Below are 114993 nucleotides of genomic sequence, written 5' to 3'. Positions count from 1 at the left end.
TCGAGTGGACCGGCGCCAAGGAGACCGACCTGCCGCTGGACGTGCTGGAGCGGGCCGAGGAGATCTTCCTCACCTCCACCCTGCGCGACGTCCAGGCCGTGTACCGCGTCGACGGCCGCGAACTGCCCGGTGCCCCCGGCCCGGTGACCGCCAAGGCCATGCGGATCTTCGACGAGCGCTCCGGGACCGACCTCGATCCGTGACGGACCCGGAATTCGGCTGATCCCGGGCGCGGCACCGGGTAGAACACCGTTGATGACCACCACCCTGCGGCCGGCCGAGCCGCTTCAGCAGAATCCCGACGGCACGCGCTCGCGCCGCTACCAGGTGTGCGTGAACAGCCGTCCCGTCGGGGCGGTCCATCTCGGCACGCATCCCGTCTTCGGCGATGCCGTGGCCCGGATCATGAGCCTGCGCATCGAGGAGCCGGACCGCCGGCGCGGCCGGGGCACGGTGGCCGCGCTCGCCGCGGAGGAGGCGGCGCGCGGCTGGGGGTGCCGCCGTATCGAGGCGACGGTCCCCGCCGACGCCCGGGCCGCCCTCGGGCTCGCCACGGCGCTCGGCTACGTCGTGCGCAACCGGACCATGGAGAAAGCCCTCGGGGACAGCCCGCCCGTGCTTCCGGAAGGCAGCGTGGCCCGGCCCATGACCGAGGACGAGTTCGGGCCCTGGTCGGCCAAGGGTCAGGAGAATTACGCGGGGGACTGGATCCGGCGCGGGGTGCCGGAGGCCGAGGCGCGGGCCAAGGCGGCGAACGACCACGCCGCGCTGCTGCCCGACGGCCGCGCCACCGAGGACATGCTCTTCAGCGTCCTCGAACACGAGGGCACCCCCGTGGGCACCCTGTGGCTGTCGGTGCGCGGGGAGCGGGCCTACGTCTTCGACGTCGAGGCCGACGCCGCCCACCGCGGCCGGGGGCACGGACGCGCGCTCATGCTGCTCGCCGAGGCCCAGGCGGTCGCCGCGGGCAACCGGGTCATAGGCCTCAACGTGTTCGCCGGGAACACCCCGGCCGAGCGGCTCTACGACTCACTCGGCTACGGCACGACGCAGTACTCGATGTACAAGCCGCTCCTGTGACGGCGGGCGGGACCCGCGGGGCCCGGGGTCAGCCCTCCTGCCCGGCCAGCAGCCGGTCCGCGATCTCCTCGACGCGCTCGCGCAGGCCCTCCTGGCTCTTGCCGCCGTCGAGGCGCTCACCGCCGATGACGTACGTCGGGGTGCCCGTCACCCCGATCGCCTTGCCCTCGGCCTGGTCCGCGTCCACGATCAGGATGTGCCGTCCGTCGATCAGCGCGGTGTCGAACTCCTCGGCGTCCAGACCGAGTTCCCGGGCGACCTCGACGAGGAAGTCCTCTCCCCGGCGGTCCAGCTCCTCGACCCGTCCCAGCACGGCCTCGACGTACGGCCACCCCCGCCCCTGCTCCAGCGCCTCCTCGGCGGCCTGGGCGGCGGCGAAGGCGTGCTTGTGCTTCTCCAGCGGGAAGTGCCGCAGCCGCAGCTCCAGGCGGTCGCCGTAGCGGGCCCGCAGGGCACGGAGGTCGTCGAGGGCGGTGCGGCAGTCCGGACACTGCAGCTCGCACCAGACGTCGAGGACGGGGGCGGCGGGACGGGCGGGGGAGGAGTCGTTCATGGTCACAGTCTCCCAGCCGGGCCGCCCGCCACCCAATCGGAGGCAGGACGCTCCGGAGCGGGCCCGGACCCGAGGCCGGGGCCCGCCTTCCGGCCCGTCCGGGGCCGAAGGCCGAAGAAGGGGTGCTCACCGGCACCTGCGGAGGAGCGCCGACCCGGAGATGTCCCTGATGTCCGGCCGGAACATGGCCCTGCGGGGCCCCGCAGGTGCAGGATGGAAGGGACGAAGCGCCACAGCGCCCCCACCTGCCTGGAGGACCGGATGATTGCCGAGACCGTCTGCTCCGCCGTCTCCGCGGCAGGCCTGGGCATCGCGGTGATCACGGCCTACCGCAAACGCTTCCTCACGGCCGCCCGCATCGCCGCCTACTCGCTCGTGCCCCTCGGCCTGGTGATGACCGGCGTCGTCGACTGGCTGGCCGACACCGCCTTCAGCCCGACGGCATGGGCCGGTTTCGGAGTGCTCGGCCTGTCCTGGGTACTGTTCGCGACCACCCGCACCGTGGAGCGCCGGCGCGGCGGCACCCGTAAGGAGCGCAAAGCCGCGCGGGCCGCGGCACGACCCGAGGCGGTGGCACCCGGGGCCTCCGCGCCCTCCCTGGGCCAGGGAGCCCGCCCGGCGGCCCGTCCCGCTCCCGCCTCCCGGGGCGAGGACGACTTCAGCGACATCGAGGCCATCCTCAAGAAGCACGGCATATGACGCTGGCGCACCGCGGGTGAACGCGCGTGCGACCGGCAGAAACGTCACAGGGCGTCCCGGAGCGCCCGGAAGCGATCACAACCCGAACCGTAGATCGCGGAATCGGCGAACTCGCACGCACTCCGTGAGTGTTGATCGCGTCGGGTGCTCCCGATGCGTCATCATCACCGCGAGATGCTGGACACGACACAGAGCGATGCCGCGCCGCAGCAGGACGAGCCGCGTGGATGTCTCTTCGCCCTTTCCCAGCCACCGCTGATGATCTTCCTGGCGGTGATCGGGTGTCTGCTGCTCACGGCTGCCCTGCACGACCTGCTGTGGCTGTGAGCCGTACCCGCGGTACCCGGCGTCACCCGTCGGGACCGCGTCGGCACGGCATCGAACGGCTGCTCCGCCGGCCGCGGGGCGGCCCCGGGAGGTCAGCCCGCCGCCTCCTTGCGCCGCGCCCGGTAGGCGGCCACGTGCAGACGGTTGCCGCAGGTGCGGCTGTCGCAGTAGCGGCGCGAGCGGTTGCGGGAGAGATCGACGAAGGCGTGCCGGCAGTCCGGGGCCTCACAGCGTCGCAGCCGCTCCTGCTCCCCGGCGACCACGAAGAACGCCAGCGCCATCCCGCAGTCGGCGGCCAGGTGGTCGGCCACGGAGGCGCCGGGCGCGAAGTAGTGCACGTGCCAGTCGTAGCCGTCGTGGTCGGTGAGCCGGGGCGTGGTGCCCGCGGCCGCGACCAGCTCGTTGATCAGCGTGGCGGCCGCGCGGGCGTCCGGAGCGGCGAAGACCGCCGCGAACCGGCCGCGGATCTTGCGCACCGCAGCCAGGTCGAACTCCGTGAGCACCCCGACCTCGCTGACCTCGTGCTGCCGCACGAACTCCTCGAGGGCCGCGACGTCCGGCAGCCCCTCCGGTGTCGTGTCGTCCTCCGGCGCGGAGTTCACCAGATCCACCACGGTGTCGAGTGCGCACCGGGTGTCGTGGGTGATCAGCACAGTTCGCTCCCTGGCCTGGGGGTCGGGCGGGCGCCCGCCGATGCTGGCCGATGGTAGTGGCTCCGGCGCGCCCCGTACCTCCCCGCTCCGCACATGGCTTCGAATGCAACGCGCGGACCTCGGCCGTCGTTCCCGATCACCCGTTCGGCCGGCACCGGCCCGGCGTGCGCGCAGCGCAACGGCGCCGCCCGCGGAACCCCGCGGTGTCGGCGCCGTTGCGTGTGAGCCGTATGCGGCTGCCCGTATGCGGCTGTCCGGGCCCGAGCCGTCTCCCCGAGTCGACGGCGCCGGGCGGCTTCGTGAGCCTCGCCTAGCTTTCCGCCAGGATGTGCGAGAGCTCCTGGTCGAGATCGAAGTGCCGGTGCTCCGTACCGGGCGGCACGGCGGCGTCGGTGCGCTTCAGGAAGGACTCCAGAGCCCTTGCCGGGGCCTCGAGCAGGGCCTCCCCCTCCGGCGAGCTCAGGGCGATGCAGACGACGCCCTGACCGTGACTGCGCGACGGCCAGACACGGACGTCGCCGGTGCCCGTGGGGCGGTGAAGTCCCTCGGCGAGGAGGTCGCGGGCGAACACCCACTCGACGGTCTCCTCGGCTCCGGTGTGGAAGGTGGCGTGCACGGCGTAGGGGTCGGCCGTGTCGTACCGCAGGCCTGCGGGGACAGGCAGGGAGGACTCGCTCGACACAACGAGGCGCAGGTGCAGCTCGCAGCTGACCGTGGTGTTCATAAGCGCCAGGGCCTTTCGCTCAGTGTGCGCTCGGGGATTCGCACGTCGGCCAAATCGACATGCCACCTACGGTGCCGTTGTAAACCCCTCTGAGTGTTTTGCGTGGGTTTACGTAACTCTTCCGGCCGAGAGATCGTTCGCGCCCTGCGCCCATTCCGGTGATGTGTTTCGCTCGGGTAGTGTTTGGCTGTATGAACACGGGGAGTGACAAGTCTGGCGAGGCCGCGGTGGCGGCCCACGGGGTGACGGTGGACGAGAGCGAGAGCCGTGAGGAGCGAGGGCTCGGATCGCGCGCACCGGAGTTCGTCAAGGCACGCCGCGCGCTGCACCTGAGCTGGCAGGTCGGCGTCTTCATAGTCGGCCTCGCGGTCGTGGCGGCCGGTGCCGCGATGCTGGTGCTGCCCGGCCCGGGCTGGGTCGTGATCTTCGGCGGTATGGCGATCTGGGCGACCGAGTTCGTCTGGGCCCAGCTGGTGCTGCGCTGGACCAAGCGCAAGGTCACCGAGGCGGCCCAGCGGGCCCTGGACCCCAAGGTCCGGCGCCGGAACATCATCCTGACCTCGGTCGGCCTGGTGATCGTGGTCGCGCTGGCCGGGGTCTACCTGTGGAAGTTCGGCCTCGTGCTGCCCTGGAAGATCGAGGAGCAGTGACGCGCGGCGGGGAGCGGGTGCACCGCTCCCCGCCGGTCACGGGCACCCCCTGACATGGGGTAATGTTCTTCCTGCGTCCGGGCGATTAGCTCAGTGGGAGAGCGCTTCGTTCACACCGAAGAGGTCACTGGTTCGAACCCAGTATCGCCCACCGGATCATCAGGCGGCCCGGCTCACCAGTGGTGAGCCGGGCCGCCTCGTCGTGTGCGGCCGGCGTCGCGCGGTCGCGGCGGGGCGCCGCCGGGCGCGGCTCCCTCCCGTGTGTCCGAGGCGTTCCGCTTCCGGGCTCCTTCACCCAACCGTGACCTTCCGCCACGCTTGTCCCGGCCGGCCCCGTCGCGTTCGATCGGTCGGCCGCAGGGCGTCTACCTGGGTGTTTGTGGTCGGGTGGGGCCCTGCGGACGAGAGGGCCGCCGCCGGTGCCGGGGTGCGGCGCCCATGAATTCCTGTCCGAATCATTGACGTGCCCGTAGGCCCTCCGTAACTTGTGCCAGCAAGCGCTTACTTGAAACGATTCATGAGGCGGAAGCGAACGTCGCTGGGGAGGCTCATATGCAGCAGGGTGGGAATGTGGAGAGGCGGACGATCCTCAAAGCGGCGGGGGCCTCGCTGGCCGTCGCGGGGCTGGGTGCGACGGCCACCGCGTGCGGCGGCGGCAGTGGTTCCGGGGACGGGACGGTGACGCTCCGCTACGCGTGGTGGGGTGGCGAGCCGCGCACCATCGCCATCAAGAAGACGATCGAGCTCTTCGAGAAGAAGTTCCCGAAGATCAAGATCAAGCCTGAATTCACCGACTACGAGGCGTTCTGGGAGAAGTTCCAGACCCAGGCCTCCGGCGGGAATCCGCCGGACGTTTTCCAGAATGCGGTCGGCTTCCTGCGCAAGTACGACAAGCGCGGTGTTCTGCTGGACCTCAAGTCGCAGGCGGACGCCGGGAATCTGAACCTCGAGAACTTCCGCAACGGCGTCCTGGCCAACGGCCAGGTCGACGGCAAGCAGATCGCCGTCCCCGTCGGCGCCAACACCATGGCGCTCGTCATCGACCTCAAGGCCTTCGAGAAGGCCGGGGTGGAGGCGAAGTTCGGCTGGACCTGGGACGAGTACTTCGACGCGCTGCAGACGATCCAGGACAAGCTGAAGATCGCCGGTGACACCGGCTACTTCAGCATCATGTACCTCTACGACCTCTACCTGCGCCAGAACGGCAAGGCCTTCTTCACCGACACCGATCTCGGCTTCACCGAGGACGACCTGACGCAGTGGTGGGAGGACGGCTACAAGCGCGTGCGGTCCGGGCTCGTCGCCGACCCGAAGAAGGTCGAGCAGGTCAAGCCCAAGTCGGCGCTCTCCGCGGGCCTCGCGGCGTCCGAGTTCACCTGGGACAACTTCTCCATCCGCTACGAGGGCGAGGGCGAGTCGGACTACGGGCTCGCGCCGATCCCCACCACGGACGGCAAGGCCACCGGCCAGTACCTCGGTTCGCTGATGCTGAGCGCCTTCTCCGGGACCAAGCACCCCAAGGAGGTCGCCCAGTTCATCGACTTCATGGTCCACGACCCCGAGGTCGGCGAGATCATGGGCTACGACCGCGGCATCCTCGCCACCACCGAACAGTACGAGGCGTTCACGCCCACCGACGACAACAACAAGGGCGTCAAGGCGTACGAGGAAGAGGTCGCCGCGGCCGGCGTCCTCGGCAAGATCACCCCGCACCCGTCGGGCGCCGACGTCATCGAGGCGGCGTTCCTGCGCATCGGCGGCGAGGTCGCCCAGGGCAAGACCAAGCCGGCCGACGCCGCCAAGGCACTGTTCAGCGAGGCCAAGGCCGCGTTCGCCGGCTGAGGGGACGTACCACCATGACGCTCGTCAAGGAAGCGCCCGCGCGCCCGGCCGGGAAGCGGCCCGCCGCTCCCGCCGCCGGGCGGCGCGGGCGGCGCCGCGAGACTCTCGCAGGCTATCTGTTCATGTCGCCGTGGATCGCGGGGTTCCTGCTGCTCACGGCGGGGCCGATGATCGCGTCGCTCTACTACGCGTTCACCAGCTACAACCTGTTCACGCCGCCCCAGTGGGTGGGCCTGGACAACTTCACGACGATGTTCCAGGACCCGCGCTGGCAGAAGTCGGTCGAGGTCACCCTCAAGTACGTCGTCGTGGCGACCCCCCTGAAACTGCTGCTCGCGCTCGGCGTCGCGCTGCTGCTCGCCCAGAAGCGGCGCGGACAGGGCCTGTACCGGGCCGCGTTCTACATGCCCTCGCTCATCGGCGCCAGCGTCTCCGTCGGCTTCGTGTGGCGGGCGCTGTTCTCCGACGACGCGGTCGTGGACCGTACGCAGAAGATCTTCGGTCTCGACGTGGGCGGCTGGATCGGCAACCCGGACTACGTCATCTACGCCCTGGTGGCCCTGAGCATCTGGCAGTTCGGCGCCCCCATGGTCATCTTCCTGGCCGGCCTCAAGCAGGTCCCGCAGGAGCTGTACGAGGCCGCCGAGATGGACGGTGCCGGACCGCTGCGCAGGTTCTGGAACGTCACGCTGCCGATGATCTCCCCGGTGCTGTTCTTCAACGTGCTGCTGGAGTCCATCCACGCGTTCCAGGTGTTCGGCTCCGCCTACGTCGTCTCCGACACCCGGTGCGGACCCGCCGACGCCACGCTCGTCTACACCTGTTACCTCTACCAGAAGGGCTTCAAGGAGGCCCAGATGGGCTTCGCCTCCGCGATGGCCTGGACGCTGGTGGTCGCGGTGGCGCTCGTGACGGCGGTCCTGTTCTGGTCGCAGAAGAAGTGGGTGCACTACGAGGAGGCCGCCAAGTGACCAGTGCCACCAGCCCCGCCCTGCCCACCGCCGGCGAACGGCGGCGCGTCGGATCGATCGCCTGGCACGTGGGCGCGCTCCTCGTCCTCGCGGTCGTCCTCTATCCCGTGATCTGGGTGGTCGGCGCCTCGTTCAAGCCGAGCAAGGACATCATCGCCAGCCTCGACCTGCTGCCCACCGATCCGGTCTGGGCGAACTTCTCCGGGCTCGCCGACGGCATCTCCGGCATCCCCGTCAGCAGCTTCTTCTGGAACTCGCTGATGTACGCGGTCCTCGCCGTGGTCGGTGTCGTGCTGTCCAGCTCGCTGACCGCGTACGCCTTCGCCAAGATCCGGTTCGCCGGGCGGAACCTGCTCTTCACGCTGATGATCGGCACGCTGCTGCTGCCGTACCACGTGCTGCTCATCCCGCAGTACGTGCTCTTCCGCAACCTGGAGCTCACCGACACCCTGGTGCCGCTCGTCGCGGGCAAGTTCCTGGCCACGGAAGCCTTCTTCGTCTTCCTGATGGTGCAGTTCATGCGCGGACTGCCCAGGGAGCTGGACGAGGCCGCCAAGCTCGACGGCTGCGGGCACCTGCGCACCTACTGGTCGATCGTGCTGCCGCTGAGCCGGCCCGCGATCATCACCAGCGCGATCTTCACCTTCATCAACGCCTGGAACGACTTCATGGGGCCGCTGATCTACCTCAACACCCCCGAGAAGTACACCGTCTCGCTCGGCCTGATGATGTTCCGCGACCAGGAGGGCATCTCCAACTACGGCAGCATGATCGCGATGTCGCTGGTGGCGCTGGTGCCGGTCGTCGCCTTCTTCATGGCCTTCCAGCGCTACCTCATCGACGGCATGGCGACCTCCGGACTGAAGGGCTGAGGCGGTCACCATGGCGCAAGCACGTGTGAAGGCGCGCACCTCGCGCAGGGAGTCCGTGTTCGGCGAGCGCTTCGCGGTCTTCGCCGAGTGCCTGCTCACCGGCGTGTGGATCGCCGTGGCCTGCCTCGGGGTCGTCACCTACCCCGCGGCCTTCGCCGCCGGCGCGCGGCACCTGCGGCGCCGTACCACCCACCAGGGCGGCGGCCTGCGGGAGTTCGTCACGGACTTCCGTACGGCCGTGCGCGGCGGGTGGGCCGTCGGGCTCGCCGGGTGGGCGGTCGCCGTCGCGGTCTGGGTCGACGTCCTGGCCGCGCGGGCCGGACTTCCCGGCGGGCCGCTCGTCGGGGCCGTCGGTGTCCTCGCGCTGATCGGAGCCGCCGTGGCCCTGCTGCGGGCGGCCGCCGTCTGGGAGCCCGGTGCGACCTGGCGGGCGCTGCTCGCGGACGCCGGGCGGCGGACCGTGCTCGACCCCGCCGGGTCCTTCCTGGTCGTCTGCGGACTGGCCGTCGTGGCCCTGTCCGCGGGGTTCGTCCCGCCGCTGGCGGTCCCCGTCCTGGGGGCCGTCGCGGCGGCGGCCGTCGCCGTGGAGGAGCGGTACCGGCACCGCTGACGGGCGGTGCCCCTTCTCGAGGTCGGCGCTTCGGCGCCGCACCTCTTTCTGTCATGCCCTTGACATCACCTTGCTCGTCGCAACGGAAAGGAAAGGCCATGTCCCCCATCCCCCGCAGATCCCTGCTCAAGGCGGCCGCCGTCGCCGGAGCCGCCGCCCAGTTCAGCTGGGCCCTGGGAACGCCGAACGCCGCCGCCGCGCCCCGCGCGGAAGCCGCCGACGCCGACCCGGTCACCCTCGACTGGCTGGAGGACGGCGGCCTCGGCGCGGCCCCCGGCTCCACCGTCGGCGTGCCCTGGCCCAGGGGCGCCCACCAGGAGGACCAGACCTTCGCGCTGACCGACGCCGACGGGAAGTCCGTCCCCGTCCAGTCCTGGCCGATCGCCTACTGGCCCGACGGCTCCCTCAAGTGGACCGCGCACGCGGTGAGTTCGGGCTCCGGAAAGCTCACCCTGACCGCCGGGGCGCCCGCCGCACCCGAGAAGAAGGTCACCGTCGACCGGCGCGGCGGCACCATCGACGTCTCGACCGGCGTCATCACCGCGAGGATCGGCACGTCCGGCGCCACCCTCGTCAAGTCGGTCACCCGCGGCTCCACCGAGATCGCCAGGAACGGCCGCCTCGTCGTCCTGCGCCAGCCCGAGTACGAGGACGGCGACCAGACCACCGTCAGGACCGAACGCTTCGACGGCGCCGTCACCGACGTCACCGTCGAACAGGACGGCCCCGTCCGCGCGGTCGTCCGCGTCGACGGAAAGCACCGCAAGGGCCACCGCGACCTGCTGCCCTTCTCCGTCCGCCTCTACTTCTACGCCGGCGCCGACTCCTTCCGCATGGTGCACACCATCACCTACGACGGGAAGCAGGAACCCGGCAAGGCGAGCGGCGACTTCATCCGCGGCCTCGGCGTCCGCTTCACCGTCCCCCTGCGCGACGAGTCCTACGACCGCCACATCCGCCTCGGCGGCGAGGGCACCGGCCTGCTCCGCGAGGCCGTCAAGGGCATCACCGGACTGCGCCGCGACCCCGGAGCCGCCGTCCAGGCGGCCCAGTTCGCCGGCGAGAAGCTCCCCGACCCCGCCACCTGGGACCAGCGGGTCACCACCCGCCTCCAGTACATCCCCGAATGGGGCGACTACACCCTCTCCCAGCTCTCCGCCGACGGCTTCACCCTGCGCAAGCGCACCAAGAAGGGCTACGGCTGGATCGGCGCCGGCGGTGGCCGGCGCGCTTCCGGCTTCGGCTACGTCGGCGGAGTCAGCGGCGGCCTCTCCTTCGGCCTGCGCGACTTCTGGGAGAAGCACCCCGCCCAGCTCGACATCCGCGACGCCCACACCGACGAGGCCGAGGTCACCCTCTGGCTCTGGTCGCCCGAGGCCCAGCCCATGGACCTGCGCTTCTACCACGACGGCATGGGCCAGGACACCTTCCCCGAACAGCTCGAGGGCCTCAACATCACCTACGAGGACTACGAGCCCGGATTCGGCACCCCGTACGGCATCGCCCGCACCTCCGAACTCCTCTTCTGGGCCAACGACTCCACCCCGAGCGCCGAGAAGCTCGCCGAACAGGTCGAGGCCGTCCGCGTCCTCCCGCAGCTCGCCGCCCCGCCCAAGCAGCTCATCACGGCGGGCGTCTTCGGCAAGGGCCTGTTCGCCGAACCGGACCGCTCCACCCCGGCCAAGGCGAAGATCGAGGACCACCTCGACTTCCTCTTCACCTACTACAAGGACCAGGTGGAGCAGCGCCGCTGGTACGGCTTCTGGGACTACGGCGACATCATGCACACCTACGACACCGTCCGGCACCAGTGGCGGTACGACGTCGGCGGCTACGCCTGGGACAACTCCGAGCTCTCACCCGACCTGTGGCTCTGGTACGCGTACCTGCGCTCCGGCCGCGCCGACATCTTCCGCTTCGCCGAGGCGATGACCCGCCACACCGGCGAGGTCGACGTCTACCACATCGGCGAGTGGGCCGGCCTCGGCACCCGGCACGGCGTCCAGCACTTCGCCGACAGCGCCAAGCAGCAGCGCATCGCCAACACCACCTACCGCCGCTACTACTACTTCCTCACCGCCGACGAACGCGTCGGCGACCTCATGCACGCCAACGTCGACTCCGACGAGACCTTCCTCGTCCTCGACCCCATCCGCAAGATCCGCACCGAGCCGTACACGCCGGACCGCAACGCCCTGTCGATCGGCTTCGGCACCGACTGGAGCGGACTGGTCTCCGCCTGGCTCACCGAGTGGGAACGCAAGGGCCCCAAGTGGGAGAAGGCCAGGGCCCGCGTCCTCTCCACCATGGAGACCATCGCCGCCCAGCCCAACGGCTTCGTCCAGGGCACCGGTCTGTACGACCTCGACACCGGGAAGTTCGCGATCGCGGACGAGCCCGTGGTGGGCGTCTCCCACCTGTCCGCGGTCTTCGGCCTGGGCGAACTGTGCGCCGAACTCATCGACCTCGTCGACATGCCGGAGTTCAACGAGGCGTACTACGACTACTGCCGCTACTTCAACGCCACCAAGGCCGAGCAGGCGGCACGCTACGGCTCCCACTTCGGCAGCCTGATCCTCTTCCAGGGCCACTCCCGCCTCGACGCCTACGCCGCCGTGCGGACCGGTGACGAGAAGCTCGCGAAGCGGGCCTGGGACAAGTTCTACAACTCCGACGGCTACAAGGAGTCGGCGCCCTGGAAGACCGAGAAGGTGAGCGGCCCGACGGCCCTGGTCGCCGGCAGTGAGGCCACCTGGGTGTCCACTAACGACACCGCGCTCTACGGCCTCGCCGCCATCGAGCTGCTGTCGCTGCTGGGGGACCGGATGCCGTAGGCACATCACGGGCGCGGACGGGAACACTGTGTCCATGGACTGGAACCATCACCGCTTCCGCAGTCTGTGGACCCTGTCCGCGCCCGCCCCGGTGGTCTACCGGATCCTGGAGCGGATCGAGGACTACCCCCTGTGGTGGCCCCAGGTACGGGACGTCACCCGGCTCGACGACACCAGCGGGATCGTCACGATCCGCTCCCTCCTGCCGTACGACCTGACCTCGACCGTGCGGGAGGGCCGGCGCGACCCGGAGACCGGGATCCTGGAGGCCGGCCTGTCCGGCGACATCGACGGCTGGGCCCGCTGGACCGTCACCCGCCTGGGACCCCACGGCTGCCTCGCCCACTACGAGCAGGAGGTCGACGTCCGCAAGCCGCTGCTGCGCCTGCTCGCCGTGCCGGGGCGGCCCGTCCTCCGCGCCAACCACGCCCTGATGATGCGGGCCGGCCGGCGCGGCCTGGCCGCCCACCTGGAAGCGGTTTGAAGGAACCCTCCCCGGACCTGTATTGTTCAGTGCGTTCCCGGGCGATTAGCTCAGTGGGAGAGCGCTTCGTTCACACCGAAGAGGTCACTGGTTCGAACCCAGTATCGCCCACCGGGAAAGCCGGTCCGTCCCCGACGGACCGGCTTCTTGCATCCCCGGGGTGCTCTCAGGCCGCCGTCGGCAGATCCGGACGCAGCGGCCACGCCGGGTCCACCACCTCCTCCGTACCGGTGCGCGCGAACCACGCCTGGAGCCCCCGCGCCTGCGCCGCGTGCCACACCGCCTGCAGGGTGTGCAGCTCACCGGGAGAGAGCCGCTCCAGCCGGGAGGCGAAACGCCGCCCCACCGCCCGGGTCACCTCCAGCGCGGCCACCGCGTCCGCCGCCGCGTCGTGCGCCCCCTCCAGGGCGACCCCGTAGTGCGCGCACAGGTCGGTCAGCGTGCGCCGGCCCTTGCGATAGCGGTCCAGGTGCTTGTCCAGCACCCAGGGGTCCAGCACCAGCAGCGGCGCCCGCTCCAGCCAGCGGCCCAGCGACGACGCCCGGTGCCGGCGCAACTCCCGGTCCAGCAGCGTCAGATCGAACGGCGCGTTCATCACCACCAGCGGCCGGCCCACCCTGGCCTGCTCCGCCAGCGCCTCCGCGACCTCGTACATCACCGGCGCCGGCCAGCGGCCGTGGCGCTGCAGATGATCGTCCGTCAGCCCGTGCACCTCCGTTGCCCCGGCCGGCACCGGCACCCCCGGATTCACCAGCCAACGGACCACCCGCGGCCGGGTGCCCGGCGCGTCCTGCACGACGAGGGCGGCCGACACGATCCGGTCGGTCTCGACGTCCACACCCGTCGTCTCCGTGTCGAAAGCGGCCAACGGCCCTTCGTACCAGTACGCCATACCCAACAACCCCTCGTTCCCCATCGGCAGTCGACACACAGTCCGCTGCCCGAAACGGTGATACCCGGGCTGTTTGCGCCGTACGCCGGAAGGAGACAACAGGAGTACGGGTCCGCGCAGTTCAGCGGCCCGCAGCGGGGATTCACCAGTTGGGAAGGCTGTTGGCCATGGCCATAGCGCAGCCCGAGCGGGGCGGGCTGCTGCCCGAGCACGCCGCACCCGCTCGCGGCTCTCTCGCCACCACCGCCTGCATGGAGACACTGCAGGTCGGCTATCTGCACGCCGTCGCGGCCGCGGCCGGCTGCTCGTTGTCCCAGCCGTTCCCGGACAACGGCATCGACTGGCACGTCAGCCACAGCGCGCCCGGACACACCGTCGACGACGAGGTGACCATCAAGGTGCAGCTCAAGGCCACGTACCAGATCCCTCCGAACCCTCCGGGCCGCTCCTTCTCCTTCACCCTCGACAACGACCACCTGACGAAGCTCGCCCGCACGCCCGTGTCGGTGCACAAGATCCTCGTGGTGATGATCGTCCCGCGCTCGCGGGACCAGTGGCTGCGGGCCGGGCACGACCGGCTCGACCTGAGGCACTGCTGCTACTGGACCAACCTCGCCGGACAGCCGGTCACCGGCCGGCGCCGCACGACCGTGCGGATACCGACCTCACGCATCTTCGACGACCGGGCGCTGTGCGAGATCATGACGCGGGTCGGGACGGGAGGGACACCGTGACGCACCGCTCGACCGACGAGCCCCTGAGGCCCGTGCGTCCCCATCCCGCCGACGCCGCCTGGGAGGGTGCGCCGCCCGAGCCCGGTGCGGTCGACCCGGCCGTGCTCGCCGCCCTGCTGCAGCGGCACGGCTGGCAGCGACGCGGCGGCGCCCCCGGCCGCTACAGCCGCTGGACGCCGCCCGGACCGGGCCGCTCCGGCACCAGCCTGCTGGTGCCCGAGAGCCGTGCCTTCCCCGACAGCGAGGACCTGCTCGGCGAGGCCCTGCTCGCCCTGACCCGCAGCGGCACGCCCTCCGCCCGCGAGGTCCTCCTCGCCCTCACCGTCCCCAGCGACGAGATCCGCTGGTGGCGCGATGTGCCGTCCGGTCCCGGGGACGCCGCCCCCTGGACCGTCGAGGAGCGGCTGCGCACCGCCGCCCGCGCCGTGCTGCTCGCCGCCGCGCTCACCACGCGCGCGCGGGCCGGCTACCACGGCGCCCGGCACCGGCGCGCCGCCGCCGCCTCCCTGGCGAACGTCCTGGTCGGCCCCGCGCCCGGCGGTCGCCGGCTGACCGCGTTCGTGCCCGTCGCCACCGGCCGTCCGCTCGCCGTATGCCTGCACCAGGCGCTGCACGCCACCCGCGAGGCCGTCGACTACCGGCGGGCCACCGGCGGCATGGACGCCTTCGACTCCGCCGTGGAGGCGGGGGTCAGCCACGAGCTGACCGAGGCGCTGGTCGCCCTGGTACGGGGCTCGGAAGGCGCCCGGATCGCCGTGGAGTGGGCCCCGGCCGCCGGCGTCCCCGAGGGCTGCGCGGCCCCGGCCGAGCCCGTCGAGTTCTCGCCCGGCGACCTGCCCGCCCTGCGCGAGGCCGGCCTGCGCTACCTCCAGGCCGAGCCGTCCGTGCCGGTGCGGATCACCGGCACGGTGGTGCGGATGCGCAGGTCGGGGCCGCGCGGCGCGGGCACCGTACGGCTGCGGGTGCTGGCCGGCGCCGAGGTCCCGCACGTCCGGATCGCCCTGGAGGAGGAGGCGTACCGCATCGCCGGGCACGCCCACCTCGTCGGACTGCCGGTCCGGGTGCACGGCCGGCTGGAGAGCCGGGGCGGCTTCCGGCGCCTCACCGGGGCGGGCGAGGTGGTGCCCGTACAGGTCGACGACGCGGAGCGGGACCGCCTGATGAAGGCGCTCCAGGAGGACCTCGACTTCTTCGAGGAGGCCTGCGGCGGGGACTGAGGCGAGGATTGATTTCGCGGTGGGCGGCCCCGGGTCGGTACGATCCCAGGGAAGCGTGCGCTCCGGTATGGCGCCGCGACCCCCCTTCAGTCAGGAGAGACCGGTGTCAGACGTCCGTGTGATCATCCAACGCGATTCCGAGCGGGAAGAACGCGTGGTGACGACGGGCACTACGGCCGCCGAGCTCTTCGCCGGCGAGCGCTCGGTGATCGCCGCGCGCGTGGCCGGCGAGCTCAAGGACCTCTCCTACGAGGTCAGGGACGGCGAGACCGTCGAGGGCGTGGAGATCTCCTCCGAGGACGGCCTCAACATCCTGCGCCACTCCACCGCGCACGTCATGGCCCAGGCCGTGCAGGAGCTGTTCCCCGAGGCCAAGCTGGGCATCGGCCCGCCGGTGCGGGACGGCTTCTACTACGACTTCGACGTGGAGAAGCCGTTCACGCCCGAGGATCTCAAGGCCATCGAGAAGAAGATGCAGGAGATTCAGAAGCGCGGCCAGCGCTTCTCCCGCCGCGTGGTGACCGACGAGGCCGCCCGCGAGGAGCTCGCCGACGAGCCGTACAAGCTGGAGCTGATCGGCCTCAAGGGCTCGGCCTCCAGCGACGACGGCGCGGACGTCGAGGTCGGCGCCGGCGAGCTGACGATCTACGACAACCTGGACGCCAAGACCGGTGACCTGTGCTGGAAGGACCTCTGCCGGGGTCCCCACCTGCCCACCACCCGGAACATCCCGGCCTTCAAGCTGATGCGCAACGCCGCCGCCTACTGGCGCGGCAGCGAGAAGAACCCGATGCTCCAGCGCATCTACGGCACCGCCTGGCCGTCCAAGGACGAGCTGAAGGCGCACCTGGAGTTCCTCGCCGAGGCCGAGAAGCGCGACCACCGCAAGCTCGGCTCCGAGCTGGACCTGTTCTCCATCCCGGAGCAGATCGGCTCCGGCCTCGCCGTCTTCCACCCCAAGGGCGGCATCATCCGCCGGGTCATGGAGGACTACTCGAGGCGCAGGCACGAGGAGGAGGGCTACGAGTTCGTCTACACCCCGCACGCGACGAAGGGGAAGCTCTTCGAGACCTCGGGCCACCTGGACTGGTACGCCGACGGCATGTACCCGCCCATGCAGCTCGACGAGGGCGTGGACTACTACCTCAAGCCCATGAACTGCCCGATGCACAACCTGATCTTCGACGCGCGCGGCCGGTCCTACCGTGAACTTCCCCTGAGGTTCTTCGAGTTCGGCACGGTCTACCGCTACGAGAAGTCGGGCGTCGTGCACGGCCTGACCCGGGCCCGCGGCTTCACCCAGGACGACGCGCACATCTACTGCACCCGCGAGCAGATGTCGGAGGAGCTCGACAGGACGCTCACCTTCGTCCTGAACCTGCTGCGTGACTACGGTCTGACCGACTTCTACCTGGAGCTGTCCACCAAGGACGAGACCAAGTTCGTCGGAACCGACGAGGCGTGGGAAGAGGCCACGGAGACGCTGCGCCAGGTCGCCGAGAAGCAGAACCTGGAGCTCGTGGCGGACCCGGGCGGCGCCGCGTTCTACGGTCCGAAGATCTCCGTCCAGGCCAAGGACGCCATCGGCCGCACCTGGCAGATGTCGACCATCCAGCTCGACTTCAACCTGCCGGAGCGCTTCGACCTGGAGTACACGGCCGCGGACGGCTCCAAGACCCGCCCGGTCATGATCCACCGCGCGCTGTTCGGCTCGATCGAGCGCTTCTTCGCGGTGCTCCTGGAGCACTACGCGGGCGCGTTCCCGGCGTGGCTGGCGCCGGTGCAGGCGATCGGCATCCCGATCGGCGACGCGCACGTCGAGTACCTGGAGAAGTTCGCGGACACGGCCCGCAAGCAGGGGCTGCGCGTCGAGGTCGACTCCTCCTCGGACCGCATGCAGAAGAAGATCCGCAACGCCCAGAAGCAGAAGGTGCCCTTCATGGTCATCGCGGGCGACGAGGACATGGCCAACGGCGCCGTCTCCTTCCGCTACCGCGACGGTTCGCAGGAGAACGGCATTCCGGTCGACGAGGCCATCGCGAAGATCGCGAAGGTCGTCGAGGAGCGGACGCAGGTCTGACCGCGGATGACTCCGAGGCCCCCGGGAGCGATCCCGGGGGCCTTTTCCGCGCCCTCGCGGTGACGCCATATGCTGCACGCATGACGAGTGAGCCGGAGCAGCAGTGGGGAGTGGGCACGCAGGACGCGTTCCAGCGTCTGTGGACGCCCCATCGGATGGCGTACATCCAGGGCGAGAACAAGCCGAGCGGCCCGGGCGCCGACGACGGCTGCCCCTTCTGCTCCCTCCCGGCCAAGTCCGACGAGGACGGGCTGATCCTGCGGCGCGGCGAGCGGGTCTACGCGGTGCTCAACCTCTACCCCTACACGGGCGGTCATCTGATGACCGTGCCGTACCGGCACGTGGCCGACTACACGGACCTCACCGCGGAGGAGACGGCGGAGCTCGCCGAGCTCACCAAGCAGGCGATGACGGCGCTGCGTACGGCGTCGGGCGCCCACGGCTTCAACATCGGCATGAACCAGGGCACCGTGGCCGGCGCGGGCATCGCCGCCCACCTCCACCAGCACGTCGTCCCGCGCTGGGGCGGCGACACGAACTTCATGCCCGTGATCGGCCACACGAAGGTGCTGCCGCAACTGCTGGCAGACACGAGGAAGATGCTCGCGGAGGCGTGGCCAGTGGCTCCCTAGCCGCGGGCAGTCGTGCCCCCCGCTCGAGCGGAGCCGAGAGTGGGGGCGCGGCGGCACCTCGTCAGCGCCGAGCCGCGCACCCACCCCCGCCCCACCGCAACCCGCCGTACGTGACGCTTACGCGTCGTACAGGTCGGCCTTCTTGGGCGTGGCCTCCTGCACCGCGGCGCTGAGGGACGACGACCGCGCACCGAACTTCGTGGTGTCCACCCCGTTCTCCTCCAGCACCTTGATCGCCGCCGCGTGCACCACCCGCAGCACCGGCGTGGCCGCCCGCAACGCGTCGTCGGCCATGAACCGGTGCCGCCACGGCCTGTCCGCCCACGCGTGCCGCAGACCGAACGGCTCCGGCAGGCTCAGCTTGCCGCCCAGCCAGTACAGCAGCGGCGGGTACCAGGTCAGCGGCGCCCTGGCGGCCAGGCGTACCACCTCGTCCGAGTCGACCAGCGGGAGCTTCACCTTCCGGGTCTCCCAGAACTTGATCGACTTCTGGACCTCCTTCTCCTTGGCCGCCGGCTTGCTGGTGAACAGCGAGTGCACCGGACCCAGCGCGTGCCCGGTGACCTCGATGCGCAGCGTCTCGTGCAGCACGGTCACGGTGATCAGCATGGTGATCACCAGTTGGCCGTCCCACAGCGTCCACTGCACGCCCAGGTAGTGCCGGTCGCCCGCGCCGAACTGCTGCTTGTTGCAGATGTCCTGTATGGCGTGCGGCTTGATCTGGTACGCCTCGACGTCCGTGCCCTCCGGCCGGGACACCGCCGTGGCGTTCTCCCCGATCGGTGTGACGATCCAGTGCCGTACCGACGGCTTGGTGAAGCCTCCGGTGTGCAGCGGTCCCCGCTCCAGCATCCGCAGCCGGTCGTGGATGGCCTTGATGACGTCCCAGCTGCGGAACGGGTTGATCTCCCGGTCAGGGTCGACGGGCACCAGGTCCTCGGCGAGCTGCCAGCTGCCCCAGCGGGTGCCCATGCCGAGTATGCCCTTGGGCCCGGCGTAGAAGACCGAGTTGGACTGCTGCTCGGCGCTGAGCCGGGCCAGGGACTGGCGCAGTTGCTCGGCCGCCGTCTCGCCGGGGCTGCTCGGCACCGCCTCGGGCACCTTGGCGCCGACGCTGCTGCCGGAGAGCAGGCTGTCCCAGCGGTCGCGCAGGTCCTTCGCCGTACGCTCGCAGATCCGCTTGGCCCAGAACCAGCCCAGCACCGGGGCGACCACCGACGCGCGCGCGTACCAGCCCCAGAACCCGTCGAACGGCATGCGGATCAGGAACAGCACGGCGAGGGCGCCCACCGCGACCAGCAGGGTGGTGGCCAGCGCGCCGGCCCGCTTGTCCTCCCGCCTGGCCATCGTCGTGCGGATCTGGAAGACCAGCAGCCACACCACCAGGCCCGGCAGGAAGAGCAGCCCGCACAGGACCATGACGGCGCTCAGCCAGTTGTCCCGCTCGCGGCGGATGCGGTGCGCCGCCAGCGAGTGCTCGACCACCACCTGGGGCTGGATGCCGAAGGACTGGATGAGCGGCGCGCGGCCGGAGCCGAGCATCCGGTCGATGATCGCCCTGGAGAACGCCTCGCCCAGATTCGGCCGGAACAGCTTCACCCTCGGCTTGCTGACGGCCGACTTGTGCCACTCGTTGTCGGCCTTGAGTATCTCCTCGGCCTCGTTGTCCCGATAGGCCGCCGAGGCCAGCGCGAACGTCGGGGTCTGCCCCTCGTCGCCCGTGCGCGGCACCTGCGGACCGAAGAACTCCGCGTAACCGCTCTCAACGGTCATTCCCGCCCCCGATCGCCGCGACTGTCGTCTTGCGGCCTTCCCGACTTCCCTGCTGCGCACACCTGTTGATCAGGTCTTCAGCGTATCCGTACCCGCCGTCGTCCGTCGGCGGACGGCCGAAGCCGTCCGCCACCACGGAGTGAAGCATTCCGAAGTCGTCCCGGTGCGAGGCGCGTACGCGGGCGCCCGCCGGGTCCTTCCGGGGGCGCCCGTCGTCGGCTACGAGGCGGTGCGCGCCTCCTCCTTGACCCGTTCCGCCACGTGCGGCGGCATGGGTTCGTGCCGCGCGTACCGGCGGCTGAACCGGGCGGTGCCGTGCGAGAGGGAGCGCAGGTCGACGGCGTACCGGCCGATCTCGATCTCCGGGACCTCGGCCTTGACGAGGGTGCGTCCGCCGGGCGACTGCTCGGTGCCGAGCACCCGCCCGCGGCGGCCGGACAGGTCGCTCATCACGGCGCCGACGTAGTCGTCGCCGACCAGGACGCTCACCTCGGCCACCGGCTCCAGCAGGTGGATCTTCGCGTCCGCGGCCGCCTCCCGCAGGGCCAGCGCGCCGGCCGTCTGGAACGCGGCGTCGGAGGAGTCCACCGAGTGCGCCTTGCCGTCCAGCAGGGTCACCCGCACGTCGATGAGCGGATGCCCCGCGGCGACCCCCTTGACGGCCTGGGCCCGTACGCCCTTCTCGACGGACGGGATGAACTGGCGCGGTACCGCGCCGCCGACCACCTTGTCGACGAACTCGATGCCCGAGCCGTTCGGCAGCGGCTCCACCTCGATCTCGCAGATGGCGAACTGCCCGTGTCCGCCGGACTGTTTGACGTGCCGGCCGCGCCCGGACGCCTTGCCGCCGAACGTCTCCCTGAGCGACACCCGGTGCGGTACGACGTCGACCTGGACGCCGTAGCGGCTGCGCAGGCGCTCCAGGGCCACGTCCGCGTGCGCCTCGCCCAGGCACCACAGCACCACCTGGTGGGTGTCCTGGTTCTGTTCCAGCCGCATCGTCGGGTCCTCGGCCACGAGCCGGGACAGACCCTGCGAGAGCTTGTCCTCGTCGGGTTTGCTGTGCGCCTGGATGGCCAGCGGCAGCAGCGGGTCGGGCATGTCCCACGGCTCCATGAGCAGCGGGTCGTCCTTGGCGGACAGGGTGTCCCCGGTCTCCGCGCGGCTGAGCTTCGCCACGCACGCGAGGTCGCCCGCGATGACGTGGGAGACGGGCCGCTGCTGTTTGCCGAACGGTGTGGACAGGGCGCCGATCCGCTCGTCGACGTCGTGGTCCTCGTGGCCGCGGTCGGCGAGCCCGTGTCCGGAGACGTGCACGGTCTGGTCGGCGCGCAGGGTGCCGGAGAAGAGCCGGATCAGGGAGAGCCGGCCGACGTACGGGTCGGAGGAGGTCTTCACGACCTCCGCGACCAGCGGGGCGTCCGGGTCGCACGGTTTCAGCTCGCGCGGCCTGCCGTCGACGGTGGTCACGCTCGGGGTGCCGTGCTCCAGCGGGGTCGGGAAGCCACCGGTGATCAGCTCCAGCAGTTCGACCGTGCCGAGTCCCTGGCGGGCGCCGTCGGCGGCGGGCGCGGCGGCCAGGACGGGGAAGAACACCCCGCGTGCGACCGCCCGTTCCAGGTCCTCGATCAGCGTCCCGACGTCGACCTGCTCACCGCCGAGGTAGCGGTCCATGAGGGTCTCGTCCTCGCTCTCGGCGATGATCCCCTCGATGAGCCGGCCGCGGGCCTCCTCCATCAGCGGCAGCTGGTCCTCGCCGGGCTCGGACTCCTTGCGTTCGCCGGTGGAGTAGTCGAACAGCTTCTGCGACAGCAGTCCGGTCAGGCCCGTCACGGGCGCGTGCCCGTCGGGCCCCTCCGGGCCGTGCAGCGGCAGGTACAGCGGCAGCACGGCGTCGGGGTCGTCGCCGCCGAACGTCTCCGCGCAGACGCGGGTCATCTCCTCGAAGTCCGCGCGGGCCGCCTCCAGGTGCGTGACGACGATGGCGCGCGGCATGCCGACCGCCGCGCACTCGTCCCACACCATGCGGGTCGAGCCGTCCACGCCGTCCGAGGCCGAGACGACGAAGAGGGCCGCGTCCGCCGCCCGCAGACCGGCCCTGAGTTCCCCGACGAAGTCGGCGTATCCGGGGGTGTCCAGAAGGTTGACCTTGATGCCGTTCCATTCGAGGGGCACCAGGGAGAGCTGTACGGAGCGCTGCTGCCGGTGTTCGATGTCGTCGTAGTCGGAGACGGTGCCGCCGTCCTCCACGCGGCCCGCCCGGTTCACCGCCCCCGCGGTCAGCGCGAGAGCCTCCACCAGGGTCGTCTTGCCCGATCCGGAGTGGCCGACCAGCACCACATTCCGTACGGACGTGGGATGGTCGGCCGCCTGTGCCCTGCCGGCGGCTCCGGGGTGTGTGTGCGCCTTGTCGCCCATGATCCTGCCTCCCGTGCACGGTGAGGTCACTGTGGGCGCGGACCCGCGGAATCCGCGTGCGGTGCGGCTCCGGCGACGCCCGCGGTCCTTCGAGCTTTCCACTCCCTTCACGGTGCGTCCATACGAAGGACGTGATCCCGGCGTCCGGCCCCGCTCACGGCGGCGCCCCGCGGCCCGGGTGAGCAGGGGCGACGGGGTGGTCCCGGGCGGGGGAGTCCCACCGCGCGAGCGAAGCCGGGCGTGGGGGAGCCGGCGAGTGACGACAGCGCGGCCGGGGTGCCGTCCACGTCCTTCGGACAGCGGGGGAGCGCGCGCCGGGCACCGCGTCCCCGGCACGATCCGCCGGGCGGGGTCCTGCCTCCGCGCGGGCGTACGGGTGCCCCGCGGCAGCCCGCGCGTGCGCGTGACTACGATTGGGCCCGCCGGGTGGCCAGCAGGGGCCGCGCGGCCCCACCGACCGTCGGGAAGGCCATGCTGAACAAGTACGCGCGTGCATTCTTCACGCGTGTCCTCACACCGTTCGCCGCGTTTCTCATCCGGCGGGGGGTCAGCCCCGACACGGTCACGCTCATCGGCACCGCGGGAGTGGTCGCGGGCGCGCTGGTCTTCTACCCCAGGGGCGAGTTCTTCTGGGGCACGGTCGTGATCACGCTGTTCGTCTTCTCCGACCTGGTCGACGGCAACATGGCCCGCCAGCTGGGCCGCTCCAGCCGCTGGGGCGCCTTCCTGGACTCCACCCTGGACCGGGTCGCCGACGGGGCGATCTTCGGCGGCTTCGCCCTCTGGTACGCCGGGGGCGGCGACGACATCGCCCTGTGCGCGGTGTCGATCTTCTGTCTGGCCAGCGGCCAGGTGGTGTCGTACACCAAGGCGCGCGGCGAGTCGATCGGCCTGCCGGTCGCCGTCAACGGTCTGGTCGAGCGGGCCGAACGGCTGGTGGTCTCGCTGGTCGCGGCCGGTCTCGCGGGCCTGCACGCGTTCGGTGTGCCCGGCATCCAGTACCTGCTGCCGGTCGCCCTGTGGATCGTCGCCGTCGGCAGCCTGGTCACGCTGATCCAGCGGGTGGTCACCGTGCGCCGCGAGTCCGCCGAGGTGGAGGCCGCGGAGCGGCAGGAGGCCCAGGGGAGCGAGGCCGCGACGTGAGCACCCGGGAACGGCTGACCGACGCCCTGTACGGCGCCGGCTGGGGCACCGTCCGGAAACTTCCCGAGCCCGTCGCCGTGCGCCTCGGCCGGAGCATCGCCGACCTCACGTGGAAGCGGCGCGGCAAGGGCGTGCTCCGGCTGGAGAGCAACTACGCGCGCGTCGTGCCGGACGCGGGTCCGGAGCGGCTGGCCGAACTCTCCCGCGCGGGCATGCGGTCGTACCTGCGCTACTGGATGGAGTCCTTCCGGCTGCCCGCCTGGAGCCCCGAGCGCGTGGCGGACGGCCTCGACGTCAAGGACCTCCACCACCTGACCGACGGCATGGCGGCCGGCAAGGGCGTGATCCTGGCGCTGCCGCACCTCGCCAACTGGGACCTGGCCGGCGCCTGGGTCACCACGAAGCTCGGCATACCGTTCACCACCGTCGCCGAGCGGCTGAAGCCGGAGACGCTGTACGACCGTTTCGTCGCCTACCGCGAGGGCCTCGGCATGGAGGTGCTGCCGCACAGCGGCGGCTCCGCCTTCGGCACCCTGGCCCGGCGGCTGCGCGACGGCGGACTGGTCTGTCTGGTCGCCGACCGCGACCTGTCCGCCTCCGGTGTCGAGGTCGACTTCTTCGGCGAGACCGCCCGGATGCCGGCCGGACCCGCCCTGCTCGCCCAGCAGACCGGGGCCCGGCTGCTGCCGGTGACCCTCTGGTACGACGACTCGCCCGTGATGCGGGGCCGGGTCCATCCGCCGGTCGAGGTCCCCGGGTCAGGTACGCGCGCGGAGAAGACGTCTGTCATGACACAGGCGCTGGCCGACGCCTTCGCCACGGGGATCGCCGACCATCCGGAGGACTGGCACATGCTGCAGCGCTTGTGGCTGAAGGACCTCGATCCCGCGCGGGATCCCGCGACGGCCCCCGGGCAGGACCGGAAGGGGACCCCGTGAGGATCGGCATCGTCTGCCCGTACTCCTGGGACGTGCCGGGAGGCGTCCAGTTCCACATCCGTGACCTGGCCGAGTACTTCATCCGGCTCGGTCACGAGGTGTCCGTCCTCGCCCCGGCCGACGACGACACCCCGCTGCCGCCGTACGTCGTCTCGGCCGGCCGCGCGGTGCCGGTGCCGTACAACGGGTCGGTGGCCCGGCTCAACTTCGGCTTCCTGTCCGCCGCGCGGGTACGGCGCTGGCTGCACGAGGGCGCCTTCGACGTCGTCCACATCCACGAGCCGACCTCGCCCTCGCTGGGCCTGCTGACCTGCTGGGCGGCCGAGGGGCCGATCGTCGCCACCTTCCACACCTCCAACCCGCGCTCCCGCGCGATGATCGCCGCGTACGCGATCCTCCAGGCCGCCCTGGAGAAGATCAGCGCGCGGATCGCGGTGAGCGAGTACGCCCGCCGCACCCTCGTCGAGCACCTGGGCGGCGACGCGGTGGTCATCCCCAACGGCGTCGACGTCGACTTCTTCGCCAAGGCCGAGCCCAGACCGGAGTGGCAGGGCGACACCATCGGCTTCATCGGCCGGATCGACGAGCCCCGCAAGGGCCTGCCGGTGCTGATGAGGGCCCTGCCGAAGATCCTCGCCGCCCGGCCGCAGACGCGGCTGCTGGTCGCCGGGCGCGGCGACGAGGAGGAGGCGGTCGAGTCGCTGCCCCGGGAGCTGCGCCCGCGCGTGGAGTTCCTCGGCATGGTCAGCGACGAGGACAAGGCCCGCTTCCTGCGCAGCGTCGACCTGTACGTGGCGCCCAACACCGGCGGGGAGAGCTTCGGCATCGTCCTGGTCGAGGCGATGTCGGCGGGCGCGCCGGTGCTCGCCTCCGACCTGGACGCGTTCGCGCAGGTCCTCGACCGGGGAGCGGCGGGCGAGCTGTTCGCCAACGAGGACCCGGACGCGCTCGCGCGGGCGGCGGTACGGCTCCTGGAGGACCCGGAACGCCGCGCGGAGCTCCGTGACCGCGGCAGCGCCCACGTCCGCCGCTTCGACTGGTCGACGGTCGGCGCGGACATCCTGTCGGTCTACGAGACGGTGACGGCGGGCGCGGCGGCGGTGGCGACGGACGACCGCGCGACGGGGCTGAGGGCCCGGCTGGGCCTGGCACGGGACTGACAGCCGGGCAGGAGATGCCGCCCCCAGGGACGGAATCCGCGGCCGGCGGTACTAGCCTTGCCGCCCGTGACCGCAACCCTCATCTGGATCCTCGTCGCCCTCGTCGCCGTCGGCCTCTATCTGAGCTGGACGGCGGGACGCCTGGACCGGCTGCACGCCCGTATCGACGCCGCCCGGGCCGCGCTCGACGCCCAGTTGCTGCGCCGTGCCTCGGTGGCCCAGGAACTGGCCACCTCGGGTGTGCTCGACCCCGCCGCGTCGATCGTGCTCTACGAGGCCGCGCACGCCGCGCGGCAGGCGGTCGAGGAGCAGCGCGAGGTCGCGGAGAGCGAGCTCAGCCAGGCACTGCGCGCGGTGTTCGGCGACGCGCAGCAGGTGGACGCGGTCAGGGAGGCGCCCGGGGGAGAGGAGGCGGCCCTGGAGCTCGCCGAGGCGGTGCGCAGGGTGCCGATGGCCCGCCGCTTCCACAACGACGCCGTACGGGCGGCACGGGCGCTGCGACGGCACCGCAAGGTGCGCTGGTTCCGGCTGGCGGGACACGCGCCCTTCCCGATGGCCTTCGAGATGGACGACGAGCCTCCGGCCGCCCTGGTCGAGCGGGCGGCCTGACCGCGGTATCCGGCCGCACGGCGGACCGCCGTGCGGCCGAAAAGGATCCACCGGCTCCCCATTGGCCCTTGCTGTGGACTGCTCCGTTCACGTTTCCTCAGTGCTGCAGAAACCCCCTCCTTCCCCTCAGCGAGGTCATTCGTGTCCAGCACGCTCTCCGAAAACCAGGGTCCCGAGACCGGCACCGCCCGCGTGAAGCGCGGCATGGCCGAACAGCTCAAGGGCGGCGTGATCATGGACGTCGTCACGCCGGAGCAGGCGAAGATCGCCGAGGACGCGGGCGCCGTCGCCGTCATGGCCCTGGAGCGGGTCCCGGCCGACATCCGCAAGGACGGCGGCGTGGCCCGGATGTCCGACCCGGACATGATCGAGGGCATCATCGACGCGGTCTCCATCCCCGTGATGGCCAAGTCCCGCATCGGCCACTTCGTCGAGGCCCAGGTGCTGCAGTCGCTCGGCGTCGACTACATCGACGAGTCCGAGGTCCTCACCCCGGCCGACGAGGTCAACCACTCCGACAAGTGGGCGTTCACCACTCCGTTCGTCTGCGGTGCCACCAACCTGGGCGAGGCCCTGCGCCGCATCGCCGAGGGCGCCGCCATGATCCGCTCCAAGGGCGAGGCCGGCACCGGCAACGTCGTCGAGGCCGTGCGCCACCTGCGCCAGATCAAGAACGAGATCGCCCGCCTGCGCGGCTACGACAACCACGAGCTGTACGCCGCCGCCAAGGAGCTGCGCGCCCCGTACGAGCTGGTCAAGGAGGTCGCCGAGCTGGGCAAGCTCCCCGTCGTGCTGTTCTCCGCGGGCGGTGTCGCCACCCCGGCCGACGCCGCGCTGATGCGCCAGCTCGGCGCCGAGGGCGTCTTCGTCGGCTCCGGCATCTTCAAGTCCGGCGACCCGGCCAAGCGCGCCGCCGCCATCGTCAAGGCGACCACCTTCTACGACGACCCGAAGATCATCGCGGACGCGTCCCGCAACCTCGGCGAGGCCATGGTCGGCATCAACTGCGACACCCTCCCCGAGACCGAGCGCTACGCCAACCGCGGCTGGTGACCGTGATCATCGGTGTCCTGGCCCTCCAGGGCGACGTACGGGAGCACCTCGTCGCCCTGGCCGCGGCCGACGCCGTGGCCAGGCCGGTCAGGCGTCCCGAGGAACTCGCCGAGGTCGACGGCCTGGTCATCCCCGGCGGGGAGTCCACCACGATCTCCAAGCTGGCGGTCCTCTTCGGCCTGATGGAGCCCCTCCGCGCGCGCGTGCGCGAGGGCATGCCCGTCTACGGCACCTGCGCCGGCATGATCATGCTGGCCGACAAGATCCTCGACCCGCGCTCGGGCCAGGAGACCGTCGGCGGCATCGACATGATCGTGCGCCGCAACGCCTTCGGACGGCAGAACGAGTCGTTCGAGGCCGCGGTCGACGTCAGGGGAGTCGAGGGCGGTCCCGTGGAGGGCGTCTTCATCCGCGCCCCCTGGGTGGAGTCCGTCGGCGCCGGGACCGAGGTGCTCGCCGAGCACGGCGGCCACATCGTCGCCGTCCGCCAGGGCAACGCGCTGGCCACGTCGTTCCACCCGGAACTGACCGGTGACCACCGCGTGCACGGCCTCTTCGTCGACATGGTGCGCGCGTGCCGGGCGGCCGAGTCCTTGTAGGATTCCTGCGTTCGTTGCAGAGATGGGTTACGCGAAGGAGACAGGCAGATGTCCGGCCACTCTAAATGGGCCACGACGAAGCACAAGAAGGCCGTGATCGATGCCAAGCGCGGCAAGCTCTTCGCGAAGCTGATCAAGAACATCGAGGTCGCCGCGCGGATGGGCGGCGTCGACCTGGACGGCAACCCCACGCTCTACGACGCCGTCCAGAAGGCCAAGAAGCAGTCGGTGCCGAACAAGAACATCGACTCCGCCATCAAGCGCGGTGGCGGTCTCGAGGCCGGCGGTGCCGACTACGAGACGATCATGTACGAGGGCTACGGTCCGAACGGTGTCGCGGTGCTCATCGAGTGCCTCACCGACAACCGCAACCGCGCCGCCTCGGACGTGCGCGTCGCGATGACCCGCAACGGCGGCTCCATGGCCGACCCGGGCTCGGTGTCCTACCTGTTCAACCGCAAGGGCGTGGTGATCGTCCCCAAGGGCGAGCTGACCGAGGACGACGTCCTCACCGCCGTCCTGGACGCGGGTGCCGAGGAGGTCAACGACCTCGGCGAGAACTTCGAGGTGCTCAGCGAGGCCACCGACCTGGTCGCCGTGCGCACCGCTCTGCAGGACGCCGGGATCGACTACGACTCCGCCGAGGCCAACTTCGTCCCGACCATGCAGGTCGAGCTGGACGAGGAGGGCGCCAAGAAGATCTTCAAGCTCATCGACGCGCTGGAGGACAGCGACGACGTGCAGAACGTCTTCGCCAACTTCGACGTGAGCGACGAGATCATGGAGAAGGTCGACGCGTAACGCGTCCACTGCTCAGCGGGCCGGCGGGACACTTCCGTCGGCCCGTCGCCTTGTCAGTGGCACCCGATAGCCTGCACAAACAGGTGATCGAAGAAAGGGGCCGGCGCGTGCGCGTACTGGGGGTGGACCCGGGGCTGACCCGGTGCGGTGTCGGCGTCGTCGAGGGCGTCGCCGGGCGGCCGCTCACCATGCTCGGCGTGGGCGTCGTCCGCACGCCGGCGGACGCCGACCTCGGCCACCGCCTCGTCGCCGTCGAGCAGGGCCTCGAACAGTGGCTGGACGAGCACCGGCCCGAGTGCGTCGCCGTGGAGCGCGTCTTCAGCCAGCACAACGTGCGTACGGTGATGGGCACCGCCCAGGCCAGCGCCGTCGCCATCCTGTGCGCCTCCCGCCGGGGCATCCCCGTCGCCCTGCACACGCCCAGCGAGGTCAAGGCCGCCGTCACCGGCTCGGGCCGCGCCGACAAGGCCCAGGTCGGCGCCATGGTCACCCGGCTGCTGCGGCTGGACGCGCCGCCGAAGCCCGCGGACGCCGCCGACGCCCTCGCGCTCGCCATCTGCCACATCTGGCGCGCCCCCGCGCAGAACCGGCTCCAGCAGGCCGTCGCCCTGCACGCCTCGAGAACCCCCCGCACACCCCAAGCCCCGCACGCATCGAAAGGCCGTACGGCATGATCGCCTTCGTCAGCGGCACGGTCGCCGCCCTCGCTCCCGACGCCGCGGTGGTCGAGGTCGGCGGGGTCGGCATGGCCGTCCAGTGCACGCCGAACACGCTCTCCACGCTCCGCGTCGGACAGCCCGCGAAACTCGCCACCTCCCTCGTCGTCCGCGAGGACTCCCTGACCCTGTACGGCTTCGCCGACGACGACGAGCGCCAGGTCTTCGTACTGCTCCAGACCGCCAGCGGCGTGGGCCCCCGGCTGGCCCAGGCGATGCTCGCCGTGCACGCCCCCGACGCCCTGCGCAGAGCCGTCTCCACCGGGGACGAGAAGGCGCTGACCGCCGTCCCCGGCATCGGCAAGAAGGGCGCCCAGAAGCTGCTCCTCGAGCTGAAGGACCGCCTCGGTGAGCCGCTCGGCGCCCCCGCCGTCGGCGCACCGGTCACCAGCGGCTGGCGCGACCAGCTGCACGCCGCCCTGATCGGCCTCGGGTACGCGACCCGCGAGGCCGACGAGGCCGTGTCCGCCGTGGCCCCCCAGGCGGAGGCCGCCGGGGGCACCCCGCAGGTGGGGCAGCTGCTGAAGGCGGCCCTGCAGACGCTGAACCGCGCCCGATAGCCCGCGCCCCCTGGCCCGTACGAAGAGCTGAGGCACACGCACATGAACTGGGACGACACCACCGACACCTCCGCCGAGGAGCGGCTCGTCGGTGCGTCCGCCGACCGCGAGGACCAGGCCGTCGAGGCCGCCCTGCGCCCCAAGGACCTGGGCGAGTTCATCGGCCAGGAGAAGGTCCGCGAGCAGCTCGACCTCGTGCTGCGCGCCGCACGCGCCCGGGGGGCCACCGCCGACCACGTGCTGCTCTCCGGAGCCCCCGGCCTCGGCAAGACCACCCTCTCGATGATCATCGCCGCCGAGATGGAAGCCCCCATCCGCATCACCTCGGGCCCCGCCATCCAGCACGCCGGCGACCTCGCGGCGATCCTCTCCTCCCTCCAGGAGGGCGAGGTGCTCTTCCTCGACGAGATCCACCGCATGTCCCGGCCCGCCGAGGAGATGCTCTACATGGCGATGGAGGACTTCCGCGTCGACGTGATCGTCGGCAAGGGCCCCGGTGCCACCGCCATCCCCCTCGAACTGCCCCCCTTCACCCTGGTCGGCGCCACCACCCGGGCCGGCCTGCTGCCGCCCCCGCTGCGCGACCGCTTCGGCTTCACCGCGCACATGGAGTTCTACGAGCCCGCCGAACTGGAGCGGGTCGTCCACCGCTCGGCGAGCCTCCTCGACGTGGAGATCGACCCGGCGGGCGCCGCGGAGATCGCCGGCCGGTCCCGCGGCACGCCCCGTATCGCCAACCGCCTCCTGCGCCGCGTCCGGGACTACGCGCAGGTCAAGGCCGACGGGGTGATCACCAAGGACATCGCCGCGGCCGCCCTCGCCGTCTACGAGGTCGACGCCCGGGGCCTCGACCGGCTGGACCGGGCCGTGCTGGAGGCCCTGCTGAAGCTCTTCGGCGGCGGACCCGTCGGCCTGTCCACGCTCTCCGTCGCGGTCGGGGAGGAACGTGAGACCGTGGAGGAGGTGGCCGAGCCCTTCCTCGTACGGGAGGGCCTGCTCGCCCGCACCCCGCGCGGGAGGGTCGCCACCCCTGCGGCATGGGCGCATCTCGGCCTCACGCCGCCCCGCTCAGGAGCCCCCGGAAACGGACAAGGGGACCTGTTCGGGGCGTGACGGTGAGGAGGATGGCCCGGGCAGGAACGTCGGTGCCATGCTGAGCGTTGTTCCCTGCGCGCGGACTCGCTTAGACTCCGCCGATGCCGCCCTTGTCGGCGGCAGTACACACCCCCAACCATCAGGCCGTTCACCATCGCGGTCGTGTGAAGGAAGTTCCGACCCGTGAGTCTCCTGACCCTCCTCCCGTTCATTGTGCTCATCGGGGCCATGTTCCTGATGACCCGGTCGGCCAAGAAGAAGCAGCAGCAGGCCATCGACATGCGGAACCAGATGCAGCCCGGTTCCGGCGTCCGCACCATCGGGGGCATGTACGCCACGGTCAAGGAGGTCAGCGAGGACACGGTCCTCCTCGACGCCGGCCCGGGTGTGGAGCTGCTGTTCGCGAAGAACTCGATCGGTGCCGTCCTGAGCGACGAGGAGTACAACCGCATCGTCCACGGCATCGAGCACGACCTGAAGTCCGACGCCGACGTCGTTCCCGACGACGCCTCCTCCCTCACCGAGACCGACGACTCCTCCGACGCTGCCGCCGCCTCCGACGACACGCCTGTCGACCTCGGCAAGAAGGACGCGGCCGACGAGCCGGCCGACGCCGACGAGGCGAAGGCGGACGCGCAGTCGAAGAAGTCCGACGGCGACTCCGACGCGAAGTAGCCGTGTCCCGGGGCGCGCGGGTGCTGCCCGCGCGCCCCGGGACATGCCCGACTCGCACGGAGTCCCGACACCATGTCATGGCCGCCCGCCCGTCGATCCGGCGCGAGGCGGCCCGAGAGGGAGTACGAGAAGGTGGCAGCAGTCAAAAAGGGACGGAACGCGAGCGCCACAAGTAAGCCGTGGCGCTCGCTGGCTCTGATCCTGATCGCCATCGTGGCGCTCACCGGAGGGATGTTCGCCTCCGGGCACACCACTCCGCGTCTCGGCATCGACCTGGCCGGTGGTACGAGCATCACGCTGGCGGCGGTCCCCGAGGCCGGCCAGGAGTCCGCGATCAACAAGACCAACATGAACACCGCGGTCTCCATCATGGAGCGGCGGGTCAACGGTCTGGGTGTCTCCGAGGCCGAGGTCCAGACGCAGGGCACCCGCAACATCATCGTCAACATTCCCAAGGGCACGAACTCCGAGCAGGCCCGGGAACAGGTCGGCACCACCGCCAAGCTCTACTTCCGTCCCGTCATCGCCACCGAACTCGCCGGTGGCGGCGCCGCGCCCACGCCCAGCGCGACCGGCGACGGCTCGGCACAGGACTCCGACAAGGACAAGGCGACCGACAAGGCGACCGACAAGGCCACGGAGAAGGCGACCGACGGTTCCTCCCCGTCGGCGAGCGCCACCACCCAGGGCCGTGCCGTCACCGACGCCCTGAAGGCCGACGAGACGCCGGCCGCCTCCCCGAGCGGCGCGGCCGAGGACGAGGCCGCTCCCTCCCCGTCCGCGACCGGCGGCACCTCCGGCGACGCGGACAGCAAGCTCCAGGCGCAGTACGCAGCGCTCGACTGCACCAAGGAGAGCGTCCGCGCCAAGGCCGGTGACGGTTCCAAGGCCAGCGACTCGACCGTCGCCTGCGGCCAGAACTCCCAGGGCCAGTGGCAGAAGTACATCCTCGGCCCCGCCGCGGTCGACGGCACGGACGTCGACGAGGCCAGCGCCGTCCTGAACACCCAGACCGGTGCCGGCTGGGTCGTCACCATGGACTTCACGGACAAGGGCGCCAAGAAGTTCGCCGACATCACCGGCCAGCTCGCCCAGAACCAGTCCCCGCAGAACCAGTTCGCCATCGTCCTGGACAACGAGGTCGTCTCCGACCCGTACGTCAGCCAGGCCCTGACCGGCGGCAACGCGGAGATCTCCGGCAACTTCACCCAGCAGTCGGCGCAGGAGCTGGCCAACATGCTGTCCTACGGCGCCCTGCCGCTGACCTTCCGCGAGGACAGCGTCACCACCGTCACCGCCGCGCTCGGCGGTGAGCAGCTGAAGGCCGGTCTGATCGCCGGTGCCATCGGCCTCGCCCTGGTCGTCATCTACCTGCTGGTCTACTACCGCGGCCTGTCCTTCATCGCGATCCTGTCGCTGCTGGTGTCCGCCGCCCTCACCTACGTGATCATGTCGCTGCTCGGCCCGGCCATCGGCTTCGCGCTGAACCTGCCGGCCGTGTGCGGTGCCATCGTCGCGATCGGCATCACGGCGGACTCGTTCATCGTGTTCTTCGAACGGGTCCGGGACGAGATCCGCGAGGGCCGCACCCTGCGTCCCTCCGTGGAGCGGGCCTGGCCGCGCGCCCGGCGCACCATCCTGGTCTCCGACTTCGTCTCGTTCCTCGCCGCCGCGGTGCTCTTCGTCGTCACCGTGGGCAAGGTCCAGGGCTTCGCGTTCACGCTCGGTCTGACCACCGTGCTCGACGTCGTGGTGGTGTTCCTCTTCACCAAGCCCCTGCTCACGCTGATGGCCCGCCGGAAGTTCTTCGCGAGCGGCCACAAGTGGTCCGGTCTCGACCCGAAGGCGCTGGGTGCGAAGCCTCCCCTGCGCCGTACCCGCCGTCCCTCCGCCCCTGCCCAGACGAAGGAGGCGTGAGAGATGTCGAAGCTCGGCACCCTCGGCGCCCGACTGCACCACGGCGAGGTCGGCTACGACTTCGTCAAGAACCGCAAGCTCTGGTACGGCATCTCCATCCTGATCACCATCACGGCCATCGTCGGCCTGGCGGTGCGCGGCCTGCACATGGGCATCGAGTTCCAGGGCGGAGCGGTCTTCACCACCCCGAAGAACATGAGCGTCTCGGTCGCCGCGGCCGAGGAGTACGCGGAGGACGCCTCCGGTCACGACGCGATCGTCCAGAAGCTCGGTGACGGCAGCCTGCGCATCCAGGTCGCGGGCATCGACACCAACACGTCGGACAAGATCAAGGACACGCTCGCCGAGGACCTCAAGGTCGACGGTGAGCAGATCAACGCCGAACTGGTCGGTCCCAGCTGGGGCGAGCAGATCGCCAACAAGGCCTGGCAGGGCCTCGGCATCTTCATGATCCTGGTCGTGATCTACCTGGCGATCGCCTTCGAGTGGCGCATGGCACTCGCCGCGTTCGTCGCCCTGATCCACGACATCACCATCACCGTCGGCATCTACGCCCTCGTCGGCTTCGAGGTCACGCCGGGCACGGTGATCGGTCTGCTGACCATTCTCGGTTACTCGCTGTACGACACGGTCGTCGTCTTCGACAGCCTCAAGGAACAGACGAGAGACATCACCAAGCAGACCCGCTGGACGTACAGCGAGATCGCCAACCGCTCCATCAACAGCACCCTGGTCCGCTCCATCAACACCACGGTGGTCGCGCTGCTGCCGGTGGGCGGCCTGCTGTTCATCGGTGGCGGTGTCCTCGGTGCCGGCATGCTGAACGACATCTCGCTGTCGCTGTTCGTCGGCCTCGCCGCCGGCGCGTACTCCTCGATCTTCATCGCCACCCCGCTCGTGGCCGATCTCAAGGAGCTCGAGCCGTCGATGAAGTCCCTGAAGAAGCGCGTCCTGGCCAAGCGCGCCCAGGGCGCGGCCACGGGCGAGGCAGAGGAGTCCCCGGTCACCGACGAGGACTACGGCGACGAGCCCGAGGACGCCGCACCCGCGGTCGTCGGCCCGCGCGACCAGTCGGCCGCCCGCACCCGCGGCCGGGGCCGTTCCTCCGGGAAGCGCCGATGACAGAGATCAGAGAACTGCTGCTCAGCCGCATCCGGGACGTGGCGGACTACCCGGAACCGGGCGTGATGTTCAAGGACATCACCCCGCTCCTGGCGGACCCCGCGGCGTTCGCCGCGCTCAGCGACGCCCTGGCCGACATCGCCCGCGCCACCGGCGCCACCAAGATCGTCGGTCTGGAGGCCCGTGGATTCATCCTCGGCGCCCCGGCCGCCGTCCGCGCGGGCCTCGGCTTCATCCCCGTACGCAAGGCGGGCAAGCTCCCCGGAGCCACCCTCAGCCAGGCGTACGACCTGGAGTACGGCTCCGCCGAGATCGAGGTGCACGCCGAGGACCTGAGCGCGGCCGACCGCGTTCTGGTGGTCGACGACGTCCTCGCCACCGGCGGCACCGCCGAGGCGTCGGTCCAGCTCATCCGCAGGGCGGGCGCCGAGGTGGCGGGCCTGGCCGTACTGATGGAGCTCGGCTTCCTCGGCGGTCGCGCCCGGCTGGAACCGGCCCTGGCCGACGCCCCGCTGGAGGCGCTGCTCACGGTCTGACCAGCGGTGTCGCACGCGAACCGCGCACAGGGAACACCGCTCGGGCGGGCCCGGAGGAATCCGGTGCCCGCCTCGGGTGTTTCAGGGACAGACCGTCCTCACGACCGCCCGCAGGCGATCCGCGGCCACGGGATCGCTACCATGGGGTGTCCGGAGCCTGACCGGGGGACCCGGATCGCGCACGAGGAGCCCTCTTGCCAGACGAGGCCCAGCACCTGACCGCCGCCAAGCCCGAGTCCGCCTCGGCGGCCGCGGCCAAGCCCGCGCCGAGCGCGCCCCACGCGAAGAACGACACGCGCGGGCCGGTCCAGCATGCCCAGTCGGCGCCCGTCGACAAGCCCGAGCAGCCGCGCCCCAAGCCGGCCCCTCCCGAGCGTTCGGCCACCCTGGCCCGCCCCAACACCGGCCAGCCGCGCTCCGGCTCCTCCAACCGCGTCCGCGCCCGCCTCGCCCGGCTCGGCGTCCAGCGCGCGAACCCGTACAACCCGGTCCTCGAGCCGCTGCTGCGGATCGTGCGCAGCAACGATCCCAAGATCGAGAACGCCACGCTCCGCCAGATCGAGCGCGCCTACCAGGTCGCCGAGCGCTGGCACCGCGGCCAGAAGCGCAAGAGCGGCGACCCGTACATCACGCATCCGCTCGCCGTCACCACCATCCTCGCCGAGCTGGGCATGGACCCGGCCACGCTGATGGCCGGACTGCTGCACGACACCGTCGAGGACACCGAGTACGGCCTGGAGGACCTGCGCCGCGACTTCGGCGACGTGGTCACCCTGCTCGTCGACGGCGTCACCAAGCTGGACAAGGTCAAGTTCGGCGAGGCCGCGCAGGCCGAGACCGTGCGCAAGATGGTCGTCGCCATGGCCAAGGACCCGCGCGTCCTGGTCATCAAGCTCGCCGACCGCCTGCACAACATGCGCACCATGCGCTACCTCAAGCGCGAGAAGCAGGAGAAGAAGGCGCGCGAGACCCTGGAGATCTACGCGCCGCTCGCCCACCGCCTGGGCATGAACACCATCAAGTGGGAGCTGGAGGACCTCGCCTTCGCGATCCTCTACCCCAAGATGTACGACGAGATCGTCCGCCTGGTCGCCGAGCGCGCGCCCAAGCGCGACGAGTACCTCGCCATCGTCACCGACGAGGTGCAGCAGGACCTGCGCGCCGCCCGCATCAAGGCGACCGTCACCGGACGCCCCAAGCACTACTACAGCGTCTACCAGAAGATGATCGTCCGCGGCCGTGACTTCGCGGAGATCTACGACCTGGTGGGCATCCGCGTCCTCGTGGACACCGTCCGCGACTGCTACGCGGCCCTCGGCACCGTGCACGCGCGATGGAACCCGGTCCCCGGCCGGTTCAAGGACTACATCGCGATGCCCAAGTTCAACATGTACCAGTCGCTGCACACGACGGTCATCGGCCCCGGCGGCAAACCCGTCGAGCTGCAGATCCGCACCTTCGACATGCACCGCCGCGCCGAGTACGGCATCGCCGCGCACTGGAAGTACAAGCAGGAGGCCGTCGCCGGCGCCTCCAAGATCCGCACCGACGCGCCGAAGTCGTCCGGCAAGGACAAGGACGCCATCAACGACATGGCGTGGCTGCGGCAGCTCCTCGACTGGCAGAAGGAGACCGAGGACCCCGGCGAGTTCCTGGAGTCGCTGCGCTTCGACCTGTCCCGCAACGAGGTCTTCGTCTTCACCCCCAAGGGTGATGTCATAGCGCTTCCCGCCGGTGCCACGCCGGTGGACTTCGCGTACGCCGTCCACACCGAGGTCGGCCACCGCACCATCGGGGCGCGGGTCAACGGCCGCCTGGTCCCGCTGGAGTCGACCCTCGACAACGGCGACCTGGTGGAGGTCTTCACCTCCAAGGCGGCCGGCGCCGGACCCTCCCGCGACTGGCTCGGCTTCGTCAAGTCGCCGCGCGCCCGCAACAAGATCCGCGCCTGGTTCTCCAAGGAGCGCCGCGACGAGGCCATCGAGCAGGGCAAGGACTCCATCGTCCGCGCGATGCGCAAGCAGAACCTGCCGATCCAGCGCATCCTCACCGGCGACTCGCTGGTCACGCTGGCGCACGAGATGCGCTACTCGGACATCTCCGCGCTGTACGCGGCGATCGGCGAGGGCCATGTCTCCGCGCAGAACATCGTGCAGAAGCTCGTCCAGGCCCTCGGCGGCGAGGAGGCGGCCACCGAGGAGATCGACGAGTCGGTCCCGCCGGCCCGCGGCCGCGACCGCAAGCGCCGCTCCAGCGCCGACCCCGGTGTCGTCGTCAAGGGCGTCGAGGACGTCTGGGTGAAGCTCGCCCGCTGCTGCACGCCGGTGCCCGGCGACCCGATCATCGGCTTCGTCACCCGCGGCAGCGGCGTATCGGTGCACCGCAGCGACTGCGTCAACGTCGACTCGCTGTCCCGGGAGCCCGAGCGGATCCTCGACGTCGAGTGGGCGCCCACCCAGTCCTCGGTCTTCCTGGTCGCCATCCAGGTCGAGGCCCTCGACCGGTCCCGGCTGCTGTCGGACGTCACGCGTGTGCTGTCCGACCAGCACGTCAACATCCTCTCCGCGGCCGTCCAGACCTCCCGCGACCGCGTCGCCACCTCCCGCTTCACCTTCGAGATGGGGGACCCGAAGCACCTCGGCCACGTCCTGAAGGCCGTACGCGGCGTGGAGGGCGTCTACGACGTCTACCGGGTCACCTCGGCCCGCAACCGCACCTAGAGGACGACAGACACACGGGAGAGGGGCTCCCGCACCCCAGGTGCGGGAGCCCCTCTCCCGTGTGCCGTGCGAGCGGTCAGCCGCCGAACTCCTGCAGACCCTTCAGCGCCTGGTCCAGCAGGGCCTGACGGCCCTCCAGCTCCCGCTCGAGCTTCTCCGCCTTGGCGGTGTTGCCCTGCGCCCTGGCCTGCTCGGCCTGGCCCTTCAGCTTGTCCACGGCGGCCTGGAGCTGACCGGTCAGACCCGCGGCACGCGCGCGTGCCTCCGGGTTCGTCCGGCGCCACTCGGCCTCCTCGGCCTCCTGCAGGGCCCGCTCCACGGTGTGCATCCGGCCCTCGACCTTCGGGCGGGCGTCCCGCGGCACGTGGCCGATGGCCTCCCAGCGCTCGTTGATCCCGCGGAACGCGGCCCGCGCGGCCTTCAGATCCGTGATCGGCAGGAGCCTCTCGGCCTCCTCGGCCAGCTCCTCCTTGAGCTTGAGGTTCTCCGCCTGCTCCGCGTCCCGCTCGGCGAAGACCGAGCCGCGGGCGGCGAAGAAGACGTCCTGGGCACCGCGGAAGCGGTTCCACAGATCGTCCTCGTGCTCGCGCTGGGCGCGGCCCGCGGCCTTCCACTCCGACATCAGCTCGCGGTAGCGGGCGGCCGTCGCCCCCCAGTCCGTCGAGCCCGACAGCGACTCGGCCTCGGCGACCAGCCGCTCCTTGGCCCGGCGGGCGTCCTCACGCTGCGCGTCCAGCTGCGCGAAGTGCTGCTTGCGCCGCTTGGAGAACGCCGACCGCGCGTGCGAGAACCGGTGCCACAGCTCGTCGTCCGACTTGCGGTCCAGCCGGGGCAGACCCTTCCAGGTGTCCACCAGGGACCGCAGCCGCTCACCGGCGGCCCGCCACTGGTCGGACTGCGCCAGCTCCTCCGCCTCGGCGACCAGCGCCTCCTTGGCGTGACGCGCCTCGTCGGACTGCTTGGCCCGCTGTGCCTTGCGCTCCTCGCGGCGCGTCTCCACCAGCTCCACGAGCTTGTCCAGCCGGGCCCTGAGGGCGTCCAGGTCACCGACCGCGTGGTGCGCGTCCACCTGCTCGCGCAGGTGCCCGATCGCGGTCTGGGCGTCCTTGGACGACAGGTCGGTGGTCTTCACTCGCTTCTCGAGGAGGCCGATCTCGACAACCAGGCCCTCGTACTTGCGCTCGAAGTAGGCCAGCGCCTCCTCGGGGGAGCCGGCCTGCCAGGAACCGACGACCTGCTCGCCGTCGGCCGTACGCACGTACACGGTCCCCGTCTCGTCGACGCGGCCCCACGGGTCGCTGCTCACAGCGCCTCCTCCACATGATGCCGTCGAGGGGGCCTCGAAGCTCCCCCGGGCATCGTCCACAGTTTCGTCACGGCCAACATAGGCGACCGACGGGATGCCTGTCCGCATCCCGCGCGACCGAAATTTCGCAGTTGGGGGTCAGGATTTGGTGACGGTCGCCTTGTCGATCACGACCGTCGCGTTGGGCGCCCCGTCACCCGCTCCGGTGCTCTCCCCGGCGTCGGCGATCTTCTTCAGCACCTTCATACCGGCGTCCGAGACGGTGCCGAACGGGGTGTAGCTGGGCGGAAGCTGGCTGTCCTGGTAGACCAGGAAGAACTGGCTGCCGCCACTGTCCTTCTGCCCGGTGTTGGCCATCGCGACCGTGCCCGCCGGGTAGATGTTGTCCTTCAGGCTTTTGTCCTTCAGGTTCTCGTCCGGGATCGTGTAGCCGGGACCGCCGGTACCGGTGCCCGTCGGGTCACCGCACTGCAGCACGTAGATGCCGTTCGTGGTGAGCCGGTGGCACTTGCTGTGGTCGAAGTAGCCCTTCTTCGCCAGGAAGTCGAACGAGTTGACCGTGTGCGGGGCCGCCGACGCCTTCAGCGCCACGTCTATCCCGCCACAGGTCGTGTCCAGCTTCAGGGTGTACTTCGCCGACTTGTCGATGGCGACCGCCGGCTCCTTCTTCCAGGTCTCCGACTTGACCTTGCCCTCGGCGGGCTTGTCGCACGGGTCGGGCGCCTTGCTCGGCGCCGAGGCGCTCGGCGTGACCTCCGCGTTCGCGTTGGTCTTGTCGTCGTCCTGCTTGAGCGTCCCGGTCGTGTACAGCGCGAGGCTGCCCACGAGGACCACACCGAGCACGGACGCGATCACCGAGTTGCGGATCCGCGACTTGCGCCTCGCTTCGGTGCGCCGCTGCTGCTGCCGCAAGAACTTCTCCCGGGCGAGCTGACGCCGCCGCTGTTCCTGGCTGACCACCGGGTTCTCTCCTCATGCGTCTCGTGTGCCGGCCGGTACGCGTGCGTGCGTGCGGTGAGCCGACCGCCTGCGTGTGCCCCGTACCGTATATGGGTTCGCTGAGGAATCGGCAGCGCCGGTAGGCTCTGACGACGGGCGCAGCCCCGTCGCAAGCCTCTCGTATCGACACAACGAAGGACGATCGTGCTCATTGCCGGGTTCCCCGCCGGGGCCTGGGGGACGAACTGTTATCTCGTCGCCCCCGCCGCCGGTGAGGAGTGCGTGATCATCGACCCCGGCCACCAGGCCGCCGACGGCGTCGCGGAGGCGGTCCGCAAGCACCGGCTCAAGCCCGTCGCCGTCGTCCTCACCCACGGCCACATCGACCACGTCGCCTCGGTCGTCCCGGTCTGCGGAGCGCACGACGTACCGGCCTGGATCCACCCCGAGGACCGGTACATGATGCGCGACCCCGAGAAGGGCATCGGCCGCGCCATCGGCATGCCGCTGATGGGCGAGCTGACGGTGGGGGAGCCGGCCGACGTCAAGGAGCTCACCGACGGCGCGAAGCTGGAACTGGCCGGTCTGGAGCTGGCCGTGTCCCACGCGCCGGGCCATACCAAGGGGTCGGTGACCTTCGGCCTGCCCGAGGCGGCGGACATCCCGCCGGTCTTCTTCTCGGGCGACCTGCTGTTTGCCGGCTCCATCGGACGCACCGACCTGCCCGGCGGTGACATGGCCGAGATGCTCGACTCGCTGGCACGCGTGTGCCTGCCGCTCGACGACTCGACCGTGGTGCTGTCCGGCCACGGCCCCCAGACGACCATCGGCCAGGAGCGCGCCACCAACCCGTATCTGCGGCAGGTGGCGGCCGGCCAGGGAGCCACGACCGAGGCTCCCCGACGAGGAATGTGACGAGAGACTTCCGTGAGCACCTTCAAGGCCCCCAAGGGCACGTACGACCTGATCCCGCCGGACAGCGCCAAGTACCTCGCCGTCCGCGAGGCCATCGCCGCCCCGCTGCGGGGCTCCGGCTACGGCTACATCGAGACGCCCGGCTTCGAGAACGTCGAGCTGTTCGCGCGCGGTGTCGGCGAGTCCACCGACATCGTCACCAAGGAGATGTACGCCTTCGAGACCAAGGGCGGCGACCGGCTCGCCCTGCGCCCCGAGGGCACCGCCTCCGTGCTGCGCGCGGCCCTGGAGGCCAACCTGCACAAGGCGGGCAACCTCCCGGTCAAGCTCTGGTACTCCGGCTCGTACTACCGCTACGAGCGCCCCCAGAAGGGCCGCTACCGCCACTTCTCCCAGGTCGGCGCCGAGGCGATCGGTGCGGAGGACCCGGCCCTCGACGCCGAGCTGATCATCCTCGCCGACCAGGCGTACCGCTCGCTGGGCCTGCGCGACTTCCGCATCCTGCTCAACAGCCTCGGCGACAAGGAGTGCCGCCCGGTGTACCGGGCCGCGCTGCAGGACTTCCTGCGCGGCCTCGACCTGGACGAGGACACGCTGCGCCGCGCGGAGATCAACCCGCTGCGCGTCCTGGACGACAAGCGCGAGTCGGTGCAGAAGCAGCTCACCGGCGCGCCCCTGCTGCGCGACTACCTCTGCGACGCCTGCAAGGCGTACCACGAGGAGGTCCGTGAGCTGATCACGGCGGCGGGCGTGGCCTTCGAGGACGACCCCAAGCTGGTGCGCGGCCTGGACTACTACACGCGCACCACCTTCGAGTTCGTCCACGACGGCCTGGGTTCCCAGTCCGCGGTGGGCGGTGGCGGCCGCTACGACGGCCTGTCCGAGATGATCGGCGGCCCCGCGCTGCCGTCCGTCGGCTGGGCCCTGGGCGTCGACCGCACGGTGCTGGCCCTGGAGGCGGAGGGCGTCGAACTCGAACTCCCCGCCACCACCAGCGTGTTCGCCGTCCCGCTCGGCGAGGAGGCCCGCCGGGTGCTGTTCGCCAAGGTCACCGAACTGCGCAAGAACGGCGTGGCGGCGGACTTCTCCTACGGCGGCAAGGGCCTCAAGGCCGCGATGAAGGCCGCCAACCGCTCGGGTGCCCGCTACGCCCTGGTGCTGGGCGAACGCGACCTCGCCGAGGGCGTCGTCCAGCTCAAGGACATGGAGTCCGGTGAGCAGACGGCGGTCGGCGTCAACGAGATCGTGGCGGAGCTGGAGTCACGGCTCGGCTGACCCCCTCGCCCATGAAGGAAGGCGCCGGATGCCCGCGCGGGGCATCCGGCGCCTTCGTCGTCAACGCGCACGGGCGGCTTCACCCGGCCGGACGGTCCGAGGGGAGCGTGTGTACGGCCGCCCCACGGACATCGGCCGAAACCGCACGCTCACGGGCGAACGCCGGTACGTCCTTGTGCACGCTCGACGGCGGACCACAGTTCCGTACGGCACAATGGCCCCTGCCCGAAGCAGGTCCACACTCCCCAGTGACGGAATCGGCGTGATGAGCAAGACGACAGTCAGGGACGTCGACATGGAGCCCGAACCCTCGGCCGCACCGCGGCGCACCGCCTCCGTGCCGCGCACGGAGGGCGCGAGCCGGGCGTTCGCCCTGCTCCTGGTGATCACCGGTGCCGCCGGCGTGCTCGCCGCGTGGGTGATCACGCTCGACAAGTTCAAGCTGCTCGAGGCCAAGGTCAAGGGCGAGACGTTCGTCCCCGGCTGCAGCCTCAACCCCGTCGTCTCCTGCGGCAGCGTCATGGAGAGCGACCAGGCCTCCGTCTTCGGCTTCCCCAACCCGATGCTCGGCCTCGTCACCTACGGCATCGTCGTCTGCGTCGGCATGAGCCTGCTCGCCCGGGCCCGCTTCCCGCGCTGGTACTGGCTCACGTTCAACGCGGGCACCCTCTTCGGCACCGTGTTCTGCGCCTGGCTGATGTTCCAGTCCCTGTACCGGATCAACGCCCTGTGCCTGTGGTGCTGCCTGGCCTGGGTCGCCACGATCATCATGTTCTGGTACGTGACGTCGTTCAACATCCGCCAGGGCTTCCTGCCCGCCCCGGGCTGGCTGAAGGGCTTCTTCGACGAGTTCACCTGGGTCATGCCGGTCCTGCACATCGGCATCATCGGCATGCTGGTCCTGACCCGCTGGTGGGACTTCTGGACCAGCTGACCGCCCGCCCCGGGCTGTCGGTGCGGTGCCTTAGGGTTTCAGCGTGGAGCCCGACCTGTTCACCGCCGCAGCCGAAGAACGCCAGGAGAAGGACCCGACCGGCAGCCCCCTGGCGGTCCGGATGCGCCCGCGCACCCTCGACGAGGTGGTGGGCCAGCAGCACCTGCTGAAGCCCGGCTCCCCCCTGCGCAGACTGGTCGGCGAGGGCGCGTCGGGCCCCGCGGGACCCTCCTCGGTGATCCTGTGGGGGCCGCCCGGCACCGGCAAGACCACCCTGGCCTACGTCGTCTCCAAGGCCACCAACAAGCGCTTCGTCGAGCTGTCGGCGATCACCGCGGGCGTCAAGGAGGTCCGCGCGGTCATCGACGGCGCCCGCCGCGCCTCCGGCGGGTACGGCCAGGAGACCGTCCTCTTCCTCGACGAGATCCACCGCTTCAGCAAGGCCCAGCAGGACTCCCTGCTCCCGGCCGTGGAGAACCGCTGGGTCACCCTGATCGCGGCGACCACCGAGAACCCCTACTTCTCGGTCATCTCCCCGCTGCTCTCCCGCTCCCTCCTCCTCACCCTGGAACCGCTCACCGACGACGACATCCGGGACCTGCTGAAGCGCGCCCTCACCGACGAGCGGGGCCTGAAGAGCGCCGTCACGCTTCCCGGGGACACCGAGAACCACCTCCTGCGCATCGCCGGCGGCGACGCCCGCCGCGCGCTGACCGCCCTGGAGGCCGCCGCCGGGGCCGCGCTCGACAAGGGCGAGCCGGAGATAACCCTGGCCACGCTGGAGGAGACGGTCGACCGGGCCGCGGTGAAGTACGACCGCGACGGCGACCAGCACTACGACGTCGCCAGCGCCCTGATCAAGTCCATCCGCGGCTCCGACGTGGACGCCGCCCTGCACTACCTGGCCCGCATGATCGAGGCCGGCGAGGACCCCCGCTTCATCGCCCGCCGGCTGATGATCTCCGCGAGCGAGGACATCGGCCTGGCCGACCCGAACGCCCTGCCGATCGCGGTCGCCGCCGCCCAGGCCGTCGCCATGATCGGTTTCCCGGAGGCCGCCCTCACCCTCAGCCACGCCACCATCGCCCTCGCCCTCGCGCCCAAGTCCAACGCCGCCACCACCGCGATCGGCGCCGCCCTGGACGACGTACGCAAGGGACTGGCCGGCCCCGTGCCGTCCCACCTGCGGGACAGTCATTACAAGGGCGCGACCAAGCTCGGGCACGGAAAGGGCTACACCTACCCGCACGACCTGCCCGAGGGCATCGCCGCACAGCAGTACGCGCCGGACGCCCTGAAGGACCGCGAGTACTACGAGCCCACCCGGCACGGCGCGGAGGCGCGGTACGCGGACGCGGTGGAGTGGACCAGGAAGCACCTCGGTCGGAAGCGGTCCTGACCACCCTGTAGAATCAGCCGGAGTGCTGAGTCCCGTGTCCGGCTCCGGTCGGCGCCTCAGGCGGGACACCCAGCCGGATCCTTCGATCCAGGAGCGTCGCGCACCGTCGTAGGTGTCGCGGGCAGCCCACCACCCCCCGGACAGTCCCGGGACCGGTCGGTGGGCCGTTCGTGTGCTGCACGTATGTGCCCAGACCAGGGGAGCGGCTACCCGTCAAGTCCCTCGCGGGCCTGAGGGGAATTCCCCGGCTGCGGATGCGACCTCCCGTAACCCTGAGGCAGCCGAAAAGGAAAAGGAAAAGAAGTGGCGAACCAGTCCCGCCCCAAGGTCAAGAAGTCGCGTGCCCTCGGCATCGCGCTGACCCCGAAGGCCGTCAAGTACTTCGAGGCCCGCCCCTACCCGCCGGGTGAGCACGGCCGTGGCCGCAAGCAGAACTCGGACTACAAGGTCCGTCTGCTGGAGAAGCAGCGTCTGCGCGCGCAGTACGACGTGTCCGAGCGCCAGCTCGTCCGCGCCTACGAGCGTGCCTCCAAGGTCCAGGGCAAGACCGGCGAGGCCCTGATCATCGAGCTCGAGCGCCGTCTCGACGCGCTGGTCCTGCGTTCGGGCATCGCCCGCACGATCTACCAGGCCCGCCAGATGGTCGTCCACGGCCACATCCAGGTCAACGGCAAGAAGGTCGACAAGCCCTCCTTCCGTGTCCGCCCGGACGACGTGGTGCAGGTCCGCGACCGTTCCAAGGAGAAGACCCTCTTCACGATCGCCCGTGAAGGCGGCTTCGCCCCCGACGGTGAGACCCCGCGCTACCTCCAGGTGAACCTCAAGTCCCTGGCGTTCCGCCTGGACCGTGAGCCGAACCGCAAGGAGATCCCGGTGATCTGCGACGAGCAGCTCGTCGTCGAGTACTACGCCCGCTGATCCCAGCAGGCACGCGGTATCCCGAGCCCGCCGTTCCCCCGCCCTTCCCGGCGGGGGAACGGCGGGCTCGACTCGCTCCGTACCACTCCGCATCGCTCCGTATCGCGACTTCACCGGTGGCGGACGGTAATCCGGTACGGAGTCCCGTCACCGGCGCGATAGGCTCGACCCCACGACTTTCTCGATGTTCAGGCGCGTTTCAAGGGAGCGGGTGCACACAGTGTCCGGTGGCGAGGTGGCCGGAATCCTGGTGGCCGTGTTCTGGGCGATCCTGGTCTCCTTCCTCGCCGTCGCGCTGGCGAGGCTGGCCCAGACGCTCCGGGCGACCACCAGGCTGGTGGCGGACGTGACCGACCAGGCCGTCCCCCTGCTGGCGGACGCCTCGGCGGCGGTGCGTTCCGCGCAGACCCAGATCGAACGGGTCGACGCGATCGCCTCCGACGTCCAGGAGGTCACCTCCAACGCCTCCGCGCTGTCGACCACCGTGGCCTCCACCTTCGGCGGTCCCCTGGTCAAGGTCGCGGCCTTCGGCTACGGCGTGCGCCGCGCCGTCAGCGGCCGCAAGGACGACGCCCCGGCCAAGCAGCCGAGGCGCGACGTGATCGTGGGCCGCACCGTCCCGGGCGCGCGGCGTGACAAGCGGACCCGGGGAAAGAGGGACTGACCCAGCGATGTTCCGCCGAACGTTCTGGTTCACCACCGGCGTCGCCGCCGGAGTGTGGGCCACCACCAAGGTCAACCGCAAGATCAAGCAGCTGACGCCCGAGCACCTCGCCGTCACCGCGGCGAACAAGGCGATCGAGGCCGGCGGCAGGCTCAAGGACCGCGCGGTCGACTTCGCGCTCGAGGTCCGCGACAACATGGCCCGGCGGGAAGCCGAACTGGGCGACGCGCTGGGACTCAACGCCCCCGTCGACCGCGAACTCCCCGCGCCCCGGAGCTACGCCGTCATCGAGAACCGCAACAACCCCAAGTACGTCGAGGGCCCGGCGCAGAAGCCGACGCACCAGACGTACCCGACGTACCCGTACAACCGGAATGAGGACCACTGATGGAGTCGGCCGAGATCCGCCGCCGCTGGCTGAGCTTCTTCGAGGAGCGCGGGCACACCGTCGTCCCTTCGGCGTCGCTCATCGCGGACGACCCGACTCTGCTGCTCGTCCCGGCCGGCATGGTGCCCTTCAAGCCCTACTTCCTGGGCGAGGTCAAGCCGCCCTTCGACCGCGCCACCAGCGTGCAGAAGTGCGTGCGCACACCCGACATCGAAGAGGTCGGCAAGACCACCCGCCACGGCACGTTCTTCCAGATGTGCGGCAACTTCTCCTTCGGCGACTACTTCAAGGAAGGCGCCATCAAGTACGCCTGGGAGCTGCTCACCAGCTCCCAGGACGAGGGCGGTTACGGCCTCGACCCCGAGCGCCTGTGGATCACCGTCTACCAGGACGACGACGAGGCCGAGCGCATCTGGCACGACGTCGTGGGTGTCCCGTCCGAGCGCATCCAGCGCCTGGGCAAGAAGGACAACTACTGGGACATGGGCGTCCCCGGCCCCTGCGGCCCCTGCTCCGAGATCAACTACGACCGCGGCCCCGAGTTCGGCGTCGAGGGCGGCCCCGCCGTCAACGACGAGCGGTACGTGGAGATCTGGAACCTCGTCTTCATGCAGTACGAGCGGGGCGAGGGTCCGGGCAAGGACTACCCGATCCTCGGTGACCTGCCGAGCCAGAACATCGACACGGGCCTCGGCCTGGAGCGGCTCGCCATGATTCTGCAGGGCGTGCAGAACATGTACGAGATCGACACCTCCATGGCCGTCATCAACAAGGCCACCGAGCTGACCGGCGTGGCCTACGGCGACGCCCACGCCTCGGACGTCTCGCTCCGCGTGGTCACCGACCACATGCGCACCTCCGTGATGCTCATCGGCGACGGCGTCACCCCCGGCAACGAGGGCCGCGGCTACGTGCTGCGCCGCATCATGCGCCGCGCCATCCGCAACATGCGCCTGCTCGGCGCCACCGGTCCGGTCGTCAAGGACCTGGTCGACGTCGTGATCGGCATGATGGGGCAGCAGTACCCCGAGCTGATCACCGACCGCGAGCGCATCGAGAAGGTCGCCCTCGCCGAGGAGAACGCCTTCCTCAAGACGCTGAAGGCCGGCACCAACATCCTCGACACCGCGGTCAGCGACACCAAGGCCGCCGGCGGCACGGTCCTCGCCGGCGACAAGGCCTTCCTGCTCCACGACACCTGGGGCTTCCCGATCGACCTCACCCTGGAGATGGCCGCCGAGCAGGGCCTCTCCGTGGACGAGGACGGCTTCCGCCGCCTGATGAAGGAGCAGCGGGAGCGCGCCAAGGCCGACGCCCAGGCCAAGAAGACCGGTCACGCCGACCTCGGCGCCTACCGCGCGATCGCCGACCGGGCCGGGGCCACCGACTTCATCGGCTACACCGACACCGAGGGCGAGTCGACGGTCGTCGGCATCCTCGTCGACGGCGTCTCCTCGCCGGCCGCCACCGAGGGCGACGAGGTCGAGATCGTCCTCGACCGCACCCCGTTCTACGCCGAGGGCGGTGGCCAGATCGGCGACACCGGCCGCATCAAGGTCGACACCGGCGCCGTCATCGAGATCCGCGACTGCCAGAAGCCGGTGCCGGGCGTGTACGTCCACAAGGGCGTCGTCCAGGTCGGCGAGGTCACCGTCGGTGCCAAGGCCCACGCCTCCATCGACGGCCGCCGCCGTACGGCCATCGCCCGCGCCCACTCGGCCACCCACCTCACCCACCAGGCGCTGCGCGACGCCCTCGGCCCGACGGCCGCCCAGGCCGGCTCCGAGAACCAGCCCGGCCGCTTCCGCTTCGACTTCGGCTCCCCGTCCGCCGTACCGACGGCCGTGATGACCGACGTCGAGCAGAAGATCAACGAGGTGCTCGCCCGCGACCTCGACGTGCGCGCCGACGTCATGGGCATCGACGAGGCCAAGAAGCAGGGCGCCATCGCCGAGTTCGGCGAGAAGTACGGCGAGCGCGTGCGCGTCGTCACCATCGGCGACTTCTCCAAGGAGCTGTGCGGCGGCACCCACGTGCACAACACCGCCCAGCTGGGTCTGGTGAAGCTGCTCGGCGAGTCGTCCATCGGCTCCGGTGTGCGCCGTATCGAGGCCCTGGTCGGCGTGGACGCCTACAACTTCCTCGCCCGTGAGCACACGGTCGTCGCCCAGCTCCAGGAGCTGATCAAGGGCCGTCCGGAGGAGCTTCCGGAGAAGGTCTCCGCCATGCTCGGCAAGCTCAAGGACGCCGAGAAGGAGATCGAGAAGTTCCGCGCCGAGAAGGTGCTCCAGGCCGCCGCCGGTCTCGCCGAGTCCGCCAAGGACGTCCACGGCATCGCCCTCGTCACCGGTCAGGTCCCCGACGGCACCACGCCGGACGACCTGCGCAAGCTGGTCCTGGACGTGCGGGGCCGCATCCAGGGCGGCCGGGCCGTGGTCGTCGCCCTGTTCACCGTGAACAACGGCAAGCCGCTGACGGTCATCGCCACCAACGAGGCCGCCCGCGAGCGCGGCCTCAAGGCCGGTGACCTGGTGCGCACCGCCGCCAAGGCCCTCGGCGGCGGCGGTGGCGGCAAGCCGGACGTCGCCCAGGGCGGCGGCCAGAACCCCGCCGCCGTCGGTGAGGCCGTCGACGCCGTCGAGCGGCTCGTGGCGGACACCGCCAAGTGAGCGAGGACCAGCGGGACACCCCGGCGCTGCGCCGGGGCCGCCGTCTCGCCGTCGACGTGGGGGACGCCCGTATCGGGGTCGCCTCGTGCGACCCCGACGGGATCCTCGCCACGCCGGTCGAGACCGTCCCCGGCCGGGACGTCCCCGCAGCCCACCGCAGGCTGAAGCAGCTCGTCGAGGAGTACGAGCCGATCGAGGTCGTCGTCGGTCTCCCTCGCTCCCTCAAGGGGGGCGAGGGCCCGGCCGCGGCCAAGGTCAGGGGCTTCGCGCAGGAGCTGGCCCGCGGCATCGCGCCCGTCCCGGTGCGCCTGGTCGACGAGCGGATGACCACGGTCACGGCGAGCCAGGGACTGCGAGCCTCCGGCGTCAAGTCCAAGAAGGGCCGCTCGGTCATCGACCAGGCCGCCGCTGTGATCATCCTCCAGCAGGCACTGGAATCCGAACGGGTGTCAGGCAGGCCACCCGGCGAGGGCGTCGAAGTGGTCATCTGATCGCGATACGGTAACGTTCCGCGCGATGCGGACGGTGTTCGAACAGCCGCCGCACAGAGAGAGGCGGGACAGGAGCCGTGGTCTTCAGGTGGCCGCGCGCCCGCTGCCTCGCGGCTCTAGGGGATCGATGACTGAGTATGGCCGGGGCCAAGGCTCCGAACCGTGGCATCCGGACGACCCGCTGTACGGGGACGGCGGATGGGGCGGACAGCAGACCCAGCAGGGTCAGCAGTCCCCCTACGGCGGCCAGCCACAGCACTATCCGCAGCAGCCGCAGACGCACCAGCAGTACGGCGACTGGGGCACCGGCGAGCAGCACGGGTACGGCGGGCAGCAGTACCCGCAGTACGACCAGCAGCAACAGCCGCAGTACGACCAGCAGCAACAGCCGCAGTACGACCAGAACGGCTGGCCCACGGGCTCCTACCCGCAGGACCCCTACGCCGCCGACCCGACGGACCCGTACGCGCAGCAGTCCGGGACCTACGGCGGGGAGCAGCCCGACCACTACGCGACCCCCGACGCCTACCCGCCGCCCGAGCCCCCCGGCCGCCGCCGCGCCGACCCCGAACCGCAGACGGACTGGGACCCGGGCCCCGACCAGGGCGAACACGCGTTCTTCGCGGGCGGTGGTGACGAGGACGACGCCGGCGACGACGAGCCGGGCGACCGGAGCGGGCGCGGCGACCGCCGGGGCCGGGGCGGCAAGGAGAGGAAACGACGCAGCGGCCTGGCCTGTCTCGTCGTGGTCGTGGTCTTCGGCGGCGGCATCGCCGGTGTCGGCTACTTCGGCTACCAGTTCTACCAGGATCGTTTCGGCAGCGCCCCGGACTTCGCGGGGGCCGGCAACGGCGAGCAGGTGACCGTCACGATCCCCAAGGGCTCCGGCGGGTACGCCATCGGCCAGGAGCTCAAGAAGGCGGGCGTGGTCAAGAGCGTCGACGCCTTCGTCGCGGCCCAGTCGGCCAACCCGCAGGGCAAGAGCATCCAGGACGGCGTCTACACGCTGCAGAAGGAGATGTCGGCCGCGAGCGCGGTCGAACTGATGCTCAGCCCCAAGAGCCGCGACAACCTGATCATCGCCGAGGGCAAGCGCAACGTCGCCATCTACGAGCTGATCGACAAACGTCTCGAACTGGACAAGGGCACCACGGCCAAGGTCGCCGAGAGCAAGTGGAAGAGCCTCGGCCTGCCCGACTGGGCGGTGAACCACGGGGACGTCAAGGACCCGCTGGAGGGCTTCCTCTACCCGTCGAGCTACGCCGTCGCCAAGGACCAGAAACCCGAGGCGGTACTGAAGCAGATGGTGGCTCGTGCCACCGAGAAGTACGAGGAGCTGGACTTCGAGGGGAAGGCCGAGAGCCTCGGTCTCGAAGGGCCGTGGGAGCTGGTGACGGTCGCGAGCCTGGTACAGGCGGAGGGCAAGACCCACGAAGACTTCCGCAAGATGTCCGAGGTCATCTACAACCGCCTCAAGGCCACCAATACCGAGACGAACCAGAAACTCCAGTTCGACTCGACCTTCAACTACCTCCTGGGCCAGAGCGAGATCGACATCTCCGAGTCGGAGATCAACAGCAACCCCGACCCCTACAACACATACACCAACAGGGGCCTGCCGCCCGGCCCGATCGGCAACCCGGGCGAGGAGGCCTTGCAGGCCGCGCTGGATCCGACGGGCGACGGCTGGATGTACTTCGTGGCCACGGACGGCATGCACAAGACCGAGTTCGCCAAGACCATCGCGGAGCACGAGAAGCTCGTCGAGAAGTTCAACGCGTCGAGGGGCAACTGATGTCGACCGCCCGCAGGGCAGCCGTACTCGGCTCACCGATCGCCCACTCGCTCTCCCCGGTGCTGCACCGCACCGCCTACGCCGAGCTGGGCCTGGAAGGCTGGACGTACGACCGTTTCGAGGTCGACGAGAAGTCCCTGCCCGGCTTCTTCGACACGCTCGGGACCGAGTGGGCGGGACTGTCGCTGACCATGCCGCTGAAGCGGGCGGTGATCCCGCTGCTCGACTCGATCAGCGAGACCGCGACGTCCGTCGAGGCGGTCAACACGGTCGTCCTCACCCCGGACGGCCGCCGGACCGGCGACAACACCGACATCCCCGGAATGGTCGCCGCCCTGCGCGAGCACGGCATCGACAAGGTGGAGTCCGCCGCCATCATCGGCGCGGGCGCCACCGCCTCCTCCGCCCTCGCCGCGCTGGCCCGGATCTGCTCGGGCGAGGTCACCGTGTATGTCCGCAGCGAGGCCCGTGCGACGGAGATGCGCCAGTGGGCGGAGCGGCTCGACGTCGCGGTCCGCATCGCCGACTGGGACGACGCCGAGCAGGCCCTGCACGCCCCGCTGGTCGTCAGCACCACCCCGGCCGGCGTCACGGACACCCTCGCCAGGGCCGTCCCGGAGCGTCCGACGGCCCTCTTCGACGTGCTCTACGACCCGTGGCCGACCGTTCTCGCCGCCCGCTGGTCGGCGTACGGGGGCGCCGTGGTCAGCGGACTGGACCTGCTGGTGCACCAGGCGGTGCTCCAGGTGGAGCAGATGACGGGGCGTTCACCGGCCCCGCTGGACGCCATGCGAAAAGCGGGCGAGCGGGCTCTCGCGGCCCGCTAAGATCCACCCTCGGTTCCGCAGGGGGCGGAACAGGGGAGGGGAACGCGTTCCATGTCCGCAGGCATGCCGCTGGCGTCGGTGAAGTCCCAGATATTCGAGTCCGTGCTGGGCTTTCTGCCCGACTGGGTGCAGATCACGGTGCTGGCCCTGATCGTGCTCGCCGTCGTCGCGTCCTGGGTCGTCAAGATCAAGCGCAAGATCGCGTACCGCCGCGCCGTCCGCAACGGCCGGCCGATCCACGCGGCGGCCCAGCACGGCCAGGGCAGCGGCGCGGACCATCTGGGCGCCTACGCACCGCAGCCGAACAGTCCCGCGCCGCAGGCCGCCCGGCAGCCGAGCGGCGCCGACCACCTGGGCCAGTACGCGCCGCCGCGCCGGCAGGGCGGCGACGCGGACCGGCGGGATCCGCAGCCGAGCGGCGCCGACTTCCTCGGCGCCTACGCGCCCCAGCCCCGCCAGGGCGACGGCCCGGCCTGATTCCTCCGCCGCCCGGCCCGTGATCCCGTCCGTCCGCCTGATGGACCGACGGCCGGATGCCCGGCCCGGACGTGGGAGGATCGGAGGTGGCGGACCGGGGCCGCGCACCCCGTCACGCCACAGCCGTACACGAGGACACGTGTACGCAGGGCAGTACCGGGGCGCGAGCATTGAGGAGCACCGTTGAGCAGGTTGCGCTGGCTGACCGCGGGGGAGTCGCACGGTCCCGCACTCGTCGCGACGCTGGAGGGCCTTCCCGCCGGCGTGCCGATCACCACGGACATGGTGGCAGACCACCTCGCGAGGCGGCGGCTGGGCTACGGTCGCGGCGCCCGGATGAAGTTCGAGCGCGACGAGGTCACCTTCCTCGGCGGCGTCCGGCACGGTCTGACCCTCGGTTCCCCGGTCGCGGTCATGGTGGGCAACACCGAGTGGCCGAAGTGGGAGCAGGTCATGGCGGCCGACCCGGTCGACCCGGAGGTGCTGGCCGGCCTGGCGCGCAACGCCCCGCTGACCCGCCCCCGCCCCGGCCACGCCGACCTGGCCGGCATGCAGAAGTACGGCTTCGACGAGGCCCGGCCGATCCTGGAGCGCGCCTCGGCCCGCGAGACCGCGGCCCGCGTGGCGCTGGGCGCGGTGGCACGGTCGTACCTGAAGGAGACGGCCGGCATCGAGATCGTCAGCCACGTCGTCGAGCTGGCCGCGGCCAAGGCGCCGTACGGCGTCTACCCGACCCCCGCCGACGTGGAGCGGCTGGACGCCGACCCGGTGCGCTGCCTGGACGCGGACGCCTCGAAGGCGATGGTCGCCGAGATCGACCAGGCCCACAAGGACGGCGACACCCTCGGCGGCGTGGTCGAGGTGCTGGCGTACGGCGTCCCGGTCGGCCTCGGCTCCCACGTCCACTGGGACCGTCGCCTGGACGCACGCCTGGCCGCCGCCCTCATGGGCATCCAGGCCATCAAGGGCGTCGAGGTCGGCGACGGCTTCGACCTCGCCCGCGTGCCCGGCTCCAAGGCGCACGACGAGATCCTCGCCACCGACGAGGGCATCAAGCGGGCCTCCGGCCGCTCCGGCGGCACCGAGGGCGGACTGACCACCGGTGAGCTGCTGCGCGTACGCGCGGCGATGAAGCCCATCGCCACCGTGCCGCGGGCGCTGAAGACCGTGGACGTCGTCACCGGCGAGGAGACCGCCGCCCACCACCAGCGTTCCGACGTGTGCGCCGTGCCGGCCGCCGGCATCGTCGCCGAGGCCATGGTCGCCCTGGTCCTCGCGGACGCGGTCGCGGAGAAGTTCGGCGGCGACAGCGTCACCGAGACCCGCCGCAACGTGACGTCGTACCTCGAGAACCTGGCCATCCGATGAGCTCACCGGTCATCGTGCTGGTCGGCCCCATGGGCGTGGGCAAGTCCACGGTGGGGCAGCTGCTGGCCGAGCGGCTGGGGGTCGGCTACCGGGACACCGACGACGACATCGTCACCGCCGAGGGCAGGACCATCGCCGACATCTTCGTCGACGAGGGCGAGCCCGCCTTCCGCGCCATCGAGAAGCGCGCGGTGCGCACGGCGCTCACGGAGCACGACGGCGTCCTGGCGCTCGGCGGCGGCGCGATCCTCGACGCGGAGACGCGCGCCCTGCTCGCCGGACAGCGGGTCGTGTACCTCTCGATGGACGTCGAGGAGGCGGTCAAGCGCACCGGCCTCAACGCCGCCCGCCCGCTGCTCGCGGTCAACCCGCGCAAGCAGTGGCGCGAGCTGATGGAGGCGCGGCGACACCTGTACGAGGAGGCCGCCACCGCCGTCGTACCCACGGACGGCCGCACCCCCGAAGAGGTCACGGAAGCCGCCCTGAACGCACTGGAGTTGAAGGAAGCATGAGCGAGGCAGTGACGCGGATCGCCATCGGCGGCACGGCGGGCACCGACCCCTACGACGTCCTGGTGGGACGTCAGCTCCTCGGAGAGCTGGGCGGGTTGATCGGTGACCGGGCCAAGCGGGTCGCGATCGTGCACCCCGAGGCACTCGCCGAGACCGGCGACGCGCTCCGCGCCGACCTGGCCGACCAGGGCTACGAGGCGATCGCCATCCAGGTGCCCAACGCGGAGGAGGCCAAGACCGCCGAGGTCGCCGCCTACTGCTGGAAGGCACTGGGCCAGTCCGGCTTCACCCGCACCGACGTCATCGTCGGCGTGGGCGGCGGCGCCACCACCGACCTGGCCGGCTTCGTCGCCGCGACCTGGCTGCGCGGAGTCCGCTGGATCGCGATCCCGACCACCGTCCTGGCCATGGTGGACGCGGCCGTGGGCGGCAAGACCGGTATCAACACGGCCGAGGGCAAGAACCTGGTGGGCGCCTTCCACCCGCCCGCCGGCGTCCTGTGCGACCTGGCCGCCCTGGACTCCCTCCCGGTCAACGACTACGTCTCCGGACTCGCCGAGGTGATCAAGGCCGGCTTCATCGCCGACCCGGTGATCCTGGACCTCATCGAGTCCGACCCCCAGGCCGCCCGCACCCCGTCGGGCCCGCACACCGCGGAGCTGATCGAGCGCTCGATCCGGGTCAAGGCGGAAGTCGTCTCGTCCGACCTGAAGGAATCGGGTCTCCGCGAGATCCTGAACTACGGTCACACCCTCGGCCACGCCATCGAGAAGAACGAGCGCTACAAGTGGCGCCACGGCGCGGCGGTCTCCGTCGGCATGCACTTCGCCGCCGAACTGGGCCGTCTCGCGGGCCGCTTGGACGACGCCACCGCGGACCGCCACCGCACGATCCTCGAATCGGTCGGGCTCCCCCTGCACTACCGCTACGACCAGTGGCCCAAGCTGCTGGAGAACATGAAGGTCGACAAGAAGTCCCGCGGCGACCTGCTGCGCTTCATCGTCCTCGACGGCCTCGCCAAGCCCACGGTGCTCGAAGGCCCGGACCCGGCCGTCCTCCTCGCAGCGTACGGCGAGGTCGGGGAGTAGCCCCGGGCACTCATCACCGCCCCCGGCCGTTCACACAACGGCGGCAGGGGGCGGTACCGTTCGGTAGCACGCGGGTCACCCCCGCTGTCAGCGCCCCATCGCCTGTACGAGACGGAGTGGCACCGGATGCAGCACGCAGTGGGTTCTCCGCTGCCGCCGCCCCACCAGCCGGGGCACGGACCGGCCGTCGGCTGGTCACCGGCCGCACACCACCCGGGCCAGCACCCGGGAGCGCACCAGGGACCCGTCCCTGTGCCCGGACCTCCTCCGGCACCGGGCTATCCCGCGCCTCCGCCCGGTCCCACCCCGCCCCCCGCGGGCCCGCGGCACGCCTCGATGCCCCCGCCGCCGGACACCACCGGCCACGTACCGCTGCCGCCCGGCGGCCCGGTCGCCATGCCCAGCTCGCCGCAGGCTCCCGCGGTCCCCGACCCGGCCGGCACGATCATCGCCGTGCTGCTCATAGGCCCCGCGGGCGCCGGCAAGACGAGCGTGGCCAAGTACTGGGCGGACCACCGCCGGGTCCCCACGGCCCACATCAGCCTCGACGACGTACGCGAGTGGGTCCGCTCCGGTTTCGCCGACCCGCAGTCCGGGTGGAACGACAACTCCGAGGCGCAGTACCGCCTGGCCCGCCGCACCTGCGGCTTCGCCGCCCGCAACTTCCTGGCCAACGGGATCTCGTGCATCCTCGACGACGCGGTCTTCCCCGACCGCCCGGTCGTGGGCCTCGGCGGCTGGAAACGGCACGTGGGCCCCGGCCTGCTGCCCGTGGTCCTCCTCCCCGGCCTGGACATCGTCCTGGAGCGCAACGCGGAACGGTCCGGCAACCGGCGTCTCAGCGACGAGGAGGTGGCCCGTATCCACGGCCGGATGGCCGGCTGGTACGGCTCGGGCCTCCCCATCATCGACAACTCCCAGCTGGGCATACCGGAAACGGCCCGCATCCTGGACGACGTCCTGGCCCGTGCGATAGCGAGCCCTCCACAGTGGTGAACGCGGGGCCCCTGTAGCCACCCCGTGCCGCCCTGGGGGCACGACTGCCCGCAGCCGGGTATTGCAGTTGCAGTTGCAGGACCGTGCCGCAGACGCCGACGGACCAAAGCGGGGTGTGGGGGTGCGGCGGAGCCCGCCGCTCACCTGGTCCCCGCCCGGGTCCACTGTGACAGCACCGGAGGGGCGCGACTGCGGCGGGCGAGCCGCACCCCCACACCCCCGACCCCACGACGCGCCCCTGCCGCACCCCCACTCGGCCCCGCTCGACCGGCGACATCCAGCCACCGCTCCTACGCTCGAAGAATGTCAGAGGTCTACGCGGTCCGCCGGACGCGGCTACGGGAATGCTGCAACGCGGGCGGCAGCGCGGCGGCGCTGGTGTCCCGGCCCGCAAACGTGCGCTACCTCGCCGGCGCCGCCCCCGAGGGCGCCGTGCTCCTGCTGGGCAGGACCGAGGACCTGCTGGTCTGCGCCGGCCCACCCGACGACCGCTCACCGCAGAGCCGCCCCGACGAATCCCTCCGTGTGCACGTCGTACCCGGCATCGGCGGCGACGCCACCCTCGCGGCCGCCGGCCTCGCCGTCGGCCAGGGCGTCGACTCCCTCGCCGTCGAGGAGCACCACCTCACCGTCACCCGCCACCGCGCGATCCGCGACGTCGCCCCCCGCCTCCGCCTCACCGGCATCGGCTGCGCGGTCGAACAGCTCCGCGTCGTCAAGGACGAGGAAGAGATCTCCTGCCTCCGCATCGGCGCGGAGATCGCCGACCAGGCCCTCGGCGAACTCCTGGAGTCCATCCTCGTCGGCCGCACCGAACGCCACCTCGCCCTGGAACTCGAGCGCCGCCTGGTCGACCACGGTGCCGACGGCCCCGCCTTCCCCACCTCCGTCGCCACCGGCCCGAACGCCGGCCGCCCCGGCCACCGTCCCACCGACCGCCGCGTCGAGGAGGGCGACTTCCTCTCCGTCTGCCTGGGCGCCACCTACCGCGGCTACCGCTGCGAGATCGGCCGTACGTTCGTCATCGGCACGGCCCCCGCGGACTGGCAGATCGAGCTCTACGACCTGGTCTTCTCCGCCCAGCGTGCCGGCCGCGAGTCCCTCGCCCCCGGCGCCGCCTGCCGTGACGTGGACCGCGCGGCACGCCACGTCCTGGATTCCGCCGGGTACGCCGAGGCACTCCCCAAGCTCACCGGTCACGGCGTCGGACTCGAAATCGACGAGGACCCTCAATTGACCCCCGCGGCCATGGGTAAACTGGACGCTTGTGTGCCGGTCACCGTCGAACCGGGGGTCCACCTCCCGGGCCGGGGCGGAGTCCGGATCGATGACACGCTCGTCGTACGCCCCGAGGCGGACGGCGGACCCGAGCTACTCACCATCACGACCAAGGAGCTGCTCGCGCTCTAGCCCCACGCTGGGCGCGGGCGCACGCCCCGGCCGTCGTCCACGTCAGTCCAGTCCAGGAGATTCCGCAACCGTGGCTTCCACGAACGACCTCAAGAACGGCATGGTGCTCAAGCTCGAAGGCGGCCAGCTCTGGTCCGTCGTCGAGTTCCAGCACGTCAAGCCCGGCAAGGGCCCGGCCTTCGTGCGCACCAAGCTCAAGAACGTGCTCTCCGGCAAGGTCGTCGACAAGACCTTCAACGCCGGCGTCAAGGTCGAAACGGCCACCGTCGACAAGCGCGACATGCAGTTCTCCTACATGGACGGCGACTACTTCGTCTTCATGGACATGGAGACCTACGACCAGCTCATGGTCGACCGCAAGGCCGTCGGCGACGCCGCCAACTTCCTCATCGAGGGCTTCACCGCCACCGTCGCGCAGCACGAGGGCGAGGTGCTCTTCGTCGAGCTCCCGGCCGCCGTCGAGCTGACGATCCAGGAGACCGAGCCGGGCGTCCAGGGCGACCGCTCCACCGGCGGCACCAAGCCGGCCACGCTGGAGACCGGCCACCAGATCCAGGTCCCGCTCTTCATCACCACCGGTGAGAAGATCAAGGTCGACACCCGTACCAGCGACTACCTCGGCCGGGTGAACAGCTAACCGTGGCTGCCCGCAACACGGCCCGCAAACGCGCCTTCCAGATCATCTTCGAGGGCGACCAGCGCGGCGCCGAGGTCCTGACCGTCCTCGCCGACTGGGTCCGGCACGCCCGGTCCGACACCCGGCAGCCGCCGGTGAGCGAGTACACGATGCAGCTCGTCGAGGGCTACGCGGAGCACGCGCAGCGCATCGACGAACTGCTCGCCCAGTACTCGGTCGGCTGGACGCTCGACCGGATGCCGGTCGTCGACCGCAGCATCCTGCGGCTGGGCGCCTACGAGCTGATCTGGGTCGACGAGACCCCGGACGCCGTGGTCCTCGACGAGATGGTGCAGCTGGCGAAGGAGTTCTCCACGGACGAGTCGCCCTCCTTCGTGAACGGGCTGCTCGGTCGGCTCAAGGAGCTCAAGCCGTCCTTGCGCCGGGAGTAGAAGCGCCCCGTAGGGGCGCGGGGAACCGCGCGCTCAGCCCTCGACGGCCCGCGGCCGACAAGAGACCGCGGCCGGCTGACGAAAAACCGCCGGGGTGGCCGGAACCATGAGGTTCCGGCCACCCCGGCGGCACGTTTCTGCGTACCCGCGGAGCGGTTACGCCTCCTCGTGCGTGGCCACCGCGCGGCGGGCGTCCGCGTCCAGGACGCCCCAGCTGATCAGCTGCTCGGTGAGGACCGACGGCGACTGGTCGTAGATGACGGCGAGGGTACGCAGGTCGTCCTGGCGGATCGAGAGCACCTTGCCGTTGTAGTCACCGCGCTGCGACTGGATCGTCGCCGCGTAGCGCTGCAGCGGGCCCGCCTTCTCGGCCGGCACCGTGGCCAGCCGCTCCAGGTCCAGGACCAGCTTCGGCGGCGGCTCGGCGGCGCCGCCCGGGGTCGTACCCGGCAGCAGCTCCTGCACCGGAACGCCGTAGAAGTCCGCCAGCTCCGCGAGGCGCTGCACGGTCACGGCGCGGTCGCCGCGCTCGTACGAACCGACCACGACCGCCTTCCAACGGCCCTGGGACTTCTCCTCGACACCGTGGAGGGAAAGGCCCTGCTGGGTGCGGATCGCCCGGAGCTTGGCCCCGAGCTGTTTGGCGTATTCGCTGGACATATAGCTCCCCGGCACTGTGTCGACGCGACTCTGGCTGGTTTCCATGCCGCGCGGCTGGTAACTCACTGTGAGGTTACGCAGCGTTACTCTCGTGCGTCAAGCCGAATGGTCCACACCGACTCTTCCGTGGTAGCGAAGATCGGCTACGCCATTGGAGTGATCGGGGGTGTCGTTCCGTGTGTATTCCGGCCTGATAGCCTGAGTGGCGCAATCCGACGTCCTTTAAGGTCCGTCCCGTGAGGCGGAGAAGGAGGTCCGTTTCACATGGACACGCAGGACACGCAGGACACGCAGGACAAGCAGGAACCGCAGTCCGATGCGCGGCCCGTTCTCGAAGGCCCCGACATCGCCCGGGTGCTGACCCGCATCGCCCACGAGATCGTCGAACGCGCCAAGGGCGCCGACGACGTGGTGCTCCTCGGCATCCCGACCCGAGGCGTCTTCCTCGCCCAGCGGCTCTCCGCCAAACTGGAGCAGATCACCGAGCGCAAGATCCCGGTCGGCTCGCTGGACATCACCATGTACCGCGACGACCTGCGCATGCACCCGCCGCGTGCGCTGGCCCGCACCGAGATCCCCGGTGACGGCATCGACGGCCGGCTGGTCGTCCTCGTCGACGACGTGCTCTTCTCCGGCCGCACCATCCGCGCCGCCCTCGACGCGCTGAACGACATCGGGCGCCCCCGCGCGGTGCAGCTCGCCGTCCTCGTCGACCGCGGCCACCGCGAACTGCCCATCCGCGCCGACTACGTCGGCAAGAACCTCCCCACGTCGCTGCGGGAGACGGTCAAGGTCCTGCTCGCCGAGGAGGACGGTCGCGACACCGTGCTGCTCGGCGCCAAGCGGACCGCCCAGTAGCACCGCGGAGCGCACGCCGACGGCGTGCGTCGGCCCGGCACGCCCACGCGCGTACCCGTCTGCCCGATTTCGCCTCATTGAACTGCCTTACGGAGCCTGACAGATGCAGCGTCATCTCATCTCGGCCGCCGACCTCACCCGCGACGACGCCGTCCTGATCCTCGACACCGCCGAGGAGATGGCCCGGGTCGCCGACCGGCCGATCAAGAAACTCCCGACCCTGCGCGGCCGGACCGTGGTGAACCTCTTCTTCGAGGACTCCACCCGCACCCGCATCTCCTTCGAGGCCGCCGAGAAGCGGCTCTCCGCGGACGTCATCAACTTCACCGCCAAGGGCTCCAGCGTCTCCAAGGGCGAGTCCCTGAAGGACACCGCCCAGACCCTGGAGGCCATGGGCGTCGACGCCGTGGTCATCCGGCACGGCGCCTCCGGGGCCCCGTACCGCCTCGCCACCTCCGGCTGGATCGACGCCGCCGTCATCAACGCGGGCGACGGCACCCACCAGCACCCCACCCAGGCCCTCCTCGACGCCTTCACCATGCGGCGCCGGCTGGTCGGCCGGGACGCCGGACTCGGGCAGGACCTGTCAGGACGGCGCATCACCATCGTCGGCGACGTCCTGCACAGCAGGGTCGCCCGCTCCAACGTCGACCTGCTGCACACCCTCGGCGCCGAGGTCACCCTCGTCGCCCCGCCGACCCTGCTGCCGGTCGGCGTGGACACCTGGCCCTGCGAGGTGTCGTACGACCTCGACTCGACGCTGACCAAGTCCGACGCGGTGATGATGCTGCGCGTCCAGCGCGAGCGGATGAACGCCGCGTTCTTCCCCACCGAGCGGGAGTACTCGCGCCGCTACGGCCTCGACGGCGACCGCATGGCGCGGATGCCCGAGCACGCCATCGTGATGCACCCCGGCCCGATGGTCCGCGGCATGGAGATCACCGCCGAGGTCGCGGACTCCGACCGCTGCACCGTGATCGAGCAGGTCACCAACGGGGTCTCCATCCGGATGGCCGTCCTCTACCTGCTGCTGGGCGGCAACGAACCCGCCGTGACCCACGCCCGTACCACCGAGGAGAAGTAAGAACATGAGCAAGATCCTGATCCGCGGTGCGAAGGTGCTCGGCGGCGAGCCGCAGGACGTCCTGATCGACGGCGGAACGATCACCCGGGTCGGCACCGGCCTGCCCGCCGAGGGCGCGGAGGTCGTCGAAGCCGGCGGCAAGGTCCTGCTGCCCGGCCTGGTCGACCTGCACACCCACCTCCGCGAGCCCGGCCGCGAGGACTCCGAGACCGTACTGACCGGCACCCGCGCGGCGGCGAGCGGCGGCTACACCAGCGTCTTCGCCATGGCCAACACCTTCCCGGTCGCCGACACCGCCGGCGTCGTCGAGCAGGTCTGGCGGCTCGGCCAGGAGTCCGGCTACTGCGACGTGCAGCCCATCGGCGCCGTCACCGTCGGCCTGGAGGGGAAGAAGCTCGCCGAGCTGGGCGCCATGCACGAGTCCGCGGCCGGCGTCACCGTCTTCTCCGACGACGGCAAGTGCGTCCACGACGCCGTGATCATGCGCCGCGCGCTGGAGTACGTGAAGGCCTTCGGCGGCGTCGTCGCCCAGCACGCCCAGGAGCCGCGGCTGACCGAGGGCGCCCAGATGAACGAGGGCGTCGTCTCCGCCGAACTCGGCCTCGGGGGCTGGCCGGCCGTCGCCGAGGAGTCGATCATCGCGCGGGACGTGCTGCTCGCCGAGCACGTCGGCTCCCGCGTCCACATCTGCCACCTGTCGACGGCGGGCAGCGTCGAGATCGTCCGCTGGGCCAAGTCCCGCGGCATCCGCGTCACCGCCGAGGTCACCCCGCACCACCTCCTCCTCACCGACGAGCTGGTCCGGTCGTACAACCCGGTCTACAAGGTCAACCCGCCGCTGCGCACCGAGCGCGACGTGATGGCCCTGCGCGAGGCGCTCGCCGACGGCACGATCGACATCGTCGCCACCGACCACGCCCCGCACCCGCACGAGGACAAGGACTGCGAGTGGGCCGCCGCCGCCATGGGCATGGTCGGCCTGGAGACCGCGCTGTCCGTGGTGCAGGAGACCATGGTCGACACGGGGCTGCTCGACTGGGCCGGCGTCGCCGACCGCATGTCCTTCACGCCCGCGCGCATCGGACGGGCCGAGGGCCACGGCCGTCCCGTCTCGGCAGGTGAGCCCGCCAACCTCACCCTCGTCGACACGGCATACCGTGGTCCCGTGGACCCCGCGGGCTTCGCCTCGCGCAGCCGCAACACCCCGTACGAGGGCCGTGAGCTGCCGGGCCGTGTCACGCACACCTGGCTCCGGGGCAAGGCCACGCTCGTCGACGGGAAGCTCACGTGACACCTGTACTCCTGCTGGCCGCCGAGAAGGAATCGGCGGAAGTGACCGACTGGGCCGCCCGGATCGGCTGGGTCGTCGGACTCGCCCTCTTCGTGGCGCTCGTCTACTGGCTGATGCGCGAGGGCTGGAAGTGGCGCGGCACCCTCCAGGGCGACCTGCCCGAGCTGCCCAGCGCGCCGGACGACCCCGGCCCGGCGAGACTGAGCATGAGCGGCCGCTACCACGGCTCCACCACCGCCGGTCAGTGGCTCGACCGCATCGTGGCGCACGGCCTGGGCACCCGCAGCCGGGCCGAGCTCACGCTGACGGACGCCGGACTGGACGTCGTACGCCCCGGCGCGAACGACTTCTTCGTCCCGGCCCACGCGCTGCGCGAGGCCCGGCTCGACAAGGGCATCGCCGGCAAGGTCCTCACCGAGGGCGGCCTGCTGGTCGTCACCTGGGAGCACGGCGACAGGCTGATCGACTCCGGCTTCCGCTCCGACCACGCGGCCGAGCACAACGAGTGGGTCGAAACACTGAACGACATGATCAACAAGACGGAAACGGAAGGCGCACGATGACGACCTCCACCCGGGGAGCCGGCAAGGCTCCCGCCGTACTCGTCCTGGAGGACGGCCGGATCTTCCGCGGCCGGGCCTACGGGGCCGTGGGGGCCACGTTCGGTGAAGCCGTGTTCTCCACCGGCATGACCGGCTACCAGGAGACCCTCACCGACCCGTCGTACCACCGCCAGGTGGTCGTGATGACCGCCCCGCACGTGGGCAACACCGGCGTCAACGACGAGGACATGGAGTCCAAGAGGATCTGGGTCTCCGGCTACGTCGTCCGCGACCCCGCGCGCGTGCCCTCCAGCTGGCGTTCCCGCCGCACGCTGGACGACGAGCTGGCCGCCCAGGGCGTCGTCGGCATCTCCGGCATCGACACCCGCGCCCTCACCCGCCACCTGCGCGAGCGCGGCGCCATGCGCGTCGGCATCTTCAGCGGTGACGCCATCCAGGACGACGCCGCTCTGCTGGCCCGTGTCCAGGAAGCACCCCAGATGACCGGCGCCGACCTGTCCGCCGAGGTCGCCACCACCGAGCCGTACGTCGTCCCCGCGATCGGCGAGAAGAAGTTCACCGTCGCCGCCGTCGACCTCGGCATCAAGGGCATGACCCCGCACCGCATGGCCGAGCGCGGCATCGAGGTGCACGTCCTGCCGGCGACCGCCACCGTCGAGGACGTGTACGCGGTCGACCCGGACGGCGTTTTCTTCTCCAACGGCCCCGGTGACCCGTCCACCGCCGACCACCCGGTCTCCGTCATGCAGGGCGTCCTGGAGCGCGGCACCCCGCTCTTCGGCATCTGCTTCGGCAACCAGATCCTGGGCCGCGCCCTCGGCTTCGGCACCTTCAAGCTGAAGTACGGCCACCGCGGCATCAACCAGCCGGTGCAGGACCGTACGACCGGCAAGGTCGAGGTCACCGCGCACAACCACGGATTCGCCGTCGACGCCCCGCTCGACAAGGTCTCCGACACCCCCTACGGCCGCGCCGAGGTCTCCCACGTCTGCCTCAACGACAACGTGGTGGAGGGCCTCCAGCTCCTCGACAAGCCGGCCTTCAGCGTCCAGTACCACCCCGAAGCGGCAGCGGGCCCGCACGACGCCGCCTACCTGTTCGACCGCTTCGTGAACCTCATGGAGGGCCAGCGTGCCTAAGCGCACCGATATCCAGTCCGTCCTGGTCATCGGCTCCGGCCCGATCGTCATCGGCCAGGCCGCCGAGTTCGACTACTCCGGCACCCAGGCGTGCCGCGTCCTCAAGGCCGAAGGGCTGAGGGTCGTCCTGGTGAACTCCAACCCGGCGACGATCATGACCGACCCGGAGATCGCCGACGCCACCTACGTCGAGCCGATCACCCCCGAGTTCGTCGAGAAGATCATCGCCAAGGAGCGCCCCGACGCGCTGCTGCCCACCCTGGGCGGCCAGACGGCGCTCAACACCGCGATCTCCCTGCACGAGAACGGCGTCCTGGAGAAGTACGGCGTCGAGCTGATCGGCGCCAACGTGCAGGCGATCCACAAGGGCGAGGACCGCGACCTGTTCAAGGAGGTCGTCGAGGAGGTCCGCAAGAAGATCGGCCACGGCGAGTCCGCCCGCTCCTACATCTGCCACTCCATGGACGACGTCCTCAAGGGCGTCGAGGAGCTCGGCGGCTACCCGGTCGTCGTCCGCCCGTCCTTCACCATGGGCGGCGCCGGCTCCGGCTTCGCGCACGACGAGGAGGAGCTGCGCCGCATCGCCGGTCAGGGCCTCACCCTCTCGCCGACCACCGAGGTGCTCCTGGAGGAGTCCATCCTCGGCTGGAAGGAGTACGAGCTGGAGCTGATGCGCGACAAGAACGACAACGTCGTGGTCGTCTGCTCCATCGAGAACTTCGACCCCATGGGCGTGCACACCGGCGACTCGATCACCGTCGCGCCGGCGATGACGCTGACCGACCGCGAGTACCAGGTGCTGCGCGACGTCGGCATCGCGATCATCCGCGAGGTCGGCGTCGACACCGGCGGCTGCAACATCCAGTTCGCGGTGAACCCGGCCGACGGCCGCGTCATCGTGATCGAGATGAACCCGCGCGTGTCGCGTTCCTCGGCGCTCGCCTCCAAGGCGACCGGCTTCCCGATCGCCAAGATCGCCGCCAAGCTCGCCGTCGGCTACACCCTCGACGAGATCCCGAACGACATCACCCAGGAGACCCCGGCCTCCTTCGAGCCGACGCTCGACTACGTCGTCGTGAAGGCCCCCCGGTTCGCCTTCGAGAAGTTCCCGAGCGCGGACTCCACCCTCACGACCACCATGAAGTCGGTCGGCGAGGCCATGGCCATCGGCCGCAACTTCACCGAGGCCTTCCAGAAGGCGCTGCGCTCGCTGGAGAAGAAGGGCAGCCAGTTCACGTTCGTCGGCGAGCCCGGCGACAAGGGCGAGCTGCTGCGCGAGGCCGTCCGGCCGACCGACGGCCGGATCAACGCCGTCATGCAGGCCATCCGCGCGGGCGCCACGCCCGAGGAGGTCTTCGAGTACACGAAGATCGACCCCTGGTTCGTCGACCAGCTCTTCCTCATCAAGGAGACCGCCGACGAGCTGGCCGCCGCCCCCGAGCTGACCCGCGACCTGCTCGCGGAGGCCAAGCGGCACGGCTTCTCCGACCAGCAGATCGGCGAGATCCGCGGCCTGCGCGAGGACGTCGTCCGCGAGGTCCGCCACGCGCTGGGCGTCCGCCCGGTCTACAAGACGGTCGACACCTGCGCCGCTGAGTTCGCCGCGAGGACGCCGTACTTCTACTCCTCCTACGACGAGGAGACCGAGGTCGCGCCGCGCGAGAAGCCCGCGGTGATCATCCTGGGCTCCGGCCCGAACCGCATCGGCCAGGGCATCGAGTTCGACTACTCCTGCGTCCACGCCTCCTTCGCCCTGAGCGACGCCGGCTACGAGACCGTGATGGTCAACTGCAACCCGGAGACCGTCTCCACCGACTACGACACCTCCGACCGGCTCTACTTCGAGCCGCTCACCCTGGAGGACGTCCTGGAGATTGTCCACGCCGAGCAGCAGGCCGGACCGGTCGCGGGCGTCGTCGTCCAGCTCGGCGGGCAGACCCCGCTCGGCCTGTCGCAGGCGCTGAAGGACAACGGCGTGCCGATCGTCGGCACCTCCCCGGAGGCCATCCACGCCGCCGAGGACCGCGGCGCCTTCGGCCGGGTCCTGGCGGAGGCCGGACTGCCGGCCCCCAAGCACGGCACCGCCACCACCTTCGCCGAGGCCAAGGCCATCGCCGACGAGATCGGCTACCCGGTCCTCGTCCGCCCGTCCTACGTGCTCGGCGGCCGCGGCATGGAGATCGTCTACGACGAGACCCGGCTGGAGTCGTACATCGCCGAGTCGACCGAGATCAGCCCTTCCCGGCCGGTCCTCGTCGACCGCTTCCTCGACGACGCCATAGAGATCGACGTGGACGCCCTGTACGACGGCGAGGAGCTCTACCTCGGCGGCGTCATGGAGCACATCGAGGAGGCCGGCATCCACTCCGGCGACTCGGCGTGCGCCCTGCCCCCGATCACCCTCGGCGGCTTCGACATCAAGCGGCTGCGCGCCTCCACCGAGGCCATCGCGCGCGGTGTCGGGGTGCGCGGTCTGATCAACATCCAGTTCGCGCTGGCCGGGGACATCCTGTACGTCCTGGAGGCCAACCCGCGCGCCTCGCGCACCGTGCCCTTCACCTCGAAGGCGACCGCGGTGCCGCTGGCGAAGGCCGCCGCGCGGATCTCGCTGGGCGCCACCGTCGCCGAGCTGCGCGCCGAGGGCCTGCTCCCGGCGAACGGCGACGGCGGCGAGCTGCCGCTGGACGCGCCGATCTCCGTCAAGGAGGCCGTGATGCCGTGGTCCCGCTTCCGGGACATCCACGGCCGCGGCGTCGACACCGTCCTCGGCCCGGAGATGCGCTCCACCGGCGAGGTCATGGGCATCGACTCCGTCTTCGGCACGGCGTACGCCAAGTCGCAGGCGGGCGCGTACGGCCCGCTGCCGACCAAGGGGCGCGCGTTCATCTCGGTCGCCAACCGCGACAAGCGCTCGATGATCTTCCCGGCGCGTGAGCTGGTCGCCCACGGCTTCGAGCTGATGGCCACCTCCGGCACCGCCGAGGTGCTCCGGCGCAACGGCATCAACGCCACGGTCGTGCGCAAGCAGTCCGAGGGCCCCGGTCCGAACGGCGAGAAGACCGTCGTCCAGCTCATCCACGACGGCGAGGTCGACCTCATCGTCAACACCCCGTACGGCACCGGCGGCCGCCTCGACGGCTACGACATCCGTACGGCCGCCGTGGCACGGTCCGTGCCCTGCCTGACGACGGTCCAGGCGCTCGCCGCCGCCGTCCAGGGCATCGACGCGCTCAACCGCGGCGACGTGGGCGTCCGCTCACTGCAGGAACACGCGGAACATCTGACCGCGGCCCGCGACTAGCAGCAGCCCGCAGGGGGACACCGGAAACGGTGTCCCCCTCTCCATGAGGACACCATGTACAAGATTCTCTTCACCCTGCTCTTCCGGCGGATGGACCCCGAGCAGGCCCACCACCTGGCCTTCCGCTGGATCCGTCTCGTCGCGCGCGTCCCCGGCCTGCGCACCTTCGTCGCCGCCGTGCTCGCCCCCCGCCACAAGGAACTGCGCACCGAGGCCCTCGGACTGCGCCTGCACAGCCCCTTCGGCCTCGCCGCCGGCTTCGACAAGAACGCCGTCGGCATCGACGGCCTGGCGATGCTCGGCTTCGACCACGTCGAGATCGGCACGGTGACCGGGGAGCCGCAGCCCGGCAACCCCAGGAAGCGGCTGTTCCGCCTGGTCGCGGACCGGGCCCTGATCAACCGCATGGGCTTCAACAACGAGGGTTCGCTGGCCGTCGCGGCCCGCCTGGCCTCCCGCACGCCCGTCTTCAGGACGGTGGTCGGCGTCAACATCGGCAAGACCAAGGCCGTCCCCGAGGACGAGGCCGTCGCCGACTACGTGAAGTCCGCCGAGCGGCTGGCGCCGTACGCCGACTACCTGGTCGTCAACGTCTCCTCCCCGAACACGCCCGGACTGCGCGACCTCCAGGCCGTGGACCACCTGCGCCCGCTGCTCGCCGCCGTCCGCGAGGCCGCCGACCGGACCGTCCCGGCCCGCCGGGTGCCGCTGCTGGTGAAGATCGCCCCCGACCTCGCCGACGAGGACGTCGACGCGGTCGCCGACCTCGCCGTGGAACTCGGCCTGGACGGGATCATCGCCACCAACACCACCATCGCGCGCGAGGGACTCGGCCTGACGTCCTCGCCCGCCCTCGTCCAGGAGACCGGCGGTCTCTCCGGCGCCCCCCTCAAGGCGCGCTCCCTGGACGTGCTGCGCCGCCTCTACGCGCGCGTGGGCGACCGGATCACCCTGGTCGGCGTCGGCGGCGTCGAGAACGCCGAGGACGCCTGGCAGCGCATCCTGGCCGGTGCCACGCTGGTCCAGGGGTACAGCGCGTTCATCTACGAGGGCCCCTTCTGGGGCCGCGCCATGCACAAGGGGCTCGCCGCGCGGCTGCGCACCAGCCCGTACGCCACGCTCGCCGACGCGGTGGGCGCCGACGTGAGGACGACGGTATGACCGGCCCGGAACCCTTCGGCGCGCGGCTGCGCCGCGCGATGGACGAGCGCGGCCCGCTGTGCGTGGGCATCGACCCGCACGCCTCCCTGCTCGCCGAGTGGGGCCTGAACGACGACGTCACGGGCCTGGAGCGGTTCAGCCGCACGGTCGTCGAGGCGGTCGCCGACCGGATCGCCGTGCTCAAGCCGCAGAGCGCCTTCTTCGAGCGCTTCGGCTCGCGCGGGGTCGCCGTCCTGGAGAAGACGGTCCGGGAGGCGCGGGAGGCCGGGGCGCTGGTCGTCATGGACGCCAAGCGCGGCGACATCGGCTCCACCATGGCCGCCTACGCCGAGTCCTTCCTGCACAAGGACGCGCCCCTGTTCTCCGACGCGCTCACCGTCTCGCCGTACCTCGGCTACGGCTCGCTCAGCCCGGCCGTCGCGCTGGCCCGGGAGACCGGCACCGGGCTGTTCGTGCTGGCGCTGACGTCCAACCCGGAGGGCGGCGAGGTCCAGCACGCGATCCGCGCCGACGGGCGCACCGTCGGGGCGACCATGCTCGGGCACCTGGCCGTCGAGAACGCCGGCGAGGAGCCGCTCGGGTCCTTCGGCGCGGTGGTCGGCGCGACGCTCGGCGACCTCTCCTCGTACGACCTGGACATGGGCGGGCCGATCCTCGCGCCCGGTATCGGCGCGCAGGGGGCCACGGCGGCCGATCTCCCGGCGGTCTTCGGCCGCGTGGTGCGCAACGTCGTGCCGAACGTCAGCCGGGGGGTGTTGCGCCACGGTCCCGACGCGGTCGCTCTGCGTGACGCCGCGGAGCGGTTCGCGGAGGAGATCAGGACCGCCGTGACGCGGGCCTGAACCGGCGGACGGGGGAATCCGTGGTCGCCGGACTCTGGATACATCCTCAAATCCGGGGGATTATGTCTTAAATGTCCGGCCTGGCGGAGGCTGACCAGGACTTTTCCGCAGTTCTCGCTGACTCCGGCGGAGTTGGCCGCTAGTCTCCGACGGAGAGTGAACGGGCGACGGTGTCGCTCGTGACTCCTCAGGTGTGGGGCGACTAGGTTCCTCACCGGTCCGTATCCGACAGTTCGACATCCGAGGTGACGTAGGCGTGGCTCTTCCGCCCCTTACCCCTGAACAGCGCGCAGCCGCGCTCGAAAAGGCCGCCGCGGCTCGCCGGGAGCGGGCCGAGGTCAAGAATCGACTCAAGCACTCCGGCGCCTCCCTTCACGAGGTCATCAAGCAGGGCCAGGAGAACGACGTCATCGGCAAGATGAAGGTCTCCGCCCTGCTTGAGTCCCTGCCGGGCGTGGGCAAGGTCCGCGCCAAGCAGATCATGGAGCGACTGGGCATCTCCGAGAGCCGCCGCGTGCGCGGTCTCGGTTCCAACCAGATCGCCTCCCTGGAGCGCGAGTTCGGCAGCACTGGTTCCTGAGTACGGGCCAGTCCGGGACCGGCGTCCCGGGCAACCCGTGATTGCTGGAATAATCGCTGCATGACTGAACGTCCGCGGCTGACCGTGCTCTCCGGCCCCTCCGGGGTCGGCAAGAGCACGGTCGTCGCCCATATGCGCAAGGAACACCCCGAGGTCTGGCTCTCGGTGTCGGCGACGACCCGGGCGCCCCGTCCCGGGGAGCAGCACGGAGTCCACTACTTCTTCGTCACCGACGAGGAGATGGACAAGCTGATCGCCAACGGCGAGCTGCTGGAGTGGGCCGAGTTCGCCGGCAACCGCTACGGCACCCCCCGCGCGGCGGTGCTGGAGCACCTGGAGGCGGGTGTGCCGGTGCTGCTGGAGATCGACCTCCAGGGCGCACGGCAGGTCCGTGAGTCCATGGCGGAGGGCCGGCTGGTGTTCCTGGCTCCTCCCTCCTGGGAGGAGCTCGTGCGCAGGCTCACGGGCCGGGGCACCGAGTCGCCCGAGGTCGTCGAGCGCCGGCTGGAGGCCGCGAAGATCGAACTGGCGGCCGAGCCGGAGTTCGACACCACCCTGGTCAACACCTCCGTCGAGGACGTGGCCCGCGAGCTGCTAGCCTTGATGAACGTCGTGTGATCGTGAGCAATCGTTCACCGGTCGCGCCGACTGAATCTTTCCCATCCATCGGAAGGTAGAGCGTGTCCTCTTCCATCTCCGCGCCCGAGGGCATCATCAACCCGCCGATCGACGAGCTTCTCGAGGCCACGGACTCGAAGTACAGCCTCGTGATCTACGCGGCCAAGCGGGCCCGCCAGATCAACGCGTACTACTCGCAGCTCGGCGAGGGCCTGCTCGAGTACGTCGGCCCCCTCGTCGACACCCACGTCCACGAGAAGCCGCTCTCGATCGCCCTGCGCGAGATCAACGCGGGACTGCTGACCTCCGAGGCCGTCGAAGGCCCCGTTCAGTAACCGGTCGGTAGGTCGTACCAGCTGTTCGCAGCTGACTTCTCCACAGGCCCGGCAGCACGTCTGCCGGGCCTGTGGTGTCTCATGGGAGTGGTCGCACATTTCCGAGGTCCGGGGAGAGACGGTGGACAAGCCGAAGGTCGTTCTGGGGGTCAGCGGCGGCATCGCCGCGTACAAGGCCTGTGAGCTGCTCAGGCGGCTGACGGAGTCGGGGCACGACGTCCGGGTCGTCCCCACCGCCTCCGCGCTGCACTTCGTCGGCGCCGCCACCTGGTCCGCGCTCTCCGGGAACCCGGTCTCCACCGAGGTCTGGGACGACGTCCACGAGGTGCCGCACGTCCGCATCGGACAGCACGCCGACCTGGTGGTCGTCGCCCCCGCCACAGCGGACACGCTGGCCAGGGCGGCCCACGGCCTGGCCGACGACCTCCTCACCAACACCCTGCTCACCGCCCGCTGCCCGGTCGTCTTCGCCCCCGCCATGCACACCGAGATGTGGGAGCACCCGGCCACCCAGGAGAACGTGGCCACCCTGCGCCGCCGCGGCGCCGTCGTGATCGAACCGGCCGTCGGCCGCCTCACCGGCGTCGACACCGGCAAGGGCCGGCTGCCCGACCCGGGCGAGATCTTCGAGGTCTGCCGCCGGGTGCTGGCCCGCGGTGTCACCGTGCCCGACCTCGAGGGCCGGCACGTCGTCGTCAGCGCCGGAGGCACCCGCGAGCCCCTCGACCCCGTCCGCTTCCTCGGCAACCGCTCCTCCGGCAAGCAGGGCTACGCCCTCGCCCGCACCGCCGCCGCCCGCGGCGCCCGCGTCACGCTGATCGCGGCCAACACCGCCCTGCCCGACCCGGCGGGCGTGGACCTCGTCCGGGTCGGGACCGCCGTGGAGCTGCGCGAGGCCGTCCTCGGCGCCGCCGCCGACGCGGACGCCGTGGTCATGGCCGCGGCCGTCGCCGACTTCCGGCCGGCCGCCTACGCCACCGGCAAGATCAAGAAGAAGGACGACCAGGAGCCCGAGCCCATCACCCTGGTACGGAATCCGGACATCCTCGCCGAGATCTCCGGTGACCGGGTGCGCGCCGGACAGGTGATCGTCGGCTTCGCCGCCGAGACCGACGACGTGCTCGCCAACGGCCGCGCCAAGCTGAAGCGCAAGGGCTGCGACCTGCTGGTGGTGAACGAGGTGGGGGAGCGCAGGACCTTCGGCTCCGAGGAGAACGAGGCCGTGGTGCTGGGTGCCGACGGCAGCGAGACCCCCGTCGCGCACGGCCCGAAGGAAGCCCTGGCCGAAACCGTGTGGGACCTGGTGGCCGAACGCCTCGGATGAGTGATTCATTCTTCGTCCGCGGTTCCCCGAAACCCGGCTCGTTCGGGGCGTGGCGCCTCTGGCCAACCTGGCCCGGCATGGGCAGAATGCCCGTGCCGCAGGTCACAGCGCTCTCGCGAGACGAGACAGGGGGACCCGTGGCGAAGCGCGACCGATAAACTGTTCCACGGACGGCGTCGGGTGCAGCCCCCGCCGTCCGCCAATGATCAGCCAGCAGCCGCTGCAACCCCAGGGAGCGTTGTGTCCCGTCGTCTGTTCACCTCGGAGTCCGTGACCGAGGGTCACCCCGACAAGATCGCTGACCAGATCAGCGACACCATTCTCGACGCACTCCTCCGTGAGGACCCGACCTCCCGGGTCGCCGTCGAGACCCTGATCACCACCGGCCTGGTGCACGTGGCCGGCGAGGTCACCACCAAGACGTACGCGGACATCGCGACGCTGGTGCGCAACAAGATCCTGGAGATCGGCTACGACTCCTCGAAGAAGGGCTTCGACGGCGCCTCCTGCGGCGTGTCGGTGTCGATCGGCGCGCAGTCCCCGGACATCGCGCAGGGCGTCGACGCCGCCTACGAGGCCCGCGTCGAGGGTGACGACGACGAGCTCGACCGGCAGGGCGCCGGCGACCAGGGCCTGATGTTCGGCTACGCGACGGACGAGACGCCGACGCTGATGCCGCTGCCGGTCTTCCTCGCGCACCGCCTCTCCAAGCGCCTCTCCGACGTGCGCAAGAACGGGACCATCCCCTACCTGCGCCCGGACGGCAAGACCCAGGTCACCATCGAGTACGACGGCGACAAGGCGGTCCGTCTGGACACCGTGGTCGTCTCCTCCCAGCACGCCTCCGACATCGACCTGGAGTCGCTGCTCGCCCCCGACATCCGCGAGTTCGTCGTGGAGCCGGAGCTGAAGGCGCTCCTGGACGAGGGCATCAAGCTCGACACCGAGAAGTACCGGCTGCTGGTGAACCCGACCGGCCGCTTCGAGATCGGCGGCCCGATGGGCGACGCCGGCCTGACCGGCCGCAAGATCATCATCGACACCTACGGCGGCATGGCCCGCCACGGCGGCGGCGCCTTCTCCGGCAAGGACCCGTCCAAGGTGGACCGCTCGGCGGCGTACGCGATGCGCTGGGTCGCCAAGAACGTGGTGGCGGCCGGCCTGGCCTCCCGCTGCGAGGTCCAGGTGGCGTACGCCATCGGCAAGGCGGAGCCGGTCGGCCTGTTCGTCGAGACCTTCGGCACCGCCAAGGTCGACACCGAGAACATCGAGCGGGCCATCGACGAGGTCTTCGACCTCCGCCCGGCCGCGATCATCCGCGACCTCGACCTGCTGCGCCCGATCTACGCCCAGACCGCCGCCTACGGCCACTTCGGCCGTGAGCTGCCCGACTTCACCTGGGAGCGCACCGACCGCGTGGACGCCCTGCGCAAGGCGGCGGGGCTGTAAGCCCCACCCCGCGTCTCCCCGAGGCCCGGCGCCCCCTTCCGAGGGGCCGCCGGGCCTCGGCGCGTACGGAGCGCCGTACCTGTCCGTGCACGCCGCACAGGTACGTACGGCGCTCGTGGTGCGGCGGCGTCACGGCCCGGTGCGCAGGGCACGGACACGTCCGGGTGAGGACCCTCGCGGGTTCGAACCCCGCTGCCGGTCCCGGACCGGTACGGCCGAGCGGCCCGAGGCGGAAGCGCCTTCGGGCGTCCGTACCCGGGGCCGATCCCGCGCCCGGCGCCGCTGTCAGTCGCGTTTGGTAAGAATGCAGGCGTGAGCAGCGAGAACGGACAGCCGGAGGGCGGCGCGGAGGGCGCGCCGCCCGAGCAGCTCGCGCTCATCCGGGAGAGCGTGCGCAAGGCCAAGGCGCCCCGGGCCAAACCACGCACCTGGCGCGGCGCCGCGCTCGCCGGGGAGCTGCCCGTCGCCCGGGTCCTCGTCGACAAGGGCGTGCTCCACCTCGACCGCTACTTCGACTACGCCGTGCCCGAGGAACTGGACGCCGACGCGCAGCCGGGGGTGCGGGTGCGGGTGCGGTTCGGGGCCGGACGGCACCGGGTGCGGGAGGGGCGGCGCGAGGGCGGCGGACTGATCGACGGGTTCCTCGTCGAGCGCCTCGCCGAGTCCGACTACTCGGGACCCCTGGCGGCACTGGCGCAGGTGGTCTCGCCCGAACCGGTGCTCGGCGAGGAACTGCTGGGCCTCGCCCGCGCGGTCGCCGACCGGTACGCGGGCAGCCTCGCCGACGTCCTCCAGCTCGCCGTGCCGCCGCGCAACGCCCGCGCGGAGCGACGGCCCTCGCCCGACCCGCTGCCGCCGCCCCCGGCGCCCGCACCCGGCTCCTGGGAGCGGTACGAGCAGGGGCCGGCCTTCCTGGAGTCGCTGGCCTCGGGAGGCGCCCCACGGGCCGTGTGGAACGCGCTGCCGGGGCCGCGGTGGAGCGAGGAACTGGCCCGCGCCGTCGCCGCGACCCTGGCCTCCGGGCGGGGCGCGCTGGTCGTCCTGCCGGACGGGAGGGCCGTGGCCCGCGTCGACGCGGCGCTCACCGAACTGCTGGGGGAGGGGCGGCACGCGGTCCTCACCGCCGACGCCGGGCCGGAGAAGCGGTACGCGCGGTGGCTCGCCGTGCGGCGGGGCTCCGTACGGGCCGTCGTCGGGACACGGGCGGCGATGTTCGCGCCGGTGCGGGACCTCGGACTGGTCGCCGTCTGGGACGACGGCGACGACAGCCACAGCGAGCCGCACGCCCCGCAGCCGCACGCCCGTGAGGTGCTGCTGCTGCGGGCGGCGCAGGACAAGTGCGGCTTCCTGCTGGGCAGCCGGCACTGCACCGTGGAGGCCGCCCAGCTGGTGGAGACCGGTTGGGCCCGGCCGCTGGTCGCCGGGAGGGAGCGGGTGCGGGCCGCCGCGCCGCTGGTGCGGACCGTGGGGGACGGGGACCTCGCGCGTGACGAGGCCGCCCGCGCGGCGCGGCTGCCGAGCCTCGCCTGGCAGGCCGCCAGGGAGGGGCTGCGGCACGGGCCGGTGCTCGTGCAGGTGCCCCGCCGTGGCTATGTGCCGCGGATGGCGTGCGCCGGCTGCCGGGCCCCCGCCCGGTGCCGGCACTGCTCCGGGCCGCTGCAGGCACAGGGGTCCGACGATCTGCGGTGTGAGTGGTGCGGGCGCGAGGAGAGCCGCTGGCACTGCCCCGAGTGCGGCGGGTTCCGGTTGCGGGCCCAGGTGGTCGGGGCGCGGCGGACCGCCGAGGAGCTGGGCCGGGCCTTCCCCGCGGTCCCGGTGCGCACCTCGGGGCGCGAGCACGTACTGGACACGGTGCCGGGGTCACCCGCGCTGGTGGTGAGCACCCCCGGCGCGGAGCCGGTGGCCGAGGGCGGATACGCGGCGGCGCTGCTGCTGGACGGGTGGGCCATGCTGAGCCGGCCCGATCTGCGGGCCGGGGAGGACGCGTTGCGCCGCTGGATCGGCGCGGCGGCGCTGGTCCGGCCGCAGTCGGCGGGCGGCACGGTGGTCATAGTCGCCGAGCCGACCCTGCGGCCCGTGCAGGCGCTGGTCCGGTGGGACCCGGTCGGGCACGCGGTACGGGAACTGGCCGAGCGGGGCGAACTGGGGTTCCCGCCGGTGTCCCGGATGGCGGCGGTGTCGGGGCCGGGCGAGGCGGTGGCCGAGTTCCTCCGCGCGGTGGAGCTGCCCGCGCGGGCGGAGATCCTGGGTCCGGTGCCCCTGCCGGTCACCCCGGCGGGCCGCCCGCGCCGGCCGGGCGCACCGCCCCCCGGTGAGCACTGGGACCGGGCGCTGGTCCGGGTGCCCCCCGGCAACGGCGCCGCACTGGCCGCCGCGCTGAAGTCCGCCCAGGCGACACGCACGGCCCGGGGCGGGACCACCCCCGTATGGGTCCGCATCGACCCTCCGGACATCGGCTGAACCCGCCGGGACGCGCCGCGCCCTCCCGGGGGCGGTGCGTCCGGGAGGGCGCGGTGAGGGCGGCGAGCGGGGGCTCAGCCGTTGCGGGGGGAGGGCAGGGCCGTCGGGCGTGGGTCGTCGAGGAGGGACGGACTGCCGGCCGTGGGCTGGGTCGGCATGGAGTGGGCCGCGGGGACCGTCGGCACCGTGGTGACGCCGGCGACCGCGTTCACCGCGCGGGTGCCCGGCGCCTCCGCGGCGGCCTCGGCGGCCGCCGACGCCTGGGCGGCGGCACGGCGGGCGCCGTAGCGGCGGTGGACCGCCTGCTTGGTGACCCCGAGCGCCGAGCCCACGGCGTCCCACGAGAAGCCCAGGGAACGGTCGAAGTCCACGGCCGCCGTGACCAGGGTCTCGACACTGTCCCGCAGCTCCTGGGCGAGACGGACCGTGGGGGCGGGAGCACGTCCGTAGACGACGAAGCCCGTGGAAGGGCCGGAGCGGCGTGGGCGGTAGACGTTGCCCAGCTGGGCGGTGAGCGTGCGCAGCGCGTCCACCTGCCGGCGGACCCGCTCGATGTCCCGCACCAGCAAGTGCAGGCTGGCCCGAGCCTGGGCGTCGTGGGTTGCGTGGTCGGCCATGAACAAGCCTCTCGAACCGGCGTGAAAGGAATCAGGCCCGTGTCGGGGCCCTTGGTCAACTCTTTCTTGACCAACGCGTATGCGCTCCACTGGTCACGGGGTGGGGGCGTGGCGGCATATGCGTACGCCCCCGCGTGGGGTGCGCCTCGGCCTTCGGCCTCGGCGTGTCCTCCACCCGCGCACCACCCGTTCCCGGTGAGTCGAGAGGCGGAGGTTCGCCGTGGGGCTGCCTCGCCGTCGGCGGCTCTCCCCGCACGGGTGGCTCCGTCGACACCCATAGACTGGTGCGCTGCCCGTGTCCGTCCTCGCCCGAGAGGCCCCAAGCACCCCATGAAGCTCGTCTTCGCCGGTACCCCCGAGGTCGCCGTTCCCGCACTGGACGCTCTTCTCGCCTCCGGGCGGCACGAGGTGGCCGCCGTCGTCACGCGGCCCGACGCGCCCGCCGGGCGGGGGCGCAGGCTCGTCGCCTCCCCCGTCGCCGAGCGGGCGGAGGAGGCCGGGATCGAGGTGCTGAAGCCGGCGAAGCCCAGGGACCCCGAGTTCCTGGAGCGGCTCGAGGAGATCGCGCCGGACTGCTGCCCCGTCGTCGCCTACGGCGCCCTCCTCCCCAGGGCCGCCCTCGACATCCCCGCCCGGGGCTGGGTCAACCTGCACTTCTCGCTGCTGCCCGCCTGGCGCGGCGCCGCACCCGTGCAGCACGCCATCATGGCCGGCGACGAGATCACCGGCGCCGCCACCTTCCTCATCGAGGAGGGCCTCGACTCGGGCCCCGTCTACGGCACCGTCACCGAGGAGATCCGCCCCACCGACACCAGCGGCGACCTGCTCACCCGGCTCGCCTTCGCCGGCGCCGGCCTGCTCGCCGCCACCATGGACGGCATCGAGGACGGCACCCTGAAGGCCGTACCGCAGCCCGCCGACGGCATCAGCCTCGCCCCCAAGGTCACCGTCGAGGACGCCCGCGTCGACTGGGGCACCCCGGCGCTGCGCGTCGACCGGGTGGTGCGCGGCTGCACCCCCGCGCCCGGCGCCTGGACCACCTTCCGGGGCGAGCGCCTGAAGATCGTCCAGGCCGCCCCCGTACCGGACCTGACCGACCTCGCGCCCGGGCAGCTGTCCGTCGGCAAGAACAACGTGTACGTGGGCACCGGTTCGTACGCCGTGGAGCTGCTGTGGGTGCAGGCCCAGGGCAAGAAGCCGATGCGGGCGGCGGACTGGGCGCGCGGGGTGCGGATCGCCGCCGGGGAGACCGTCGGCGCCTGACGCCCCCGGGATCTCCACGACGTAGGCTGGAGAGCGCACTTCACCCCACATCCGGAGCACCTTTTTCGTGAGCGACCAGCCCCGTCGGCCCCGCAGGCCCGCCAAGCCCTACCGCCGGCCCAAGAAGGACCCCGTCCGCATCCTCGCCTTCGAGGCCCTGCGGGCCGTGGACGAGCGGGACGCGTACGCCAACCTCGTCCTGCCCCCGCTGCTGCGCAAGGCGCGCGAGAACGGCGACTTCGACACACGCGACGCGGCGCTGGCCACCGAGCTGGTGTACGGCACGCTGCGCCGCCAGGGGACGTACGACGCGATCGTCGCCGCCTGCGTCGACCGGCCGCTGCGCGAGGTGGACCCGCCGGTGCTGGACGTGCTGAACCTCGGCGCGCACCAGCTGCTCGGTACGCGGATCCCGACGCACGCCGCCGTGTCCGCCACCGTCGAGCTGGCCCGGGTGGTGCTCGGCGACGGCCGCGCCAAGTTCGTCAACGCCGTGCTGCGGAAGATCGCGCAGGACGATCTCGACGGCTGGCTGGAGCGGGTCGCGCCGCCCTACGACGAGGACCCCGAGGACCACCTCGCCGTCGTGCACTCGCACCCCCGCTGGGTCGTCTCCGCGCTGTGGGACTCCCTCGGCGGCGGGCGCGCCGGCATCGAGGAGCTGCTGCGGGCCGACAACGAGCGGCCCGAGGTGACCCTGGTCGCCCGTCCCGGGCGGGCGACGACCACCGAACTGCTCGACGAGGAGGCCGCCGTCGCCGGCCGCTGGTCGCCGTACGCGGTGCGGCTGACCGAGGGCGGGGAGCCGGGCGCCGTCCCGGCGGTCGCGGAGGGCCGGGCCGGCGTGCAGGACGAGGGCAGCCAGCTCGTCGCGCTCGCGCTCGCGAACGCGCCCGTCGAGGGTCCCGACCGGATGTGGCTGGACGGGTGCGCCGGACCGGGCGGGAAGGCCGCGCTGCTCGGCGCGCTCGCCGCCGAGCGGGGCGCGGTGCTGCTGGCCTCCGAAAAGCAGCCGCACCGGGCCGGTCTTGTGGCGAAGGCGCTCGCCGGGAACCCGGGACCGTACCAGGTCGTCGCCGCGGACGGGACGCGCCCGCCGTGGCGCCCCGGCAGCTTCGACCGGGTGCTGGTCGACGTGCCGTGCACCGGCCTCGGTGCCCTGCGCCGCCGCCCCGAGGCGCGCTGGCGGCGCCGCCCGGAGGACCTGGACGGCTTCGCCCCCCTCCAGCGCGGGCTGCTGCGCACCGCCCTGGAGTCCGTACGGGTCGGCGGTGTCGTCGGCTACGCCACCTGCTCCCCGCACCTCGCGGAGACCCGGGCCGTGGTCGCCGACCTCCTCAAGCAGTTCCCGGAGGCCGACCTGATCGACGCCCGGCCGCTGCTGCCCGGCGTACCGGATCTGGGCGAGGGCCCCGACGTACAGCTGTGGCCGCACCTGCACGGCACCGACGCGATGTACCTGGCCCTCATCCGCCGGACCGGCTGAGGCTCTCCTCGGGCTCGCTCACCTCGCCGCCGTCCTCGCGGGCCAGCCGGTGCGGCCACCACACCTTCGGGCCCACGTCCAGGAACAGGGACGTGACCAGCACCGACCGCACGACGAAGGTGTCCAGCAGCACGCCCAGGGCGACCGCGAAGCCGATCTCGGCGAACGCGACCATGGGCAGCGTGCCGAGGGCGGCGAAGGTGCCGGCGAGGACCAGGCCCGCCGAGGTGATGACGGCGCCCGTGGCCGCGAGGCCGGTGACCACGCCCGGCCGGGTGCCCTGACGGGCGGCCTCCTCGCGGATGCGGGTGGTCAGGAAGATGTTGTAGTCGATGCCCAGGGCCACCAGGAAGACGAAGACGAACAGCGGGAAGTCGGTCGACTCGCCCGCGTAGCCGAAGACGTGCCGGAAGGCCAGGGCGCTGAGGCCGAGCGCCGCCGCGAACGACAGGATCACCGTCGCGATCAGCAGCAGCGGGGCGATCAGGGCGCGCAGCAGCACGCACAGGATCAGCAGGACGACCACCAGCACCAGCGGGATGATCAGCGTGTTGTCGTGGGTGGTCGCCTCGTCCATGTCCAGCAGCGCCGCCGTACCGCCGCCCACCTGCGCGTCGGCGTCCGGTACCGCGTGCACGGCGTCGCGCACCCGCTCCACGGTCTGCTTGGCCGCCTCGCTGTCCGACGGGGCGGTCATGGTGGCCTCGAAGAGCACCTTGCCCTCGAACGACGGCTTCGTGCCCGGGGGCACGCCGAGGGACTCCGGGACGACCCCCTCCGTACCGGCGACCGCGCGGCCGACCTGCTCGGCCTGCGCCCGGTTGCCGACGACGACCAGCGGATCGCCGCTGCCGGCCGGGAAGTACCGCGCGGAGACCTCCTGCCCGGTGATCGAGTCCGGTTTCCCGGTGAACGCGTCCGCGTTGCCGATGCCCTCCGCGCGGAGCTGGATCAGGCCCAGCGAGCAGACCGCCAGCACCACCGCCGTCACACCCCAGACCAGGCGCGGACGGCGGGCGATGCGGCGGCCCGTGCGGGCCCACACGCCCCGCTCGGTCGGGTCGGGGGCGCCGTGGTGCGGGATCACCGGCCAGAAGATCCACCGGCCGCAGATGACCAGCAGCGCCGGGAACAGCGTCAGCATGGCCAGCAGGGCGACCGCGACACCGATCGCGGCGACCGGGCCGAGTCCCCGGGTGGAGTTCATCTCGGCGGTCAGCAGCACCAGCATGCTCAGCACGACGGTCGCGCCGGAGGCGAGCACCGCCGGGCCCGCGCGGTGCAGGGCCAGCGCCATCGCCTCGTGCCGGTCCTCGTGCCGGCGCAGCTCCTCCCGGTAGCGGGCGACCAGCAGCAGGGCGTAGTCGGTGCCCGCGCCGAAGACCAGCACCGTGAGGATGCCGGCGCTCTGCCCGTTGACCGTCAGTCCCGCGTGCTCGGCCAGGAAGTAGATCAGGGCCTGCGCCGTGAACAGCGCGCAGATCACCGCGAGCAGCGGCACCAGCAGCAGGGTGGGGCTGCGGTAGGTGATCAGCAGCATCACGACGACGACGGCCATCGCGGACAGCAGCAGCGTGGAGTCGATGCCCTCGAACGCCTCGGCGAAGTCGGCGGACGTGCCGCCCGGGCCGGTGATGTGCACCGCGAGCCCGTCACCGCTCCCGCCGACGGCGTCCCGGACGGAGTCGACCGCGGGGCCGATCCGCTCCCAGCCCTGCGCGTCCATCGTGATCGGCACGAAGACCTGCGCGGCACGGGGGTCGGCCTCCCGGTCGAAGACCGGGCCGAGGGTCTCGTCGCCCCTGATGCCGTGGTCGCTCAGCCGCTCGAGCCGCTCCACGTCCTCGGCGATCCGCGCCCGGTCGGCGGCCGTCAGCCCGCCGTCCCGCGCGTAGACCACGATCGCGGGGATCTGCTCGGGCCGGAAGTCCTCGGAGATCTCCAGCACCTGCGTGGACTCGGCGGACCCCGGCAGCCACGACGCCGCGTCGTTGTCCTGCGCGTCGGTCAGCTTCTGGGCGAACGGTGCCGTCAGGAGCAGCACCACGACCCACAGCCCGAGCACCAGCCACTTGGAACGCCGCCCGCACACGAGATGCGCGACACCACGGCCACCTGTCATGGAGACCTCCACAAGAGCGCCCTGGAGAGGCGCGGGGCAGTAACGTCTGCGGCTCCGCCGGGCGGGCACGGCCGGCCACGGCCGGCCCGCGGGCTACGCACAACCGTCCCCGCACGGGACCCGCGCACACAACCCCCGGAGGGCATGGCAGTCTTGACGCATGGCCCCGCAGATCAGCCCCAGCATCCTGTCCGCCGACTTCGCCCGCCTCGCCGACGAGGCGAAGGCGGTGGAAGGAGCCGACTGGCTCCACGTCGACGTCATGGACAACCATTTCGTCCCGAACCTCACGCTCGGCGTGCCGGTCGTAGAGTCGCTCGCCCGTGCGACGGACACCCCGCTGGACTGTCATCTGATGATCGAGGCCCCCGATCGATGGGCGCCCCAGTACGTGGAGGCGGGGGCCGGTTCGGTCACCTTCCACGTCGAGGCGGCCACCGCGCCCGTGCGGCTCGCCCGGGAGATCCGCGCCAAGGGCGCCCGTGCCTCCATGGCGCTGAGGCCGGCGACCCCCATCGAGCCGTACGAGGACCTGCTCCCCGAACTCGACATGCTGCTGATCATGACGGTCGAGCCGGGGTTCGGGGGCCAGGCCTTCCTCGACATCATGCTTCCGAAGATTCGCCGCACCCGCGAGTTGATCAACAAGCACGGTCTCGAGCTGTGGCTCCAGGTCGACGGCGGGGTCTCGGCGTCCACCATCGAGCGGTGCGCCGACGCCGGCGCCGACGTCTTCGTCGCGGGTTCCGCCGTGTACGGGGCGACGGACCCGGCCGAGGCGGTACGTGCACTACGCAACCAGGCGGAGGCCGCGACGGCCAAGGCGTCGTGGGCATGCGACCACTGAGCGTCAGGAACATGAACGGCGCCCGGCAGGGCTGATCGACCGCGCCGGATCTGCAAGGATGAACGGCGAATCCAGAGTGTGAACAGCAGTGAGGAGATCGCCGTGTCGGGTATGTCGGCGGGCCGGTCAGCCATGCGGATGGGACCCGCTGAGCTGGTGCAGGCGGCGGCCATGGCCCGCCGCTTCTACCTCGAGGGCAAATCCAAGATCCAGATCGCCGAGGAGTTCGGCGTCAGCCGCTTCAAGGTGGCCCGGGTCCTGGAGACCGCCCTCGAACGGGATCTCGTGCGGATCGAGATCCGCGTGCCGGCCGAGCTGGACGCCGAGCGCTCCGACGCGCTCCGCGCCCGGTACGGCCTGAGGCACGCCGTCGTGGTCGAGTCCCCGGCCGAGGCCGCGGAGACACCCGACCCCGAGAACCTGGGAGAGGTGGCCGCCGACCTGCTCGGCGAGCTGGTCAACGAAGGGGACGTGCTGGGCCTGGCCTGGGGCAGGTCCACCATCCACATGGCGGCGGCCCTGGACCGGCTGCCGCCCTGCACGGTCGTGCAGCTCACGGGCGTGTACGACGCCGGGACCGCCGAGCGCGGCTCGGTGGAGGCCGTGCGGCGCGCCGCGCAGGTGTCGGGCGGCGACGCCCACCCCATCTACGCGCCGATGCTGCTGCCGGACGCGGCCACCGCCCAGGCACTGCGCCACCAGACCGGCATCGCGCGGGCCTTCGAGTACTTCGACAAGGTCACCGTCGCCTGCGTCTCCATCGGTTCCTGGGAGCCGGGCATCTCCACGGTGCACGACATGCTCAGCGACGAGGAGCGGGCGCACTACGCCTCCCTCGGTGTCGCCGCGGAGATGTCCGCGCACCTCTTCGACGCGGAGGGGCGCCGGGTCGGCCGGGACCTGGGGGAGCGGTGCATCACGGTCAAGACCGACCAGCTGCGCCGGGTTCCCGAGGTCGTCGCGATCGCGGGCGGTCAGCGCAAGGGGCCCGCGATCGACGCCGTACTGCGCTCCGGTCTCGTCACCAGCCTGGTGACGGACACGTCGGCCGCGGACTACCTGATGACGGCGGGGACCACCCCGCGGTCCGCCCTCAACCGCGCGGACCCGGACGGCCCCTGAGAGCGGGTGAGGCGGGGGCGGGCCCGGCGGCATCGGCCGCACGGTGCTGCGACAGGCCCTGCTCCCGTGTCCCGCCGCCTGCCCGCTCGCCCTGCCTGCCGGCCGCCCGTCCGCCGGTGACGACGGGCCGGCGCCCGCGTGGGCCGACGGCACGGACACCGTCCGGGCGGCCGGTCCGCCCGCCGAGGCGTGCCGCACCCCGGAGCTCATCGACGCGGGCGGCCCCTTCCCGTACGACCAGGACGGCGCCGTCTTCGGCGACTTCGAGGGCCTGCGGCCCCGGCACGGACGCGGTTGCTCCCACCGCCTGGTTCGGCCGCGACCGGGACGCCCCCGCCTACTCCCTCTCCGATCTCACCGTCCGGCCCGAGGGCGCCGTGGAGCGGGGGCCGCTGATCGTCGTACGCGGCCGGCGGGCGTACGCGGCGGCGCGTTCCGCGGAGCGGGCGACCGCCCGGGGCGTGTTCGCCGAGGCGGCCGGCCGGACGCCGCCCCCATCGTGGCCCCGGCTCTTGGAGGATCCTCCGAGCAGGGCTCTGACCAGCCTGGATGATCCGCCCGGAGATGGCGTTCCGGTCGACATGGGACAATGAAGTACGTGCTCTTCCCCCTGGCTGACCTGTCCGGGGGCCACCTCTGATCGACTGGGATGTGCAGCACGTGCGTTTCCTCAACGACATCCAGCCCGCGTACGACCTGACGTACGACGACGTCTTCATGGTGCCGAGCCGCTCCGCGGTCGGCTCGCGGCAGGGCGTGGACCTCAGCTCCCCGGACGGCACGGGCACCACCATCCCGCTGGTCGTCGCCAACATGACCGCCATCGCCGGCCGCCGCATGGCCGAGACCGTGGCCCGTCGCGGGGGGCTCGTCGTCATCCCGCAGGACATCCCGATCGAGGTCGTCACCGAGGTCGTCTCCTGGGTGAAGGGCCGCCACCACGTCCTGGACACCCCGATCGTGCTGGCCCCGCACCAGACCGTCGCCGACGCGTTCTCCCTGCTGCCCAAGCGGGCGCACAACGCGGGCGTCGTCGTCGACGACGAGCACAGGCCGATCGGCGTGGTCACCGACACCGACCTCTCCGGAGTGGACCGCTTCACCCAGCTCGAAGAGGTCATGTCCAAGGACCTGATCCTCATCGACGCGGACACGGACCCGCGCGAGGCCTTCCACACCCTCGACGCCGCCAACCGCCGCTACGCGCCCGCCGTGGACCAGGGCGGCCGCCTGGCCGGCATCCTCACCCGCAAGGGCGCCCTGCGCGCCACCCTGTACACCCCGGCCACCGACGCGCAGGGCAGGCTCCGCATAGCCGCCGCCGTCGGCATCAACGGCGACGTGGCCGGCAAGGCCCGGCAGCTGCTGGACGCCGGCGTCGACACGCTCGTCATCGACACCGCGCACGGGCACCAGGAGTCGATGATCAGCGCGCTGAAGCTGGTGCGCGACCTCGACCCGCGGGTGCCGATCGTCGCCGGCAACGTCGTCGCCGCCGCGGGCGTCCGCGACCTGATCGAGGCCGGCGCCGACATCGTCAAGGTCGGCGTGGGCCCCGGCGCCATGTGCACCACCCGCATGATGACCGGCGTCGGCCGGCCGCAGTTCTCCGCCGTCCTGGAGTGCGCCGCCGAGGCGAAGAAGTACGGCAAGCACGTGTGGGCCGACGGCGGTGTCCGGCACCCGCGCGACGTGGCGATGGCGCTCGCCGCCGGCGCGTCCAACGTGATGATCGGCTCCTGGTTCGCCGGGACCCACGAGTCCCCGGGCGACCTCCAGCACGACGCGGACGGCCGCCCCTACAAGGAGTCCTTCGGCATGGCCTCCGCGCGTGCCGTGCGCAACCGCACCTCGGAGGAGTCGGCCTACGACCGCGCCCGCAAGGCGCTGTTCGAGGAGGGCATCTCCACCTCCCGCATGTTCCTCGACCAGGCCCGCCCCGGTGTCGAGGACCTGATCGACTCGATCATCGCGGGCGTCCGCTCCTCCTGCACCTACGCGGGGGCCGGATCGCTCGAGGAGTTCGCCGAGAAGGCCGTCGTCGGCGTCCAGAGCGCCGCCGGCTACGCCGAGGGCAAGCCGCTGCACGCCAGCTGGAGCTGACGGCCCCCCTCCCCGCCCGGCCCCCGTCGACCCCGCCCCGGGATCGACGGGGGCCGGCGCGCAACGGTCGAAAGCCCCCGCGCAACGAACACCCGCGTCCCCGCCGGCAACGCAATGATCTTGCGTGGGTGCGCAAGGTTGCTGCATTTCAGGAGCAACGAAGAACCTCGTAGGGTTACGCGCTGTACGTGGTGCGGCGAGGACCCCGCTCGACGGGTCCCGGCTGCCGCGGGACGTCGTCGGTCCCTGCCGCGGAAGACCGGCAGCGACGAAGGAGTCAGCGCGTGCTCGACCAAGGCGCACCCCCGCACAACGGCAGTCCCGCCGCCCCGCCGTCCCCGGGCGTCGCCGCGCGCCTCATGCGTCGCAAGCCCGTGGAACGCCTGGTCGCGGAGGGTGGCCAAGGTGAGGGCGGCTCCCTGCGGCGGTCCCTGGGACTGTGGCAGCTGACCATGATCAGCATCGGTGCCACCCTCGGCACCGGCATCTTCGTCGTCCTCGGCGAGGCCGTCCCCAAGGCCGGTCCGGCCGTCACGCTGTCCTTCGTCATCGCCGGTCTCACGGCCCTCTTCTCCGCCCTCTCCTACGCCGAGCTGGCGGGCACCATCCCGGTCTCCGGCTCCTCCTACTCGTATGCGTACGCAACGATGGGCGAGCTGGTCGCCTGGGTCTGCGGCTGGTGCCTGATGCTGGAGTACGGCGTCTCGGTCGCCGCCGTCGCCGTCGGCTGGGGCGAGTACCTCAACGAACTGCTCGACGGCACCATCGGCGTCACCATCCCGGCGGCGCTGTCCGCCCCGCCCGGCGACGGCGGCGTCTTCAACCTGCCCGCGCTGATCGTGGTCCTGCTCGCCATGGCGTTCCTGATGGGCGGCGCCCGCGAGTCCGCCCGCGCCAACACGATCATGGTCGTCGTGAAGATCGGCGCGCTGGTGCTGTTCTGCGCCATCGGCGTCCAGGGCTTCCGCTCCGGCAACTACGAGAACTTCATGCCGCTCGGCATGGCCGGCGTCAGCGCCGCCGGGGCGACGCTCTTCTTCTCGTACATCGGCTTCGACGCCGCCTCCACCGCCGGTGAGGAGGCGAAGAACGCCCAGCGCGACCTGCCCCGCGCCATCCTGCTGTCGCTCGCCATCATCACCGCGCTGTACGTCCTGGTCGCCGCCGTCGCCGTGGGTGCCAAGCCCTGGCGGCACTTCACCGACTCCGAGGCCGCGCTCGCCCAGATCATGCGCGAGGTCACCGGCCAGGGCTTCTGGGGCACCCTGCTGGCGTTCTGCGCCGTCATCGCCATCGCCAGCGTCGTCCTGACCGTGCTCTACGGCCAGACCCGCATCCTGTTCGCCATGTCCCGGGACGGCCTCGTGCCCAAGGCGTTCGGCAGGGTCAGCCCGAAGACCGGCACGCCCCGCACCAACACCGTGATCGTCTCCCTCTTCTGCGGTGTGCTGGCCGCCGCGATCCCGCTCGGCCAGCTCGCCGACGCCACCAGCATCGGCACCCTGTTCGCCTTCGCGCTGGTCAACGTGGCCGTCGTGGTGCTGCGCCGGACGCGTCCGGACATGCCCCGCACCTTCCGGGTGCCGCTGTCGCCGCTCATGCCCGCCGTCGGCTTCGCGTTCTGCGTGTGGATGATGGGCAGCCTGTCCACGATCACCTGGGTGGTCTTCGGTGTCTGGATGGCCGCCGGACTCGTGTTCTACTTCCTGTACGGCTACCGCCGTTCCCGGCTCGCCGCCCCCGCCGCACCAGAAGCGAAGTGAACCACCCGCAGTGCTGAACGATCTCGACGAACGCATCGTGCACGCCCTCGCCGAGGACGCCCGCCGCTCCTACGCGGACATCGGCCAGCTCGTCGGCCTGTCCGCCCCCGCCGTGAAGCGGCGGGTGGACCGGCTGCGCGCCACCGGGGCCATCACCGGGTTCACCGTACGGGTCGACCCGGCCGCCCTCGGCTGGCAGACGGAGGGGTTCGTCGAGATCTACTGCCGCAGCAACACCTCCCCGGAGACCATCCAGCGGGGGCTGGAGCGCTACCAGGAGGTCGTGGCCGCCTCCACCGTCACCGGTGACGCGGACGCGGTCGCCCAGGTCTTCGCCTCCGACATGCGCCACTTCGAACGGGTCCTGGAACGCATCGCGGGCGAGCCGTTCGTCGAGCGGACCAAGTCCGTGCTGGTGCTGTCCCCGCTGCTGCGGCGGTTCTCGTCGGGATCGCCCGCCTGAGACGCCGCGGGCGCCGTAGTATCGGTGTCATGACCTGGCGACATTGATCCACCAGCCGTGCCTCCCGAGGGCCGCCTCGGACGCCGTACGTCCTCCACGTCCGGTGTCCGAACCGCCCCTACGGGAAGGCCTCATGACTCCCACGCCCACGCGTGTCACCGACGTCCGCGTGCGACGGCTGACGACCACGCTGTACGGCTACGCGTTCCTCGAAGACTTCATCCTGCTCTACCCGGTGTACGCGCTGCTGTTCAGCGACACCGGTCTGTCCGTCGGGCAGATCTCCTCCCTGTTCGCCCTGTGGTCGGTGACCGGCGTACTGCTGGAGGTCCCCTCCGGTGTCTGGGCCGACGCCGTCTCCCGCCGCCTGCTGCTGTGGCTCGGCCCGCTGCTCACCGCCGCCGGCTTCGCCCTGTGGGTGCTCGTCCCGTCGTACGGTGCCTTCGCCCTCGGCTTCGTGCTGTGGGGCGCCGGCGGAGCGCTCGGCTCCGGTGCGCTCGAGGCCCTGGTCCACGACGAACTGGAACGGCTCGACGCGGCCGGCCGCTATGCCCGGGTCATGGGCCGGGCCCGCGCGGCCGGACTGGTCGCGGTGATGGCGGCGATGGGACTGGCCGGTCCGGTGTTCGCCCGGGGCGGCCACACCGCCGTCGGGGCCGCCAGCGTGGCGGTGTGTCTGCTGGCGGCGGCCACGGCGCTCCGGTTCCCCGAGCACCGCTCCCCGAAGACCGGACACGAGAGCTGGACGGCGACCCTGCGCGCCGGGCTCGCCGAGGCCCGCGCCGACCGGTCGGTGCGCGGGGCGCTGCTGCTCGTTCCGGCCGTGAGCGCCGTCTGGGGAGCCCTCGACGAGTACACGCCGCTGCTGGTGCGGGGGACCGGCGTCGCGGACGGGACGGTTCCCTGGCTGCTCCTGCTGGTCTGGGCCGGTGCCACCGCGGGAAGCCTGCTGGCCGGTGAGGGTGAGCGGCTCGGCACGACCGGGTTCGCCGCGCTGCTCGCCGGTGCCGGCCTCGCCCTGGCCGTCGGCGCGGCCGGCGGTTCCCCCTGGGGGCTGGGTCTCGTCGCCCTCGCCTTCGGTGGCTTCCAGGCGGCGACCGTGCTGGCCGACGCCCGCCTCCAGCGGCGCATCGGGGACACCGGCCGCGCCACCCTCACCTCGGTGGCGGGCCTGGGCACGGAGCTGGCGACGGTCGCGGTCTACGGCGGCTACGCGCTGATCGCCTCGGGCGGCGCGCACAGTACCGCTTTCGCGGTGTTCGCGGTGCCGTACCTGGCGACGGCGGTGCTGCTGCTCGTCGGGACCGGAGCCGGGGCCGCCAGGACACGCCCGTGAACGGCGCCGGTCCGCGCGATCCCGCCCCCACCCTCCCACCAGGCTCGTCGGGCCGCCGACGCCCCGGGAACGGGCGCCGCGCAACGAATCGCCGCCGCCCCCGGACCGGACGCAACGAACCGCTCACCGACGCGCAACGGCTCCGCCTTGTCCGCCCGAGCCGGCCGACCGTACCTTCTATCTGGCCCCCCGAACCCCCGCGTACCGACGAGGAACACGCATGCGCACCGCCCTGCTCCAGAGCTCCGGCCGGCCCGGATCCGTCGCCGAGAACCTCAAGGTCCTCGACGAGGCGGCCGCCCGTGCCGCCGCCGCGGGCGCCGGGCTGCTCGTCACCTCGGAGCTGTTCCTCACGGGGTACGCGATCGGCGACGACATCGGCCGGCTCGCCGAGCCCGCCGACGGCGACGCGGCCGACGCGATCGCGGAGAGCGCCGCCCGGCACGGCCTGGCGGTCGCCTACGGCTACCCCGAGCGGGACGGCGAGCGCGTCTTCAACTCCGTGCAGCTGATCTCCGCCGACGGCACCCGCCTCGCGAACCACCGCAAGACCCACCTCTTCGGCTGCTTCGAACGGGACCACTTCACACCGGGCGAGCAGCCCGTCGCCCAGGCCGAGCTGAACGGCCTCACCGTCGGCCTGATGATCTGCTACGACGTCGAGTTCCCGGAGAACGTGCGCGCCCACGCCCTCGCCGGCACCGACCTCCTGCTCGTACCGACCGCGCAGATGCACCCGTTCCAGTTCGTCGCCGAGCACATGGTGCCGGTGCGGGCCTTCGAGAACCAGATGTACGTGGCGTACGTCAACCGGGTCGGCCGCGAGGGCGAGTTCGAGTTCGTCGGGCTGTCCACGCTCGCCGGACCCGACGGGGTGGCCCGCACCCGCGCCGGCCGCCAGGAGGAACTGGTCCTCGCCGACGCCGACCCGGTGTTCCTCGCCGCCTCCCGCGAGGCGAACCCGTATCTGGCCGACCGCCGCCCCGGCCTCTACGGGTCCCTCGTCTGAACACCCCCACCCCCCGCTTCACCTGTGCAAGGAGTCCGTACCCCATGACGTCCACCGTGCCCAACGCGATCGAGCACGCCGACGAGCAGCAGCCGCCGATCACCATGTTCGGCCCGGACTTCCCGTACGCCTACGACGACTTCCTCGCCCACCCGGCGGGCCTCGGACAGGTACCGGCGACCGAGCACGGCACCGAGGTCGCGGTGATCGGCGGTGGCCTGTCCGGCATCGTCGCCGCGTACGAGCTGATGAAGATGGGCCTGAAGCCGGTCGTGTACGAGGCCGACCGGATCGGCGGCCGGCTGCGCACCGTGGGCTTCGACGGCTGCGACGACTCCCTGACCGCCGAGATGGGCGCGATGCGCTTCCCGCCGTCCTCCACGGCGCTCCAGCACTACATCGACCTGGTGGGCCTTGAGACCCGTCCCTTCCCCAATCCCCTCGCCGAGGCGACACCGTCCACCGTCGTCGACCTCAAGGGCGAGTCGCACTACGCCGAGACCCTCGACGACCTGCCCCAGGTCTACCGGGACGTGGCCGACGCCTGGGCCAGGTGCCTCGAAGAGGGCGCCGACTTCTCCGACATGAACCGCGCCCTGCGCGAGCGCGACGTCCCGCGCATCCGCGAGATCTGGGCGAAGCTGGTCGAGAAGCTCGACAACCAGACCTTCTACGGCTTCCTCTGCGACTCCGAGGCCTTCAGGTCCTTCCGGCACCGCGAGATCTTCGGCCAGGTCGGCTTCGGCACCGGCGGCTGGGACACCGACTTCCCCAACTCCATCCTGGAGATCCTCCGCGTCGTCTACACCGAGGCCGACGACCACCACCGCGGCATCGTCGGCGGCTCCCAGCAACTGCCGCTCAGGCTCTGGGAGCGCGAGCCGGAGAAGATCGTCCACTGGCCGTACGGCACCTCGCTGAAGTCCCTGCACAAGGACGGCGAGCCCCGCCCGGCGGTCACACGGCTCAACCGCACCGCGGGCAACCGCATCACGGTGACGGACGCCGACGGGGACATCCGGACCTACCGGGCGGCGATCTTCACCGCCCAGTCCTGGATGCTGCTGTCCAAGATCGCCTGCGACGACTCGCTCTTCCCGATCGACCACTGGACCGCCATCGAACGCACCCACTACATGGAGAGCTCCAAGCTCTTCGTGCCCGTGGACCGGCCGTTCTGGCTCGACAAGGACGAGGAGACCGGGCGGGACGTCATGTCGATGACGCTCACCGACCGGATGACCCGGGGCACCTACCTCCTGGACGACGGCCCGGACAAGCCCGCCGTCATCTGCCTCTCCTACACCTGGTGCGACGACAGCCTGAAGTGGCTGCCGCTGTCCGCGAACGAGCGGATGGAGGTCATGCTGAAGTCGCTCGGCGAGATCTACCCGAAGGTCGACATCCGGAAGCACATCATCGGCAACCCGGTGACCGTCTCCTGGGAGAACGAGCCCTACTTCATGGGCGCCTTCAAGGCCAACCTGCCCGGCCACTACCGCTACCAGCGCCGCCTGTTCACCCACTTCATGCAGGAGGAGCTGCCCGAGGACAAGCGGGGCATCTTCCTCGCCGGCGACGACATCTCCTGGACGGCCGGCTGGGCGGAGGGCGCCGTCCAGACCGCGCTGAACGCGGTCTGGGGCGTCATGCACCACTTCGGCGGCGAGACCGACCCGACCAACCCGGGCCCCGGCGACCTCTACGACGAGATCGCCCCGGTCGAACTCCCCGAGGACTGAGCCCGCCTCCCCGCTGCCGGGTCAGTCCGGCAGCGGGGTGAGCAGCATGCGGCCGGCGAAGCCCACCGCCGTGTCCAGGCGTTCGGTGAACTCCCCGGCGACGTCCGGCAGTCCGCGCAGCGCCCACAGGGCGCGGGCCGCCGTCCAGGCGGCTTCCCGGGCGCGTTCCAGGCTCCACGCGCCCAGCAGATGGGTCAGCGGGTCGGCGATCCGCAGCAGTTCGGGCCCCGGGGTCAGCTCCTCGCGGATCCGGTCCTCCAGCGAGAGGAGGAGATCGCCCACCTGGTCGAACTCGTCCTCCAGATCGCAGGGTTCGCAGGCGAGCGTACGACAGGTGTCCACGACGGCGAGCGCGAGATCGTGGCCGATGTGCGCGTTGACGCCCGCGAGCGCGAACTGCAGCGGGCGTACTCCGGGATGCCGGCGGAACTGGAACAGCGGGCGCCAGCAGGCCGGTGGCCGCCGCTCCTGAGACACCGCGTCCACCGCCGCCAGATAGCGCTCCGCGAACCGCACGTCCAGCGTGATCGCCGCCCGCGCGTCCGGGAACCGGCCCGCGTCGATCCGCCGGTCCACGGCCTCCGTGACGGCGAGGTAGACACGGTTGAACACCGCGACCCCGTCCCGCGCGGGCAGGACCGCGTCGAGCGCGCGCATACGGGAGATGACCCCGTCCACAGGTGTGGGGACTTGTTCGCATTGCGGCATGAGCGCAGAGTCGCACCTTTAGGGTGGGACCAGTGGCGGCGGGCCCGACGCTTCCCCGGAACGGGGGAACGCGCCCGTCGTGGGGGAGGGGGAGCAGTACTGTGTCAGGCCCGCGTGCCCAGCGCCTGTCCGCGCGAAGGGCCGAGCGCCGGCGTGCCGCCCGGCGCGGCGCGATGGTCGCGGCGGCCTCCGTGGTGGTCGCGGTCGGCACCGCCGCCGGGATGATGTCGGCGGTCGGCGACGGACGCGGCGCGGACGAGGCCCGCCCCGTGGTGACCTCGTCACCGCGTCTGGAATCGCCGCCCGCCGTGCCGTCGCCGTCGCCGTCGTCCTCCCCGTCGGCGTCACAGTCCCCTTCTCCCACGGCGAGTCCGAAGAAGGAGGCGAGCCCGAAGGCGTCCGCGGCAAAGGCCGAGGAGAAGCGGTGGACCGCCCCCGTGTCGACCCGTCTCTACCGCCACCCCGACTCCCAGGTGCTGGACTGGGTGCGGGACAACCCCGACGACCCGCGCCGCGCGGTCATCGAGTCCCGGATAGCCGACCGGCCGGCGGCCGTGTGGTTCGCGGACCACTCCCCGGACTCGATCACCTCCCGGGTGCGTGCCGTGGTGGCGGGCGGCGCGGCGCAGGGCCGGGTGCCCGTGCTCGTGCCGTACGTGATTCCCGACCGCGACTGCGGCGGGCACTCCCAGGGCGGGGCGCCCGATCTGGCCGCCTATGACGCCTGGATCGACCGGTTCGCCGCCGGACTGGGCGACAGCGAGGTCATCGTGATCCTGGAGCCCGACTCGATCGCCCAGTCCGAGTGCCTCTCCGCCGGGCAGCGCGCCGACCGCTTCGCCTCGCTGGCCCGGGCCGGCCGGGTGCTGAAGGAGGCCGGTCCCCGGGCACGGGTCTACTTCGACGCCGGGCACTCCGGCTGGAACGCACCGGCCGAGCAGGCCGCCCTGCTGCGGCAGGCCGGGGCCGCCTCGGCCGCCTCCTCCGACGGCGTCTTCAGCAACGTCTCCAACTTCCACGCCACGGCCGACGAGGTCGCCTACGACCGTGCCGTGCTCGACGCACTCGGCGGCCCGCCGAGCCTCGGCGCGGTGATCGACACCAGCCGCAACGGCAACGGCGCCCCGGCGGACGGCGCATGGTGCGACCCGGCCGGCCGCAAGCTGGGCCGGACCCCGACGCTGAGCACCGGGGAGACCGGCATCGACGCCTACCTGTGGGTGAAGCTGCCGGGGGAGTCCGACGGCTGCAAGGGGGCGCCGGGCACCTTCACCCCCTCGTACGCCTACGACTTGGCGCGCTGATCATCCTCGGCGCCGTCGGTGTCGTAGGAGGACGTGCCCTCGTCGAGCAGCGGCTCCTGCGTCTTGAGGTGGGCGGGCGCGAAGGCGCGCAGCGCGTGGTAGCCGGTGATGACGACCAGCGTGCCGAGCGCGATGCCGCTGAGCGAGAAGGTGTCGGTGAACTCCATCGAGACGTTGCCGACGCCGATGATGATGCCCGCCGCGGCCGGCACCAGGTTCAGCGGATTGCGCAGGTCCACCTTGGCGTTGGTCCAGATCTGCGCGCCGAGCAGGCCGATCATGCCGTACAGGATGACGGTGATCCCGCCGAGCACCCCGCCCGGGACGGCCGCCACGACCGCGCCGAACTTCGGGCAGATGCCGAACAGCAGGGCGAAGCCGGCGGCGGCCCAGTACGCGGCCGTGGAGTAGACGCGGGTCGCGGCCATCACGCCGATGTTCTCGGAGTAGGTGGTGTTGGGCGGGCCGCCGACCGCGGTGGACAGCATGGAGCCGACGCCGTCGGCGGAGATGGCCGTGCCGAGCTTGTCGTCGAGGTTGTCGCCGGTCATCTCACCGACCGCCTTGACGTGCCCCGCGTTCTCGGCGATGAGCGCGATGACCACCGGCAGGGCGACCAGGATCGCCGACCACTCGAAGGACGGGCCGTGCAGGGTCGGCAGGCCGATCCAGTCGGCCTGGCCCACGCCGGACAGGTCCAGGCGCCAGTGGTCGGTGACCTGGCCGCTCGCGTCCGCCGAGTGGATCTTCCCGAAGATCCGGTCGAGCGCCCAGGACAGGGCGTACCCGAAGACCAGCCCGAGGAAGATCGCGATCCGGGACCAGAAGCCGCGCAGGCAGACCACGGCCAGACCGGTGAACAGCATCACGGACAGGGCGGTCCACTGGTCCTGCGGCCAGTAGGTGGAGGCGGTCACCGGCGCCAGGTTGAAGCCGATGAGCATCACCACCGCGCCGGTGACGATCGGCGGCATCGCGGCGTGGATGATCCGCGCCCCGAACCGCCGCACCGCGAGACCCACCAGGAACAGCGCGGCCCCGACCACGAACACGGCGCCGGTGACGGTGGCGCTGGAGCCGCCGTCGGCCCGGATGACCGCGGCGACGCCGACGAAGGAGAGCGAGCAGCCGAGGTAACTCGGCACCCGGCCGCGGGTGGCGAGCAGGAAGACGGCGGTCGCGACACCCGACATCATGATCGCCAGGTTGGGGTCCAGACCCATGAGCACCGGGGCGACGAAGGACGCCCCGAACATCGCCACGACGTGCTGGGCACCCAGACCCGCCGTGCGCGGCCAGGAGAGCCGTTCGTCGGGGCGGACCACCGCGCCGGGGGCCGGGGTGCGTCCGTCGCCGTGCAGTGTCCAGCGGACGCCGAGATCCATGGGCTGTCGCTTTCGTCGTGTGTGCAGCGTGTCCGGACCATTGTGGGGGCTGGGCAGCGGTGCTTCGTACAGGTGGGCGGGCGTGACCGACCCGGCTGAGCGTCTGCTTAGGATGAGGGCGCGCCGCTGTTCGATGTAAGCGGCACTCATCCCGTACGTCCCAGGAGTCCCGCCCGTGACCGCCGAAGCCCCGCTCGCCCCCGCCCTGTCGTACGGCCGGCTGATCCCCGTGACCGTCCACTTCGACGACCTCGACGCGCTGGGGCTGCTGCACAACGCCCGCTATCCGCTGCTCGTCGAGCGGGCGTGGACCGAGCTGTGGCAGGAGAAGGGCGTCCGCTTCGACGGCGACTGGGTGGCGGCCGGCGACGCCTGCAACGCGGTCCGGGAACTGCGCATCGGCTACGAGGCCCCGGTGACCCGCGCCGGCACGTACGCGGTCCACCTGTGGCTGGAGCGGCTCGGCACGACCGGACTCACGTACGGCTTCCGCTTCTGCTCGGCGGACGGGACGGTGACCTACGCGCGGGGCAGCCGGGTGCTGGTGCGGCTGGACGCCACGACCCTGCGCCCGGCGCCCTGGAGCGAGGCGTTCAGGGACGGGGCTCGGGAACTGCTGCGTCCGGACGCGTGACCTTCACACGGTCTCCCGCGCGCAGCACGCTCGCGAAGCCCGCGATGCCGCACGACAACACCGTCACCAGGACGAACGACACCATCAGGCTGGTCGCCTGGGCCAGCAGGCCGATCGCGCTCGGGGCGATCAGCCCCGAGGTGTAGGTGATGGTCGCGACGCCCGCGATGGCCAGGCTCGGGTTGGCGCCGCTGCGACCGGCGGCGGCGAAGCACAGCGGCACGACCACCGCGATGCCGAGCCCCATCAGCGCGAACCCGGCCATCGCCGTCGCGGGGTGCTCGGCGAACACGATCAGCAGTCCGCCCAGCAGGGCGACGACCCCGCTCGCACGGACCGTGCGCACGGCGCCGTAGCGGTCCACCACGTGGTCCCCGGCGATCCGGGCGACCGCCATGGTGAGTGTGAAACCGGTGGTGCAGGCGGCCGCGAGACCGGCCGAGGTCTCCAACTGGTCGCGCAGGTAGACCGCCGACCAGTCCAGGCTCGCGCCCTCCGCGAACACCGCGCAGAAGCCGATCGCGCCGATGAGCAGCGAGGAGCGGGGCGGCAGCGCGAACCGCGGCGGCGGTTCCTCGTTCGCGGCGGGCTGCAGATCGAGCACCCAGGTACAGGCGGTCACGCCCACCACCGTCAAGACGGCGGCCGCGAGCGCGTGGTGCAGCCGGGCGTCCGCGCCCAGGTGGGCGGCGAGCGTGCCGACCGCCGAGCCGACCAGGGCGCCGGCGCTCCACATGCCGTGCAGCCCGGACATGATCGACTTGTCGAGCCGGTTCTCCACCTCCACGCCCAGCGCGTTCATCGCCACGTCGGACATGCCGGCCGTGGCGCCGTAGACGAACAGGGCCAGACAGAGGGTCAGCAGGTTCGGGGCGGCCGACGGCAGGACCAGCGCGAGCGTCCACATCGCGATCAGACCGCGCAGCGCCGTGCGGGCGCCGAAGCGGTGGCTGATGCTTCCCGCGAGCGGCATCGCGACGGACGCGCCGAGCGCGGGGAAGGCGAGCGCGAGGCCCAACTGCCCGGCGCTCACCCCGGCGTGGTCCTGGATCCAGGGGACGCGGGTGGCGAACGAGCCGGTGACGGCGCCGTGCACGGCGAACACGGCGGCCACGGCGTACCGCGCCCGCCTCACGTCACGCTGTCGGTGGACCACTGCGCTCATCGTCCCGCCCCTCCCGGCCGTCGGTTCCCGTACGCGCCGCCGTAAACTATCAGGAACCCTGCCTGAAAGATATGGGGTATCCGGAGGCGGAGCAGGCGCCGGCCGGTCCCGCCGATCTGGAAGGATCCCGGCATGGCCGCATCCCCGAGCACCGCCAGAGCGATCAACGACCGGCTCGCCCTGCGCCTGCTCCAGCAGGAAGGCCCGCTGACCGCGGGGCAGTTGAAGCAGCTGACCGGGCTGTCCCGGCCGACCGTCGCCGACCTCGTCGAGCGGCTCACCGCCGCCGGACTCGTCGCGGTGGCCGGCGAGGCGGGGGAGCAGCGGCGCGGACCCAACGCCAAGCTGTACGGCATCGTCGCGGACCGGGCGCACCTGGCCGCGCTGGACGTCCGCACCGAGGGCGTCACCGTGGTCGTGTCGGACCTCGTCGGCGGGGTACTGGCCGAGGCCGCCCTGCCCATCACCGGGGACGCGGGGACCGGACCGGCGGTCGAACAGGCGGTCGCACTGGTCGAGCGGACGGCGAAGGAGGCGGGCGCCGACCGGCTGCACACCGTCGGGATCGGGGCGCCCGGGCTGATCGACCCCGCGAGCGGCGAACTGCGCGACTCCACGGGCCTGCCCGAGTGGCACCGGCGCCTGGTCGCCGCGCTCCAGGAACGGCTCCCCGAGGCCCGGGTCAGCGTGGAGAACGAGACCAACCTCGCCGCGCTGGCCGAGCAGCGCGACGGAGCGGCCCGCGACCGGGACACCTTCGTCCTGCTGTGGCTGGGCCACGGCACCGGCGCCGCCGTGATCCTCGACGGCACCCTGCGCAGGGGCGCCTCCGGCGGCACGGGCGAGATCGGCTTCCTCCCGGTCCCGGGCACCCGCGGTCTGCCCTCGGCCACCGACTGCGGGGGCGGCTTCCACTCCCTGGTGGGGGCGGCGGCGGTCGCGGAGCTGGCGGAGGAGTACGGCGTCGTGGCGGAGCCGGGGACCGAGCCGCCGGCGGCGGGTGCGGTACGGACGGCCGTCGCGTCGGCCGGACCCGCCTCCCCGTCCGGGCCCGCCTCCCCGGAGACACGCTTCCTCGACGCCCTGGCCGACCGGATCGCGGTGGGCGTCGCCTCGGTGGTCGCGCTGCTCGACCCCGGCCACGTGGTCCTGGGCGGCGAGATCGGCCAGGCCGGCGGCGAGGCACTCGCCGCGCGGGTGCGGGACCGCCTGGCCGCCCTCTCACCCCTGCCCGCCGACGTACGGTCCAGCACCCTGGGCGGCGGCGCGGTGCTCCGCGGAGCCCTCCTGACGGCCCGCGACCAGGCCCAGGACGAACTGTTCGGCGCGCCCGGGCACTAGCCCTCCGCTCATCGGTGTGGGGCGCCGGTTCCGAACCGCTTCGTCGGGTACTCGTCGAACGCGCCCCTGCCGACCGCTCGTTCGGACACCCGGCGCTCCCCGGCGGAACGCCCCGCGTCGGCCGGGACGGATCGGTCACCGCCGGACGTGACATCGGTCCCGGGACCCGCCCCGTACGGAGTCCGGCTTCTCCGGGGCCGGCACCGGACGCATCCGTGTGTGGTGAGGCCCGGCGGCGGGCAAGGGCCGTCGTCACCGCCGCCGGGCCGGTTCTTCGGGAGGGTCAGCAGGCTCCCTGGTCCCGCCAGACCCCCCATTCGCCGGTGGTGCCGGGCTCCTCGCCCCGCGTCCACCACTGCGCCTTCCAGACGCGGCCCTCGTGGGAGACCACGCTGCCCCCGCCGTACGCGGCCGAGGCGTTCCACGCCGGGTCCGCGCAGTCGCCGGGCTCACCGGGCGGAGTCGTCGGCGGGTCCGTCGGCGTCGTGCCGCCGCCCGGCTCGACGACGGTCGTCCCGCGCGCCAGGTCCGCGGCGAGGGCGTACTTCCTGCCGCCGATCGTCACCGTCCAGTTCGACGGGGTCGACACCGGCAGGTAGTAGTTGAACGACAGGTCCACGGTCGCCCCCGGCGCCAGCGACTGCCACGCCGGCAGCTTCAGCGACACCCGGTGGAAGTCGCCCTTCAGACCGCCCACGTTGCCGCCCGTGTGGTCGCTGCTGATGACCTTGGTACCGAAGCCGGACTGGTCGGAGGCGTTCCCGGGGGCCGCGGTCGCGTAGTCGAACTGGAACTCCGTGCCGCCCGGCAGCGCGGTCTTCGTGTGGTTCGTGATCCGCAGCTTGGGCGTGATCGGGTAGTTGGAGTCGCCCAGCTTGAAGTCCGTGAACTCCACGTCCACGTTCACGGCCTCCGCCGGCAGGTCCGCGTTCGACTTCCTCGCGCCGTACGGCGCGGCCGACTTGAACTTCTCGTACATCAGGGAGGTGAGCGTGTCGCCCGTCTCGTACTGGCCCTTGGCGGCGTTCCAGGCGTAGTCGCCGGCCAGCTCCCAGATCATCGTGCCGCCGATGCCGCGGTCCGCGACGTAGTCGGCCTTGGCGGCGACCGACTGCTCGTCCTCGGTGGAGAGGAAGACCTTCTTCTCGGCGTTCCACAGCCAGGGGGCGACCAGCGTGGAGTCGTACTTGCGGGCGTACGTCCCGGTCAGCTTCGTGTCCGCCGGGAAGCCGTAGTCGGTGACGTAGTCGCCGACGATGCCCTTCTCGAGGTTCTTGGCGTGCCACATCGGGTTGGAACCCGCGGGGGACTCCTTGCCGTCGGTGTCGAGGTCGTGCCAGAGGTTGTCGATGCCGACGGCGCCGTCACCGCACTTGGTCAGGCCGGAGCCCGCCGGACAGGAGGACGCGGCGGCCCTGCCCCACAGACCGTCGGTTCCGCCCTGGACGTTCTTGTGGCCGCGCGTGTAGTACGGCAGCCCGATGTTGATCCGGCCGGCCGGCATGGAGCCGCGGAAGTAGTGGTAGGCCCAGTCGGTGTTGAGGTAACCGATGCCGCCGTACTGGGCGCTGCCGTAGACGTTCGCGGCGGCCAGCTCGGCGTCCTTGCCGTCGTCGAACAGGGAGGCGTTCGGGCCGACGTACTCGTTCCAGGCGCCGTGCAGGTCGTACGACATGATGTTGACGTAGTCCAGGTACTTCTGGACCTGGAAGGTCTCCATGCCGCGCAGCAGATAGCCGGACGAGGGGGCGGCCACGGTGAGCATGTAGTGCCTGCCGTCGGCGGCTCCGGCCCGGTCCAGCTTCTCGCGCAGCGTCTTCATCAGCGCCGCGTAGCCCTTGACCAGTCCGGCCCGGCGGGCGTTGGCGAAGGGCCAGTCGAGCGGGTTGCCCGCGTCCTTCATCGTCGTCGGGTACTCGTAGTCGATGTCGACGCCGTTGAAGCCGTACGTCCGGATGAAGTCGACCGCGGAGTCGGCGAAGGTGTCGATGCCGGCCTGGTTGACCGAGCCGTCGGCGTTGGTGGCCATCGAGTAGAAGCCGCCGGAGTTCACACGGGCGCCGCTGTCGTCGAAGTAGCCGCCGGTCTCGGCCCAACCGCCCACCGAGATCAGCGTCTTGACGTCGGGGTGCTGCTTCTTGAACTTGTTGAGCAGGTTGAAGTGGCCCTTGTAGGGAAGCCGCGGGTCCATCTCCGCGCCGGCCACCCCCGGCCACGTCATGCCCGTCGCCGGGTTGGTGGCGCCGTCCGAGCCGACGGAGAGCTTGTTGCCCTTGTCGACGTGCGCGAACGCGTAGTTGATGTGGGTGATCTTGTCCCACGGGATGTCGGACGCCAGATAGGCGGGCTTTCCGTCCTTGCCGGTGCGCCAGCCGGTGAAGTAGCCGATCACCCGGCGCTGGTGGTCGGCGCCCATCTTCTCCCGGCCGGCCGAGTCGTAGACCGAGCAGTACGGGACGTCGACGCCCGGCGTCGAGTACAGCCCGTCGGGACGGCAGGACTCCTGGTCGGCGGCGTGCGAGACGGTGGCCGGGAGGGCGGCGAACAACAGGCCGGTGACGGCGGCGGCGGAGGCGAGCAGCGCGGGTCTCGCTCCGGGGCGTGAGGGGGACGGCACAGTGGGTTCCTCTCCACGGAAGTTGGCTCGGACCCTAAGAGGACTAGACCACAGCGTCAATAGGTATGGACCAATTCGGTGGACCGTCAGGAGCGTCGCGGCGGGGGGTCGTTCCTCGTGCGACCCTCGGCAGTCCCCGTGTCACTTCCTGTGAGGCACTCCACACCCCTCGCCCGCATGGACGGTGGTCGGTCGTGGCACACTGGCCCTGTACCAGTAGCAGCGCACTCCGGGGTCGGTGAAAGTCCGAACCGGCGGTTACAGTCCGCGACCCGGTCGCCTCCAGCGGCCGGTTGACCAGGTGAAATTCCTGGACCGACGGTTAAAGTCCGGATGGGAGGCAGTGCGCGGCGGGCGGGCATCCATGCGCGCCGCCGTACCGGTTCGCCGTCCGGGCGAGCCCTGTCCGGCGTCGCTCCCGGTGTCCTCGTCCGCGATTTCCGCCGTCATCGGCAGCCCCGGAGTCCGTGCCCGAAGAGGCAGGAGGACCCGGGAAGTGTTCACCGGAATCGTCGAAGAGCTGGGCGAGATCACCGCCGTCGAAACCCTCGACGACGCCTGTCGCTTCCGGCTGCGCGGCCCCGTCGTCACCGAAGGCGCGAAGCACGGCGACTCCATCGCCGTCAACGGCGTCTGCCTCACGGTCGTCGAGCACGAGGGCGACGAGTTCACCGCCGACGTCATGGCGGAGACCCTGAAGCGCTCCAGCCTCGGCGTCCTCGCCGTCGGCTCCCGCGTCAACCTCGAACGCCCCACGGCCGTCGGCTCCCGCCTCGGCGGCCACATCGTCCAGGGGCACGTCGACGGAACCGGCGAGATCCTCGGGCGCGAGCCGTCGGAGAACTGGGAGATCGTGAAGATCTCCCTCCCCGCCGGCCTCTCCCGCTACGTCGTGGAGAAGGGCTCCATCACCGTCGACGGCATCAGCCTCACCGTCGTCGACGCCGGGCCCGACTTCTTCACCGTCAGCCTGATCCCCACCACCCTCGCCCTGACGACCCTGGGTCTCAAGCAGCCCGGCGACCCGGTCAACCTCGAGGTGGACGTCATCGCCAAGTACGTCGAGCGGATGCTCGGCGACCGCGTCACCGGTGAGGGGGCGGCCCGGTGAACTGGCTCAACTCCGAGGCCTTCACCCTCTTCGACCAGCACATCAAGTGGTCGGACATGATCGGCAACGTGGTCGGTCTGATCGCCCTCGCCCTCGGTTGGCGCCGCTCCCTGTGGACCTGGCCCGCCCAGTTCGTCTCCGGCCTGATCCTCTTCACGGCCTTCGCCACCGCCCACCTCTCGGGCAGCGCCGGCAAGCAGATCGTCGTCATGCTGGTCGCCGCCTGGGGCTTCTGGCAGTGGAACCGCGGCCGGCGGCAGGCGCAGGACGGCTCCATCGCCGTACGGTTCGCGACCAACCTCGAACGAGTTCTCCTCGTGGGCGCCGCGGCCGTCGGCACCCTCGCCGTCGGCGGACTGTTCACCGCCTACCCGTCCCTGTCCTGGGACCCCTGGCCGGACGCCTACATCTTCGTCGGCACCATCGTCGCCATGTACGCGCAGGCCCGCGGCATGGTCGAGTTCTGGTTCGCCTGGCTGCTCGTCGACCTCGTCGGCGTCCCCCTGAACTTCGCCAACGGCTTCGCCTTCTCCGGCTTCGTCTACGTCATCTACGGCGCACTGGTCCTGTGGGGCCTGCGCGACTGGTGGCTGCGCTCCCGCGACGCGCGGCCCGCCCTGGAAGGAGCGCCGGCATGAGCGCGGCACCCGTTCTGTACAGCACCGACGGCTACGAGGATCTCACGCTCGACCCGGTCGAACAGGCGATCGCCGACATCGCGGCCGGCCGCCCGGTCGTGGTCGTCGACGACGAGGACCGCGAGAACGAGGGCGACCTCGTCATCGCCGCCGAGAAGGCCACCCCCGAGATCGTCGCCTTCATGATGAGCGAGTGCCGCGGCCTGATCTGCGCCCCCATGGAGGGCGGTGAACTGGACCGGCTCGGCATCCCGCTGATGGTGGAGAACAACACCGAGTCCATGCGGACCGCGTTCACCGTCACCGTGGACGGCTCGGGCGCCCACGGCGTGACCACCGGCATCTCCGCCGCGGACCGCGCGACCACGCTCCAACTGCTGGCGAGCGGCACCGCGCAGGCCGACGACTTCGTCCGCCCCGGCCACATCTTCCCGCTGCGCGCCCGCGAGGGCGGCGTGCTCGTGCGCAACGGGCACACCGAGGCCGCCGTCGACCTCGCCCGCCTCGCCGGTCTGCGCCCGGCCGGCGCCATCGTCGAGATCGCCGGCGAGGACGGCACCATGCTCCGGCTGCCCGAGCTGATCCCGTTCGCCCGCAAGCACGGCCTGACGATCATCTCCATCGAGGACCTGATCGCCTACCGCCGCTCCGCCGAACCCACCGTCCGTCGCGAGGCCGAGGTCCGTCTGCCCACCTCGCACGGCACCTTCACCGCGTACGGCTACCGCTCCACCGTCGACGGCGTCGAACACGTCGCCCTCGTCCACGGCGACATCGGCGACGGCGAGGACGTCCTCGTCCGCGTCCACTCCGAATGCCTCACCGGTGACGTCTTCGGCTCCCGGCGCTGCGACTGCGGCCCCCAGCTCGACGCCTCCCTGGACCGCATCCAGGCCGAGGACCGGGGCGTGGTCGTCTACCTGCGCGGCCACGAGGGACGCGGCATCGGCCTGATGTCCAAGCTGCGCGCCTACGAACTCCAGGAGCGCGGCCGGGACACCCTCGACGCCAACCTCGAACTCGGCCTGCCCGCTGACGCCCGCGACTACGGCGCCGGCGCGCAGATCCTCGCCGACCTCGGCGTCCGCAGCGTCCGCCTGATGACCAACAACCCCGACAAGTCCGACGCGCTCGCCCGTCACGGCATCGAGGTCACCGCGCGCGAGCCGATGCCCGTCACCGCGGGCGAGCACAACCTCCGCTACCTGCGCACCAAGCGGGACCGGATGGGCCACGACCTGCCCTGGCTGGACACGCCGACCGTGCCCGCCTGCGGCAACCAGTAACGAGAACCACCGAGGAGAGACGTGAGCGGCAAGGGTGCACCGGAACTGTCCGTACGCGACGTGGGGGACCTGCGGGTCGCCGTCATCGCGGCGCAGTGGCACGAGAAGGTGATGGACGGACTGGTGGACGGCGCCCTGCGCGCCCTGCACGACCTCGGCATCGACGAGCCGACCCTGCTCCGGGTTCCGGGCAGCTGGGAACTCCCGGTCGTCGCCAAGGTCCTGGCCGGCCGCGGCTACGACGCGGTCGTCGCCCTCGGCGTCGTCATCCGGGGCGGCACGCCCCACTTCGACTACGTGTGCCAGGGCGTCACCCAGGGCCTCACCCAGGTCTCGGTCGACACCGGCGTCCCCGTCGGCTTCGGCCTGCTCACCTGTGACAACGAGGAGCAGGCCCTCGACCGCGCCGGACTGCCCGGCTCCAGCGAGGACAAGGGGCACGAGGCGGTCACCGCGGCGGTGGCGACCGCGGCCTGCCTGCGTTCAGTATCCGAACCCTGGCGGTGAGCAGGCCCCGTCACCGCGTAGGGTAAGGACCACCATGTCCAAGAAGACGTTCGAGGAGCTCTTCACCGAGCTCCAGCAGAAGGCCGCCCACGGCGACCCCGCCACCTCCCGCACCGCCGAGCTGGTGGACAAGGGGGTCCATGCCATCGGCAAGAAGGTCGTCGAGGAGGCCGCCGAGGTCTGGATGGCCGCCGAGTACGAGGGCAAGGAGGCGGCCGCCGAGGAGATCTCGCAGCTGCTCTACCACGTCCAGGTGATGATGGTCGCCCGCGGCATCTCCCTCGACGACGTCTACGCCCACCTGTAAGAACCGACGTTCGCGACCCACCCCTCCCACACGAAGGAAGCCGACCTCATGCTGCGCATCGCCGTCCCCAACAAGGGTTCACTGTCCGGCCCTGCGGCGGAGATGCTGCATGAGGCCGGCTACCAGCAGCGCCGCGAGTCGAAGGAGCTGCGGATCGTCGACCCGGGGAACGACGTCGAGTTCTTCTACCTCCGTCCCCGCGACATCGCCATCTACGTCGCCTCGGGGCAGCTCGACATCGGCATCACCGGCCGTGACCTGCTGATCGACTCCGGTGCCGACGCCGAGGAGATCCTGCCGCTGGGCTTCGCCCGCTCCACCTTCCGTTTCGCCACCAAGCCGGGCACCGTCGGCGACGACCTGGCGGACCTGAAGGGCAAGACGGTCGCCACCTCCTACGAGGGCATCGTCGCCAGGCACCTCGCCGACAACGGCATCGACGCCTCCGTCGTCCACCTCGACGGCGCCGTCGAGACCGCCATCCAGCTCGGTGTCGCCCAGGTCATCGCGGACGTCGTCGAGACGGGCACCTCGCTGCGCAACGCCGGCCTGGAGGTCGTCGGCGAGCCGATCATGAAGTCCGAGGCCGTCGTCATCCGCCGCACCGGCGCGGACGGCGAGGAGCCCAAGGTGCGGCAGTTCCTGCGCCGCCTCCAGGGCGTCCTGGTCGCCCGGACGTACGTGATGATGGACTACGACTGCCGTGTGGAGCAGCTCGAGAAGGCCGTCGCCCTCACCCCCGGCCTGGAGTCCCCCACCGTGTCCCCGCTGCACAACGAGGGCTGGGTCGCCGTCCGCGCGATGGTCCCGTCCAAGGAGGCACAGCGGATCATGGACGACCTGTACGACATCGGCGCCCGCGCCATCCTCACCACGGCCATCCACGCCTGCCGCCTCTGACCGGGTCCGGAGCACCACCATGTCCGACACGACCGCGGGCCGGCTGCCCGAACTGCCCGTCACCTTCCGTCCGGGCCGCACCCGCGCGGTGCTGCTCACGGCCGGCACCGCGCTCTTCGTGGTCATCACCCTGATCGCGCTGCTGCTGGACCAGCTCGGCCCGGGGGAGCGGATCAGCTTCGTGTTCACCGCCGCGCTGCTGGCCGGCGTGCTGTTCCTGTTGGCCCGGCCGAAGGTCGACGCCGACGAGACGGGCGTCACCGTCGTCAACATCGTGAGCCGGCGCCACCTGGAATGGGCGGAGATCCTTCAGGTGAACCTCCGTCTCGGTGATCCCTGGGTCTTCCTCGACCTCAGCGACGGCACCAGCCTGCCCGCGCTCGGCATCCAGCCGGGCATCGCCAGACAGCGGGCCGTCGCCGACGCGCGGGCCCTGCGGGCGCTCGTCGAGGCCCGTTCCACGGCCGGGCCCGAGGCACCCCGGAGCTGACTCGGGGCCACCCCTCCGGGACGGTTCGGGGCCGGGCTCCGGGAAGCACCGGGGACGTCCACCTGCCGCAGTCGCCCATGTCTTGATTAATCTGGTGGGCACAGGCGCGACGACCGCGCCTGTGCCCCTGCCGCCCCGCCCGGTGCACAGGGGCTCCAGCTACCCGAGGAGTGACCCTCTCCGGCGATGGACGGATCGTCCTGTAGTACCTGCGCCGCCCCCTGCCGACATAGCGCGGACCCGTTCCCCGAGGTCCGCGCGCATGTGGAGGCGGCGGCATCATGACCACCCCCCTGCTGCTCCTCGCAGCCGCATTCCTGCTGATCCTGGCCAACGGATTCTTCGTGGCCGCGGAGTTCGGCCTGGTCACCGTCGAGCGACCGGACGCCGAACGGGCCGCCGCGGGCGGCGACCGGCGCGCCCGCCGGGTCGTCGAGTCGCTCAGGGAGCTCTCCTTCCAGCTCTCCGGCACCCAGCTCGGCATCACCATCACCTCCCTCGTCGTCGGCATGCTGGCCCAGCCGGCGCTCGCCGGACTGCTGCGCGGCCCCTTCACCGGCATCGGCATCCCCGAGGGCGCGGTCCCCGGCGTCTCCGTCGTCGTCGGCATGCTGCTGGCCTCCGCGGTGCAGATGGTGATCGGCGAACTCGTGCCGAAGAACTGGGCGGTCTCCCGCCCCCTGCAGGTCGCACGCTTCGTGGCCGGCCCGCAGCACGCGTTCGCCCGGCTCTTCCGCCCGGTCATCGCCGGGCTGAACGCCGTGGCCAACCGCCTGGTGCGGGCCATGGGCCTCGAACCCGCCGAGGAACTGGCCTCCGCCCGCACCCCCGGCGAACTCGTCTCCCTGGCCCGGCACTCCGCCCGGGCCGGCGCCCTGGAACAGGACACGGCGGACCTCTTCGTCCGCACCCTGTCCCTCGGCGAACTGACCGCACAGCACGTCATGACGCCACGCGTGAAGGTCAGCGCCCTGCAGGCCTCGGCGACCGCCGAGGACGTGGTCAACCTGACCCGGGCCACCGGCCTGTCCCGCTTCCCCGTCTACCGGGAGCGCATCGACGAGATCGTCGGCATGGTGCACCTCAAGGACGCCCTCGCGGTGTCCGTGCACGACCGGCTGCGCACCCCCGTGGGCCGCATCGCCCGTCCGGCGCTGCTCGTCCCCGAGACCCTGCCCGTACGGCCGCTGCTCACGCGGCTGCGCAGCGAGCAGCCCATCGCGGTCGTCGTCGACGAGTACGGCGGCACGGCCGGCGTCGTCACGCTGGAGGACATCGTCGAGGAGATCGTCGGCGAGGTGCGCGACGAGCACGACGGACAGGACGTCCCCGAACTCGCCCCCGCCCCGCCCGAGGACGGCAACCCCGCCTGGGACGTCGACGGCGGTGTCCGGGTCGACATCCTGCTGCGCATAGGCCTGGAGGTGCCCGAAGGCCCCTACGAGACGGTGGCCGGCCTGGTCGCCGATCTGCTCGGCCGGATCCCGGCCGTCGGCGACCGCGCGGAACTGCCCGGCTGGCGGCTGTCGGTACGCCGGGTCGGCCACTACCGCGCCGAACGCGTCCGCCTGGTCAGAACGGCCCCGCTGCCCCTGGTGGAGGTGGCCGGATGAGCGTGCTGCAACTCCTCTTCGCCGGGCTGCTCGTGCTCGGCAACGGGTTCTTCGTCGGCGCCGAGTTCGCGCTCGTGTCGGTCCGCCGCAGCCAGATCGAACCGCTCGGCACCGCCCGCGCCCGCCAGGTGCTGTACGGCCTGGAACACCTGCCGCAGATGATGGCGGCGGCCCAGTTCGGCATCACCGTCTGCTCGCTGACCCTGGGCGCCGTCGCCGAACCGACGGTCGCCCACCTGCTGGAACCGGTCTTCGCGTGGATGCACCTGCCGCACGGCATGATCCACCCGCTCGGCTACGTCATCGCGCTCGCCGTGGTGGTCTTCTTCCATCTCGTCATCGGCGAGATGGTCCCGAAGAACCTGGCGATGGCGGCCCCCGAGAAGGCCGCGCTGTGGCTGAGCCCCGGCCTGGTCTGGTTCGCCCGTCTGTGCAAGCCGGTCACGATCGCGCTCGGCGCCTGCGCCCAGGCCGTCCTGCGGCTGTTCCGCGTCGAACCGAAGGACGAGGTCGAGGCCGTCTTCACCAGCGAACAGCTCAACCGGCTGGTGGAGGACGCCGGCCAGGCCGGTCTCCTCGACCCCGAGGAGGCCGAGCGCCTGGAGGACGCGCTGGAGCTGGGCTCCCGCCCGGTGACGGACGTCCTGCTGGACCGCGAGTCGCTGGTGACGGTCACGCCCGCGGTCACCCCGGGGCAGATCGTGGAGCTCACCGCCCGCACCGGGTACTCCCGGTTCCCGGTGGCCGCGGACAGCGGTGCCTTCATGGGCTACCTGCACGTCAAGGACGTACTGGACCTGGAGGACTCCGACCGTGCCGTCCCGCAGCACCTGTGGCGCCCGATGACGACCCTCCGCCCCGAACTCCCCCTGGACGACGCCCTCACGGTGATGCGCCGCGCCGCGACCCACCTGGCCCAGGTCTCCGACGCCTCCGGCAAGGTCCTGGGCCTGGTCGCCCTGGAGGACGTCCTGGAACTCCTGGTGGGCGAGGTCCGGGACCCGGCCCACCGAGAAGTGACGGTCACCCCCCAGAGGGCGAGCGGAACCCCGGAGGAAGCCCTGGCGACGTAACTCCTGTAGCTGCGGGCAACCACGCCGCCGCCTCAGCTGCGGGCAGCCATGCCGCCCCAGCTGCGGGCAGTCGTGCCTCCCCCAGTGCCTTAAAGGCCTGGGAGGTGCCCCCAGGGCGGCACGGGTGGGCGCAGCGGCACCCCTTCAGCGGGGCGAGCGGAAACCACCCGGCGGGGCCATCCCCACCCACCGGGGCCTCACAGCCCCGGTGGGTCCGCCGGCCCCCGCCCCGACAAAACCTCGCCGTACGCCTGCATCAGATCCGGCAACCGCAACGTCGCCAGATCATCCCGGCTCAACGCCCCCGGGTACACCGACAACCGCAGATCCCGGTACGCACAGCTCTTCTCGTACAGCGTCCGCAGAAACCGCCCGTTCCCCAGCTCGTCGATCCACCCCTGATCCACCACGTGCCCGGCGATCGACCGCAGCTCGTCCAACGCCTCCTCGTCCCACACGTCCCCGTTCTCCTCCGCCAGCACCTCACCGATCGAGGTCAGCTCCAGCGGCCGGTACGAGGGGAAGTCCACCCGTGTGGTGAACCGCGAGGACAGCCCGGGGTTCGCGGCCAGCAGCCGGTCCATGCCCTCCGGATACCCGGCGAGGATCACCACCAGATGGTCCCGGTTGTCCTCCGCCCGCTTCAACAGCACCTGAAGCGCCTCGTCCCCGTACGCGTCCCCCTTGCCGTACCCGGAGTTGGACAGGGAGTACGCCTCGTCCACGAACAGCACCCCGCCCAGCGCGGAGTCGATCAGCTCATTGGCCTTCACCGCGGTCTGCCCCAGATACTCACCGACCAGATCCGCCCGCTGGGCCTCCACCAGATGGTCACCGCCGAGCAGCCCGAGGGCGTAGAACACCCGGCCGAGGATGCGGGCCACCGTGGTCTTGCCGGTCCCGGACGGTCCGGAGAAGACGAAGTGGCGTTTCGGTGGCTGCACCGGCAGCCCCTGCCCGGCGCGCAGCCGCGCCATGTTCAGCTGCGCCGACAACGCCTTGACCTGGCGCTTCACCGGCTCCAGGCCCACCATGCGCTCCAGCTCGGCGAGCGCCTCCTCCAGCAACGCGGGGTCCGTGGGGCCGGTGGGCAGCGGTGACGTCCCGGTGCCCGCCCGCTCCCGCACGCCCGCAGCGGTGACCGGAGGCAGGGGGCCCGGCACGGGCTCGGGCTCGGGCAGCCGCAGGTCACGCCCCTCGGTGCCGAACAGGGGATCGAGCATGTCGGGGCCGTCCACGGCATCCTGCCCGGCCCCGGTGAGCGTGATCGCGGCGAGATCCGCGGAGTCGTCGTACCCGTCGCCCTCGGCGATCGCGGCGAGCCGGGCGGAGGTGTCCATGAAGGCCGGATCGACCCGGTGCACGGCCCGGTACAGGGGGAGCGCGGCGGCGCTGCGGCCGGTTCCCTCGTGGGCGCGGGCCAGCCAGTAGCGCAGCTCCTTGCGCTGCGGCTGTTCGCTGCGGCACCGCATCAGCGCCGCCGACAGCAGCGGTTCGGCCTGTCCGTACATCTCCAGTCGCACCCGCGCCATGCCGCCGAACAGGCCGGCCTCGATGCCCAGCATCGGGTCATCGACGAGGGAGTCCGTGTACCGGACCAGCTGCTCCCAGTCCTTGACCAGGTAGGCGCGGCAGGCGTGCAGGAAGCGGACCTGCGGATCGGCGTCCACCGGGGGCAGTCCGGCGAGCGCCCGGTCCAGCTCGGGGACGTGGCGCCCGTCCAGCCAGTGGGAGGCGTGCGCCAGCAGCAGGTCGCGGGGGCTCTCCAGCACCGGCTGCACCCACCAGCCCAGCCAGTACCAGGAGTTGAGGGTGCGGCGGTGCCGGGTGCGCTGCTCGCCGAAGCGCTCCCGGTGCCGGAACATCCTGAGCAGCGCGGTCGTCGTGTCGACGCGCAGCGCGTGCAGCCCCAGCCAGCCGTCGGCCATCCCCGGGTCGATCCGCACCGCGGCCCGGAACTCCTCCTCCGCCTGCGGATAGGCGCCCATCGTGTAGGCGTCCACACCCCGCAGCCAGGCGAGATCGGCCGGGGCCTGCGGGTCCTGCGTGCCGAAGTCCATCACGTCCCCCACGAACCGTGCCCCCGTCGGTGTGCCGGCCGGCCCGCGTCCGTCGGCTCCCGTTGGTCGAACCGCTGTGCCGCGGACCGGAGTTGCAAGGTGCGCGAAGCAGCGTCCGTAGGTCGCACCGAGGGCATCGTACCTGCGGCGGCGTCACGTCCGTAGGGTGCCGTGCACGCCGAAGGGCGAGGTGGGAGGGGGAGCGCGAAGCACGCGCGGTGACCCAGGGTGATCGTCATATGCCGCTGAGCGCCCGAAAAGCGCGAAGAGGGCAGAACGAAGCCCCCGATCACGGGGGAACAACCGGGGGCTTCGCGTCTGCCGGCGGCTCCGAAGAGCCGCACATTGAGAACGTAAGACCTGTACGCGCCCCCGGTCAAGCCGAGTTGGGGTACTTCGGCAACTTGTCCGGGACCGCTCTTCACAGGTTCACCACAACGCGGATGACCCATCACCGTGCGTGATCGGAGGGGGTGGCTCACCCGCCCCGGCAGGCCCGGGAAGCAGCTCGTATCCCTTCGGACGCTGCCGTACCAGAAGGCCGGCGAAGGGCCGTGAGGGATCGCCGGTGAAGTGCTCGCGCTCCGCGCGGACCCAGCCGTCCCAGAACCCCCGCTGTTCCGCTCCGTCGCGGGCCCGTCCCCGTGACCAGGACTCCTCCCGGGGGAGATCCATCCACAGCAGCAGCGCCAGATGCGGGCGCAGGGCCCGGCGTCCCGCGCCGACGCCCTCCACGACGATCACGGGGGCGGGCGGCAGCGGGCGGGGCGGTCCGAAACGGCGGGTCCGCCAGTCGTAGGGGGAGTAGTGCGCGGTCTCGCCGCGGCCGAGCGGCTCGATCACCTGGCTCAGCAGCCGTCCGGTCCAGTCGAACAGTTCGGTGTGGCTGGCGATGTCGTCGAGCCGCAGCACCGGAGCGCCGTCCAGGGCCCCGGCCAGTCGCACGGCGAACGTCGACTTCCCCGAGCCGGCGTGTCCGTCGACACCGACGAGCCGGACCGGGCCGCACGAGGGGGCGAGCCGGCGGATGCGGGAGGCGAGAGCGTGAAGGGCCGGTTCCTGGGGCGGGGAAGGTGGAGGGCTCACCGGAGCACTCTAGGCCCCCGGACGGACGAGCCCGGATGCCCGGACGGAGAAGCCCCCGAGCCCTCGGCCGGACAGGCCCGCCGCGGGTCCCGCCATTGGTCGAGTCCCATGTCGGTCGGACTCGGCACGGCCGGGGTGCTGGCAGGATCCGCCCGGCTGCGTTCATAGTTGGCGCACACCCGCTCCATCCGGCGGACGTACGCCGTCCGGCCGGCCGTGCCTTGGTCCTGTCCCGACTCCGACACCTGGGGGTCCTCCACCCATGAGCAGAGCCGAACTGCCCTCCCGCAGATCCCTCCTGGCCGCGGCGGTCGTCGCCGCCGTCGCCGGGAGCGCGGGCCCGGCGTCCGCCGGCATCCCGACGGCCGGTATCCCGGCCGGACGCGCCACCGACACCGCCGGCACCGGCCGGACCGCCGCCCGTCCCGTCGACAACCGGGCCTGGACCTCGTACGCCGACTGGCGCGGCGGCACCGCCGACGGGACCCGTGCCGTCGCCGGCGCCCGCCCCGGCCTCGTGATCGCGCGGCCCGCCGGCACCACGGACTACACCGACCCGCACACCGGCCGCACGGCCGCCTGGGAGTACGCGACCTGGACCTCGCCCGTGCACCGTCCCGGGGTTCCGGCGACGGAGGTCATCGCCTCCTGGAACGCGCACACCCCCGAGGGCACCTGGCTCCAGATCGAGCTGAAGGGCACGTACTCCGACGGCACGGACAGCCCCTGGTACGTCATGGGCCGCTGGGCCGCCGGCGACCAGGACATCCGGCGCACCTCGGTGGACGGCCAGAGCGACGGGAAGAGCACCGTCTGGACGGACACGCTCTCCGTGGACGACACGGCCTCGGGCCCGCGCGTCGTCTCGTACCGGCTGCGGCTGACCCTCCACCGCCGCCCCGGCACCCGGCTCACCCCGACGGTGTGGCGGCTCGGCGCCATGGGCTCCGACGTCCCCGACCGGTTCACCGTCCCCGCCTCGGAGCCCGGCCTCGCCGGGGAGCTGGTCGTCCCGCGCTACTCGCAGGAGATCCACAAGGGCCAGTACCCGGAGTACGACAACGGCGGCGAGGCCTGGTGCAGCCCCACCTCCTCGCAGATGATCATCGAATACTGGGGAGGGCGGCTCACCGAGGAGCAGCTGTCCTGGGTCGATCCGTCCTATGCCGACCCGCAGATCTGCCACGCGGCCCGGTACACGTACGACTACCAGTACGCCGGCTGCGGCAACTGGCCGTTCAACGCCGCCTACGCGGCCACCTTCGACGGCCTCCAGGGCGTGGTCACCCGCCTCGGCTCCCTCACCGACCTGGAGACGCTGATCGCCGCGGGCATTCCGGCCATCACGTCGCAGTCGTTCCTGGCGGAGGAGCTGACCGGGGCGGGGTACGGCACCTCCGGGCATCTGATGACGGTGATCGGCTTCACCGCCGACGGCGATGTGATCGCCAACGACCCCGCCTCGGACGACAACGAGGCCGTGCGCCGTGTCTACGACCGGCGCGAGTGGGAGAACATCTGGCTGCGGACCAAGCGGTACAACGCCTCCGGGAAGGTCGTCTCCGGCACCGGGGGGATCTGCTACCTCTACTTCCCGGCCCGGCCGACCCCGCGGCAGCGCAAGGCGCTCGCGGCGGTGGGCGTGCGCTGAGCCGGTCCGTCCGACGGGCCCGGTCGACCGGGCCCGTCGGACGGCTGTGACCAACCTCTCGGCCACAGAGGCCGCCCACGGTGGCAAGGTGGACGTCAGTCGCAGGGGGAGTCCACCGCACCACAGAGACCAGCGAGAAGCCATGACCGCGAACGCAGCCACCGTCACCCGCGCCCGCACCGGCGGCCCCCGGGAGGACGGCCCGAAGATCTTCGAACACGCCATGGGATGGACCCTCGTCGTGGTCCTCGCGATGTTCGTGACCCAACTGGGACTGCTGTAACCCGAAGTCGCGGGGATGCCGGTCCGGGCCCTCCGGACGACCTGACATACTGCGGCGGGATGTCCCACCGCCCGCAGGAAGACCTGGGTCGAAATTGAACATCAGCCGGCAGCCCGCCGTACGCCCCGCGGCGCGCGGTACCGAGCGTTCGTCCGCGCGTCGCGCCGA

105 protein-coding genes, 2 tRNA genes and 1 riboswitch (2 of these 108 running past the window's edge) are annotated in these 114993 nt (G+C 71.5%); of the genes, 90 read left to right on the top strand and 17 right to left on the bottom strand.

Features of this window, described 5'->3' with window-relative positions; translation table 11 throughout:
- Both KUM38_RS15940 and KUM38_RS15935 read left to right on the top strand, forming a co-directional pair.
- A protein-coding gene (locus KUM38_RS15940; protein ID WP_217130034.1) for an aminotransferase class IV crosses the window boundary here: on the top strand, positions 1 to 203 show its final stretch. Its footprint begins 619 nt before the window's first position; only the last 203 of its 822 coding nucleotides appear in the window; the start codon falls outside the window, past its left edge; it ends in the stop codon at positions 201 to 203.
- Between the two features lie 52 nt (positions 204 to 255).
- Positions 256 to 1080, top strand: a complete 825-nt coding sequence (locus KUM38_RS15935; RefSeq protein WP_217130033.1) for a GNAT family N-acetyltransferase — start codon at positions 256 to 258, stop codon at positions 1078 to 1080.
- A 28-nt stretch (positions 1081 to 1108) separates the two neighbouring features.
- Here the strand turns inward: KUM38_RS15935 and KUM38_RS15930 are convergent, their stop codons facing one another.
- Positions 1109 to 1633, bottom strand: a complete 525-nt coding sequence (locus KUM38_RS15930; RefSeq protein WP_217130032.1) for a DsbA family protein — start codon at positions 1631 to 1633, stop codon at positions 1109 to 1111.
- Between the two features lie 261 nt (positions 1634 to 1894).
- Between KUM38_RS15930 and KUM38_RS15925 the strand changes: the two genes are divergently transcribed.
- Positions 1895 to 2332: a hypothetical protein gene (locus tag KUM38_RS15925; protein ID WP_217130041.1), complete on the top strand. Its 438-nt coding sequence runs from the start codon at positions 1895 to 1897 to the stop codon at positions 2330 to 2332.
- A gap of 153 nt (positions 2333 to 2485) precedes the next feature.
- Complete coding sequence (locus KUM38_RS15920) at positions 2486 to 2659, top strand: hypothetical protein (RefSeq protein ID WP_217130043.1); 174 nt, start codon at positions 2486 to 2488, stop codon at positions 2657 to 2659.
- A gap of 92 nt (positions 2660 to 2751) precedes the next feature.
- Here the strand turns inward: KUM38_RS15920 and KUM38_RS15915 are convergent, their stop codons facing one another.
- Positions 2752 to 3312 (bottom strand): CGNR zinc finger domain-containing protein, encoded by a 561-nt coding sequence (locus KUM38_RS15915; protein WP_217130031.1) that lies wholly within the window; start codon positions 3310 to 3312, stop codon positions 2752 to 2754.
- 310 nt (positions 3313 to 3622) lie between these two features.
- Positions 3623 to 4036 (bottom strand): SsgA family sporulation/cell division regulator, encoded by a 414-nt coding sequence (locus KUM38_RS15910; RefSeq protein WP_004002642.1) that lies wholly within the window; start codon positions 4034 to 4036, stop codon positions 3623 to 3625.
- A gap of 191 nt (positions 4037 to 4227) precedes the next feature.
- On the opposite strand from KUM38_RS15910, the gene KUM38_RS15905 reads away from it, so the two are divergent.
- The 9 genes from KUM38_RS15905 to KUM38_RS15865 all read left to right on the top strand — a co-directional run bounded on the left by KUM38_RS15905 (position 4228) and on the right by KUM38_RS15865 (position 12410).
- A complete protein-coding gene (locus KUM38_RS15905) occupies positions 4228 to 4686 on the top strand; it encodes a TIGR02611 family protein (RefSeq protein ID WP_217130030.1) in 459 nt (152 codons plus the stop codon).
- Positions 4687 to 4765: 79 nt separating this feature from the next.
- A tRNA-Val gene (locus KUM38_RS15900) sits at positions 4766 to 4837 on the top strand.
- A gap of 401 nt (positions 4838 to 5238) precedes the next feature.
- Positions 5239 to 6528 (top strand): ABC transporter substrate-binding protein, encoded by a 1290-nt coding sequence (locus KUM38_RS15895; protein WP_217130029.1) that lies wholly within the window; start codon positions 5239 to 5241, stop codon positions 6526 to 6528.
- A gap of 14 nt (positions 6529 to 6542) precedes the next feature.
- Entirely contained in the window at positions 6543 to 7499 is a 957-nt protein-coding gene (locus tag KUM38_RS15890; RefSeq protein WP_217130028.1) for a carbohydrate ABC transporter permease, read from the top strand.
- A complete protein-coding gene (locus KUM38_RS15885; RefSeq protein ID WP_217130027.1) occupies positions 7496 to 8371 on the top strand; it encodes a carbohydrate ABC transporter permease in 876 nt (291 codons plus the stop codon). Before KUM38_RS15890 ends, KUM38_RS15885 begins: the two co-directional genes overlap by 4 nt.
- Before the next feature lie 10 nt (positions 8372 to 8381).
- Positions 8382 to 8981 (top strand): hypothetical protein, encoded by a 600-nt coding sequence (locus KUM38_RS15880; protein ID WP_217130026.1) that lies wholly within the window; start codon positions 8382 to 8384, stop codon positions 8979 to 8981.
- A 98-nt stretch (positions 8982 to 9079) separates the two neighbouring features.
- Positions 9080 to 11815, top strand: coding sequence for a Tat pathway signal sequence domain protein (locus tag KUM38_RS15875; RefSeq protein ID WP_217130025.1), 2736 nt, complete (start codon positions 9080 to 9082; stop codon positions 11813 to 11815).
- 34 nt (positions 11816 to 11849) lie between these two features.
- Positions 11850 to 12299, top strand: coding sequence for an SRPBCC family protein (locus tag KUM38_RS15870; RefSeq protein ID WP_217130024.1), 450 nt, complete (start codon positions 11850 to 11852; stop codon positions 12297 to 12299).
- Positions 12300 to 12338: 39 nt separating this feature from the next.
- Positions 12339 to 12410 (top strand) — tRNA-Val (locus KUM38_RS15865).
- A gap of 55 nt (positions 12411 to 12465) precedes the next feature.
- On the opposite strand, the gene KUM38_RS15860 is transcribed toward KUM38_RS15865, so the two are convergent.
- Entirely contained in the window at positions 12466 to 13191 is a 726-nt protein-coding gene (locus KUM38_RS15860; RefSeq protein WP_217130023.1) for a 3'-5' exonuclease, read from the bottom strand.
- 167 nt (positions 13192 to 13358) lie between these two features.
- Here KUM38_RS15860 and KUM38_RS15855 point away from each other — a divergent pair, with 167 nt between their 5' ends.
- The 4 genes from KUM38_RS15855 to KUM38_RS15840 all read left to right on the top strand — a co-directional run bounded on the left by KUM38_RS15855 (position 13359) and on the right by KUM38_RS15840 (position 17854).
- Complete coding sequence (locus KUM38_RS15855) at positions 13359 to 13925, top strand: DUF4365 domain-containing protein (RefSeq protein WP_217130022.1); 567 nt, start codon at positions 13359 to 13361, stop codon at positions 13923 to 13925.
- Positions 13922 to 15142: a hypothetical protein gene (locus tag KUM38_RS15850; protein ID WP_217130021.1), complete on the top strand. Its 1221-nt coding sequence runs from the start codon at positions 13922 to 13924 to the stop codon at positions 15140 to 15142. Before KUM38_RS15855 ends, KUM38_RS15850 begins: the two co-directional genes overlap by 4 nt.
- Before the next feature lie 103 nt (positions 15143 to 15245).
- Complete coding sequence (gene thrS / locus KUM38_RS15845; protein ID WP_217130020.1) at positions 15246 to 17222, top strand: threonine--tRNA ligase; 1977 nt, start codon at positions 15246 to 15248, stop codon at positions 17220 to 17222.
- 80 nt (positions 17223 to 17302) lie between these two features.
- On the top strand, positions 17303 to 17854 hold the full coding sequence (locus tag KUM38_RS15840) for an HIT domain-containing protein (protein WP_217130019.1): 552 nt from the start codon (positions 17303 to 17305) through the stop codon (positions 17852 to 17854).
- Positions 17855 to 17971: 117 nt separating this feature from the next.
- Here the strand turns inward: KUM38_RS15840 and KUM38_RS15835 are convergent, their stop codons facing one another.
- Both KUM38_RS15835 and KUM38_RS15830 read right to left on the bottom strand, forming a co-directional pair.
- On the bottom strand, positions 17972 to 19627 hold the full coding sequence (locus KUM38_RS15835; RefSeq protein ID WP_217130018.1) for a hypothetical protein: 1656 nt from the start codon (positions 19625 to 19627) through the stop codon (positions 17972 to 17974).
- 219 nt (positions 19628 to 19846) lie between these two features.
- Positions 19847 to 22045, bottom strand: a complete 2199-nt coding sequence (locus tag KUM38_RS15830) for an elongation factor G-like protein EF-G2 (protein ID WP_217130017.1) — start codon at positions 22043 to 22045, stop codon at positions 19847 to 19849.
- Positions 22046 to 22516: 471 nt separating this feature from the next.
- Between KUM38_RS15830 and pgsA the strand changes: the two genes are divergently transcribed.
- The 15 genes from pgsA (at position 22517) to relA (ending at position 37689) form a co-directional block, all read left to right on the top strand.
- The gene (gene pgsA, locus KUM38_RS15825) at positions 22517 to 23188 is read left to right on the top strand and encodes a phosphatidylinositol phosphate synthase (RefSeq protein WP_217130016.1); all 672 of its coding nucleotides are present in this window, start codon (positions 22517 to 22519) and stop codon (positions 23186 to 23188) included.
- A complete protein-coding gene (locus tag KUM38_RS15820) occupies positions 23185 to 24126 on the top strand; it encodes a phosphatidylinositol mannoside acyltransferase (RefSeq protein ID WP_217130015.1) in 942 nt (313 codons plus the stop codon). The genes pgsA and KUM38_RS15820 overlap by 4 nt, the downstream gene beginning before the upstream one ends.
- The gene (locus KUM38_RS15815) at positions 24123 to 25286 is read left to right on the top strand and encodes a glycosyltransferase family 4 protein (RefSeq protein WP_217130014.1); all 1164 of its coding nucleotides are present in this window, start codon (positions 24123 to 24125) and stop codon (positions 25284 to 25286) included. Before KUM38_RS15820 ends, KUM38_RS15815 begins: the two co-directional genes overlap by 4 nt.
- Before the next feature lie 66 nt (positions 25287 to 25352).
- A complete protein-coding gene (locus KUM38_RS15810; protein ID WP_217130013.1) occupies positions 25353 to 25895 on the top strand; it encodes a hypothetical protein in 543 nt (180 codons plus the stop codon).
- A gap of 141 nt (positions 25896 to 26036) precedes the next feature.
- The gene (gene pdxS / locus KUM38_RS15805) at positions 26037 to 26948 is read left to right on the top strand and encodes a pyridoxal 5'-phosphate synthase lyase subunit PdxS (protein WP_048458196.1); all 912 of its coding nucleotides are present in this window, start codon (positions 26037 to 26039) and stop codon (positions 26946 to 26948) included.
- Positions 26942 to 27547 carry a pyridoxal 5'-phosphate synthase glutaminase subunit PdxT gene (gene pdxT, locus KUM38_RS15800; protein WP_217130040.1) on the top strand — a complete coding sequence of 202 codons (606 nt, stop codon included), beginning with the start codon at positions 26942 to 26944 and terminating at the stop codon, positions 27545 to 27547. Before pdxS ends, pdxT begins: the two co-directional genes overlap by 7 nt.
- 48 nt (positions 27548 to 27595) lie before the next feature.
- Entirely contained in the window at positions 27596 to 28348 is a 753-nt protein-coding gene (locus KUM38_RS15795) for a YebC/PmpR family DNA-binding transcriptional regulator (protein WP_217130012.1), read from the top strand.
- Positions 28349 to 28455: 107 nt separating this feature from the next.
- The gene (ruvC, locus tag KUM38_RS15790) at positions 28456 to 29022 is read left to right on the top strand and encodes a crossover junction endodeoxyribonuclease RuvC (protein WP_217130011.1); all 567 of its coding nucleotides are present in this window, start codon (positions 28456 to 28458) and stop codon (positions 29020 to 29022) included.
- On the top strand, positions 29019 to 29624 hold the full coding sequence (ruvA, locus tag KUM38_RS15785) for a Holliday junction branch migration protein RuvA (protein ID WP_217130010.1): 606 nt from the start codon (positions 29019 to 29021) through the stop codon (positions 29622 to 29624). Before ruvC ends, ruvA begins: the two co-directional genes overlap by 4 nt.
- Before the next feature lie 42 nt (positions 29625 to 29666).
- Positions 29667 to 30737 (top strand): Holliday junction branch migration DNA helicase RuvB, encoded by a 1071-nt coding sequence (gene ruvB / locus KUM38_RS15780; protein WP_217130009.1) that lies wholly within the window; start codon positions 29667 to 29669, stop codon positions 30735 to 30737.
- 165 nt (positions 30738 to 30902) lie between these two features.
- On the top strand, positions 30903 to 31394 hold the full coding sequence (gene yajC, locus KUM38_RS15775) for a preprotein translocase subunit YajC (protein WP_217130008.1): 492 nt from the start codon (positions 30903 to 30905) through the stop codon (positions 31392 to 31394).
- Positions 31395 to 31526: 132 nt separating this feature from the next.
- Positions 31527 to 33311 carry a protein translocase subunit SecD gene (secD, locus tag KUM38_RS15770; RefSeq protein WP_217130007.1) on the top strand — a complete coding sequence of 595 codons (1785 nt, stop codon included), beginning with the start codon at positions 31527 to 31529 and terminating at the stop codon, positions 33309 to 33311.
- 3 nt (positions 33312 to 33314) lie between these two features.
- Complete coding sequence (gene secF / locus KUM38_RS15765) at positions 33315 to 34433, top strand: protein translocase subunit SecF (protein ID WP_217130006.1); 1119 nt, start codon at positions 33315 to 33317, stop codon at positions 34431 to 34433.
- A complete protein-coding gene (locus KUM38_RS15760; protein WP_217130005.1) occupies positions 34430 to 34969 on the top strand; it encodes an adenine phosphoribosyltransferase in 540 nt (179 codons plus the stop codon). Before secF ends, KUM38_RS15760 begins: the two co-directional genes overlap by 4 nt.
- A 194-nt stretch (positions 34970 to 35163) precedes the next feature.
- Positions 35164 to 37689 (top strand): GTP pyrophosphokinase, encoded by a 2526-nt coding sequence (relA, locus tag KUM38_RS15755; protein ID WP_217130004.1) that lies wholly within the window; start codon positions 35164 to 35166, stop codon positions 37687 to 37689.
- A gap of 76 nt (positions 37690 to 37765) precedes the next feature.
- Here relA and KUM38_RS15750 read toward each other — a convergent pair whose 3' ends face one another.
- Both KUM38_RS15750 and KUM38_RS15745 read right to left on the bottom strand, forming a co-directional pair.
- Entirely contained in the window at positions 37766 to 38995 is a 1230-nt protein-coding gene (locus tag KUM38_RS15750; protein ID WP_217130003.1) for a DUF349 domain-containing protein, read from the bottom strand.
- A 138-nt stretch (positions 38996 to 39133) separates the two neighbouring features.
- Positions 39134 to 39955 carry a peptidylprolyl isomerase gene (locus KUM38_RS15745; RefSeq protein WP_217130002.1) on the bottom strand — a complete coding sequence of 274 codons (822 nt, stop codon included), beginning with the start codon at positions 39953 to 39955 and terminating at the stop codon, positions 39134 to 39136.
- A gap of 183 nt (positions 39956 to 40138) precedes the next feature.
- Here KUM38_RS15745 and KUM38_RS15740 point away from each other — a divergent pair, with 183 nt between their 5' ends.
- The 19 genes from KUM38_RS15740 to nusB all read left to right on the top strand — a co-directional run bounded on the left by KUM38_RS15740 (position 40139) and on the right by nusB (position 59128).
- Positions 40139 to 40849: an MBL fold metallo-hydrolase gene (locus KUM38_RS15740; RefSeq protein ID WP_217130001.1), complete on the top strand. Its 711-nt coding sequence runs from the start codon at positions 40139 to 40141 to the stop codon at positions 40847 to 40849.
- A 12-nt stretch (positions 40850 to 40861) separates the two neighbouring features.
- Positions 40862 to 42124, top strand: a complete 1263-nt coding sequence (gene hisS, locus KUM38_RS15735) for a histidine--tRNA ligase (RefSeq protein ID WP_217130000.1) — start codon at positions 40862 to 40864, stop codon at positions 42122 to 42124.
- A 265-nt stretch (positions 42125 to 42389) separates the two neighbouring features.
- Positions 42390 to 43058, top strand: a complete 669-nt coding sequence (locus tag KUM38_RS15730) for a vitamin K epoxide reductase family protein (protein ID WP_217129999.1) — start codon at positions 42390 to 42392, stop codon at positions 43056 to 43058.
- A gap of 43 nt (positions 43059 to 43101) precedes the next feature.
- Positions 43102 to 44457: a replication-associated recombination protein A gene (locus KUM38_RS15725; protein ID WP_217129998.1), complete on the top strand. Its 1356-nt coding sequence runs from the start codon at positions 43102 to 43104 to the stop codon at positions 44455 to 44457.
- Positions 44458 to 44760: 303 nt separating this feature from the next.
- Positions 44761 to 45375, top strand: coding sequence for a 30S ribosomal protein S4 (rpsD, locus tag KUM38_RS15720; RefSeq protein WP_145870366.1), 615 nt, complete (start codon positions 44761 to 44763; stop codon positions 45373 to 45375).
- A 211-nt stretch (positions 45376 to 45586) separates the two neighbouring features.
- Positions 45587 to 46039, top strand: a complete 453-nt coding sequence (locus KUM38_RS15715) for a DUF948 domain-containing protein (RefSeq protein ID WP_217129997.1) — start codon at positions 45587 to 45589, stop codon at positions 46037 to 46039.
- A gap of 7 nt (positions 46040 to 46046) precedes the next feature.
- On the top strand, positions 46047 to 46427 hold the full coding sequence (locus tag KUM38_RS15710) for a hypothetical protein (protein ID WP_217129996.1): 381 nt from the start codon (positions 46047 to 46049) through the stop codon (positions 46425 to 46427).
- Complete coding sequence (gene alaS / locus KUM38_RS15705) at positions 46427 to 49096, top strand: alanine--tRNA ligase (protein ID WP_217129995.1); 2670 nt, start codon at positions 46427 to 46429, stop codon at positions 49094 to 49096. Before KUM38_RS15710 ends, alaS begins: the two co-directional genes overlap by 1 nt.
- 26 nt (positions 49097 to 49122) lie before the next feature.
- Entirely contained in the window at positions 49123 to 49587 is a 465-nt protein-coding gene (gene ruvX / locus KUM38_RS15700) for a Holliday junction resolvase RuvX (RefSeq protein ID WP_217130039.1), read from the top strand.
- A 127-nt stretch (positions 49588 to 49714) separates the two neighbouring features.
- Positions 49715 to 51382 (top strand): endolytic transglycosylase MltG, encoded by a 1668-nt coding sequence (gene mltG, locus KUM38_RS15695; protein WP_217129994.1) that lies wholly within the window; start codon positions 49715 to 49717, stop codon positions 51380 to 51382.
- The gene (locus KUM38_RS15690; protein WP_217129993.1) at positions 51382 to 52209 is read left to right on the top strand and encodes a shikimate dehydrogenase; all 828 of its coding nucleotides are present in this window, start codon (positions 51382 to 51384) and stop codon (positions 52207 to 52209) included. The genes mltG and KUM38_RS15690 overlap by 1 nt, the downstream gene beginning before the upstream one ends.
- A gap of 51 nt (positions 52210 to 52260) precedes the next feature.
- A complete protein-coding gene (locus KUM38_RS15685) occupies positions 52261 to 52686 on the top strand; it encodes a hypothetical protein (RefSeq protein ID WP_217129992.1) in 426 nt (141 codons plus the stop codon).
- A gap of 183 nt (positions 52687 to 52869) precedes the next feature.
- Positions 52870 to 54054 (top strand): chorismate synthase, encoded by a 1185-nt coding sequence (aroC, locus tag KUM38_RS15680; protein WP_217129991.1) that lies wholly within the window; start codon positions 52870 to 52872, stop codon positions 54052 to 54054.
- The gene (locus tag KUM38_RS15675) at positions 54051 to 54566 is read left to right on the top strand and encodes a shikimate kinase (RefSeq protein ID WP_217129990.1); all 516 of its coding nucleotides are present in this window, start codon (positions 54051 to 54053) and stop codon (positions 54564 to 54566) included. The genes aroC and KUM38_RS15675 overlap by 4 nt, the downstream gene beginning before the upstream one ends.
- The gene (aroB, locus tag KUM38_RS15670) at positions 54563 to 55654 is read left to right on the top strand and encodes a 3-dehydroquinate synthase (protein ID WP_217129989.1); all 1092 of its coding nucleotides are present in this window, start codon (positions 54563 to 54565) and stop codon (positions 55652 to 55654) included. Before KUM38_RS15675 ends, aroB begins: the two co-directional genes overlap by 4 nt.
- Before the next feature lie 126 nt (positions 55655 to 55780).
- Complete coding sequence (locus KUM38_RS15665; protein WP_217129988.1) at positions 55781 to 56650, top strand: Pro-rich N-terminal domain-containing protein; 870 nt, start codon at positions 55781 to 55783, stop codon at positions 56648 to 56650.
- A gap of 303 nt (positions 56651 to 56953) precedes the next feature.
- The gene (locus tag KUM38_RS15660; RefSeq protein ID WP_217129987.1) at positions 56954 to 58060 is read left to right on the top strand and encodes an aminopeptidase P family protein; all 1107 of its coding nucleotides are present in this window, start codon (positions 56954 to 56956) and stop codon (positions 58058 to 58060) included.
- 70 nt (positions 58061 to 58130) lie between these two features.
- Complete coding sequence (efp, locus tag KUM38_RS15655; RefSeq protein WP_217129986.1) at positions 58131 to 58697, top strand: elongation factor P; 567 nt, start codon at positions 58131 to 58133, stop codon at positions 58695 to 58697.
- A gap of 2 nt (positions 58698 to 58699) precedes the next feature.
- On the top strand, positions 58700 to 59128 hold the full coding sequence (nusB, locus tag KUM38_RS15650) for a transcription antitermination factor NusB (protein WP_217129985.1): 429 nt from the start codon (positions 58700 to 58702) through the stop codon (positions 59126 to 59128).
- A gap of 156 nt (positions 59129 to 59284) precedes the next feature.
- On the opposite strand, the gene bldD is transcribed toward nusB, so the two are convergent.
- The gene (gene bldD, locus KUM38_RS15645) at positions 59285 to 59788 is read right to left on the bottom strand and encodes a transcriptional regulator BldD (RefSeq protein ID WP_014671524.1); all 504 of its coding nucleotides are present in this window, start codon (positions 59786 to 59788) and stop codon (positions 59285 to 59287) included.
- 264 nt (positions 59789 to 60052) lie between these two features.
- Between bldD and pyrR the strand changes: the two genes are divergently transcribed.
- From pyrR to KUM38_RS15575, 14 genes are all read left to right on the top strand, one after another.
- On the top strand, positions 60053 to 60646 hold the full coding sequence (gene pyrR, locus KUM38_RS15640; RefSeq protein WP_217129984.1) for a bifunctional pyr operon transcriptional regulator/uracil phosphoribosyltransferase PyrR: 594 nt from the start codon (positions 60053 to 60055) through the stop codon (positions 60644 to 60646).
- A gap of 103 nt (positions 60647 to 60749) precedes the next feature.
- Positions 60750 to 61730, top strand: coding sequence for an aspartate carbamoyltransferase catalytic subunit (locus tag KUM38_RS15635; RefSeq protein WP_217129983.1), 981 nt, complete (start codon positions 60750 to 60752; stop codon positions 61728 to 61730).
- Positions 61731 to 61734: 4 nt separating this feature from the next.
- Positions 61735 to 63021, top strand: coding sequence for a dihydroorotase (locus tag KUM38_RS15630; RefSeq protein WP_217129982.1), 1287 nt, complete (start codon positions 61735 to 61737; stop codon positions 63019 to 63021).
- Positions 63018 to 63584 carry a hypothetical protein gene (locus KUM38_RS15625; protein ID WP_217129981.1) on the top strand — a complete coding sequence of 189 codons (567 nt, stop codon included), beginning with the start codon at positions 63018 to 63020 and terminating at the stop codon, positions 63582 to 63584. Before KUM38_RS15630 ends, KUM38_RS15625 begins: the two co-directional genes overlap by 4 nt.
- Positions 63581 to 64723, top strand: coding sequence for a glutamine-hydrolyzing carbamoyl-phosphate synthase small subunit (gene carA / locus KUM38_RS15620; RefSeq protein ID WP_217129980.1), 1143 nt, complete (start codon positions 63581 to 63583; stop codon positions 64721 to 64723). Before KUM38_RS15625 ends, carA begins: the two co-directional genes overlap by 4 nt.
- Entirely contained in the window at positions 64716 to 68024 is a 3309-nt protein-coding gene (gene carB / locus KUM38_RS15615; protein WP_217129979.1) for a carbamoyl-phosphate synthase large subunit, read from the top strand. Before carA ends, carB begins: the two co-directional genes overlap by 8 nt.
- Positions 68025 to 68078: 54 nt before the next feature.
- Positions 68079 to 69185 (top strand): quinone-dependent dihydroorotate dehydrogenase, encoded by a 1107-nt coding sequence (locus KUM38_RS15610; RefSeq protein ID WP_217129978.1) that lies wholly within the window; start codon positions 68079 to 68081, stop codon positions 69183 to 69185.
- On the top strand, positions 69182 to 70027 hold the full coding sequence (gene pyrF, locus KUM38_RS15605; protein ID WP_217129977.1) for an orotidine-5'-phosphate decarboxylase: 846 nt from the start codon (positions 69182 to 69184) through the stop codon (positions 70025 to 70027). The genes KUM38_RS15610 and pyrF overlap by 4 nt, the downstream gene beginning before the upstream one ends.
- 256 nt (positions 70028 to 70283) lie before the next feature.
- The gene (locus KUM38_RS15600) at positions 70284 to 70607 is read left to right on the top strand and encodes an integration host factor (RefSeq protein ID WP_003977346.1); all 324 of its coding nucleotides are present in this window, start codon (positions 70284 to 70286) and stop codon (positions 70605 to 70607) included.
- Between the two features lie 60 nt (positions 70608 to 70667).
- Entirely contained in the window at positions 70668 to 71225 is a 558-nt protein-coding gene (gmk, locus tag KUM38_RS15595) for a guanylate kinase (RefSeq protein WP_217129976.1), read from the top strand.
- Between the two features lie 62 nt (positions 71226 to 71287).
- A complete protein-coding gene (gene rpoZ / locus KUM38_RS15590) occupies positions 71288 to 71560 on the top strand; it encodes a DNA-directed RNA polymerase subunit omega (RefSeq protein WP_187823194.1) in 273 nt (90 codons plus the stop codon).
- A 121-nt stretch (positions 71561 to 71681) separates the two neighbouring features.
- On the top strand, positions 71682 to 72884 hold the full coding sequence (coaBC, locus tag KUM38_RS15585; RefSeq protein WP_217129975.1) for a bifunctional phosphopantothenoylcysteine decarboxylase/phosphopantothenate--cysteine ligase CoaBC: 1203 nt from the start codon (positions 71682 to 71684) through the stop codon (positions 72882 to 72884).
- 240 nt (positions 72885 to 73124) lie between these two features.
- On the top strand, positions 73125 to 74333 hold the full coding sequence (gene metK, locus KUM38_RS15580) for a methionine adenosyltransferase (RefSeq protein ID WP_217129974.1): 1209 nt from the start codon (positions 73125 to 73127) through the stop codon (positions 74331 to 74333).
- A gap of 312 nt (positions 74334 to 74645) precedes the next feature.
- Positions 74646 to 76793, top strand: coding sequence for a primosomal protein N' (locus tag KUM38_RS15575; RefSeq protein WP_217129973.1), 2148 nt, complete (start codon positions 74646 to 74648; stop codon positions 76791 to 76793).
- A 74-nt stretch (positions 76794 to 76867) separates the two neighbouring features.
- Here the strand turns inward: KUM38_RS15575 and KUM38_RS15570 are convergent, their stop codons facing one another.
- Positions 76868 to 77410, bottom strand: coding sequence for a hypothetical protein (locus tag KUM38_RS15570; protein ID WP_217129972.1), 543 nt, complete (start codon positions 77408 to 77410; stop codon positions 76868 to 76870).
- A gap of 330 nt (positions 77411 to 77740) precedes the next feature.
- On the opposite strand from KUM38_RS15570, the gene fmt reads away from it, so the two are divergent.
- The gene (gene fmt / locus KUM38_RS15565; RefSeq protein WP_217129971.1) at positions 77741 to 78673 is read left to right on the top strand and encodes a methionyl-tRNA formyltransferase; all 933 of its coding nucleotides are present in this window, start codon (positions 77741 to 77743) and stop codon (positions 78671 to 78673) included.
- Positions 78674 to 78740: 67 nt separating this feature from the next.
- Complete coding sequence (locus tag KUM38_RS15560) at positions 78741 to 80159, top strand: RsmB/NOP family class I SAM-dependent RNA methyltransferase (protein ID WP_217129970.1); 1419 nt, start codon at positions 78741 to 78743, stop codon at positions 80157 to 80159.
- Here the strand turns inward: KUM38_RS15560 and KUM38_RS15555 are convergent.
- Entirely contained in the window at positions 80140 to 82281 is a 2142-nt protein-coding gene (locus KUM38_RS15555) for an MMPL family transporter (RefSeq protein ID WP_217129969.1), read from the bottom strand. The two genes, KUM38_RS15560 and KUM38_RS15555, sit on opposite strands and share 20 nt — an antisense overlap.
- Before the next feature lie 160 nt (positions 82282 to 82441).
- Here KUM38_RS15555 and rpe point away from each other — a divergent pair, with 160 nt between their 5' ends.
- From rpe to KUM38_RS15515, 8 genes are all read left to right on the top strand, one after another.
- Positions 82442 to 83128, top strand: a complete 687-nt coding sequence (gene rpe, locus KUM38_RS15550) for a ribulose-phosphate 3-epimerase (RefSeq protein WP_217129968.1) — start codon at positions 82442 to 82444, stop codon at positions 83126 to 83128.
- Positions 83129 to 83206: 78 nt separating this feature from the next.
- Positions 83207 to 84250: a sugar-binding transcriptional regulator gene (locus KUM38_RS15545; protein ID WP_217129967.1), complete on the top strand. Its 1044-nt coding sequence runs from the start codon at positions 83207 to 83209 to the stop codon at positions 84248 to 84250.
- 660 nt (positions 84251 to 84910) lie between these two features.
- The gene (locus KUM38_RS15540; protein WP_217130038.1) at positions 84911 to 86353 is read left to right on the top strand and encodes a GuaB1 family IMP dehydrogenase-related protein; all 1443 of its coding nucleotides are present in this window, start codon (positions 84911 to 84913) and stop codon (positions 86351 to 86353) included.
- A 284-nt stretch (positions 86354 to 86637) separates the two neighbouring features.
- Positions 86638 to 88116 (top strand): amino acid permease, encoded by a 1479-nt coding sequence (locus KUM38_RS15535; RefSeq protein WP_217129966.1) that lies wholly within the window; start codon positions 86638 to 86640, stop codon positions 88114 to 88116.
- Between the two features lie 10 nt (positions 88117 to 88126).
- Positions 88127 to 88579, top strand: a complete 453-nt coding sequence (locus KUM38_RS15530) for an Lrp/AsnC family transcriptional regulator (protein WP_024887351.1) — start codon at positions 88127 to 88129, stop codon at positions 88577 to 88579.
- Between the two features lie 133 nt (positions 88580 to 88712).
- Entirely contained in the window at positions 88713 to 89915 is a 1203-nt protein-coding gene (locus tag KUM38_RS15525; protein ID WP_217129965.1) for an MFS transporter, read from the top strand.
- 220 nt (positions 89916 to 90135) lie between these two features.
- Positions 90136 to 90924 (top strand): carbon-nitrogen hydrolase family protein, encoded by a 789-nt coding sequence (locus KUM38_RS15520; protein WP_217129964.1) that lies wholly within the window; start codon positions 90136 to 90138, stop codon positions 90922 to 90924.
- 44 nt (positions 90925 to 90968) lie between these two features.
- A complete protein-coding gene (locus tag KUM38_RS15515) occupies positions 90969 to 92666 on the top strand; it encodes an NAD(P)/FAD-dependent oxidoreductase (RefSeq protein WP_217129963.1) in 1698 nt (565 codons plus the stop codon).
- 21 nt (positions 92667 to 92687) lie between these two features.
- On the opposite strand, the gene KUM38_RS15510 is transcribed toward KUM38_RS15515, so the two are convergent.
- On the bottom strand, positions 92688 to 93374 hold the full coding sequence (locus KUM38_RS15510; protein ID WP_217129962.1) for a DUF5995 family protein: 687 nt from the start codon (positions 93372 to 93374) through the stop codon (positions 92688 to 92690).
- 173 nt (positions 93375 to 93547) lie between these two features.
- Here KUM38_RS15510 and KUM38_RS15505 point away from each other — a divergent pair, with 173 nt between their 5' ends.
- Positions 93548 to 94678, top strand: coding sequence for a glycoside hydrolase family 6 protein (locus KUM38_RS15505; RefSeq protein WP_217130037.1), 1131 nt, complete (start codon positions 93548 to 93550; stop codon positions 94676 to 94678).
- Here the strand turns inward: KUM38_RS15505 and KUM38_RS15500 are convergent.
- Entirely contained in the window at positions 94660 to 96063 is a 1404-nt protein-coding gene (locus KUM38_RS15500) for a uracil-xanthine permease family protein (protein ID WP_217129961.1), read from the bottom strand. The two genes, KUM38_RS15505 and KUM38_RS15500, sit on opposite strands and share 19 nt — an antisense overlap.
- A gap of 175 nt (positions 96064 to 96238) precedes the next feature.
- Here KUM38_RS15500 and KUM38_RS15495 point away from each other — a divergent pair, with 175 nt between their 5' ends.
- On the top strand, positions 96239 to 96697 hold the full coding sequence (locus KUM38_RS15495) for a thioesterase family protein (RefSeq protein WP_217129960.1): 459 nt from the start codon (positions 96239 to 96241) through the stop codon (positions 96695 to 96697).
- On the opposite strand, the gene KUM38_RS15490 is transcribed toward KUM38_RS15495, so the two are convergent.
- On the bottom strand, positions 96657 to 97862 hold the full coding sequence (locus KUM38_RS15490; RefSeq protein ID WP_217129959.1) for an MFS transporter: 1206 nt from the start codon (positions 97860 to 97862) through the stop codon (positions 96657 to 96659). The genes KUM38_RS15495 and KUM38_RS15490 overlap by 41 nt on opposite strands.
- A 132-nt stretch (positions 97863 to 97994) precedes the next feature.
- Between KUM38_RS15490 and KUM38_RS15485 the strand changes: the two genes are divergently transcribed.
- Positions 97995 to 99203 (top strand): ROK family transcriptional regulator, encoded by a 1209-nt coding sequence (locus tag KUM38_RS15485; RefSeq protein ID WP_217129958.1) that lies wholly within the window; start codon positions 97995 to 97997, stop codon positions 99201 to 99203.
- A gap of 283 nt (positions 99204 to 99486) precedes the next feature.
- Here KUM38_RS15485 and KUM38_RS15480 read toward each other — a convergent pair whose 3' ends face one another.
- A complete protein-coding gene (locus tag KUM38_RS15480) occupies positions 99487 to 101820 on the bottom strand; it encodes a chitinase C-terminal domain-containing protein (RefSeq protein ID WP_217129957.1) in 2334 nt (777 codons plus the stop codon).
- A gap of 220 nt (positions 101821 to 102040) precedes the next feature.
- A riboswitch (FMN riboswitch) is annotated at positions 102041 to 102171 on the top strand.
- A 145-nt stretch (positions 102172 to 102316) separates the two neighbouring features.
- Here KUM38_RS15480 and KUM38_RS15475 point away from each other — a divergent pair.
- The 9 genes from KUM38_RS15475 to KUM38_RS15435 all read left to right on the top strand — a co-directional run bounded on the left by KUM38_RS15475 (position 102317) and on the right by KUM38_RS15435 (position 109745).
- The gene (locus tag KUM38_RS15475) at positions 102317 to 102931 is read left to right on the top strand and encodes a riboflavin synthase (RefSeq protein ID WP_217129956.1); all 615 of its coding nucleotides are present in this window, start codon (positions 102317 to 102319) and stop codon (positions 102929 to 102931) included.
- Positions 102928 to 103569: a nicotinamide mononucleotide transporter family protein gene (locus KUM38_RS15470; RefSeq protein ID WP_217129955.1), complete on the top strand. Its 642-nt coding sequence runs from the start codon at positions 102928 to 102930 to the stop codon at positions 103567 to 103569. Before KUM38_RS15475 ends, KUM38_RS15470 begins: the two co-directional genes overlap by 4 nt.
- Positions 103566 to 104855 (top strand): bifunctional 3,4-dihydroxy-2-butanone-4-phosphate synthase/GTP cyclohydrolase II, encoded by a 1290-nt coding sequence (locus tag KUM38_RS15465; protein ID WP_217129954.1) that lies wholly within the window; start codon positions 103566 to 103568, stop codon positions 104853 to 104855. The genes KUM38_RS15470 and KUM38_RS15465 overlap by 4 nt, the downstream gene beginning before the upstream one ends.
- Before the next feature lie 21 nt (positions 104856 to 104876).
- Positions 104877 to 105362 (top strand): 6,7-dimethyl-8-ribityllumazine synthase, encoded by a 486-nt coding sequence (gene ribH / locus KUM38_RS15460; protein ID WP_217129953.1) that lies wholly within the window; start codon positions 104877 to 104879, stop codon positions 105360 to 105362.
- Between the two features lie 34 nt (positions 105363 to 105396).
- The gene (locus KUM38_RS15455) at positions 105397 to 105669 is read left to right on the top strand and encodes a phosphoribosyl-ATP diphosphatase (RefSeq protein ID WP_029383007.1); all 273 of its coding nucleotides are present in this window, start codon (positions 105397 to 105399) and stop codon (positions 105667 to 105669) included.
- A gap of 48 nt (positions 105670 to 105717) precedes the next feature.
- The gene (gene hisG, locus KUM38_RS15450) at positions 105718 to 106569 is read left to right on the top strand and encodes an ATP phosphoribosyltransferase (RefSeq protein ID WP_217129952.1); all 852 of its coding nucleotides are present in this window, start codon (positions 105718 to 105720) and stop codon (positions 106567 to 106569) included.
- A 19-nt stretch (positions 106570 to 106588) separates the two neighbouring features.
- A complete protein-coding gene (locus KUM38_RS15445; RefSeq protein ID WP_217129951.1) occupies positions 106589 to 107059 on the top strand; it encodes a PH domain-containing protein in 471 nt (156 codons plus the stop codon).
- A gap of 281 nt (positions 107060 to 107340) precedes the next feature.
- Entirely contained in the window at positions 107341 to 108672 is a 1332-nt protein-coding gene (locus KUM38_RS15440) for a hemolysin family protein (RefSeq protein WP_217129950.1), read from the top strand.
- Complete coding sequence (locus KUM38_RS15435; protein WP_217129949.1) at positions 108669 to 109745, top strand: hemolysin family protein; 1077 nt, start codon at positions 108669 to 108671, stop codon at positions 109743 to 109745. Before KUM38_RS15440 ends, KUM38_RS15435 begins: the two co-directional genes overlap by 4 nt.
- Before the next feature lie 197 nt (positions 109746 to 109942).
- Here the strand turns inward: KUM38_RS15435 and KUM38_RS15430 are convergent, their stop codons facing one another.
- Both KUM38_RS15430 and KUM38_RS15425 read right to left on the bottom strand, forming a co-directional pair.
- Positions 109943 to 111805 (bottom strand): AAA family ATPase, encoded by a 1863-nt coding sequence (locus KUM38_RS15430; RefSeq protein ID WP_217129948.1) that lies wholly within the window; start codon positions 111803 to 111805, stop codon positions 109943 to 109945.
- Between the two features lie 429 nt (positions 111806 to 112234).
- Positions 112235 to 112891 (bottom strand): uridine kinase, encoded by a 657-nt coding sequence (locus KUM38_RS15425; RefSeq protein WP_217129947.1) that lies wholly within the window; start codon positions 112889 to 112891, stop codon positions 112235 to 112237.
- A 262-nt stretch (positions 112892 to 113153) separates the two neighbouring features.
- On the opposite strand from KUM38_RS15425, the gene KUM38_RS15420 reads away from it, so the two are divergent.
- From KUM38_RS15420 to KUM38_RS15410, 3 genes are all read left to right on the top strand, one after another.
- A complete protein-coding gene (locus KUM38_RS15420) occupies positions 113154 to 114542 on the top strand; it encodes a peptidase C39 family protein (protein ID WP_217129946.1) in 1389 nt (462 codons plus the stop codon).
- 142 nt (positions 114543 to 114684) lie between these two features.
- Entirely contained in the window at positions 114685 to 114825 is a 141-nt protein-coding gene (locus KUM38_RS15415; protein WP_106979546.1) for an SCO1431 family membrane protein, read from the top strand.
- A 94-nt stretch (positions 114826 to 114919) separates the two neighbouring features.
- On the top strand, positions 114920 to 114993 hold the 5' portion of the coding sequence (locus KUM38_RS15410; RefSeq protein ID WP_217129945.1) for a TetR/AcrR family transcriptional regulator. Its footprint extends 583 nt past the window's final position; 74 of the gene's 657 nt are visible here — the first part of the coding sequence; its start codon is at positions 114920 to 114922; its stop codon lies beyond the right edge, outside the window.

Origin of the sequence: Streptomyces sp. AC558_RSS880, from assembly GCF_019049255.1 — a bacterium.
Lineage (GTDB): Bacteria > Actinomycetota > Actinomycetes > Streptomycetales > Streptomycetaceae > Streptomyces.
This window is presented reverse-complemented; position numbering and strand designations above follow the sequence as displayed.

Excerpts from the sequence above, each read along its gene's own strand:
- KUM38_RS15890 (WP_217130028.1), top strand. The coding sequence starts at position 6,543 with ATGACGCTCGTCAAGGAAGCGCCCGCGCGCCCGGCCGGGAAGCGGCCC.
- KUM38_RS15515 (WP_217129963.1), top strand. The coding sequence starts at position 90,969 with ATGACGTCCACCGTGCCCAACGCGATCGAGCACGCCGACGAGCAGCAG.
- KUM38_RS15500 (WP_217129961.1), bottom strand. The coding sequence starts at position 96,063 with ATGGATCTCGGCGTCCGCTGGACACTGCACGGCGACGGACGCACCCCG.
- KUM38_RS15485 (WP_217129958.1), top strand. The coding sequence starts at position 97,995 with ATGGCCGCATCCCCGAGCACCGCCAGAGCGATCAACGACCGGCTCGCC.
- KUM38_RS15570 (WP_217129972.1), bottom strand. The coding sequence starts at position 77,410 with ATGGCCGACCACGCAACCCACGACGCCCAGGCTCGGGCCAGCCTGCAC.
- KUM38_RS15760 (WP_217130005.1), top strand. The coding sequence starts at position 34,430 with ATGACAGAGATCAGAGAACTGCTGCTCAGCCGCATCCGGGACGTGGCG.
- KUM38_RS15795 (WP_217130012.1), top strand. The coding sequence starts at position 27,596 with ATGTCCGGCCACTCTAAATGGGCCACGACGAAGCACAAGAAGGCCGTG.
- KUM38_RS15675 (WP_217129990.1), top strand. The coding sequence starts at position 54,051 with ATGAGCTCACCGGTCATCGTGCTGGTCGGCCCCATGGGCGTGGGCAAG.
- ruvB (WP_217130009.1), top strand. The coding sequence starts at position 29,667 with ATGAACTGGGACGACACCACCGACACCTCCGCCGAGGAGCGGCTCGTC.
- KUM38_RS15430 (WP_217129948.1), bottom strand. The coding sequence starts at position 111,805 with ATGGACTTCGGCACGCAGGACCCGCAGGCCCCGGCCGATCTCGCCTGG.
- KUM38_RS15870 (WP_217130024.1), top strand. The coding sequence starts at position 11,850 with ATGGACTGGAACCATCACCGCTTCCGCAGTCTGTGGACCCTGTCCGCG.
- rpe (WP_217129968.1), top strand. The coding sequence starts at position 82,442 with ATGGCCCCGCAGATCAGCCCCAGCATCCTGTCCGCCGACTTCGCCCGC.
- ruvA (WP_217130010.1), top strand. The coding sequence starts at position 29,019 with ATGATCGCCTTCGTCAGCGGCACGGTCGCCGCCCTCGCTCCCGACGCC.
- hisG (WP_217129952.1), top strand. The coding sequence starts at position 105,718 with ATGCTGCGCATCGCCGTCCCCAACAAGGGTTCACTGTCCGGCCCTGCG.
- KUM38_RS15420 (WP_217129946.1), top strand. The coding sequence starts at position 113,154 with ATGAGCAGAGCCGAACTGCCCTCCCGCAGATCCCTCCTGGCCGCGGCG.
- carA (WP_217129980.1), top strand. The coding sequence starts at position 63,581 with ATGACGACCTCCACCCGGGGAGCCGGCAAGGCTCCCGCCGTACTCGTC.
- pgsA (WP_217130016.1), top strand. The coding sequence starts at position 22,517 with ATGCTGAACAAGTACGCGCGTGCATTCTTCACGCGTGTCCTCACACCG.
- KUM38_RS15440 (WP_217129950.1), top strand. The coding sequence starts at position 107,341 with ATGACCACCCCCCTGCTGCTCCTCGCAGCCGCATTCCTGCTGATCCTG.
- gmk (WP_217129976.1), top strand. The coding sequence starts at position 70,668 with ATGACTGAACGTCCGCGGCTGACCGTGCTCTCCGGCCCCTCCGGGGTC.
- KUM38_RS15930 (WP_217130032.1), bottom strand. The coding sequence starts at position 1,633 with ATGAACGACTCCTCCCCCGCCCGTCCCGCCGCCCCCGTCCTCGACGTC.
- KUM38_RS15905 (WP_217130030.1), top strand. The coding sequence starts at position 4,228 with ATGAACACGGGGAGTGACAAGTCTGGCGAGGCCGCGGTGGCGGCCCAC.
- KUM38_RS15455 (WP_029383007.1), top strand. The coding sequence starts at position 105,397 with ATGTCCAAGAAGACGTTCGAGGAGCTCTTCACCGAGCTCCAGCAGAAG.
- alaS (WP_217129995.1), top strand. The coding sequence starts at position 46,427 with ATGGAGTCGGCCGAGATCCGCCGCCGCTGGCTGAGCTTCTTCGAGGAG.
- KUM38_RS15490 (WP_217129959.1), bottom strand. The coding sequence starts at position 97,862 with ATGAGCGCAGTGGTCCACCGACAGCGTGACGTGAGGCGGGCGCGGTAC.
- pyrF (WP_217129977.1), top strand. The coding sequence starts at position 69,182 with ATGACCGGCCCGGAACCCTTCGGCGCGCGGCTGCGCCGCGCGATGGAC.
- pyrR (WP_217129984.1), top strand. The coding sequence starts at position 60,053 with ATGGACACGCAGGACACGCAGGACACGCAGGACAAGCAGGAACCGCAG.
- KUM38_RS15525 (WP_217129965.1), top strand. The coding sequence starts at position 88,713 with ATGACTCCCACGCCCACGCGTGTCACCGACGTCCGCGTGCGACGGCTG.
- KUM38_RS15730 (WP_217129999.1), top strand. The coding sequence starts at position 42,390 with ATGAGCAAGACGACAGTCAGGGACGTCGACATGGAGCCCGAACCCTCG.
- KUM38_RS15920 (WP_217130043.1), top strand. The coding sequence starts at position 2,486 with ATGCGTCATCATCACCGCGAGATGCTGGACACGACACAGAGCGATGCC.
- KUM38_RS15855 (WP_217130022.1), top strand. The coding sequence starts at position 13,359 with ATGGCCATAGCGCAGCCCGAGCGGGGCGGGCTGCTGCCCGAGCACGCC.
- KUM38_RS15665 (WP_217129988.1), top strand. The coding sequence starts at position 55,781 with ATGCAGCACGCAGTGGGTTCTCCGCTGCCGCCGCCCCACCAGCCGGGG.
- KUM38_RS15505 (WP_217130037.1), top strand. The coding sequence starts at position 93,548 with ATGGTCGCGGCGGCCTCCGTGGTGGTCGCGGTCGGCACCGCCGCCGGG.
- bldD (WP_014671524.1), bottom strand. The coding sequence starts at position 59,788 with ATGTCCAGCGAATACGCCAAACAGCTCGGGGCCAAGCTCCGGGCGATC.
- KUM38_RS15660 (WP_217129987.1), top strand. The coding sequence starts at position 56,954 with ATGTCAGAGGTCTACGCGGTCCGCCGGACGCGGCTACGGGAATGCTGC.
- KUM38_RS15910 (WP_004002642.1), bottom strand. The coding sequence starts at position 4,036 with ATGAACACCACGGTCAGCTGCGAGCTGCACCTGCGCCTCGTTGTGTCG.
- KUM38_RS15895 (WP_217130029.1), top strand. The coding sequence starts at position 5,239 with ATGCAGCAGGGTGGGAATGTGGAGAGGCGGACGATCCTCAAAGCGGCG.
- mltG (WP_217129994.1), top strand. The coding sequence starts at position 49,715 with ATGACTGAGTATGGCCGGGGCCAAGGCTCCGAACCGTGGCATCCGGAC.
- KUM38_RS15610 (WP_217129978.1), top strand. The coding sequence starts at position 68,079 with ATGTACAAGATTCTCTTCACCCTGCTCTTCCGGCGGATGGACCCCGAG.
- KUM38_RS15435 (WP_217129949.1), top strand. The coding sequence starts at position 108,669 with ATGAGCGTGCTGCAACTCCTCTTCGCCGGGCTGCTCGTGCTCGGCAAC.
- KUM38_RS15635 (WP_217129983.1), top strand. The coding sequence starts at position 60,750 with ATGCAGCGTCATCTCATCTCGGCCGCCGACCTCACCCGCGACGACGCC.
- aroB (WP_217129989.1), top strand. The coding sequence starts at position 54,563 with ATGAGCGAGGCAGTGACGCGGATCGCCATCGGCGGCACGGCGGGCACC.
- KUM38_RS15555 (WP_217129969.1), bottom strand. The coding sequence starts at position 82,281 with ATGACAGGTGGCCGTGGTGTCGCGCATCTCGTGTGCGGGCGGCGTTCC.
- KUM38_RS15835 (WP_217130018.1), bottom strand. The coding sequence starts at position 19,627 with ATGACCGTTGAGAGCGGTTACGCGGAGTTCTTCGGTCCGCAGGTGCCG.
- KUM38_RS15710 (WP_217129996.1), top strand. The coding sequence starts at position 46,047 with ATGTTCCGCCGAACGTTCTGGTTCACCACCGGCGTCGCCGCCGGAGTG.
- KUM38_RS15860 (WP_217130023.1), bottom strand. The coding sequence starts at position 13,191 with ATGGCGTACTGGTACGAAGGGCCGTTGGCCGCTTTCGACACGGAGACG.
- KUM38_RS15925 (WP_217130041.1), top strand. The coding sequence starts at position 1,895 with ATGATTGCCGAGACCGTCTGCTCCGCCGTCTCCGCGGCAGGCCTGGGC.
- fmt (WP_217129971.1), top strand. The coding sequence starts at position 77,741 with ATGAAGCTCGTCTTCGCCGGTACCCCCGAGGTCGCCGTTCCCGCACTG.
- KUM38_RS15935 (WP_217130033.1), top strand. The coding sequence starts at position 256 with ATGACCACCACCCTGCGGCCGGCCGAGCCGCTTCAGCAGAATCCCGAC.
- KUM38_RS15830 (WP_217130017.1), bottom strand. The coding sequence starts at position 22,045 with ATGGGCGACAAGGCGCACACACACCCCGGAGCCGCCGGCAGGGCACAG.
- KUM38_RS15415 (WP_106979546.1), top strand. The coding sequence starts at position 114,685 with ATGACCGCGAACGCAGCCACCGTCACCCGCGCCCGCACCGGCGGCCCC.
- KUM38_RS15510 (WP_217129962.1), bottom strand. The coding sequence starts at position 93,374 with ATGCCGCAATGCGAACAAGTCCCCACACCTGTGGACGGGGTCATCTCC.
- KUM38_RS15875 (WP_217130025.1), top strand. The coding sequence starts at position 9,080 with ATGTCCCCCATCCCCCGCAGATCCCTGCTCAAGGCGGCCGCCGTCGCC.
- KUM38_RS15840 (WP_217130019.1), top strand. The coding sequence starts at position 17,303 with ATGACGAGTGAGCCGGAGCAGCAGTGGGGAGTGGGCACGCAGGACGCG.
- secF (WP_217130006.1), top strand. The coding sequence starts at position 33,315 with ATGTCGAAGCTCGGCACCCTCGGCGCCCGACTGCACCACGGCGAGGTC.
- KUM38_RS15520 (WP_217129964.1), top strand. The coding sequence starts at position 90,136 with ATGCGCACCGCCCTGCTCCAGAGCTCCGGCCGGCCCGGATCCGTCGCC.
- KUM38_RS15685 (WP_217129992.1), top strand. The coding sequence starts at position 52,261 with ATGTCCGCAGGCATGCCGCTGGCGTCGGTGAAGTCCCAGATATTCGAG.
- KUM38_RS15880 (WP_217130026.1), top strand. The coding sequence starts at position 8,382 with ATGGCGCAAGCACGTGTGAAGGCGCGCACCTCGCGCAGGGAGTCCGTG.
- KUM38_RS15465 (WP_217129954.1), top strand. The coding sequence starts at position 103,566 with ATGAGCGCGGCACCCGTTCTGTACAGCACCGACGGCTACGAGGATCTC.
- KUM38_RS15630 (WP_217129982.1), top strand. The coding sequence starts at position 61,735 with ATGAGCAAGATCCTGATCCGCGGTGCGAAGGTGCTCGGCGGCGAGCCG.
- KUM38_RS15445 (WP_217129951.1), top strand. The coding sequence starts at position 106,589 with ATGTCCGACACGACCGCGGGCCGGCTGCCCGAACTGCCCGTCACCTTC.
- KUM38_RS15690 (WP_217129993.1), top strand. The coding sequence starts at position 51,382 with ATGTCGACCGCCCGCAGGGCAGCCGTACTCGGCTCACCGATCGCCCAC.